Source organism: Roseobacter sinensis, from assembly GCF_025755255.1.
Classification (GTDB): Bacteria; Pseudomonadota; Alphaproteobacteria; order Rhodobacterales; family Rhodobacteraceae; genus Roseobacter; species Roseobacter sinensis.
In genome coordinates this window covers 1-112,413 of sequence record NZ_JALIEB010000009.1, presented here as the reverse complement: position 1 = coordinate 112,413, position 112,413 = coordinate 1, and the positions used below count along the sequence as shown (strand labels likewise).

107 protein-coding genes and 1 tRNA gene (1 of these 108 only partly in view) are annotated in these 112,413 nt (G+C 63.9%); 38 read left to right on the top strand and 70 right to left on the bottom strand.

Going from position 1 to position 112,413, the window contains the following annotated elements:
• The 13 genes from nrdR to MUB52_RS14335 all read right to left on the bottom strand — a co-directional run.
• Positions 1–312, bottom strand: the 5' portion of a protein-coding gene (gene nrdR / locus MUB52_RS14395; RefSeq protein WP_263844934.1) for a transcriptional regulator NrdR. The gene continues 156 nt to the left of window position 1, outside the view; 312 of the gene's 468 nt are visible here — the first part of the coding sequence; its start codon is at positions 310–312; its stop codon lies off the left edge, out of view.
• Between the two features lie 129 nt (positions 313–441).
• Positions 442–864: a secondary thiamine-phosphate synthase enzyme YjbQ gene (locus MUB52_RS14390; RefSeq protein WP_263844933.1), complete on the bottom strand. Its 423-nt coding sequence runs from the start codon at positions 862–864 to the stop codon at positions 442–444.
• Complete coding sequence (locus MUB52_RS14385; protein ID WP_263844932.1) at positions 861–1,136, bottom strand: HlyU family transcriptional regulator; 276 nt, start codon at positions 1,134–1,136, stop codon at positions 861–863. Before MUB52_RS14385 ends, MUB52_RS14390 begins: the two co-directional genes overlap by 4 nt.
• A gap of 77 nt (positions 1,137–1,213) precedes the next feature.
• On the bottom strand, positions 1,214–1,672 hold the full coding sequence (locus MUB52_RS14380) for a hypothetical protein (protein WP_263844931.1): 459 nt from the start codon (positions 1,670–1,672) through the stop codon (positions 1,214–1,216).
• Positions 1,673–1,852: 180 nt separating this feature from the next.
• On the bottom strand, positions 1,853–3,835 hold the full coding sequence (gene rpoD, locus MUB52_RS14375) for an RNA polymerase sigma factor RpoD (protein ID WP_263844930.1): 1,983 nt from the start codon (positions 3,833–3,835) through the stop codon (positions 1,853–1,855).
• A gap of 229 nt (positions 3,836–4,064) precedes the next feature.
• Positions 4,065–6,023: a DNA primase gene (dnaG, locus tag MUB52_RS14370; protein WP_263844929.1), complete on the bottom strand. Its 1,959-nt coding sequence runs from the start codon at positions 6,021–6,023 to the stop codon at positions 4,065–4,067.
• A gap of 55 nt (positions 6,024–6,078) precedes the next feature.
• Entirely contained in the window at positions 6,079–6,381 is a 303-nt protein-coding gene (locus MUB52_RS14365; RefSeq protein WP_263844928.1) for a hypothetical protein, read from the bottom strand.
• Positions 6,382–6,421: 40 nt separating this feature from the next.
• The gene (locus tag MUB52_RS14360) at positions 6,422–6,967 is read right to left on the bottom strand and encodes a sarcosine oxidase subunit gamma (protein ID WP_263844927.1); all 546 of its coding nucleotides are present in this window, start codon (positions 6,965–6,967) and stop codon (positions 6,422–6,424) included.
• The gene (locus MUB52_RS14355; protein ID WP_263844926.1) at positions 6,960–9,899 is read right to left on the bottom strand and encodes a sarcosine oxidase subunit alpha family protein; all 2,940 of its coding nucleotides are present in this window, start codon (positions 9,897–9,899) and stop codon (positions 6,960–6,962) included. Before MUB52_RS14355 ends, MUB52_RS14360 begins: the two co-directional genes overlap by 8 nt.
• Positions 9,896–10,168 (bottom strand): sarcosine oxidase subunit delta, encoded by a 273-nt coding sequence (locus tag MUB52_RS14350; protein WP_263844925.1) that lies wholly within the window; start codon positions 10,166–10,168, stop codon positions 9,896–9,898. The genes MUB52_RS14355 and MUB52_RS14350 overlap by 4 nt, the downstream gene beginning before the upstream one ends.
• 63 nt (positions 10,169–10,231) lie before the next feature.
• Positions 10,232–11,485: a sarcosine oxidase subunit beta family protein gene (locus MUB52_RS14345; RefSeq protein ID WP_263844924.1), complete on the bottom strand. Its 1,254-nt coding sequence runs from the start codon at positions 11,483–11,485 to the stop codon at positions 10,232–10,234.
• A gap of 98 nt (positions 11,486–11,583) precedes the next feature.
• On the bottom strand, positions 11,584–12,165 hold the full coding sequence (locus MUB52_RS14340) for a DUF6151 family protein (RefSeq protein WP_263844923.1): 582 nt from the start codon (positions 12,163–12,165) through the stop codon (positions 11,584–11,586).
• 92 nt (positions 12,166–12,257) lie between these two features.
• On the bottom strand, positions 12,258–13,676 hold the full coding sequence (locus MUB52_RS14335; RefSeq protein ID WP_263845012.1) for a Glu/Leu/Phe/Val family dehydrogenase: 1,419 nt from the start codon (positions 13,674–13,676) through the stop codon (positions 12,258–12,260).
• Between the two features lie 345 nt (positions 13,677–14,021).
• Here MUB52_RS14335 and MUB52_RS14330 point away from each other — a divergent pair, with 345 nt between their 5' ends.
• The 3 genes from MUB52_RS14330 to MUB52_RS14320 are packed head-to-tail and all read left to right on the top strand — an operon-like array spanning position 14,022 to position 16,761.
• Positions 14,022–15,614, top strand: coding sequence for a TadE/TadG family type IV pilus assembly protein (locus MUB52_RS14330; protein ID WP_263844922.1), 1,593 nt, complete (start codon positions 14,022–14,024; stop codon positions 15,612–15,614).
• Positions 15,611–16,186, top strand: a complete 576-nt coding sequence (locus MUB52_RS14325) for a TadE/TadG family type IV pilus assembly protein (protein WP_263844921.1) — start codon at positions 15,611–15,613, stop codon at positions 16,184–16,186. The genes MUB52_RS14330 and MUB52_RS14325 overlap by 4 nt, the downstream gene beginning before the upstream one ends.
• Entirely contained in the window at positions 16,186–16,761 is a 576-nt protein-coding gene (locus MUB52_RS14320; RefSeq protein ID WP_263844920.1) for a TadE/TadG family type IV pilus assembly protein, read from the top strand. The genes MUB52_RS14325 and MUB52_RS14320 overlap by 1 nt, the downstream gene beginning before the upstream one ends.
• On the opposite strand, the gene MUB52_RS14315 is transcribed toward MUB52_RS14320, so the two are convergent.
• Complete coding sequence (locus tag MUB52_RS14315) at positions 16,758–17,246, bottom strand: hypothetical protein (RefSeq protein ID WP_263844919.1); 489 nt, start codon at positions 17,244–17,246, stop codon at positions 16,758–16,760. The genes MUB52_RS14320 and MUB52_RS14315 overlap by 4 nt on opposite strands.
• 33 nt (positions 17,247–17,279) lie before the next feature.
• Positions 17,280–18,428: a DUF2235 domain-containing protein gene (locus MUB52_RS14310; protein WP_263844918.1), complete on the bottom strand. Its 1,149-nt coding sequence runs from the start codon at positions 18,426–18,428 to the stop codon at positions 17,280–17,282.
• A gap of 110 nt (positions 18,429–18,538) precedes the next feature.
• On the opposite strand from MUB52_RS14310, the gene MUB52_RS14305 reads away from it, so the two are divergent.
• Complete coding sequence (locus MUB52_RS14305) at positions 18,539–19,267, top strand: tryptophan-rich sensory protein (protein ID WP_263844917.1); 729 nt, start codon at positions 18,539–18,541, stop codon at positions 19,265–19,267.
• 75 nt (positions 19,268–19,342) lie between these two features.
• Here the strand turns inward: MUB52_RS14305 and der are convergent, their stop codons facing one another.
• The 3 genes from der to MUB52_RS14290 form a co-directional block, all read right to left on the bottom strand.
• A complete protein-coding gene (der, locus tag MUB52_RS14300) occupies positions 19,343–20,821 on the bottom strand; it encodes a ribosome biogenesis GTPase Der (protein ID WP_263844916.1) in 1,479 nt (492 codons plus the stop codon).
• Between the two features lie 51 nt (positions 20,822–20,872).
• Positions 20,873–22,222: a PQQ-like beta-propeller repeat protein gene (locus MUB52_RS14295; protein ID WP_263844915.1), complete on the bottom strand. Its 1,350-nt coding sequence runs from the start codon at positions 22,220–22,222 to the stop codon at positions 20,873–20,875.
• Between the two features lie 61 nt (positions 22,223–22,283).
• Entirely contained in the window at positions 22,284–22,961 is a 678-nt protein-coding gene (locus MUB52_RS14290) for a hypothetical protein (protein WP_263844914.1), read from the bottom strand.
• A gap of 218 nt (positions 22,962–23,179) precedes the next feature.
• On the opposite strand from MUB52_RS14290, the gene MUB52_RS14285 reads away from it, so the two are divergent.
• The 4 genes from MUB52_RS14285 to MUB52_RS14270 all read left to right on the top strand — a co-directional run bounded on the left by MUB52_RS14285 (position 23,180) and on the right by MUB52_RS14270 (position 29,185).
• Positions 23,180–24,454 (top strand): efflux RND transporter periplasmic adaptor subunit, encoded by a 1,275-nt coding sequence (locus MUB52_RS14285; RefSeq protein WP_263844913.1) that lies wholly within the window; start codon positions 23,180–23,182, stop codon positions 24,452–24,454.
• Positions 24,451–28,263, top strand: a complete 3,813-nt coding sequence (locus tag MUB52_RS14280; RefSeq protein ID WP_263844912.1) for an efflux RND transporter permease subunit — start codon at positions 24,451–24,453, stop codon at positions 28,261–28,263. The genes MUB52_RS14285 and MUB52_RS14280 overlap by 4 nt, the downstream gene beginning before the upstream one ends.
• An 81-nt stretch (positions 28,264–28,344) precedes the next feature.
• A complete protein-coding gene (locus tag MUB52_RS14275) occupies positions 28,345–28,800 on the top strand; it encodes a DUF302 domain-containing protein (RefSeq protein ID WP_263844911.1) in 456 nt (151 codons plus the stop codon).
• A gap of 94 nt (positions 28,801–28,894) precedes the next feature.
• A complete protein-coding gene (locus MUB52_RS14270) occupies positions 28,895–29,185 on the top strand; it encodes a hypothetical protein (RefSeq protein ID WP_263844910.1) in 291 nt (96 codons plus the stop codon).
• Between the two features lie 93 nt (positions 29,186–29,278).
• Here MUB52_RS14270 and MUB52_RS14265 read toward each other — a convergent pair whose 3' ends face one another.
• A complete protein-coding gene (locus MUB52_RS14265; RefSeq protein ID WP_263844909.1) occupies positions 29,279–31,120 on the bottom strand; it encodes an ABCB family ABC transporter ATP-binding protein/permease in 1,842 nt (613 codons plus the stop codon).
• An 86-nt stretch (positions 31,121–31,206) separates the two neighbouring features.
• Complete coding sequence (locus MUB52_RS14260; protein ID WP_263844908.1) at positions 31,207–32,544, bottom strand: LysM peptidoglycan-binding domain-containing protein; 1,338 nt, start codon at positions 32,542–32,544, stop codon at positions 31,207–31,209.
• A gap of 135 nt (positions 32,545–32,679) precedes the next feature.
• On the opposite strand from MUB52_RS14260, the gene MUB52_RS14255 reads away from it, so the two are divergent.
• Positions 32,680–33,231: an LOG family protein gene (locus MUB52_RS14255; protein WP_263844907.1), complete on the top strand. Its 552-nt coding sequence runs from the start codon at positions 32,680–32,682 to the stop codon at positions 33,229–33,231.
• On the opposite strand, the gene rarD is transcribed toward MUB52_RS14255, so the two are convergent.
• The 9 genes from rarD to MUB52_RS14210 form a co-directional block, all read right to left on the bottom strand.
• Positions 33,171–34,091 carry an EamA family transporter RarD gene (gene rarD / locus MUB52_RS14250; RefSeq protein WP_263844906.1) on the bottom strand — a complete coding sequence of 307 codons (921 nt, stop codon included), beginning with the start codon at positions 34,089–34,091 and terminating at the stop codon, positions 33,171–33,173. The genes MUB52_RS14255 and rarD overlap by 61 nt on opposite strands.
• A 102-nt stretch (positions 34,092–34,193) precedes the next feature.
• Positions 34,194–34,793 (bottom strand): superoxide dismutase, encoded by a 600-nt coding sequence (locus tag MUB52_RS14245; protein ID WP_263844905.1) that lies wholly within the window; start codon positions 34,791–34,793, stop codon positions 34,194–34,196.
• A gap of 139 nt (positions 34,794–34,932) precedes the next feature.
• Positions 34,933–35,397: a hypothetical protein gene (locus MUB52_RS14240; protein ID WP_263844904.1), complete on the bottom strand. Its 465-nt coding sequence runs from the start codon at positions 35,395–35,397 to the stop codon at positions 34,933–34,935.
• A 9-nt stretch (positions 35,398–35,406) separates the two neighbouring features.
• Complete coding sequence (locus MUB52_RS14235) at positions 35,407–35,817, bottom strand: hypothetical protein (RefSeq protein ID WP_263844903.1); 411 nt, start codon at positions 35,815–35,817, stop codon at positions 35,407–35,409.
• Between the two features lie 102 nt (positions 35,818–35,919).
• A complete protein-coding gene (locus tag MUB52_RS14230; RefSeq protein ID WP_263844902.1) occupies positions 35,920–36,510 on the bottom strand; it encodes a sarcosine oxidase subunit gamma in 591 nt (196 codons plus the stop codon).
• Positions 36,503–39,517 carry a sarcosine oxidase subunit alpha family protein gene (locus MUB52_RS14225; protein ID WP_263844901.1) on the bottom strand — a complete coding sequence of 1,005 codons (3,015 nt, stop codon included), beginning with the start codon at positions 39,515–39,517 and terminating at the stop codon, positions 36,503–36,505. The genes MUB52_RS14230 and MUB52_RS14225 overlap by 8 nt, the downstream gene beginning before the upstream one ends.
• A gap of 61 nt (positions 39,518–39,578) precedes the next feature.
• Positions 39,579–39,908 carry a sarcosine oxidase subunit delta gene (locus MUB52_RS14220; RefSeq protein ID WP_263844900.1) on the bottom strand — a complete coding sequence of 110 codons (330 nt, stop codon included), beginning with the start codon at positions 39,906–39,908 and terminating at the stop codon, positions 39,579–39,581.
• A 93-nt stretch (positions 39,909–40,001) separates the two neighbouring features.
• Positions 40,002–40,211, bottom strand: coding sequence for a hypothetical protein (locus MUB52_RS14215; protein ID WP_263844899.1), 210 nt, complete (start codon positions 40,209–40,211; stop codon positions 40,002–40,004).
• 216 nt (positions 40,212–40,427) lie between these two features.
• Positions 40,428–40,610, bottom strand: coding sequence for a hypothetical protein (locus MUB52_RS14210; protein WP_263844898.1), 183 nt, complete (start codon positions 40,608–40,610; stop codon positions 40,428–40,430).
• A gap of 143 nt (positions 40,611–40,753) precedes the next feature.
• Between MUB52_RS14210 and MUB52_RS14205 the strand changes: the two genes are divergently transcribed.
• Entirely contained in the window at positions 40,754–40,939 is a 186-nt protein-coding gene (locus MUB52_RS14205; RefSeq protein WP_263844897.1) for a hypothetical protein, read from the top strand.
• Between the two features lie 2 nt (positions 40,940–40,941).
• On the opposite strand, the gene MUB52_RS14200 is transcribed toward MUB52_RS14205, so the two are convergent.
• Positions 40,942–42,186 carry a sarcosine oxidase subunit beta family protein gene (locus MUB52_RS14200; protein ID WP_263844896.1) on the bottom strand — a complete coding sequence of 415 codons (1,245 nt, stop codon included), beginning with the start codon at positions 42,184–42,186 and terminating at the stop codon, positions 40,942–40,944.
• Positions 42,187–42,404: 218 nt separating this feature from the next.
• On the opposite strand from MUB52_RS14200, the gene ccmI reads away from it, so the two are divergent.
• The 4 genes from ccmI (at position 42,405) to MUB52_RS14180 (ending at position 45,587) form a co-directional block, all read left to right on the top strand.
• On the top strand, positions 42,405–43,637 hold the full coding sequence (gene ccmI / locus MUB52_RS14195; protein WP_263844895.1) for a c-type cytochrome biogenesis protein CcmI: 1,233 nt from the start codon (positions 42,405–42,407) through the stop codon (positions 43,635–43,637).
• Positions 43,634–44,113, top strand: coding sequence for a Holliday junction resolvase RuvX (gene ruvX / locus MUB52_RS14190; RefSeq protein WP_263844894.1), 480 nt, complete (start codon positions 43,634–43,636; stop codon positions 44,111–44,113). Before ccmI ends, ruvX begins: the two co-directional genes overlap by 4 nt.
• A gap of 12 nt (positions 44,114–44,125) precedes the next feature.
• Positions 44,126–44,356: a DUF1289 domain-containing protein gene (locus MUB52_RS14185; RefSeq protein ID WP_263844893.1), complete on the top strand. Its 231-nt coding sequence runs from the start codon at positions 44,126–44,128 to the stop codon at positions 44,354–44,356.
• Between the two features lie 148 nt (positions 44,357–44,504).
• Entirely contained in the window at positions 44,505–45,587 is a 1,083-nt protein-coding gene (locus MUB52_RS14180) for a hypothetical protein (RefSeq protein ID WP_263844892.1), read from the top strand.
• A 2-nt stretch (positions 45,588–45,589) separates the two neighbouring features.
• Here MUB52_RS14180 and MUB52_RS14175 read toward each other — a convergent pair whose 3' ends face one another.
• Entirely contained in the window at positions 45,590–46,495 is a 906-nt protein-coding gene (locus MUB52_RS14175; protein ID WP_263844891.1) for a LysR family transcriptional regulator, read from the bottom strand.
• An 89-nt stretch (positions 46,496–46,584) separates the two neighbouring features.
• Here MUB52_RS14175 and metF point away from each other — a divergent pair, with 89 nt between their 5' ends.
• On the top strand, positions 46,585–47,454 hold the full coding sequence (gene metF / locus MUB52_RS14170; protein WP_263844890.1) for a methylenetetrahydrofolate reductase [NAD(P)H]: 870 nt from the start codon (positions 46,585–46,587) through the stop codon (positions 47,452–47,454).
• A gap of 67 nt (positions 47,455–47,521) precedes the next feature.
• Positions 47,522–48,001 (top strand): PaaI family thioesterase, encoded by a 480-nt coding sequence (locus MUB52_RS14165; RefSeq protein ID WP_263844889.1) that lies wholly within the window; start codon positions 47,522–47,524, stop codon positions 47,999–48,001.
• A 40-nt stretch (positions 48,002–48,041) separates the two neighbouring features.
• Here the strand turns inward: MUB52_RS14165 and MUB52_RS14160 are convergent, their stop codons facing one another.
• A complete protein-coding gene (locus tag MUB52_RS14160) occupies positions 48,042–48,578 on the bottom strand; it encodes a flavodoxin domain-containing protein (RefSeq protein WP_263844888.1) in 537 nt (178 codons plus the stop codon).
• A gap of 372 nt (positions 48,579–48,950) precedes the next feature.
• Here MUB52_RS14160 and MUB52_RS14155 point away from each other — a divergent pair, with 372 nt between their 5' ends.
• Entirely contained in the window at positions 48,951–49,154 is a 204-nt protein-coding gene (locus tag MUB52_RS14155) for a hypothetical protein (protein ID WP_263844887.1), read from the top strand.
• 32 nt (positions 49,155–49,186) lie between these two features.
• On the opposite strand, the gene MUB52_RS14150 is transcribed toward MUB52_RS14155, so the two are convergent.
• From MUB52_RS14150 to MUB52_RS14135, 4 genes are all read right to left on the bottom strand, one after another.
• On the bottom strand, positions 49,187–50,158 hold the full coding sequence (locus tag MUB52_RS14150) for an alpha/beta hydrolase family protein (RefSeq protein WP_263844886.1): 972 nt from the start codon (positions 50,156–50,158) through the stop codon (positions 49,187–49,189).
• Positions 50,159–50,233: 75 nt separating this feature from the next.
• Positions 50,234–51,313 carry a DUF2235 domain-containing protein gene (locus MUB52_RS14145; RefSeq protein WP_404818228.1) on the bottom strand — a complete coding sequence of 360 codons (1,080 nt, stop codon included), beginning with the start codon at positions 51,311–51,313 and terminating at the stop codon, positions 50,234–50,236.
• A complete protein-coding gene (locus tag MUB52_RS14140; protein WP_263844885.1) occupies positions 51,291–53,588 on the bottom strand; it encodes a xanthine dehydrogenase family protein molybdopterin-binding subunit in 2,298 nt (765 codons plus the stop codon). Before MUB52_RS14140 ends, MUB52_RS14145 begins: the two co-directional genes overlap by 23 nt.
• A gap of 174 nt (positions 53,589–53,762) precedes the next feature.
• On the bottom strand, positions 53,763–54,389 hold the full coding sequence (locus tag MUB52_RS14135; protein WP_263844884.1) for a VPLPA-CTERM sorting domain-containing protein: 627 nt from the start codon (positions 54,387–54,389) through the stop codon (positions 53,763–53,765).
• Positions 54,390–54,602: 213 nt separating this feature from the next.
• Here MUB52_RS14135 and MUB52_RS14130 point away from each other — a divergent pair, with 213 nt between their 5' ends.
• The gene (locus tag MUB52_RS14130) at positions 54,603–57,746 is read left to right on the top strand and encodes a valine--tRNA ligase (protein WP_263844883.1); all 3,144 of its coding nucleotides are present in this window, start codon (positions 54,603–54,605) and stop codon (positions 57,744–57,746) included.
• A 9-nt stretch (positions 57,747–57,755) separates the two neighbouring features.
• Complete coding sequence (locus MUB52_RS14125) at positions 57,756–58,085, top strand: DnaJ family domain-containing protein (RefSeq protein WP_263844882.1); 330 nt, start codon at positions 57,756–57,758, stop codon at positions 58,083–58,085.
• A gap of 125 nt (positions 58,086–58,210) precedes the next feature.
• Here MUB52_RS14125 and MUB52_RS14120 read toward each other — a convergent pair whose 3' ends face one another.
• Complete coding sequence (locus tag MUB52_RS14120; protein WP_263844881.1) at positions 58,211–58,999, bottom strand: crotonase/enoyl-CoA hydratase family protein; 789 nt, start codon at positions 58,997–58,999, stop codon at positions 58,211–58,213.
• Between the two features lie 124 nt (positions 59,000–59,123).
• Between MUB52_RS14120 and MUB52_RS14115 the strand changes: the two genes are divergently transcribed.
• Together MUB52_RS14115 and MUB52_RS14110 are read left to right on the top strand one after the other, a co-directional pair.
• Positions 59,124–60,230 carry a pyridoxal phosphate-dependent aminotransferase gene (locus MUB52_RS14115; protein ID WP_263844880.1) on the top strand — a complete coding sequence of 369 codons (1,107 nt, stop codon included), beginning with the start codon at positions 59,124–59,126 and terminating at the stop codon, positions 60,228–60,230.
• Between the two features lie 55 nt (positions 60,231–60,285).
• Positions 60,286–60,501: a hypothetical protein gene (locus MUB52_RS14110; RefSeq protein WP_263844879.1), complete on the top strand. Its 216-nt coding sequence runs from the start codon at positions 60,286–60,288 to the stop codon at positions 60,499–60,501.
• Here MUB52_RS14110 and MUB52_RS14105 read toward each other — a convergent pair.
• Together MUB52_RS14105 and MUB52_RS14100 are read right to left on the bottom strand one after the other, a co-directional pair.
• Positions 60,491–61,705: a pyridoxal-phosphate-dependent aminotransferase family protein gene (locus MUB52_RS14105; RefSeq protein WP_263844878.1), complete on the bottom strand. Its 1,215-nt coding sequence runs from the start codon at positions 61,703–61,705 to the stop codon at positions 60,491–60,493. The two genes, MUB52_RS14110 and MUB52_RS14105, sit on opposite strands and share 11 nt — an antisense overlap.
• 77 nt (positions 61,706–61,782) lie before the next feature.
• Positions 61,783–62,457: a TIGR04283 family arsenosugar biosynthesis glycosyltransferase gene (locus MUB52_RS14100; RefSeq protein ID WP_263844877.1), complete on the bottom strand. Its 675-nt coding sequence runs from the start codon at positions 62,455–62,457 to the stop codon at positions 61,783–61,785.
• Between the two features lie 81 nt (positions 62,458–62,538).
• On the opposite strand from MUB52_RS14100, the gene ygfZ reads away from it, so the two are divergent.
• Positions 62,539–63,279: a CAF17-like 4Fe-4S cluster assembly/insertion protein YgfZ gene (ygfZ, locus tag MUB52_RS14095; protein WP_263844876.1), complete on the top strand. Its 741-nt coding sequence runs from the start codon at positions 62,539–62,541 to the stop codon at positions 63,277–63,279.
• A gap of 3 nt (positions 63,280–63,282) precedes the next feature.
• On the opposite strand, the gene efp is transcribed toward ygfZ, so the two are convergent.
• The gene (gene efp / locus MUB52_RS14090; protein ID WP_263844875.1) at positions 63,283–63,846 is read right to left on the bottom strand and encodes an elongation factor P; all 564 of its coding nucleotides are present in this window, start codon (positions 63,844–63,846) and stop codon (positions 63,283–63,285) included.
• Positions 63,847–64,065: 219 nt separating this feature from the next.
• On the opposite strand from efp, the gene MUB52_RS14085 reads away from it, so the two are divergent.
• Positions 64,066–64,386, top strand: coding sequence for a DUF6280 family protein (locus tag MUB52_RS14085; RefSeq protein ID WP_263844874.1), 321 nt, complete (start codon positions 64,066–64,068; stop codon positions 64,384–64,386).
• A 58-nt stretch (positions 64,387–64,444) separates the two neighbouring features.
• Here MUB52_RS14085 and MUB52_RS14080 read toward each other — a convergent pair whose 3' ends face one another.
• Positions 64,445–65,023 carry a cobalamin biosynthesis protein CobQ gene (locus tag MUB52_RS14080; RefSeq protein ID WP_263844873.1) on the bottom strand — a complete coding sequence of 193 codons (579 nt, stop codon included), beginning with the start codon at positions 65,021–65,023 and terminating at the stop codon, positions 64,445–64,447.
• Between the two features lie 64 nt (positions 65,024–65,087).
• Here MUB52_RS14080 and MUB52_RS14075 point away from each other — a divergent pair, with 64 nt between their 5' ends.
• The gene (locus MUB52_RS14075) at positions 65,088–66,557 is read left to right on the top strand and encodes a cobyric acid synthase (protein WP_263844872.1); all 1,470 of its coding nucleotides are present in this window, start codon (positions 65,088–65,090) and stop codon (positions 66,555–66,557) included.
• Positions 66,558–66,582: 25 nt separating this feature from the next.
• Here the strand turns inward: MUB52_RS14075 and MUB52_RS14070 are convergent, their stop codons facing one another.
• From MUB52_RS14070 to MUB52_RS14060, 3 genes are all read right to left on the bottom strand, one after another.
• Entirely contained in the window at positions 66,583–67,212 is a 630-nt protein-coding gene (locus MUB52_RS14070; protein ID WP_263844871.1) for a hypothetical protein, read from the bottom strand.
• A 69-nt stretch (positions 67,213–67,281) separates the two neighbouring features.
• A complete protein-coding gene (locus MUB52_RS14065) occupies positions 67,282–68,724 on the bottom strand; it encodes a TolC family outer membrane protein (protein WP_263844870.1) in 1,443 nt (480 codons plus the stop codon).
• A 46-nt stretch (positions 68,725–68,770) separates the two neighbouring features.
• On the bottom strand, positions 68,771–69,424 hold the full coding sequence (locus MUB52_RS14060; RefSeq protein ID WP_263844869.1) for a protein-L-isoaspartate O-methyltransferase family protein: 654 nt from the start codon (positions 69,422–69,424) through the stop codon (positions 68,771–68,773).
• A 146-nt stretch (positions 69,425–69,570) separates the two neighbouring features.
• On the opposite strand from MUB52_RS14060, the gene MUB52_RS14055 reads away from it, so the two are divergent.
• Positions 69,571–69,644, top strand: a tRNA-Cys gene (locus MUB52_RS14055).
• A 143-nt stretch (positions 69,645–69,787) separates the two neighbouring features.
• Here MUB52_RS14055 and MUB52_RS14050 read toward each other — a convergent pair.
• Both MUB52_RS14050 and MUB52_RS14045 read right to left on the bottom strand, forming a co-directional pair.
• A complete protein-coding gene (locus MUB52_RS14050; protein WP_263844868.1) occupies positions 69,788–70,093 on the bottom strand; it encodes a DUF1653 domain-containing protein in 306 nt (101 codons plus the stop codon).
• On the bottom strand, positions 70,090–71,814 hold the full coding sequence (locus MUB52_RS14045; protein ID WP_263844867.1) for an adenosylcobalamin-dependent ribonucleoside-diphosphate reductase: 1,725 nt from the start codon (positions 71,812–71,814) through the stop codon (positions 70,090–70,092). Before MUB52_RS14045 ends, MUB52_RS14050 begins: the two co-directional genes overlap by 4 nt.
• A gap of 402 nt (positions 71,815–72,216) precedes the next feature.
• Here MUB52_RS14045 and MUB52_RS14040 point away from each other — a divergent pair, with 402 nt between their 5' ends.
• Entirely contained in the window at positions 72,217–72,849 is a 633-nt protein-coding gene (locus MUB52_RS14040; protein ID WP_263844866.1) for a glutathione S-transferase family protein, read from the top strand.
• A 26-nt stretch (positions 72,850–72,875) separates the two neighbouring features.
• Positions 72,876–74,942, top strand: a complete 2,067-nt coding sequence (locus tag MUB52_RS14035; protein ID WP_263844865.1) for a putative bifunctional diguanylate cyclase/phosphodiesterase — start codon at positions 72,876–72,878, stop codon at positions 74,940–74,942.
• 77 nt (positions 74,943–75,019) lie between these two features.
• On the opposite strand, the gene urtE is transcribed toward MUB52_RS14035, so the two are convergent.
• The 12 genes from urtE to MUB52_RS13975 all read right to left on the bottom strand — a co-directional run bounded on the left by urtE (position 75,020) and on the right by MUB52_RS13975 (position 87,904).
• A complete protein-coding gene (urtE, locus tag MUB52_RS14030) occupies positions 75,020–75,715 on the bottom strand; it encodes an urea ABC transporter ATP-binding subunit UrtE (protein WP_263844864.1) in 696 nt (231 codons plus the stop codon).
• The gene (gene urtD, locus MUB52_RS14025) at positions 75,708–76,457 is read right to left on the bottom strand and encodes an urea ABC transporter ATP-binding protein UrtD (RefSeq protein WP_263844863.1); all 750 of its coding nucleotides are present in this window, start codon (positions 76,455–76,457) and stop codon (positions 75,708–75,710) included. The genes urtE and urtD overlap by 8 nt, the downstream gene beginning before the upstream one ends.
• Positions 76,454–77,620, bottom strand: coding sequence for an urea ABC transporter permease subunit UrtC (gene urtC, locus MUB52_RS14020; protein WP_263844862.1), 1,167 nt, complete (start codon positions 77,618–77,620; stop codon positions 76,454–76,456). The genes urtD and urtC overlap by 4 nt, the downstream gene beginning before the upstream one ends.
• A gap of 3 nt (positions 77,621–77,623) precedes the next feature.
• The gene (gene urtB / locus MUB52_RS14015) at positions 77,624–79,549 is read right to left on the bottom strand and encodes an urea ABC transporter permease subunit UrtB (protein ID WP_263844861.1); all 1,926 of its coding nucleotides are present in this window, start codon (positions 79,547–79,549) and stop codon (positions 77,624–77,626) included.
• Positions 79,550–79,630: 81 nt separating this feature from the next.
• The gene (gene urtA / locus MUB52_RS14010) at positions 79,631–80,911 is read right to left on the bottom strand and encodes an urea ABC transporter substrate-binding protein (protein ID WP_263844860.1); all 1,281 of its coding nucleotides are present in this window, start codon (positions 80,909–80,911) and stop codon (positions 79,631–79,633) included.
• A 326-nt stretch (positions 80,912–81,237) separates the two neighbouring features.
• Entirely contained in the window at positions 81,238–83,484 is a 2,247-nt protein-coding gene (ptsP, locus tag MUB52_RS14005; RefSeq protein WP_263844859.1) for a phosphoenolpyruvate--protein phosphotransferase, read from the bottom strand.
• A gap of 49 nt (positions 83,485–83,533) precedes the next feature.
• On the bottom strand, positions 83,534–84,772 hold the full coding sequence (locus MUB52_RS14000; RefSeq protein WP_263844858.1) for an aspartate kinase: 1,239 nt from the start codon (positions 84,770–84,772) through the stop codon (positions 83,534–83,536).
• Between the two features lie 106 nt (positions 84,773–84,878).
• A complete protein-coding gene (locus MUB52_RS13995) occupies positions 84,879–85,517 on the bottom strand; it encodes an SDR family NAD(P)-dependent oxidoreductase (protein ID WP_263844857.1) in 639 nt (212 codons plus the stop codon).
• A 4-nt stretch (positions 85,518–85,521) separates the two neighbouring features.
• Complete coding sequence (locus tag MUB52_RS13990) at positions 85,522–85,947, bottom strand: DUF1178 family protein (RefSeq protein WP_263844856.1); 426 nt, start codon at positions 85,945–85,947, stop codon at positions 85,522–85,524.
• A gap of 63 nt (positions 85,948–86,010) precedes the next feature.
• On the bottom strand, positions 86,011–86,481 hold the full coding sequence (locus MUB52_RS13985) for an NUDIX hydrolase (RefSeq protein WP_263844855.1): 471 nt from the start codon (positions 86,479–86,481) through the stop codon (positions 86,011–86,013).
• Positions 86,482–86,578: 97 nt separating this feature from the next.
• Positions 86,579–87,355 carry an EcsC family protein gene (locus MUB52_RS13980; RefSeq protein ID WP_263844854.1) on the bottom strand — a complete coding sequence of 259 codons (777 nt, stop codon included), beginning with the start codon at positions 87,353–87,355 and terminating at the stop codon, positions 86,579–86,581.
• A 42-nt stretch (positions 87,356–87,397) separates the two neighbouring features.
• Positions 87,398–87,904: a GNAT family N-acetyltransferase gene (locus MUB52_RS13975; RefSeq protein ID WP_263844853.1), complete on the bottom strand. Its 507-nt coding sequence runs from the start codon at positions 87,902–87,904 to the stop codon at positions 87,398–87,400.
• Between the two features lie 88 nt (positions 87,905–87,992).
• Between MUB52_RS13975 and MUB52_RS13970 the strand changes: the two genes are divergently transcribed.
• On the top strand, positions 87,993–88,595 hold the full coding sequence (locus MUB52_RS13970; RefSeq protein WP_263844852.1) for a flavin reductase family protein: 603 nt from the start codon (positions 87,993–87,995) through the stop codon (positions 88,593–88,595).
• A gap of 101 nt (positions 88,596–88,696) precedes the next feature.
• Positions 88,697–89,524: an endonuclease/exonuclease/phosphatase family protein gene (locus MUB52_RS13965; RefSeq protein ID WP_263844851.1), complete on the top strand. Its 828-nt coding sequence runs from the start codon at positions 88,697–88,699 to the stop codon at positions 89,522–89,524.
• Positions 89,525–89,663: 139 nt separating this feature from the next.
• Here MUB52_RS13965 and MUB52_RS13960 read toward each other — a convergent pair whose 3' ends face one another.
• Positions 89,664–91,298: a SulP family inorganic anion transporter gene (locus tag MUB52_RS13960; RefSeq protein WP_263844850.1), complete on the bottom strand. Its 1,635-nt coding sequence runs from the start codon at positions 91,296–91,298 to the stop codon at positions 89,664–89,666.
• A 208-nt stretch (positions 91,299–91,506) separates the two neighbouring features.
• Between MUB52_RS13960 and MUB52_RS13955 the strand changes: the two genes are divergently transcribed.
• From MUB52_RS13955 to MUB52_RS13935, 5 genes are all read left to right on the top strand, one after another.
• Positions 91,507–93,204, top strand: coding sequence for a hypothetical protein (locus tag MUB52_RS13955; RefSeq protein ID WP_263844849.1), 1,698 nt, complete (start codon positions 91,507–91,509; stop codon positions 93,202–93,204).
• Positions 93,205–93,300: 96 nt separating this feature from the next.
• Entirely contained in the window at positions 93,301–94,173 is an 873-nt protein-coding gene (locus tag MUB52_RS13950; protein WP_263844848.1) for an S-methyl-5'-thioadenosine phosphorylase, read from the top strand.
• Positions 94,170–94,841 (top strand): DUF2927 domain-containing protein, encoded by a 672-nt coding sequence (locus tag MUB52_RS13945; protein WP_263844847.1) that lies wholly within the window; start codon positions 94,170–94,172, stop codon positions 94,839–94,841. The genes MUB52_RS13950 and MUB52_RS13945 overlap by 4 nt, the downstream gene beginning before the upstream one ends.
• 89 nt (positions 94,842–94,930) lie before the next feature.
• Positions 94,931–95,554 (top strand): LysE family translocator, encoded by a 624-nt coding sequence (locus MUB52_RS13940; RefSeq protein ID WP_263844846.1) that lies wholly within the window; start codon positions 94,931–94,933, stop codon positions 95,552–95,554.
• Positions 95,551–96,081: an adenine phosphoribosyltransferase gene (locus MUB52_RS13935; protein ID WP_263844845.1), complete on the top strand. Its 531-nt coding sequence runs from the start codon at positions 95,551–95,553 to the stop codon at positions 96,079–96,081. The genes MUB52_RS13940 and MUB52_RS13935 overlap by 4 nt, the downstream gene beginning before the upstream one ends.
• Positions 96,082–96,137: 56 nt before the next feature.
• Here MUB52_RS13935 and MUB52_RS13930 read toward each other — a convergent pair whose 3' ends face one another.
• Both MUB52_RS13930 and MUB52_RS13925 read right to left on the bottom strand, forming a co-directional pair.
• Entirely contained in the window at positions 96,138–97,553 is a 1,416-nt protein-coding gene (locus MUB52_RS13930; protein ID WP_263844844.1) for an FAD-binding oxidoreductase, read from the bottom strand.
• Between the two features lie 39 nt (positions 97,554–97,592).
• The gene (locus tag MUB52_RS13925) at positions 97,593–98,408 is read right to left on the bottom strand and encodes an MBL fold metallo-hydrolase (RefSeq protein ID WP_404818227.1); all 816 of its coding nucleotides are present in this window, start codon (positions 98,406–98,408) and stop codon (positions 97,593–97,595) included.
• Between the two features lie 297 nt (positions 98,409–98,705).
• Between MUB52_RS13925 and MUB52_RS13920 the strand changes: the two genes are divergently transcribed.
• The gene (locus MUB52_RS13920; protein WP_263844843.1) at positions 98,706–98,996 is read left to right on the top strand and encodes a hypothetical protein; all 291 of its coding nucleotides are present in this window, start codon (positions 98,706–98,708) and stop codon (positions 98,994–98,996) included.
• 16 nt (positions 98,997–99,012) lie between these two features.
• On the opposite strand, the gene MUB52_RS13915 is transcribed toward MUB52_RS13920, so the two are convergent.
• The 9 genes from MUB52_RS13915 to coxB all read right to left on the bottom strand — a co-directional run bounded on the left by MUB52_RS13915 (position 99,013) and on the right by coxB (position 106,554).
• Positions 99,013–99,597, bottom strand: coding sequence for a GNAT family N-acetyltransferase (locus MUB52_RS13915; protein WP_263845009.1), 585 nt, complete (start codon positions 99,595–99,597; stop codon positions 99,013–99,015).
• Positions 99,597–100,859, bottom strand: coding sequence for a M16 family metallopeptidase (locus tag MUB52_RS13910; protein ID WP_263844842.1), 1,263 nt, complete (start codon positions 100,857–100,859; stop codon positions 99,597–99,599). Before MUB52_RS13910 ends, MUB52_RS13915 begins: the two co-directional genes overlap by 1 nt.
• Positions 100,856–102,244, bottom strand: coding sequence for a threonine synthase (gene thrC, locus MUB52_RS13905; protein WP_263844841.1), 1,389 nt, complete (start codon positions 102,242–102,244; stop codon positions 100,856–100,858). The genes MUB52_RS13910 and thrC overlap by 4 nt, the downstream gene beginning before the upstream one ends.
• Positions 102,245–102,256: 12 nt before the next feature.
• Positions 102,257–103,018, bottom strand: coding sequence for an SURF1 family protein (locus MUB52_RS13900; RefSeq protein ID WP_263844840.1), 762 nt, complete (start codon positions 103,016–103,018; stop codon positions 102,257–102,259).
• Positions 103,019–103,085: 67 nt separating this feature from the next.
• A complete protein-coding gene (locus MUB52_RS13895) occupies positions 103,086–103,907 on the bottom strand; it encodes a cytochrome c oxidase subunit 3 (RefSeq protein ID WP_263844839.1) in 822 nt (273 codons plus the stop codon).
• A gap of 25 nt (positions 103,908–103,932) precedes the next feature.
• On the bottom strand, positions 103,933–104,517 hold the full coding sequence (locus MUB52_RS13890; RefSeq protein ID WP_263845008.1) for a cytochrome c oxidase assembly protein: 585 nt from the start codon (positions 104,515–104,517) through the stop codon (positions 103,933–103,935).
• Positions 104,517–104,681 carry a cytochrome C oxidase assembly protein gene (locus tag MUB52_RS13885; protein WP_263844838.1) on the bottom strand — a complete coding sequence of 55 codons (165 nt, stop codon included), beginning with the start codon at positions 104,679–104,681 and terminating at the stop codon, positions 104,517–104,519. The genes MUB52_RS13890 and MUB52_RS13885 overlap by 1 nt, the downstream gene beginning before the upstream one ends.
• Positions 104,682–104,683: 2 nt before the next feature.
• Positions 104,684–105,616: a heme o synthase gene (gene cyoE, locus MUB52_RS13880; RefSeq protein ID WP_263844837.1), complete on the bottom strand. Its 933-nt coding sequence runs from the start codon at positions 105,614–105,616 to the stop codon at positions 104,684–104,686.
• Between the two features lie 56 nt (positions 105,617–105,672).
• Positions 105,673–106,554, bottom strand: a complete 882-nt coding sequence (coxB, locus tag MUB52_RS13875; protein ID WP_263844836.1) for a cytochrome c oxidase subunit II — start codon at positions 106,552–106,554, stop codon at positions 105,673–105,675.
• 177 nt (positions 106,555–106,731) lie between these two features.
• On the opposite strand from coxB, the gene tldD reads away from it, so the two are divergent.
• The 3 genes from tldD (at position 106,732) to topA (ending at position 112,182) form a co-directional block, all read left to right on the top strand.
• On the top strand, positions 106,732–108,153 hold the full coding sequence (gene tldD, locus MUB52_RS13870; protein ID WP_263844835.1) for a metalloprotease TldD: 1,422 nt from the start codon (positions 106,732–106,734) through the stop codon (positions 108,151–108,153).
• Positions 108,154–108,258: 105 nt separating this feature from the next.
• On the top strand, positions 108,259–109,407 hold the full coding sequence (dprA, locus tag MUB52_RS13865) for a DNA-processing protein DprA (RefSeq protein WP_263844834.1): 1,149 nt from the start codon (positions 108,259–108,261) through the stop codon (positions 109,405–109,407).
• Positions 109,408–109,599: 192 nt separating this feature from the next.
• Positions 109,600–112,182, top strand: coding sequence for a type I DNA topoisomerase (topA, locus tag MUB52_RS13860; protein WP_263844833.1), 2,583 nt, complete (start codon positions 109,600–109,602; stop codon positions 112,180–112,182).
• The last annotated feature ends 231 nt before the right edge of the window (positions 112,183–112,413 follow it).

The following is a 112,413-nucleotide window of genomic DNA, read 5'->3' as shown; positions in this document are numbered from 1 at the left end:
GGGAATGTCCGTCTCGCCCATGCTCTCCAGCCGCCGCACGATGCCCGAGATCATCTGGTCGATCCGCTCGGGATCGATGGGGCGCTTCTGCATCGAAATGCGGATCGAGCGCTCCAGCTTGTCGCGGTCGAAATCCTCTCGCTTGCCGTTGGATTTGATCACCACAAGATCGCGCAGCTGCACCCGCTCGTAGGTGGTGAACCGCCCGCCACAGGCCGGGCAGAACCGTCGCCGCCGGATCGACACGTGGTCCTCTGCGGGCCGGCTGTCTTTCACCTGTGTGTCAATGTTTCCGCAAAACGGGCAGCGCATGGGCTGTCTCCCCTTCCTCTATCCGCCTCTTTGTGGGATCGCCGCCCCACTTATCCACAATTATAGGCGAGCGCCTAGGTTTTGGGTAGGGGGGAAATGCGGCCCCAGATATGGTAGCGGAAACAGCCGTCAGGCGGCCGGCAGGAAGGAGACCGCCACCCGGCGCTGATGCGGCCGGTCGCGATGTTCAAAGAGGTAGATGCCTTGCCAGGTGCCAAGCGCCATTTGCCCGTCGGTGACCGGAATGCAAAGATGCGTGGGCAGGAGTGCAGCCTTGATATGCGCAGGCATGTCGTCCGGGCCTTCGTAGGTATGGGTCAGATAGGACATCGACGGATCACTCGCCGGTGGCACCAGCCGGGCGAAGAAATTCGCAAGATCGGTCTGCACCTCGGGGTCGGCGTTTTCCTGAATGAGCAGGCTGGCCGAGGTGTGGCGGATGAACAGCGTGAGCAGCCCGGAGCCGGTCAGCGGAGGGATCTGTTTTGTAAATTCGTAGAGCCCCTGCCCCCGGGTCGAAATTGTGATCTCGGCGGGGCCGTCAGGGCTCACCGGAAAATCCGCTCGCCCTGCTCGTCGATTACCTGCTTGGCCTTGCGGATGCAGGCGGCCTGCGCCTCTTCCAGCCCTTGCAGCGTGTCGGCGCGCACCAGCTTGTGCGCCTTCATCTCGCCATCCACCTCTTTCTCGATGGTCGCCGCCACCCGGTAGGTATTGCCTTCGGCGATAGGCGTGGGTGTGATCTGAAAGCCCTCGTAAGTCTCACTTGAGGCTTTCGCCTCTGAGTTGTCTCCACCGCCCAAGAGCTTTTTAAGAAATTGCATGATCCCTCCAATTCGGCCTGTCACCAGACCATAACTTGGTCAGTTCCAAGGCGGAAGCAAGATACCAGCACGTACTTTCACTGCTGCTTAATCAGCTCAATGTCGTCATAGAAAACGCCCCAGCGGTTGCCGACGCCTGTCAGTACGACCCGATCGCCGACGCCCGCCGCATCCAGAATCTCTGGTGGGGGTTCAATCAGGCCGCCGACCAACCAGTGCGTGCCGTCGAAGCGAATTGCGTTGCGTCCCTTTGTTCCGCTGCCGTGGTACACCTCTGTGACAACCTGCACTTGCAACAGAGGCTGTCGATCTACCAGAGTTGTCGCCATCGGGATGCAAATGACCAAAATGCATGAGTACAAAACGCCCGCGCAGAAGGTTCCAAAGGAAAGCACTCCGATTGCATACCAGTCATACTCGGCTACTGTTCGATCCGTTGGAACCTTCCCTTTCCGGAGCGCCCTCTCAGCAAAAAAGACCCTGGTCTCTTCCACACCCCAAAAAAGTATGAGGATCTGAACAAACGCCAGTGCCATCAGGACACCATTGAGGGGTCGTGTGAGTTGGATCCACGCGTCACTGGCGACAAATTCTAAGACTGGGACACCCCAAACAAAGAGCCAAGCGAGAAAACCGAGGGCCCCTGGGACAACGATGCTGTAATAGGCCCAAAGTTTCAGTCTGTACTTGGGCGACCGTTTGCTACAAGCCAAACTCTACTGATCCAAGAAACTCCGCAGTTTCCGCGACCGACTTGGATGCTTCAGCTTCCGCAGCGCCTTCGCTTCGATCTGGCGGATGCGTTCGCGGGTCACGCTGAACTGCTGGCCGACCTCTTCGAGCGTGTGGTCGGTGTTCATGCCGATACCGAAGCGCATGCGCAGCACGCGTTCTTCACGCGGGGTGAGCGATGCCAGCACACGAGTCGTGGTCTCTTTCAGGTTCTCCTGAATGGCGCTGTCCAAAGGCAGCACCGCGTTCTTGTCCTCGATGAAATCGCCCAGTTGCGAATCTTCCTCGTCGCCAATCGGCGTCTCCAGAGAGATCGGCTCCTTGGCGATCTTCATCACCTTGCGGACCTTCTCCAGCGGCATCTGCAGCTTCTCGGCCAGCTCCTCCGGTGTCGGCTCGCGGCCGATCTCGTGCAGCATCTGGCGCCCGGTGCGCACCAGCTTGTTGATCGTCTCGATCATATGCACCGGAATGCGGATGGTGCGGGCCTGATCGGCAATCGAGCGGGTGATCGCCTGACGGATCCACCAGGTCGCATAGGTCGAGAACTTGTAGCCGCGGCGGTATTCGAACTTGTCCACCGCCTTCATCAGGCCGATGTTGCCTTCCTGAATGAGATCAAGGAATTGCAGGCCGCGGTTCGTGTATTTCTTGGCAATGGAGATCACCAGACGCAGGTTCGCCTCGACCATTTCCTTTTTGGCCTGGCGCGCCTCTTTCTCGCCCTTCTGCACCTGCTGCACGATGCGGCGGAATTCGGAGATGTCGAGGCCCACATACTGGCCGACCTGCGCCATGTCCGTGCGCAGCTCTTCAACCTTCTCGGTGGAGCGTTCGATGAACATCTGCCAGCCGCGCCCGGGCTTCTCGGCCATCCGCTCCATCCAGTTCGGATCGAGCTCGTAGCCGCGGTATTCGTCGATGAATTCGCGCCGGTTGATCCGCGCCTGATCCGCCAGCTTCACCATGGAGCTGTCGATCTGCATGATGCGCCGGTTGATGCCGTAAAGCTGGTCGATCAGCGCTTCGATACGGTTGTTGTGCAGATGCAGATCGTTCACCAGCAGCACGATCTCGGACCGCAGCTTCTGGTAGAGCTCTTCATCCGCCTCGGAGAAGGTGCCGTCTTCGTTAAGCGTGGCCGAGATGCGGCTGTCCTGCATCTCGCTCAACTTCACGTAGTCCTCCGCAATGGTGTCGAGCGCTTCGAGCACCTGCGGCTTCAACGCGGCTTCCATCGCAGCCAGCGACATGTTGGCCTGATCGTCATCCTCGTCGTCGTCGTCCTGCGCGATCGGGTTGCCATCGGCGTCCAGTTCCGGACCCTCGTCTTCCGTCTTGGCGGTGCTGCCGTCGGCCGCGACCACGGGCTCATCCACCGCACCGTCCTCGTCCATTTGGTTGCCGAATGTGGCCTCGAGGTCGATGACGTCGCGCAGAAGGATCTCTTCCGACAGAAGCTCGTCGCGCCAGATGGTGATCGCCTGGAAGGTCAGCGGGCTCTCGCAGAGGCCCGCAATCATCGTGTTGCGGCCTGCCTCGATGCGCTTGGCAATCGCGATCTCACCCTCGCGCGACAGAAGCTCGACCGAGCCCATTTCGCGCAGGTACATGCGCACGGGGTCGTCCGTGCGGTCGAGCTTTTCAGAGGTGCCCGACCCCAATGCAACTTCACGCGTGCCTTCGGTGGTCGTCAGCTCGGTGGAGCCCTTCGCCTCTTCTTCCTCGGCGTCTTCGTCCTCGATGATGTTGATGCCCATCTCGGAGAGCATCGACATCACATCCTCAATCTGCTCGGAGCTGACCTGATCGGGCGGCAGCACCGTATTGAGCTGATCGTAGGTGATGTAGCCTTTCTCGCGCGCCTCGCCGATCATCTTCTTGACGGCGGCCTGGCTCATGTCGAGCGAGTGGCCCGCGTCCTGGTCGTCTGGCTTGGAGTCGGTGTTGCTGTCTTTGGCGGCCATTCAATACTCCTCACGCGTCTCAACGATTCGCTTGCCCGAATCACTTGAGAATCATCTAGCGGTTTCGGGCGATTCGACCACCCATTTACCTTCTTTTTCTGGGCGTTTCCCGTTCAAATATGGTTAACCGCCCGGATTGTGGTGCTTTCACGCACCACGCAACGGCCTCAAACCGGCCCCATTCGTGGCGTGTGATTCGCCCGCTGGGTCCGCTGACAGACGACCGTCTTCACGATTTCCCCCGCTTCTCGAGGTCAATCTGTCCCAAAAGGTGATCCAATCTGCGTCTTTCATCGCGGCTCAGCACGGCGCCATTGTCGGCGATGTCGTATTCCGCCTTGTCGTCCTGGCTGCTGCGCCGGGCCTGTTCCGCAGCCCGCGCAGCTTCCGACAGGCGCCAGGTCAAACCCTCGTCAGCAACCCCGTCGAGGTCTTCGACGGCCTCGGAAATCTCGGCATCCAGCCCACGGGCGCTTTGCAACTTCGCCATCTCCTCCGCGACTGTCATGCGTGCCTTTTCAAGATCACCCGGAACACGGATGCAGGGCACGATGGCGACATGGCGTTGAGCGAACAGGTTTTCAAGGGGCTCCGGCCCCAGGGCGTCGGATATGCGGTGGCGCATGGCCTCGGCATCCAAGCTCATATGCCGCAGGATCAGGTCCCGCAGATCGGCATGAAGCGGGTCATTGCACCGCATCTGCTCCAATCCGGATTCGAAGGTCTCGACAAGCTCCGGGCAGGTCACGAGAACGGCAAGGATGACAGCTTCGCGGAGCTGCTCGGTGGCGCTCATATCGGCCGAGACGGCCAGCACCGACGCCTTGGTCGATGCAAGCGCCGAGGCCGGCGCATCGGCCCATCGACGTCCCTGCCGGCCGGACCGGCCGCCTGCCGCACGTTGTGGGCGGAACAGCTGCCAGCGCATGTCCTTGAGCTCCTGCCCGTAGTGGCTGCGGATCGACGGATCCCGGATTAGCATGATCTTGTCGCGCAGCGCCTTGTCGAGCGCCGCCTTGCGTTCGGGGCTGTCAAAGATCTTGCCTTCGGTCTCGCGCCGCCAGAGCAGCTGAACCATGGGCAGCGCCTGATCGAGCAACCTCTGCAAGGCCGGTGCCCCCTCGGCCCGCAGCAGATCGTCCGGGTCCTTGCCCGGCGGCATGATCGCAAAGCGCAGGGACCGCCCGGCTTCCAGCAGCGGCAGCGCCAGATCGATCAGCCGCATCGCCGCGCGCAGCCCGGCGGTGTCGCCGTCGAGGGCCACAATCGGCTCGGGCGCGATCCGCCAGAGCATCTGCAACTGGTGTTCCGTGATCGCGGTGCCAAGGGGCGCGACCGCCGCCTCGAACCCATGCGCGGCCAGCGCGATCACATCCATATAGCCTTCGGCCACGATCAGAGGTTGCCCCTTGCCCGCCGCCGTGCGCGCCGGCCCGTGGTTGTAGAGGCTGCGTCCCTTGTCGAAGAGCGCGGTTTCGGGCGAGTTCAGGTATTTGGCATTGTCGTTGGGGTCCATCGCGCGCCCGCCAAAGGCAATGGCCCGACCGCGCGCGTCGCGGATGGGGAAGATGATGCGCCCGCGAAAGGTGTCATAGGGCTTGCCGCCTTTGCTAGACGGCTTCGCCAACCCCGCATCGAGGATCAGCTGATCCTCGACATTTTTGCCCTTCAGATGATCCCAGAGGCCCTGCCACTGGTCCGGCGCAAAGCCGATCTCCCAGCGCTCCAACGCCGCCGCATCCAGCCCGCGCCGGTCGAGATAGGCCCGCGCCTCCGCCGCCGCACCAGTATTGAGCTGCAGGCGGAAGAACTTGACCGCCTGTTCCATCACCTCGGCCAGCTGGCTGCGCTTGTCGGCTTTCTGCTGTGCCTGCGGATCGCGCGCCGGCATGGTCATCCCGGCTTCGCGCGCCAGGATCTCCACCGCCTCCATGAAGCCAACATTCTCGCTCTCGCGCACGAAGGAAATCGCATCCCCCTTCGCGTGGCACCCGAAGCAGTAGTAGAACCCCTTGCGGTCATCGACGTGGAAGCTGGCCGATTTTTCCTGATGGAAGGGGCACGGTGCCCACATATCGCCCTTGGCCTGATTGGACTTGCGCATGTCCCACATGACCTTGCGCCCGACCACCGAGGTCAGGCTCAGGCGGGTGCGTAGCTCATCCAGAAATCCGGGCGGGAGACTCATCCCGAAAGTATCCTAGGCCGGGCGATCAGAGTCCAGCAAAGACCCGGCGCAGAGCCTACTGCGCGAGGCAGGCTTCCCTCCAAACCGCCGCCAGATCGTTGTCGCGCACATCCTTGCGCGGCATCTCGTAGATCCACGGGGTCACCAGCGGGATCGCGTTGTTGAACTTCTCGGGCCAGCTCGGGTTGCCCGCGAGCACGGTTTCTTCCACCTGCCGCTCCTTCACGCGGTCAAGCCGCGCCTGGCGCACCGCTGCCACCACGTCGGCCTGATAGCCGCAGCTCACTTCCTTTTCGCTTTGCGCCAGGGCCGGCGCCGCCGTCAGCGCCAGAGCGCCCGCTAGAACAAAACGCATCATGTCGATCTCTCTCTCCGCCTCACTCTCGATGCCGCGCAGTCTATCCGCGCGCGGCAACCGCTTCCATAGCCTCTTTGAGATCATGCGCAAGAGTCCGCGCCATCGAGCGGAAGACAAGGATCAGGAAGCTCTCCGGGCCCAGCCGCGTGACCGAGCCGTTCATGTGCTTGAGCAGCGTTCGCGCCGTGTGGCCGCGCTTGAAACTGACGCTGCGCAGATCGACAGGCACGAGCCGAGCCAGAACATCTTCCGCCGAAGGGCCTGACAGCGTGACCGCGGCCCAGGCGTCAGACTGATCGGTCAGCGCCGCGTGCTTGGCCACTGCCGGATCGCAGGTCGGGCCTGCAAGCAGCGCCATGTCGCGCCCGAACCAGATCGCCCGCGCGCCCTCCTTGCCGGTTGTGCAATTGGCCTTGGGCAGAGGCATTCCGTGGGCTGCCTCCAGTGCAACCGATGCCGCCGTGGCCTGCCCGGCAAAGGGCGCGATCGAGGTCAGATGGCCGAGCTCTACCTCCACCGCCTGCACGTCGCCGATCGTCAGCGGCAGCACCCCTGCGCAGGGCGATGTTCCGACGAGCTCACCCACGGGTCCGCCCTCCGTCCGGATCGACGAAAACCGGGGGGCAGACCTCCACCTCTGCCTCGAGTCCGCGCATGTGATCGAAGCAACGGATCACCTCGCCCATCCGTTCCGGGCCGCGTTGCAGGAAGCCGAGCGCAATGTGGTGCCCCAGCGTCGGCGAGAAGACCGCCGAGGTGGTGTAGCCGAGGCTCGTCTCGCGCGTCATGGCCACACCGGTGTCAAAGAGATGCGCGCCGGCGCTCAGCACGCTGTCGCCGCCCACCGGTTTCAGCCCCACCAGCCGCTCGCGGCCCGGATCCACCAGCCCCTCGCGCGCGGCCATGGTCTTGCCGATACAGTCCTTCTTGGCGCTCAGCATCCGCGCGAACCCGATATCGAAGGCGGTGGTGCGGCCGTGGATCTCTGCATGGGTGATATGCCCCTTCTCGATCCGCAACACGTTGAGCGCCTCCATCCCGTAGGCGCCGCCGCCCATCGCTTCGGCGCGGGCGACCAACCGCTTGAAAAGGCTCTCGCCATAGCGTGCAGGCACCGCGACCTCATACGCGTGCTCCCCCGAGAACGAAATGCGGAAGAGCCGCCCCGGGATGCCTCCGATCGCCATGTCACCGCAGGCCATGAAGGGCCAGGTCTCATTGTCGACGGGCTGATCCAGCAGCCCGTTCAGCAACTCGCGCGACTTCGGGCCGGCCACCGCGAATTGCGCCCATTGCTCGGTCACCGACGTGAAGCGCACGTCGAGATGCGGGCAGAGCGCCTGATGCACGAAGTACAGATGCCGCATCACCGCGCCCGCCGCTGCCGTTGTGGTCGTCATCACGTAGTGCTGATCGCCCAGGCGTGCGGTGGTGCCATCGTCCATCACAAAGCCGTCTTCGCGCAGCATCAGCCCATAACGCACCCGACCCACCTTCAGCGTGGAGAAGGTGTTCGTATAGACGAAATCCAGAAGCTCTGCGGCGCCCGGCCCCTGGAGGTCAATCTTGCCGAGCGTCGAGACATCGCAGACGCCGACCGCCTTGCGCACGTATCCCACCTCGCGGTCGCAGGACTGCCGCCAGTGGGTCTCCCCCTTCTGCGGGAAATAGCTGGGCCGGTACCACAGACCGGCCTCGATCATCGGCGCGCCCCGCGCTATGCTTTCGCCATGCGAGGTGGTGAGACGCTGCGGCGCGAACCCGATGCCCTGCGCCCCGGCCCCGAACGTCGCGAGCGATACCGGCGAGAACGGAGGGCGGAAGGTCGTCGTCCCGGTCTCGGGGATGCCGCGACCCGTGGCATCCGCCAGCAGGGCAAGGGCCGCCACGTTGGAATTCTTGCCCTGATCGGTGGCCATGCCTTGCGTGGTGTAACGCTTCATATGCTCGACCGAGCGGAAGTTTTCGACGGCCGCCTGCTTGACGTCCTTGACGGTCACATCGTTCTGGAAGTCGAGCCAGGCGCGGCCGGTGCCCGGCACCGCCCAGAGCGGTGCGATCCGGTACGGACTGTCCTCCGCCTCCGCCAGCCGCGCCCCGCCCGACGCCTTGAGCCCGAGGTCCTTCAGGACGGCCGCCGCAGCCTCGGCTCCCGCCTTCAGACAGGCTTGCGTGCTGAAATCTCCATTGCATGCGCCTGCGGTTACAAGTCCGGGAATGCTGCCCGGCGTCGGTACGAAGCTTGCGATATCCGCGCGCCAGGTCGGACGGCCGTTCATGTGACAGGTCAGATGCACCGTGGGGTTCCAGCCGCCCGACATGGCCAGGCAGTCGACCTCGATATCCTTGTTGCCCCGGCCGGTCTTCACCGAGATCCGCTTGAGCCCCAGCCGCCCCGCGCTGCCGGTGACCATGGCACCGGCATAGACCGGGCAGTTGAGATCCGGCGGCGCGATCTCCGCGCGGCTGTCGATCAACGCCGCAACCTCGACGCCCGCCGCTTCCAGATCAACCGCCGTGCGATGTGCATCATCATTGTTGCCGAACACGGCCACACGTTGGCCAGAGGCGACCCCCCAACGGTTGAGGTACGCGCGCACGGCGCTTGCGGTCATGATGCCCGGCCGGTCGTTGTTCTCAAAGGCAACGGGCCGTTCGATCGCCCCGGCTGCGAGAATCGCGCGTTTCGCCACAATTCGCCAAAAGGTCTCGGCAACCCCGCCCTCCGGGCGCCTGGCCCCGTGCGGGCCCACCCGCTCGACTGCGGCATAGGTCCCATGGTCGTAGGCGCCGACGACGCAAGTGCGGGTCATCAGCCGCACATTCTCCATGTCTCGCAGCTCAGCCACCGTTTGCGCCGCCCAGTCGGGGCCGGCAAGGCCATCCACCTCGAAGGTCTCGGCATTGAGCCGCCCGCCGAAGAGACTGTCTTCCTCGACCAACAGCACATCCGCTCCGGCACGCCCGGCGGTCAGCGCCGCCGCCAGCCCCGCAGGCCCCGAGCCGATCACCAGAAGATCGCAAAAGGCATAGGCCTTTTCGGATCGATCGGGATGATGTGCGCCGCTGAGAGCGCCCAGCCCGGCTGCACGCCGGATGAGCGGCTCATAGAGCCGTTCCCAGAACCCGCGCGGCCACATGAAGGTCTTGTAGTAGAACCCGGCGCCCAGAAACGGCCAGGCGACATCGTTGATGGCCATCGCATCGGCACGCAGCGACGGCCAGGCGTTTTGGGCGCGGGCGTCAAGCCCGTCGTAGATCTCGAGCATGGTGGCGCGCACGTTCGGCTCCTGCGCCGCACCCCGCCCGATGGTCACCAGCGCATTCGGCTCTTCGCTGCCGGCGGTCAGCACACCGCGCGGACGGTGGTACTTGAACGACCGGCCCATCAGCCGCACGCCCTTGGCGAGCAAAGCCGAGGCCAGCGTATCGCCCTCGAACCCGGTGTGTCCGATCCCCTCGAACTGGAACCGCAGAGGCTGGGCGCGGTCGATCAGCCCCTTGCCGTCAATCCTCATCGCCGCGCCTCCGCGACAGCCATGGCCAAGGTCACCCCATGGACCTCATGGGTCGTGGTATTGCGCTCGACGACCAGCCAGGCGCCACAGCCCGCCTCGTGATGCCAGAGTTCGCGGCGCGGGCCGGCCGGATTATCCCGGAGATGCACATAGTCGTCCCAGGCCTGCACACCTGCACCCGGCGCGGGCCGATCCAGCGCCACCGCATCGCCCTGATAGTAGAATTCGCGCCGATCCCGTGCGCCGCAGATCGGACAGGTCAGCCGCATGCGCGCGCCCTCCCCTTCACCCGTCCAAAAATACTCAAAACCTGGTGCACGCTCAGCCGCCCCTCAATGCAGATTGTGCTGAGAGCCGGTGCCCTCTTCGTCGAGGATACCGCGCCCGGTCCGGAACCGGTCGAGCCGGAACGCCGCGGCCGTCTCGTGAAGCTGCCCGGTTGCCATTAGATGCGCAAAGGCGTAGCCCGAGGCCGGAACCGCCTTGAACCCGCCGTAACACCAGCCGCAATCGATGAAGAGACCCTCGGTGTCCGTCTTGTCGATGATCGGCGAACCGTCAGGCGTCATATCCATGATCCCACCCCAACTGCGCAATAGCTTGGCCTTGCCGATCATCGGCATCAGCGTCATGCCCGCCTCCATCACATGCTCCGCCGTCGGCAGGTTGCCGCGGCTCGCGTAGGAGGCATAGAAGTCCAGATCGCCCCCGAAGACGAGCCCGCCCTTGTCGGACTGGCTGATATAGAAATGCCCCATGCCAAAAGTCACCACATGGTCGATGCAGGGTTTCAACCCTTCGGTCACGAAAGCCTGCAGCACATGGCTTTCGATCGGCAGACGCATTCCGGCCATCGCCGCCACTTGGCTGGAGCGCCCGGCCACGACGATCCCGACCTTCTTCGCGCGGATCGCCCCGCGCGTGGTCTGCACTCCGCGCACCGTGCCGTTTTCAATGTCGATGCCGGTGACCTCGCAATTCTGCAAAAGATCCACCCCGCGCATATCAGCACCCCGCGCATAGCCCCAGGCCACCGCGTCGTGCCGCGCCGTCCCGCCGCGCGGATGATAGAGCCCGCCGTAGATCGGAAAGCGCGTGTTCTCGAAATCGAGATACGGCAGATGCGCGCGCACGCCCTCGCGGTCGAGCAGGATGGCATCGTCGCCCTGGTTCACCATCGCATTGCCACGCCGCACGAACGCATCACGCTGACCGTCCGAGTGGAAGAGGTTGATGATCCCGCGCTGCGAATGCATCACGTTGTAATTCAGATCCTCCTCGAGCCCCTCCCAGAGCTTCAAGGAATGGCTGTAGAATTCTGAATTCCCAGGCAAAAAGTAGTTCGCCCGCACAATCGTCGTGTTCCGCCCAATGTTGCCGCCGCCGATGTATCCCTTCTCGAGAACAGCGACATTCGTCATGCCGTGGTTCTTCGCGAGGTAGTACGCAGTGGACAGACCATGCCCGCCGCCGCCGATGATCAAAACGTCATACTCCGGCTTCGGCTCCGGATCCCGCCAATGCGGCGTCCAGCCGACATTGCCTGTCAGCCCTTCCTTCAGAACGCGCAGGCCAGAAAACTTCACGTGGGACACTCCGTCGGTTTCACCGCAGACTAGCAGCAGAGATGCGGCGCCTCCACGACCGAATCCGACCTGTCATGTCGCGGAAAGACCGCAGCCTGCTACTCCCGGTAGGCGGCGGCGCGTGCCTCCTTACTGATCACTTCTGGCACCGCGACCGGCGCGCCCGTGTCGTCGAAGAAGGGTGACTGCCGGGCGGTGCCGTTGAGGTAGGCCGCGACCGACCGCGCGATCAGACTGCCCAGCATCCGCATGAGCCCCTTGTCGCGGCGCGGCCCGCCCGGAAGGGCCATCTTGGTGAAGCCCAATGACACGACCGGCCCAAACTCGGCGTGGCTCTCGAACAGCGGCCGCCACATGCCCGCGAAGGGGATCTTCGAGCTGCCCGGCGTATTGGCCAGCGGGGTATTGCAGCACCTGGCATACCAGCGGTGCAGCCCCTTGGGCGAGAGGCGCAAACAGGCGATCTGCTCGGCCCCTTCGATGATCTCCACCCGCGCGGGCAGGATCTGAACGATGGGGCTGCCACCACCAGGCAGGAGCTTGTCCAATTGGCCCATGTGCCGCGCAAAGGCGCGGCAATCCTTGCAGTAACACGTGAGGTGGCACGCAGTGGCGGGTGAGGCCTCGTGCAAGACGCCCTTCAGCTTGCCGCAAGAGCATGAGAACGCAACATCCGCCATAGGCCCACCTTTCCGAGATCGCACGGTGCGGGTGGCGGCATCCGCGGTCACCCGCACCTGTCGCGCCGGACGTTACCCCTGGTGCCTGCGGGTCACAAGCCCTTGGCGCGGTAGCTCTTGGCCACCCGGTCAATGGCCACGAGATAGGCGGCGGTGCGCAGGTCTTCGACGTCGTCGCGCGCATGCCAGACATCCGCCATCGCCTGATAGGCGATGCGCATGGTGTCATCGAGGCCGGAGCGCACAAGCTCCAGCTCATCCGCGCCGCGGAGATACTTTTGCTTGAAGTCGGGGCTCAGCTCCCAGTGCAGTTCCTTGTCGCGCGACAGACGCTCCAGCTCGCTCACGATCAACTGGTGGCGCGCTTCCTCCTGCCGCCGCCCCATACGGCCAAAGCGGATGTGGCTGAGGTTCTTCACCCATTCGAAGTAGCTCACCGTCACCCCACCTGCGTTGGCATACATATCCGGGATCATCACCACGCCGCGCTCGCGCAGCATCTGGTCGGCCCCGGCGGTCACGGGGCCATTCGCGGCCTCGATGATCAGCGGTGCCTTGATCCGGTCTGCGTTGCGCAGGTTGATCACCCCTTCCAGCGCGGCGGGGATCAGGATGTCGCACTCTTCCTCAAGGACAGTGGCGCCATCCTCAACGTGATGCATGTCGGAGTAGCCCGAGATGCCACCATGTTTCGCGATCCACTCGCGCACGCGCTCCACGTCAAGCCCCTCGGGATTGAAGAGCGCCCCATCCCGTTCGATGATCCCGGTGATCAGGCAACCATCCTCCTCGCGCAGGAATTTCGCCGCGTGATACCCCACGTTGCCGAGCCCCTGCACGATCACCCGCTTGCCGTCGAGATCGCCGCTCATGCCCGCTTTCTTCACACCCTCGTCGTCGCGGAAGAACGCCCGCAGCGCATATTGCACACCGCGCCCCGTGGCCTCGACCCGGCCCGCGATGCCGCCCGCATGCGGGGGCTTGCCGGTCACACAGGCGTTGCCGTTGATATCCGTGGTGTGCATCCGCTTGTACTGATCGGCGATCCATGCCATCTCGCGCTCGCCCGTGCCCATGTCGGGGGCCGGCACGTTCTGGGAGGGGTTGATCAGGTCCCGCTTTATCAGCTCATAGGCAAAGCGCCGGGTGATCTGCTCCAGCTCATGCTCGTCCCAGTCGCGCGGGTCGACGCAGAGCCCGCCCTTCGAGCCACCGAACGGTGCCTCCACAAGCGCACATTTGTACGTCATCAGCGCCGCCAGCGCCTCGACCTCGTCCTGATCCACATTCAGTGAATAGCGGATGCCGCCCTTGACCGGCTCCATATGCTCCGAATGCACAGAGCGATAGCCGGTGAACGTATGGATCTTGCCGCGAAGACGGACACCAAACCGCACCGTATAGGTGGCGTTGCACACCCTGATCTTCTCTTCCAGCCCAGGCGAAAGATCCATCAGGCCAACCGCCCGATTGAACATCTGATCGACGCTATCCCGGAAACCCGGTTCCATGCTGTGCTTGTTCAATGTCTCTCTCCTGTTGGCGGTCACTGTTTCGCGTCTGGCGACAATGGCACCCTATGATGGTGAGTCGTCCATTGCCAGTTTTTTGGGCGAAGTGTGAATTTGGTATGAACGCAGCCTGACCGGTCAGAGGTTACCATCCGGAAACGGTCAGCCCTTCGGCGACCCTATTGTTTCCGAGCACCGGCGCAAACTGCCGTCATACGACTAAAATTTCGCGCATTTTCGAGCCTGGCGCCGGGTTCCGCCCGCTTTTCGCCACATTGGCCCTGCATAACGCACGGTCAAGCTTCAAGGCCGGATGGCCGTTTTGAAAAATGAGTTGGTAATCGCATGACACGTATTTCGCCGGAGACGCCCCAGGATCTCGAGACGCGGCCACGGTGCCTGTCTGACTTCGCACGAAACGAAGATGGCGTTGTGACCATCTTCTCGGTTTTCATCATGCTCATGATGCTGATGGTTGCCGGGATCGGTGTTGACCTGATGCAGAACGAAATGCGCCGCACGGCGCTTCAGAATACGGTCGACCGCGCCGTTCTGGCAGCGGCAGACCTCGATCAGACGCGGCCGCCTGCCGAAGTTGTCGAAGACTATTTCGATAAGACCGGCCTTCGCGAATATCTGACGGCCGTGAATCCCGACCAGGGATTGAATTACCGGACCGTGACGGCCCAGGCTTTCATGCGCACGAACACGCAGTTCATGGCTCTGCTCGGCGTTGACAGCTTACCCGTACCCGCCTTCAGCCAGGCAATCGAAGACGTGCCGAATGTCGAGATTTCGCTTGTGCTCGACATTTCGGGTTCCATGCGGTTCTCGGATCGGATGGATAATTTGCGGCCCGCAGCCAAGGACTTCATCGACATCGTGCTGCTGGGACCGGCGGCGAACACCACGTCGATCAACCTCATTCCCTACGCGGGCCAGACCAACCCCGGGCCCTTCATGTTCAACCGCCTGGGCGGTGTCCGCTACGAGGCTCAAGCGCTTGACGAGAATGAAGGCGGCGTCAATGAGCTCTTCAACAACACGCAGTTGGCAGAGGATGAAGATGCAGGCACCGGCAGCGACCCGGACGCACGCTATGTCTATCCGAACCTGTCGTCCTGTATCGATTTCGACCTGACCAGCTCGTCCGACTTCCTGCATGACCGTTTGCCGTCGCAGGGGGTCTACCAGCAGACGGCGCACTTCATGAACTGGAAGATCGCCACTGAAATCGTGAGGGATGCAGATGGCGATCCCGTCATGTTCGACGAAAACGGCGAGCCTCTGGAAGAGGGACAACCCGGAGGCACAACACGCTCCGTCATGGACTGGGGCTGGTGCCCGCAGGACCAGACGTCGATCATCTACGCGTCCAACAATGCCGCCCAGTTGAAGCAGCGCATCGACACCATGCGGATGCACGACGGGACGGGAACGCATTACGCGATGAAATGGGCCCTGGCCCTGCTCAACCCGGATTCTCAGCCTGACTTTGCCGAAATGGCCAAACCTGCCAATGGCCTTGTGCCGCCGCAGTTTGCCGACCGGCCCCTGCCGTTCAACGACATCGAAACCGTGAAGTACATCGTGCTGATGACAGATGGTCAGATCACCGAACAGGTGCGGCCAAAGGACACGATGCACGAAGAGAACCCCACAAGGGAGCTCAACGCGCGCAAGTCGGATCGCGAGCAAATGACATCGCAGTCCAGCAACGTCACGAACTTCAAGAAGCAATGCGATCTCGCGAAAGAAACCAGCCGCAACGTGGTCATCTACACCATTGCCTTCGAAGCGCCGGGCACGCCTGAGGATCAGATGAGATACTGCGCCTCCAGCGACAGCCATTTCTTCCGCGCCAGCGGCAAGGAGCAAATCGCCGCCGCGTTCTCGACCATCGCGCGGCAGATCAACGAACTGAGGTTGACCCAATGATCGCCCGCATCTCCTCTTGCCTGAAGCGGTTCCGCAAGGACGAAGAAGGCCACATGATCATCGAGTTCGCGATCATCGTGCCGGCCATCTTCAGCATGTTCCTGGCCTCGGTCGAGTTCGGCATCTACTCGATGCGGCAACTCTTCCTCGACCGCGGTCTCGATCTCGCGGTGCGCGAAATCCGCCTCAACACCGGGATCGACCTAGACAACGACGGCAAAGTCGACTTCGACCACCCGGTTGTGAAGCAGAAGGTTTGCGACTACGCGGGCTTTCTGAACAGTGGTGGCGCCAACAATTGTGACACCACGCTGCGTCTCGAGATGGAGCCCATCGATCCCTTTGCCTATGTCGGTTTGTCCGATGTCGTCGATTGCGTCGATGTGTCGGAGCCGATCAATCAGCCACGCGGGTTCACCAACGGCGTCGAGCACCAATTGATGATCATGCGCGCCTGCGTGAAATTCGACCCCGTGTTCCCCACAACCGGGCTGGGCCGCTCGTTCAGCAAGGACGGCGCCGGCAAGGTGAAGATGATATCCATGTCGGCCTTCGTGCAGGAGCCCATCTGATGCCCCTGTCCTATATCCCCCGCGCCCGCGCCGCGCTGCGTCGGTTCCGCCGCGCCGAAGACGCGAACATCGCGCTGGAAGCAGTGATTATCGCGCCGATCCTCTTTTGGGCTTACATGGCGACGGTCACGATCTTCGATGCGTACCGGCAGCACAGCATCAACCAGAAAGCGGCCTATACCATCGGCGATATGGTCTCGCGTGAAGACCGTGCTCTGAACGTCGCTTACATGACGGGCGCGCGCAGCCTCTTCGACAGCCTCGCCCGATCACCTGAACCGTCAACGGTGCGGATCACTTCGGTCTGGTTTGATGCGGCCAACAACCGCTATGTCTGCGACTGGTCGCAATCGATCGGGGTATTGCCGCCCGCAACGACGGCACAGGTCGAAGGCTGGGACGAGTTGCTGCCGATCCTGCCCAACTTCGAGCGCATCACGGTCGTCGAGACCTGGTCGCGGTACTCTGCGCCGTTCAACATCGGCATCGGCGACCACGACATCCACAACTTCATCTTCACGCGGCCCCGGCGCGCGCCCTCGATCAGCTGGGATGGCAACGCAGCCTGCGCCTAGCCCGCGTCGCGTTCGGCGAGCATGACAGCTATGATTTCGGCCATGTACTTGGTCTGACGTCCCGGTGTCATGCCGCCGACGCCGACCCGCCGTCCGACACGCCACCAGAGCCCCGGCCGCCATTGTCGCGTCCCGGGGGCGTCGAGCCGCAACAGAAATCCGTTCGACGGTTTGAAGGCGAAGGCGCCGCGGTCGATGCCCGTAATCGTGTCCACCTCGGCGATCACCCGTCCACCACGTTCGCGCAGTTCGCTGCGTGTCAGTTCAAGCACATGGGAGGTCGAGCGGCGCATCGCGTCCGCCACCAGCAGCGCCGTGACCCCGAGGCCGATCAGAAAGGCCTGCCAGCCCAGACTGGGCGGTGTCATGAAGGCCACATAGATCACCAGCACGCCAAGCACGCCCAAGAGACCAATGCCAAGGATGCGCCGACCCAGCGACGCCTGCACGGTGGCGAGCACCTCCGGCTCCGGTTCGCTCTGCATGATGCTCTGCCTTGTCAGTTTCCCTGCGGCCTCCTACCGCGCGGGGCGATCCGCGTCCAGCCGTGAGAGGCCCGGCATCAGCGCCCGCAGACTGGCCGGTCGGTACTCGGGGCGGGCCGCCAGCCGAAGCCGGACGCTGTCATCGAGATCGCGGGCCCGGGTCGGGCCCGACCGCCACCGCAGCGCCGCCGGGACGAGGCGGTAGATCCAGCCGTGGTCATCGATCTCGTCGGTCGCAGCCGCCGGATCCGGCGTGAGTTGCGGCAGCGCCATACCGGGTTTCAGCTGCAGCCCCTGCGCGGCCGCGCCCTCCCAGATCCAGGTGAGGGTCCGCTCGGTCAGCGCGCGCGTCCGCGCGGAGCCTCCGACAATGCCGTGATCCCCGACAAACCATGTCTGCTGGTACGGCCTTTCCGGGCCCTCAAACCCAAGATTCAGGCCCGGCCCCTCTGCGCTGGCGTCGAGATTGTCCCACAGACTGGGGACATAGGGCCGCCGCCGCTCATCGAGCGCGACCGCATGGCGCGCGGATTCCACCAGGTGAGACAGCCGCGTGTCGTGAAAGGCGTAGCGCGCATTCCACCAATCCGCCCAGCGGCCAAAGACGCTCTCCGGAATGCCGAGCGCGCCAACCGTGTCCCAGGCACCGAGATAGGCGATCCGCACGAGGCAGCTGTCATCGCTGCGAGCGAGCACATCCGCCTGGCTGGTTGCGAATTTTGGCGACAGCTTCTGCCGCGCTGCCCGGATATGCGGGGCATCCGGCGCATTATGCGGCCCGCGCTGCCGATAGAGACGGAATGCCCGCCGCACGTTGCCCGGTGTCGGCTCGGACAGGATGCCGCATTTGCGGATCATGCCGGCGAGCGAGCGCGCGGTGTAGGCCCCGCGCGAAAAGCCGAAGATCAGGATCTTGTCGCCCGGTCGGTAGCACTGGCAGAGCGCGAGGTAGGCGGCCCGTATGTTGCGATTGAGACCCCAGCCGAAGAGGCCCCCGCCCCATTTGCTCAGCCAGCGGCCAAACGCGCTGACCATGCCGCTGCCGGTGCCGACGCCTTCGAAGTAGATCACCTTCTGATGAACGCTGCGCGCACAAAGCGTCGACAGCCGCAAGACATGCGTCGCCGGACCGCTTGCCGCCGAGTTCCACGTGCCGTCGCAGAAAATCGCGATGTATGCCATTTGCCATTCCCCTTCGCTGCCCTAGAGATGACAGAAGTGTCATCGCAGGCGCTTAATGCAGCGCACGCACCGGTAACGGGCGCCGGCCCGGCCCAAGGAAAGGATGTCTCATGTCGCCCCGCCTGCTCGCCGCGCTTACCGCGGCCCTGACGCTCAGCTTTGCCGCCTCGCCGCTTCTGGTGCCGGATTTCGGCGGCTTCGAGCCCGATCAGTTCCCGGTGCCGCAGGTTGCGCCGCCCGTTCAGCCCGCCGGCTACGCCTTTGCGATCTGGGGGGTGATTTATCTGTGGCTGATTGTAGGCATGGGGTTTGGCCTGCTGCGGCGCGCGCAAGATCCACGCTGGCAGGCGATGCGCGCACCGCTCTGCGTCTCACTGGCAGTGGGGACGAGCTGGCTGCCGGTGGCCGTACAAAGCCCGGTCTGGGCCGCGGTGCTGATCTGGGTCATGCTGCTGAGCGCCCTTCTCGCCCTCTACCGCGCGCCCGAGGCCGACCGCATCTGGGCAGCCTATCCCATTGGTCTCTACGCCGGCTGGCTCAGCGCCGCCAGCTGCGTGGCCCTGGGGCTGGTCTCGGCCGGCTATGGCTATCTCGATGCGCAGGCGGCAGCTCTGATTTTTGTCTTCATCGCTCTGGTTCTGGCCTCGGCGGTCCAGTCGAGCCTCAGGCGCACCCCGACCTATGCGCTTGCGGTCATCTGGGCGCTGGTCGCGGTGGTCGTTCAGAACAGGGCTGGCGATCAACTGATCGCGGCGCTTGCGGCAGGCGGGGCCGCCGCACTTCTGATCCCCGCCTACAAGGCCTTGCGGTCCGAGCGCCGGTCGCACGAGGTGGCCTGAAAGCCCACCTCACCTGCCAGCACAACGGGCAGCAACGGCCGGGTTGGGCGGGCTTTCAGGCCGCCCCTCGGTGCATCACGCCTTGCGCCGACCTTCGGTGTGCTTGCGCAGTTTCGAGGGCGCCGCCTTCTTGCGACCCTTGTAGGGGTTCGCATCGCTTTGCCCCCGCATCCACAGACGAATGGGCGTGCCCGGCATGTCGAAGTCCAGCCGGAGCCCATTGACCAGATAGCGGGTGTAGCTGTCCGGCACCTTGTCGGGGTGGCTGCACATGACCACAAAGCCCGGCGGGCGCGTCTTGGCTTGCGTCATGTACCGCAGCTTGATGCGCTTGCCCTGCGGCGCAGGCGGTGGATGTGCCTCGACCATGCCCGAAAGCCAGCGGTTCAGCTGCGCGGTCGTCACCCGGCGGTTCCAGACCTCATAGGCCCGCAGGATCGCGCCATGCAGGCGATCGAGCCCGCGGCCTGTCTTCGCCGACACCGTGATCAGCGGCGCCCCGCGCAGCTGCGGGAGCAGACGTTCAAAGCTCTCCTGGAGCGCCTTCAGCTTGCCCTGCCGGTCGTCCTCGATGTCCCATTTATTGACCGCGACGACCACCGCGCGCCCCTCTCGCTCGGCCAGATCGGCGATACGCAGGTCCTGCTGTTCGAACGGGATGGCCGCATCGAGCAAGACGACCACCACCTCGGCAAACTTGACGGCCCGCAAGCCATCGCCCACCGAAAGCTTTTCGAGCTTCTCCTGCACCTTGGCCTTCTTGCGCATGCCTGCGGTATCGAAAATCCGCATCGGCACGGCCTGCCCGTCCGGCCCCGCCCAGTCCACCCGCAGCGAGATCGCGTCGCGGGTGATACCGGCTTCCGGCCCGGTCAGCAGGCGGTCCTCACCGAGGATCTGGTTGATCAAGGTCGACTTCCCCGCATTCGGCCGTCCGACCACCGCCACCTGCAAGGGCTTGCGGTCGGTCGGCATGGGGATATCAGCCTCCATATCGCCTTCATCTTCATCGAGCGCGATATCCGTCTCTGGCGCCTCGGCATCGGCCCGCGCCGCGTAGTGATCGGCCAGTGGCATCAGCTGTGCATAAAGGTCGTTCAGGCCTTCGCCATGCTCTGCCGAGAGGCGAATGGGCTCGCCCAACCCCAGCGCGTAAGCCTCGAGCACCCCGGCATCCGCCGCCGCGCCCTCGGCCTTGTTGGCCGCCAGGATCACGTGATCGGCCCGCTTGCGCAGGATATCGGCAAAGACCAGGTCAGAGGGCGTGATGCCCACGCGCGCATCGACCATGAAAAGGCAGATGTCGGCCATCTCCACGGCGCGTTCGGTCAGACGTCGCATGCGGCCCTGCAGGCTGTCGTCCGTCACCTCTTCCAGGCCCGCGGTGTCCACAACCGTAAAGCGCAGATCCGCGAGGCGCGCGGCCCCCTCCCGCAGGTCCCGGGTTACCCCCGGCTGATCGTCGACCAGCGCCAGCCGCTTGCCCACCAAACGGTTGAACAGCGTTGACTTGCCGACATTGGGCCGCCCCACGATGGCGAGGGTAAAGGACATTTCACAGGCTCCGACACTCCGGGTAAGGCCGCGCTTTACCGCAGTTGGGCGTCAACGAAAAGCGTGCAATTGGCCGTTGGTCGACACCACATAGAGCACGCCGCCCGCCACCACCGGAGCCGTTGTCGCCCCGCCGGGGATCTCCGTCGAGGTGACCAACGCACCGCTCTCCGGATCGAACCCCCGCAGCAACCCGTCGTTGGAGGCCACATAGATCCGCCCACCCGCCAGAACCGGACCATGATGCGCGAAGATCTCGGCCCGACGGCGCGGACGGTCCTTCACGAAGTTGGGCAGCTGTGCGCCCCAGATGCGCGATCCATCCGAGGCGTCGATGCGCAGCAGCTCACCCAGATCCGAAACCACAAAGATGCTGTCACCCGCGGGCAGCACCGGCCCGACCGCCCCTTCCCGCGCCGTCCATTCGCGTGCGCCCGAGCCGAAGTTCAGCGCCACGATGCGCCCGGACTGGTTGCCCACGTAGACGGTGTTGCCGGAGATGACCGGCGCGCCGGTCACATCGCTGACCGTGCCGAGCGCGCGCGCGAACCTCTGGCCAAGGGCGGAGGCATCCCAACGCCGCAGCCCGCCGCGTCGGAACACGGCCTGGATCTCACCCGAGCCGAAGGCAAAGATGGCAAAATCGTCGGCCACAGCCGGTGCCGGGCCGCCGAGCACGTTGTTCACATCGGGCGAGGCCGTCAGCTGCCACTCGACCCGACCATCCTCGGCGCGCAGCGCCCAGCCGGTATCATCGCCGGAGGTGGTATAGACCAGATCGCCAAAGATCGTCGGGCGCCCGGAGCCGGTGCCTTCCAGGTCCTGCCGCCAAATCTCCTCGCCCGTCGCGGCATCGAGCGCGACCAGTGCGCCGTAGCCCAGTGACACGTAGAGCCGCCCGTCATTGAAGGAGATGCCGCCCCCCGTCGCCGCCCCCGCGTCGTCGCGGACGGATGTGACGTCGCGGCGCCAAACGGTCTCTCCGGTGGGTGACGTGGCCGTCACCAGCGTCTCGGCGTCAAGCGTGTAGATCAGCCCGCCGCCCACCACCGGATCTGCCGTGATCCGCTGCCGGCGCCCGTCGCCCGCGCCGATGTTGGCCGACCAGACGCGTTGCGGGTTGGCGCCGAGCGCCGGGTGCGCAACGCGGAACGCGGGCGAGCCGGGGCCTTGGGTCCAGTCGCTGTTGGTCTGTTGTGCGGGCAGGGAAATGGGACGCGGTGCGTCCTCTGTCTCGGCTGCCAGCGGCACCGCCTCGCCGTCCTGCAGCACCGAGCGGATGTCCTCGCGCTTGCCGGGCAGAATAATGTCGTCTTCCGCGCAGGCGGTCAGAAACACCGCCGCGGCCAGCAGCGCCAAACCCGTGTGCGCCCGCACCGAGACTGTCGGAAACTTGATCATGCCCTGCTCGCTTTACCCATACCTTCGACCGCTGCGCTCCCTCTCGTGCCTGATGCGGGGATCAGTTCCCCGTCGTTGGCAGGTTGTCGAGATCGGGTTCGCCTCCCAGCGCCACAATCACCTGTAAGGCGCGCTGTTGCAAGTCCGGGGTCACGGCGGCATCGCGCAGGATGTCCTGATACCCCGCAATCGCGGCGTCCGTCTCGCCCGCGGCGACGTCCATTAGCGCGAGCTGCTCCAGCGCCAGAAGCCGCATCGCGCCCCCGGGTGCGGCCAGCGCTTCGAACTGCTGGCGGCGGCTGTCGGCATCCAGGGTGTCGGCCTGCAGGGTCAGCGCCTTGAAGCTCGCGATCTGGCGGTAAATCGGATTGACCTCGCCATTCACCGCCACCGCGTTCAGCGCAGCGACCGCCGCTTCGATATCGCCTGCCTCCTGCGCCGAGGACGCCCGCAACATGGAAACGAGCGCCTGTGCGGTTGGATCATCCGCGCCAAGCCCTGACAGCGCTGCGGCCCGGTCTTCTGCATTCGTCGCGCTCAGGGCCGCGAGCATGCCATCGCCAAGCGCCTGTGCCTCGTTGCGCGCCACCGCCTTGCGGTATTCCGTCCAGGCCGCACCGCCGACGATCAGAACGACCAGCAGGACACCGATCCAGCCATACCGTCGCAGGTAGCCATAAAGGCGGTCGCGCCGGACCTCTTCATTGACCTCGTTGATAAAACTGTCTGTGTCGCTCATGACCACCTGCCGACATCGAATTTCGCCCCTCATACCTTGGCTGTGCAGGCAAGCCAAGACCTGGTGGAACGACCGCCCGAAGCCATCATTGCCATATCGGGCGGAAATAACTAATCTGAACTGGTCAGTTTAGCGTAACTGTCGTATGGAACGCGCACCACGTCATGGATCATGGCACCCTGCGTGGACGTGAATAGATCCATTTCGAGGCGATCGACATGCGTATTTTTTCTGTTTTGGCAGCCCTGATTGTCGCGGGTGCCTTGTCGCTTTTCATCCTGGACCGACCGCGGCTGGTGGCTCTCTTCGGCGCTGACGACAGCGACACGCCCGAGACGGAGGAGATCGCCGCGGTGGTCAACACCGCTGAGCAGGAGACAGCCGGCCTCGTGAAGGTTGTGGTGGTCCGCTCGATTGCCCGTCAGATCGACACCGCGGTGGCGCTGCGCGGCCAGACCGAAGCGGCCCGGACTGTAGACGTGCGGGCCGAGACATCGGCTGTCGTGGTCTCCGAGCCGCTGCGCAAGGGCGCACGTGTCGAGGCCGGGCAGGAAATGTGCCGCCTCGACGAAGGCACGCGCGGCACGGAACTCGCCCAAGCGCGGGCGCAACTCGACGAGGCCGAAGCGCGCGTGCCCGAAGCCGAAGCCCGCCTGACAGAATCGCTGGCGCAGCTCGAAGAAGCCCGGATCAACCTCAACGCCTCGTCCAAACTCAGCGACAGCGGTTTCGCCTCCACGACCCGCGTCGCGAACACCGAGGCGGCGCTCGCCACGGCCGAGGCTGGCGTGGAAAGCGCACGCGCCGGCCTGCGCGGTGCGCAATCGGGCATCCAGACCGCGCAGGCGGCTGTCGCAACGGCAGAAAAAGAGATCCAGCGCCTGATCATCCGAGCCCCGTTCGGCGGTGTGCTCGAAAGCGATACCGCCGAGTTGGGCTCGCTGCTCCAGCCTGGGTCGCTCTGCGCCACGATCATCCAGCTCGACCCGATCAAGCTGGTGGCCTTCGTGCCGGAAACCGAGGTCGCGCGCGTCGAGCTGGGCGCCAATGCAACGGCGCGGCTGGTCCGGGGCAGCGGGGCGCTGACCGGTGACACCGACGCCCGCGGTGGTGAGGTTCGCGGTGTGGTGACCTTCGTCTCCAACTCGGCGGATGAGACCACACGCACCTTCCGGGTGGAGATCGAAGTACCCAATACTGACAACCGCATCCGCGACGGCCAGACCGCCGAGATCGAGATATCGGCCGAGGGCGCGACGGCGCATCTGCTGCCGCAGTCGGCGCTGACGTTGAACGATGAGGGCAAACTCGGCATCCGCACCATTGATGAGGAGGCGATCGTGGCCTTTCACCCGGTGTCGCTGATGCGCGATACCCCCGAGGGCGTCTGGCTGACCGGCCTGCCAGAGACTGCAGAAGTCATCGTGCTGGGTCAGGAATTCGTCATCGAGGGCGTCAGGGTCGCGCCCACCTATCGGGAGCTCAGCCAATGACCGGGATCGTCGACTGGGCTGCCAGCCGGGCACGGATGGTGATCGCCTTCATCCTGCTCAGCCTGGTGGTGGGCGGCTATGCCTATTCGGTCCTGCCCAAGGAGGGTGAGCCCGACATCGAAATCCCCGCACTTTTCGTCTCGGTCCCCTTCCCGGGCATCTCCGCGGCCGACAGCGAGACGCTGCTCGTGAAACCGATGGAGACGGAGCTTGCGGACCTCGACGGGCTCGACAAGATGTCGGCCACGGCCGCCGAAGGCTATGCCGGCGTCTCGCTCGAGTTCGAGTTCGGCTGGGACAAGACCAAGGTGCTTGCGGATGTGCGCGACGCCATGGGCAAGGCCGAGGCGGACTTCCCCGAGGGCGCCGAGCAATACACCATCAACGAGATCAACTTCTCCGAGTTTCCGATCATCATCGTCAATCTCACGGGCCCGGTGCCTGAACGCACGATGATCCGTATTGCCAAGGACTTGCAGGACGACCTTGAAGCTCTGGATGCGGTTCTGGAAGCCGGGATCGGCGGCAGCCGGGACGAGATGATCGAGGTGCTTATCGACCCGCTGCGCCTCGAAGCCTACAACGTGACCGCAACCGAGCTGATCAATACCGTCCGCAACAACAACCAGCTTATTGCCGCCGGTGAAGTGGATACGGCGCAGGGCACGTTCGCGGTCAAGATCCCGTCGTCTTTCGATGAGCCGCAGGACATCTATGATCTGCCGGTCAAGACCAACGGCGACCGGGTGGTCACCTTGGGCGATCTCGCCGACATCAACCCGACCTTCGAGGACCGTGCGGGCACGGCGCGTTTCAACGGGCAGAACACCATCGCGCTGCAGATCGTGAAACGCAAGGGCTTCAACCTGATCGACACAGCCGATCTGGTGAAGCAGATCGTGACCGAGAAGAAGGCCGAGTGGCCGGAAGGGTTGCAGGCGGCCGTCGAGGTCGGCACCTCGAACGACCAGTCGCGCATCGTCAATGGCATGGTGCAGCAGCTGCAGGGATCTGTCTTCACCGCCATCGCGCTGGTGATGATCGTCGTGCTGGCCGCACTTGGCATCCGGGCGGCCCTCCTGGTGGGTTTTGCGATCCCCACGTCCTTCCTGCTCTGCTTTGCCTTCCTGGCGATCATGGGCATCTCGATTTCCAACATCGTCATGTTCGGGCTCATCCTCGCGGTGGGGATGCTGGTGGACGGTGCCATTGTGGTGGTCGAATACGCGGACAAGCGTCAGCAGGAGGGCGAAGGCCCGATGCGCGCTTACGTGGAAGCCGCCAAGCGCATGTTCTGGCCGATCATCTCGTCGACGGCCACGACGCTCTGCGCCTTCCTGCCCATGCTGTTCTGGCCCGGTGTGCCGGGCGAATTCATGGGCATGCTGCCGGTCACGCTGATCTTCGTGCTCTCGGCCTCGCTGGTCGTGGCGCTGATCTACCTGCCTGTGATGGGCGGCGTCACCGGACGGCTGGAGCGCTGGATGGCCGACTACATGACCGCCATCGCCGAACTGAAGCTCTATCTGCACCTCGCGCTCTTCCCGGTGGCGCTGGTGATGATTGCGGTATCGAGCGCGATGGGGCCGATCTTTGGCATCGTCGAAGGCCGGTTCGCCCAGATGGACAGCCTGCAAATCGTCTCCTCGGTGATCCCCACGCTCTTCGTGGTCTTCCTGCTGCTGCTTGCAGCCACGGCCTGCCTGTTCGTTGCACTGGGAGGCTTTCTGCTCTTGCTCGTGTCGCTCTTTGCGTTCCTGACCCGGATGGGACGCTTTGGCCGCGGGGTGGCAGACCGCCTTGTGCGTGCCGAGCCGCGGGAGATCCGCGCGGGCTATCGGCGGTCGGGTTTCGGACACGTCATCGCCGGAATTGCCGGCAACCCGATCATGCCGCTCGTCATCGCAGGCGCCGTGTTCATCTTCGTTGGCAGCGTGCTGATGTATTTCACCAACAACAGTCGCGGCGTGGAGTTCTTCGTCGAATCGGAGCCCGAACAGGGTGTTGTCTACGTTCTTGCCCGCGGCAACCTCTCGCTCGATGAGAAGGACGCGCTGGTCCGTCAGGCCGAGGAGATCGTGCTGGCGCATCCCGGTATCGCCAACGCGTTCTCCTTTGCCGGACAGGGCGGGCTGAACACCGATACCTCGGGCGGCGCGCGGCCCAAGGATCTGATCGGTCAGGTTCAGTTCGAGACGATCCCGTGGGAAGACCGCGCGGGCCGGCTGGACCTTGACGGCAATATCGTCATCGCCGAACTGACAGAGCAGCTTGCGACGCTGCCGGGCATCAAGACCGAAGTGCTCGAAGTGGCGGATGGGCCGGCCTCCGGCAAGCCGGTGCATCTGCGCCTGAAGGGCGATGACTTCGAAACACTGACCGAGGCGGCCGCTATTGCGCGGGCCGAGTTCGAACGCACGCCGGGGCTTACGCTGATCGAGGATTCGCGCCCCCTGCCCGGCATTGATTGGCAGATCGACGTCGATGTGGAGAAGGCCGGGCGCTATGGCGCCGATGTGGCCGCTGTCGGCGCCATGGTGCAGTTGGTCACGCGGGGGCTGATGCTTGACACCATGCGCGTGGACAGCTCGGACGAGGAAATCGACATCCGCGTGCGCCTGCCCGAGGACTATCGCGTCCTGTCGACGCTCGACACGCTCAAGGTCCGCACCGACGACGGGCTCGTGCCGCTCTCGAATTTCATCACCCGCACGCCGGTGCCGAAGCTGGCCGAGATCAACCGCATCGAGCAGAAGCGCTATTTCGACGTGAAGGCCGACGTGGGCGCAGGGCTGATGAAGCTGGTGGAGACGCGCCGCGAGGACGGCGTCGAGGTTGAAGAGACCCTCGCCGTATTGCGCCCCGCCGCGGCGGATGCGGATCTGACCGGAACGGATCAGACGGCCTACAAGATCACCAACCGCTTGGCCGATGCGGATCGCGACCTGCAGGCCGGGATCGACGCCGGCAGCCTCCGTCTCGTCCCGATCAACGCCAACGAGCGCATCGGGGTCTTGAGCACGTGGCTCGAGACCGATCCGTTGCCCGCCGGCATCAGCTTCGAGTGGACCGGCGATCAGGAAGAGCAGGCAGAGAGCCAGGCCTTCCTCTCCTCGGCCTTTGCCGCAGCGCTGGGGCTGATGTTCATCATCCTGCTGGCGCAGTTCAACAGCTTCTACAACGCCGTGCTGGTGCTGCTGGCCGTCGTGCTCTCGACCACGGGGGTGCTGATCGGGATGCTGGTGATGGATCAGACCTTCTCGATTATCATGACAGGCACCGGCATCGTGGCGCTCGCAGGGATTGTTGTGAACAACAACATCATCCTGATCGACACCTACCAGGAATACAGCCAGTACATGCCACGGATCGAGGCCATCATCCGGACAGCGCAGGCTCGGATCCGACCGGTGCTGCTGACCACGATCACCACCATGGCGGGCCTTGCACCGATGATGATCGGGCTGAGCCTGAACTTTGCCGACGGCGGCTACACCTTCAACAGCCCCACCGCGCTCTGGTGGAAACAGCTGGCGACGGCCGTGGTCTTCGGGCTGGGGATCGCCACGGTGCTGACGCTGGTGGTGACACCCTCGATGCTCGCGATCCGGGTCTGGGCCACCACCTATGTGCAGTGGTTCGCGACGCTTCTGGCCAAGATGTCCATGGGCCGCGCAAGCCGAGCCGCGCGGGACTGGGCGCTCCAGAAAGACGCGTATCGCGTGGTGTCGGGCGAGATCCTCTGGGACGATGCGGCGCTGGCCTCCACGACGCCCGAGCAGGCCGCTCCGCTGAAAGCCGCTGAATAGCGGCTCTCACGCGGGCGTGACAGGACATCGCCGCAATCCATGCTAGGGTTGCGCGATGGTACACTATTCCAAGGAAGACCGATGATCCGTCACGCTTTTCTCGCAGGGCTGCTGGGCCTTGCAACCGCATCTACAGCCTGGGCCGCAGACATGATCCACAAAACCAGCCCCCACTCCGTTGCCGAAACCATTGATCGGCTGGCAGCGGCCGTCGAAGGCGCGGGCGCCACCGTGTTTGCGCGGGTCGACCACGCCGCAGGTGCGGCCAACGTCGAGATGGAGCTGCGCCCCACGCAGATGCTGATGTTCGGCAATCCGAAGCTCGGCACCCCAGCGATGCTGGACGGACAGAGCGCAGGGCTCGACCTGCCGCTGCGCGTCGTGGCCTATGAAGACGCCGAGGGCGTCGTACATGTGGTCTATCACGACCCGGCAAGCTTTGCCGCTGCTCATGATCTGCCGGCGGATGCACAATACATTCAGATGATGACCGGCGCGCTCGACAAGCTGACGACCGCGGCCACCGCCGCGGAGTAACGCGGACGTGACCCGGCCCGGGGGAATTATCCCCCGGGTTGGCGCGTAGACCCTTCAGGACAAGCCGACTATCATTTGACCGAAGGATTTTACAATGACCTTGAAAACCATCGCGCCCATCGCGCTGCTTGCCTTGACGGCCTGCGCTTCCGTCGCCACGGAGACCCGCACACCCGCGACCCTGCAGGACGGCTTCTTCGCCGGTGAACGCTATGAGATCCGCACCCGCCTGATCGAAGGGCCCGAGGGCAACTACGAGCAGACCAGCGTTGTGTATCGCGGGCTCTCCCGGACCTGCATCCCCGACAGCCCCCAGGATTGCGAGCGTGCTGCGCGCGGGCTGATCGAGGAGTATGACGAGTTCATCTTCCGGCCCCGGCGCTGATACCGATCGATCCACAACTGAAGTGTGGTCCGCGGGCTCTTGCCTGCGGATCAGACGTCGAGACGCAAGAAGGACCTTGCGCGCCGAACGCCATCAGGCCGCCTCATCCGACTGTTGCCGGGTCCAGAGCTGCGCATAGCGGCCCGCCTTGGCCAGCAGATCCTCATGCCGGCCCTGCTCGACGATCTCGCCTTGTTCGAGCACGATGATCCGGTCGGCCTCGGCAATCGTCGAGAGCCGATGCGCGATGGTCAGCACGGTGCGCCCACGCCCCGCCTGCATCAGCGCTTCCTTGATCTCCTGTTCGGTCTCGGAGTCGAGCGCCGAGGTCGCCTCGTCGAGCAGCAGGATCGGCGGGTCCTTCAGCAGGGTCCGCGCAATGCCCACCCGCTGCTTCTCGCCACCGGAGAGCTTCAGCCCGCGCTCGCCCACCGTCGTGTCATAGCCGTCCGGCAGCCCCATGATGAAGTCGTGGATCTGCGCCGCCTGCGCCGCTGCTTCGATCTCGGCCTGCGTCGCCCCATCGCGGCCATAGCCGATGTTGTAGCGGATCGTGTCGTTGAAAAGCACCGTGTCCTGCGGCACCACGCCAATGGCTGCATGCAGGCTCTCCTGCGTGACGTCGCGCACATCCTGCCCGTCGATCCGCAGCGCGCCCGCGTTCACATCGTAGAACCGGAAGAGCAGCCGCCCGATGGTCGACTTGCCCGACCCGGTGGAGCCGACGATGGCCACCATCTCTCCGGGTTCCGCCGTCACGGTCACGCCCTTCAGGATCATGCGATCACTGTCATAGCCGAACCGCACGTCGTCGAGCTCGATGCGCCCGCCGCGCACCTCCAGCGCCCGCGCCTCCGGCGCATCGGTGACCTCGGCCGGTTGTTCCAAGAGGTCGAACATCTCACCCATGTCCACCAGCGCCTGACGGATCTCGCGGTAGACCGTGCCAAGGAAGTTCAGCGGAATGGTGATCTGGATCATGTAGGCGTTGACCATCACGAAATCGCCCACCGTCAGCGTGCCGTTCTGCACACCGATCGCGGCCATCACCATCACACCCACCAACCCTGCGGTGATCAGCAGCGACTGGCCGAAGTTTAGAAAGGCGAGGCTGTAATTGGTCTTGATCGCCGCGACCTCGTATTTCGCCATCGCCGCATCATAGCGCCGGGCCTCGCGCGCTTCCGCGCCGAAATACTTGACCGTCTCGAAGTTCAGCAGGCTGTCGATGGCTTTCTGGTTGGCATCGGTGTCCTGATCGTTCATCTCGCGCCGCAACTTCACACGCCATTCGGTCACCGCGAAGGTGAACCAGACATACAGACCGATGGTCACGGCGACAACGACCAGGTACCAGACATCGAAGACCACCGCGAGGATGATGCCCACCAGCAGCAATTCCAGCATCAGCGGGCCAATCGAGAACAGCAGGAAGCGCAGCAGGAAATCGACGCCCTTGACCCCGCGCTCGATGATCCGGCTGAGGCCGCCGGTCTTGCGCGTGATGTGATAGCGCATCGAGAGGCGGTGGATATGATTGAAAGTCTCCAGCGCCAGCATCCGCAAGGCCCGCTGACCGACACGCGCGAAGACCGCATCGCGCAGCTGCTGAAAGCCCACGGTCATCAGCCGAGCCACGCCATAGGCGACGGTCAGCCCCACCGCCCCGAGCGCAAGCATCGGCACGCCCTCTTCCGCGAGCGCATCCACTGCACCCTTGTAGAAGAAGGGCGTTGCCACCGAGATCAGCTTGGACAGCAGCAGGAATGCCATCGCGCCCAGCACGCGCCGCCGCACCCAGGCCGGATCCGCGGGCCAAAGGTAGGGCGCAACCTTGCGGATCGTGCGCAGCCCGGACTGACGCTCTTCGGCTTCGGTTTTCGGAGTGGCCCCCGCGGCCTCCGCCTCCGAGGTGGTCGTGGTGTCAGCTGGCATGAAGGATCCCGCGTGCGTTCAGGGGTTTACCTAAGGCACCGCAGCCCCTTTGGCCAGTCGCGCGCGACGAATTGCGATGCTGCGGCTCACTCCACCGGCAGGTCGAAGACCTGCCCCGGATAGATCAGGTCCGGGTCGCGGATGGCGGTTCGGTTGGCTTCGAAGACCTTCACGTAGAGCACCCCTTCGCCGTATCGGTCCCGGGCAATGGCCCAAAGGGTGTCGCCGGTCTGCACGGTGATCGCACGCACCGGGCCCGCGCGCTCTGTATCTGCCTCGGCCAGCGCGGCGGGGGCTTCGCGTTTGAACGGCGTTTCGATCCGGCTGGTCACAACGCCTGCAGCGTTCACCTCATCGACACGCAACTGATAGATGCCGGCGTCGACCTGAGGCAGATCGCCCCGCCAGCCCCCGTCACTGTCCACGGGCAGCGAGGTCGCGAAGCTGTTGTTGAGATAGACGCGCACTTCCGAGGTGCCAGCGACCGCGCGGCCCGAGAGTTGTACCTCCCCGGCGTCGGAATAACTGATCGTGTCGATGGCAACCGCGGTCATCGCCTCGGGCGCGGGTTGCAGCAGTTCGACACCCTCTTCGGTCGATTTCAACACCGCGACCGATCCGGGATCGGGTGCAGAGGTGGCAGCCTCTGCCGTGGTGGTCACGGGCGGATCGGCCAGCGCGGCGGCCTGGCCCGCAGTCGGATCCAGCGCCTCCGCATCCGGCACCGGCGCGGCGGATGGCCCGGCCCCAGATGCGGCAGGCGCCAGCGCCGCCACCTCCCGCTCGTCACCCGCGGGCGACGGCTCGGCGGTTTCGACAGCCTCTTGGGTCGCTCGCTTCGGGGCATCCGCGTCGGGTGCCGTGTCGCCCTGGACAGGCGCAGCGTCGGCGACCTGTGGTGCCAAGGGTGCAAGGATGACATCTTCCTCCGACGCGACAGCCCCGTCTGCGCCCTGCGCTTCGAGCGTGAGCACCCGCACCGCATCGCTGGGCGCGACCACGCCGACGGCGGCGAAGGCACCGCGGGCGTCCGCCACGGCCGTGGCCACCTCCTCGCCGTCCACGCGCACCGAGACCTGCGCGCCCGGCTCGGCGCGGCCGGCAATCACTGTCAGCCCGTCGGCTTCAAGCCGGACTTCGTCGACCGTGGGCGGGGTCTGCGGCGCAGGCTCCGGGGGGGCTGCGGGGGTCGCCTCCTCACGCTCAGCCTCCGCCGCAGAGGCCTCCTGCTGCACGGGCGCGTCAGCCTCCGGCGTGGCGCTGTCGGAGGACGGTTCCTCAAGGGCGGCCAGGTCGTCCGGGCCTGCGGCCTCGTCGCGGTCGAACATGATGTAGACGCCTGCGCCAATGACACCGATCACCACGGCCCCGGCCAGCCAGAGCCCGGTTCCCCCCGGTTTGGTGTCAGCGCGCGCGTCGCTCATGATCTTCTCTTCTTGCACACCATTGACCGCTCCGCACAGCGGAACGGGCGTTGAGCCTACATATCAACTGCTCTATCACCGGTCAAAACACATGACCTCTCTTTTGCTATTCATTTCAAAGGCAAGGACCCAGCGATGCGCCCGAAATCCATTTGCGTTTACTGCGGCTCGCGTACAGGCGCCGACCCCGCCTATCTCGCCGAAGCGGAAGCTCTGGGCGCCGCGCTCGCCGAGGAAGGGTGGCGTCTCGTCTATGGGGCCGGGGATGTTGGGCTGATGGGCGCGGTTGCCCGGTCGGCGCAGGCGGCCGGCGGCGAAACCTTCGGCGTGATCCCGAACCATCTGGTTGCATGGGAGGTCGGAAAGACCGATCTGACCTCCTACGTGGTCACCGAAACCATGCACGAGCGCAAGAAGGTCATGTTCATGAACTGCGATGCGGTGGTGGTCCTCCCGGGTGGCGCGGGTTCGCTCGACGAGCTCTTCGAGGTGCTGACCTGGCGCCAACTCGGACTGCATGAGAAGCCTGTTTTTCTCGTGAATACAAATGGCTACTGGGATCCCTTAATGCAGCTTCTGCACCATGTGACCGATCAGGGCTTTGCCGCGGCGAGTCTGCACGACTTCTATACGGCAGTCCCCGACACGGCGGCGGCGCGCGCGGCTCTGCGCCGGGCCCTGTCCTGACGGAGCGCTGCACCGGAGTAGAGCGCCAGCGCAGTCCAGATCAGCGCAAATGCTGCAACGTGCCACGGGCCAAAGGGCTCGGCGAAGACGAAAACGGCGCAGCCGAATTGCAATGTCGGGTTGAGGTACTGCAGCAGCCCCACGGTCGTCATCGCCAACCGCCGCGCGGCATAGGAGAAGAGGATCAAGGGCAGCGCCGTCATCGGCCCGGAGAACACCAGCAGGGCAAAGATGCGCCAGTCGCCACCCAGCACGGTGCCGCCATTGTGATGAGATTGCAACAGTATCATCAGCGCAAGGGGCACCAGAAGCAGCACCTCGGCGGTCACCGAGACGACCGGCCCCGCTGCCATCTGCTTCTTGAGCAAGCCGTAGATGCTGAAGGTTCCCGCCAGGGTCAGTGCGATCCACGGCAGCAGCCCCAGCCCCAGCGTCAGCAGCGTGACTGCCAGCGTCGCGAGCGCCACGGCCAGCCACTGGACGGGGGACAGACGTTCGGCAAAGACGATGCGTCCGATCACCACCGCGACAAGCGGGTAGATGTAGTAGCCCAGCGAGGTCTGCGTTGTCTGACCAGTTTGGACCGACCAGATGAAGAGCCCCCAGTTCGCACCGATCATCAGCGAGGCGAGCACCACCCGCAGGAGGGCAGACCCGGTGTTCATTGCGCCGATCACTTCGCGCAGACGGCGCTGCACGGCGAGCACGGCGCCGAAGAACACCAGCGACCAGATCATTCGATGAGACAGCACCTCGGCCGCCGGTACCTCGGCGAGCAGCTTGTAGTAGAGCGGTGAGAGTCCCCAGATGCAGCAGGCCGCCACCATCGCACCAACGCCCCTGGCCGCTTCGCTCTGCATCCGTGGTCTCCTTCCTGGAAGGGTTCTGCGCCCAAACCCCCGCGCCCACAAGCAAAAAGGCCCCGCCGGGTGGCAGGGCCTTCTTAAAACCTGTGGCGCGGATCACATGCGCGAGGCGACGTTCTCCCAGTCCACGAGATTGTCGAGGAAATTGGCAAGGTAGTCCGGGCGCTTGTTGCGGAAATCGATGTAGTAGGAGTGCTCCCACACGTCACATCCCAGAAGCGCGGTCTGCCCGAAGCACAAGGGGTTCACCCCGTTTTCGGTCTTGGTCACCTTCAGGCTGCCGTCCGTGTCCTTGACCAGCCAAGCCCAACCCGAGCCGAACTGCCCGGCCCCCGCCGCCTTGAACTCGTCCTTGAACTTGTCCACGGAGCCGAAGCTCTCGGTCAGCGCCTTTTCCAGCTCGCCCGGCATCGCGCTGTCGCCCGGGCCCATCATCTCCCAGAACTGGTTGTGGTTCCACAGCTGGCTGATGTTGTTGAAGATGCCGTTCTGCGCCACTGCGCCCGCGTCGTAGGTGCCCTTGATGATCTCTTCGAGCGACTTGCCCTCCCACTCGGTGCCTTCGATCGCCTTGTTGCCATTGGTCACATAGGCGTTGTGGTGCAGGTCATGGTGATACTCCAGCGTCTCCTTCGACATACCCTTCGATGCCAGGGCATCATGTGCATAAGGAAGATCGGGAAGTGAAAAAGCCATTGTGGGCCCCCTTTGTCATTTGAATTGGGTACACTGCACATGAAGCGCAGCCGCTCCCGAGATCAAGTGTTAACGACGCCAAAAAGTTCCGCCAAAGCGGTTTTCACGAGGTCCGCTCCCATCGCCGAGGCGCCGCGGCCTACCCGGCCCGCATGACGCATTGGCCACGCCCCGAAAAGCTGCTCCGATGCCCCGGCAGCTTGCCCCGGACCGTGATGCGGTTCGACGGTTTCGAGATCGTTGCGGTGTACTCCGCATTCGGGAAAATTACCTCGCGGTCCCGGCGCTGCCGCAGCCCGCCCTCGAGCTGCCACGACACGCGGATTTCGCGGTCGGTGTTGCGCAGGAGCGTGCCGGGCGCGGTGCCAACGCCGTAGGCCAGCGTCACACCGTCCGAGATCACGACCGCGCCCGTGTCCAGCAGAACAAATCCGATCTTGGTCGAGATCCAGAATTCGTTGCGCCTGCTGGGGCTCATGTCGCAGTCGTACAAAACGCCCTGGGCCGTCTGGGCTGCGGCGTCTGGGGCCTGGACCCAAGCGCTCGCGGCAGCCGCCGCCGCGATAAGGCACAATCTCTGGAAGAGGCTATTCGCGTAGGTCATCACAGCTGCCTATCGTGCGACCTTGCAGCTGCCCTGTCCGCGGGCGTCGTTGTCGTAACCGCCAATGCGTGCCTCCATCGTATAGGTCTGGGCTGCGTGGTTGAGATTGGCGCGGTAGGTGATGTTGAGCGCCCCCGCCTCGGTCGCCACGTTGCTGACGCGCCAGTCGATGCGATGCACCTTCTCGGACCGCGCCTTCAGCGAGCCTTCTACCGGGCCGCCATTGACCGCCTGGATGATGCCGTCGAGTACGCGCACCGTGCCCCGTTGCGCATCGACAAAGAAGACGATGCGCGGCGCGATGAAGCCGCGGGTGGTGTTGAAGGAAGCAGTGCAGTCATAGACGGTTTCCGCCGCGCGTATCGGCGTCGCTGCCGCCAATCCGGCCACCGCAAGCAGCACGCCCAAAACATGTTTCATGATCAAAAACCCTCGTCACCGATCCATACACAATACGTGACCGTGCGGATATGCCCGCCCGCGCCCGACTGACCGTGAACGTCTCGGGAACGGCGAGCAAGGTCAAGCCAAAGCCGGTGTCTTTCCGTCAGAAAATACTTCGGATCCCGGCTGGGCGGCGACAGTCAGAAGATCAAAGACGTATTGGGCTTGAGACCGGAAACAAACGATGCGGAATGTCTCGTCGGCACTCATCCAGATGGCGGCTGGGACCTGAGCCATGCGGGTGCGGCGGAACATCCCCGGAGCGAATCTGTCGGGTGCGAAATCCACAGGGCAGAGCTTGCCCATCACCTCGCGCGCCCGCGGGCCGGTTACCGTGAAGGACGCCCGCGCATCGGAAACATTGACCGCCAGCGCATGGGTCTTGACGAGCGCCTTTTGCAGCCGTTCCAGCGTCTCCGTGACCTCTGCGTAGGGGCACAGCAGCAAAAGCTCGTCGGGGCTCATCCAGCAGAGGCCGCTCTCATCCCCAAGATGCACCGTACCCGGACCCGGGACATCCGCGCCGGCCGCAGCCTTGGCCGCTTTCTTCACGGCGCTGTCGGAGAGGTCTGCGCGGAGCGTGATCATGCCCTGCAAGGGTGCTTCGGCAATCGCAGCGATCCTCGCATCGGAACTTACCCCACCGAGGGCCGTCACTGGTTCAGACATTCGCCTTCTCTCCGTCCTTGTCATAGAACACCGGATCCACGATGCGCGCCTTAAACGTGGCGCCCTCGGTTCCCGGGAACTCCAGCACCTCGCCCATGCGGTCGGGCCCATGCAGCACCAGCCCCATGGCAATGCCGCGGCCGAGGTTCGGCGAATGATAGCTCGACGTGACCCGCCCGATCGTGATGCGCTGACCATTGGCGTTGATCCCCTCGCCCACCGCATAGGCGCCGTCGGGCAGCACCGCGCCCGAGAGCGTCTCGAGCCCCACCAGCTTCCAGCGGTTGGGGTCGGTCATGTGGGTCCGCTCCAGCGCGCGCTTGCCGAGGTAGTCATCCTTCTTCTTCGAAATCGCCCAGTCGAGGCCCAGATCCTGCGGGATCACCGTGCCATCGGTCTCATCGCCAATCATGATGAAGCCCTTTTCCGCCCGCAGGATATGCAGCGCCTCGGTGCCATAGGGCATCACCCCGAGATCATGGCCGACGACCATCAGCGCATCCCAAAAGGCCTGCCCCTGGCTTGCCTCCACGGCGATCTCATAGCTGAGCTCGCCTGAGAAGGAGATGCGGTAGACCCGGACCTTGAAGCCTGCCAATTCGCCATCGGCCCATTCCATGAACCCGAGTGCCTCCTTCGAGACATCCATGCCACCCAGCTTTTCCAGCGCTTTGCGGGCATTCGGGCCTACGACAGCCACCTGCGCATATTGCTCGGTGACGTTGGCAACCCAGACCTTCCAGTCCCACCATTCGGTCTGCAGCCATTCCTCCATATGCTGGTGAATGCGCTCGGCCCCGCCGGTGGTGGTGTGGCAGAGGAAAGTGTCCTCGTCGATGCGTGCCACCACCCCGTCGTCGATCAGAAAGCCGTTCTCGGAACACATCAGCCCATAGCGGCATTTGCCGGGTTTCAGCGTGCTCATCATGTTGGTGTAGAGCATGTCGAGAAAGCGCCCCGCATCCGGGCCTTTCACAATCAGCTTGCCGAGCGTCGAGGCGTCGAGCAGTCCGAGGTTCTCGCGCGTGTTCTTCGTCTCGCGCATCACCGCGTCATAGGTGCTCTCACCGTCGCGCACGTAGGCGTAGGGCCGCCGCCAGTGGCCCACTGGCTCCCACTCCGCGCCGTTCGCCTCATGCCAGTCGTGCATCGGCGTGCGGCGGATGGGTTGGAACACCTCGCCCCGCGCCTCACCCGCAATCGCCCCCATGGAAATGGGCGTATAGGGCGGCCGGAACGTGGTTGTCCCCACCTCGGGGATGGAGCTGCCAAGCGATCCGGCCAGCGTGGCCAGCCCGTTGATATTGCTCAGCTTGCCCTGATCCGTGGCCATACCGAGCGTGGTATAGCGCTTGGCGTGCTCGACGCTCTCAAAGCCTTCCTGTGCGGCAAGCTGCACGTCCGAGACCTTCACGTCGTTCTGATAGTCGAGCCAGGCCTTGCTGCGCAGCTCGGCACCTGCGCCCTGCGGCATCAGCCAGACGGGCTGCATCGGCGCCTCGTCCGGCGTTTCACCGACGGGGCATTTGCGCCGCTTCGGTTTGAATCCAAGCGCCTTCGCCGCATCCTTGCCCGCCTGATCCGCGCTGGTCAGCACATCGCCCAGGTGCAGCGGCCCTGCTGCGGCGCCGGCCGGGGTCACAAAGGCCTCGCCCGCGGCTCCGGTGGGCGATTTGTCCACATCCGGCTTGAAATGTGCCTGCGCCTGGTCCCAGACGAGCTTTCCGCCGCAATGCGACCAGAGGTGGACGACCGGTGACCAGCCACCCGACATGGCCACCGCGTCGCAGGCCACCTCTTCCAGCACTGCGCCTTCGCCGGCCTGGCTGCAGACACCCACGCCGGTCACGCGCTTGGTCCCCTTCACCGATGCGATGCCGTGGCCCATCAGCACGCGGATGCCGAGTGCCTTCGCTTCCGCCATGGCCGGGCTGTCCTCAGCGAGAACCCGCGCATCAAGGATGGCGGGCACGCGCAGCCCAGCATTTACGAGCGCAGATGCCGTCAGATAGGCGTCATCGTTGTTGGTCACGACCACGGTGCGGTCGCCCGAGGAGACGCCGTAATTGACCACGTAGTCGCGCATCGCCGAGGCCAGCATCACACCGGGGATGTCATTGCCGGCAAAGGACAATGGCCGCTCGATGGCACCCGTGGCGGTCACGATATGGCCCGCCCGGATGCGCCAGAGCCGGTGCCGGGGGCCGGGTGTGTCGGGCGCGTGATCGCGCAGCTGCTCATAGCCCAGCACATAGCCGTGGTCGTAGACCCCCGCGCCCATCAGGCGCTTGCGCAGGGTCACATTGGGCATTGTTTCAAGTTCGGAAACGATTTGTTCCACGAAGTTGTCCACAGGCTTGCCTTCGACGGTGCCGCCGTCGACCAGCGCCCGCCCGCCCCAGTGCGCCGTCTGCTCGACCAGCAGAACCTTGGCGCCGGTCACGGCGGCGGCCTTGGCGGCCTGCAGGCCCGCCACGCCGCCGCCGATGACCATGACATCGCAGAAGAAATAGAAATGCTCGTAGGTGTCGGCGTCCCGCGCCGTCGGTGCACGGCCCAGGCCTGCCGACTGCCGGATGAACGGCTCGTAAAGATGTTTCCACAAGGGGCGCGGATGGATGAACATCTTGTAGTAGAAGCCCGCAGGCAGAAACCGGCTGAGGCGCGAATTGACGGCCCCTATGTCGAAGTCGAGGCTGGGCCAGTGGTTCTGGCTCTGCGCTGCAAGTCCCTCAAAGAGCTCGGTCGTGGTGACGCGCTGGTTGGGCTCGAAACGGCCCTCCTCCCCGAGGTTGACCAGCCCATTGGGTTCCTCGGCCCCCGAGGCGACGATCCCGCGCGGACGGTGGTACTTGAACGAACGGCCGACGAGCATCTGGTCGTTGGCCAGCAGCGCCGAGGCGAGCGTGTCGCCTGCGAAGCCGCGCAGCCGCTTGCCGTTGAAAGTGAAGCTCAGCGGCTTGCTCTTGTTCAGGAGGCGGCCGCCGGTGGCCAGGCGTGTGCTCATGATCGGATGATCCGCGTTTTGGTCGGTGTCGGGATTTGAGTATTTTGGGACGGGTGAAGGATCACGTGAGATCTCTCCATGTCCAGCCGGGGCGCTTTTGGGAAATCGTCTTGCGCAGGTCCTTGGGCGGTTCGGTGGTCTGGGCAGGGTAGGTGCCGAAGACCTCCAGCGTCGTGGTGCAGCGCGCCGCGTGAAACCACTTGCCGCAGCCATAGACGTGGCGCCAGCGCTCGAAATGCACGCCACGCGGGTTTTCCCGCATGAAGAGATAGCTCTGAAACTCATCGTCGGAACTGCCCGGGCCATGGCGGGTCAGATGCGCCTCGCCGCCGCCGTGAAATTCGGTTTCTTCGGCCGTCACACCGCAGACGGGACAGGTGAGGATCAGCATGGGCGCGCTCCGGCAGTCTTGGGCGGGCACAGCAAAAAGGCGGGCGCCAAAAGACGCCCGCCTGCTGCGATCAGGGGAGGAAGAAGAGGTGTGTTATTCCACCACGGCTGGGGCTGTGGTGTCAGCCGGTGCTGTGGGTGCCGTTTCGATGGCTGCCGGGGCCGTTGCACCTTCCCCATCAGGTGGAACGGTGCTCGTGCCCAGAACGGCCAGCAGGAAGACGAACGCGCCGATAACCACGAGCGCGATGAAAATGCCCTTGCCGCTGACGCCATCAGTGTTGTGGGTCGTGTAGTCAGCCATTGGTCAGTCTCCTTGTTACGGGAGGTCAGTTTGGCCGATGCGAGAGCGGTAACAATGTCGGGGGACTGCACCCTCGAATTTGGGCGGTGTGAAGCCGGAGCGCCGCAGAAAGACTGGCCAAAAGGTGCCGATGGCGGGGATTTGATGGAAAAAGACGGAACGCCGCCGGGACGCAAGGTCGTCCTGGCGGCGTGCGCAACGGTCGAATTCTTGGCGTCATTCGCCCGAAATGGCCTCTGCGGCCCCTTCAATGGCTGTATCGGGCCCTTCGACCGAGAGGCCGGCATCGTCGGCCAGCATGAGATAGGCCAGGATACCGACAATGACGACGAGCATCCCAACCACGAAGGCAAGACCGGTGTTCCCACCTTTCGAGTTCTGCTGCGTTTGATCGGACATGATATGTCTCCTCTGTACATTTCAGTTGCAGAGGAAACACTGAAAGGCTGCGCCTTGTTCCATCGCTCTCCGGACGGGTAACTGTCGCCAAGTCCATCAAGGCGCGCTATCCTTTGGGCACGACAGGGAAAGAGGAGCCTCAGATGAGCAAGGAAATGATGGCCGTCCTGGTCTTCGGCGCCATTGCGGTGGTGGCAATCATCATGCTGGTCCGCGAGCGTCGCGGCATCGCCGAGCGCAAGGCCGCGCGTGGCGGGCGCGAGGTGGACGTGGGCAGCCTGATCGCCTTCGGCAGTGCGGCCGGTCAGGGCAAGAAAACGCACGAGTGACATCAATGCGCCACCCCTGCGGCAACGCTTTCGTCAATGAAGCGGCCCTCGCGGAAGCGCTGTAGTCCGAAGGCGTCCGTCAGGGATCCGTGCCCCTTCGCCATCAGCTCCGCCATCGCCCAGCCGGAGCCGGGCGTGGCCTTGAAACCACCCGTGCCCCAGCCGCAGTTGATGAAGACATTCTCGACCGGCGTCTTCGACAGGATCGGAGAGCGGTCGCCCGTCACATCCACGATCCCGCCCCATTGCCGGAGCATCTTCAGGCGCGAGATCATCGGGAAGGTCTCGACCAGCGCACGCACGGTCTCCTCGATGTGGTGGAACGCGCCGCGCTGGGTGTAGTTGTTGTAGCCATCCGTGCCGCCGCCGATCACCATCTCGCCCTTGTCGGACTGGCTCATGTAGCCGTGCACCGTGTTGGCCATGACCACCACATCCATGCAGGGCTTGATCGGCTCCGAGACCAGCGCCTGCAACGCCACGCTCTCAATCGGCAGACGGAAGCCCGCCATCGCCGCCGCATGGCCCGAATTGCCCGCCACCACGATGCCCAGCTTGTCGCAGTCAATGGCACCCTTCGTGGTGTCGACACCGACGACCTTGCCGCCTTCACGCCGGATCGCCGTCACCTCGCACTGCTGAATCATATCCATGCCCATGTCCGAGCATGCCCGCGCATAGCCCCAGGCCACCGCATCGTGCCGCGCCGTGCCGCCGCGTGCCTGCCAGAGCCCGCCCAGCACCGGATAGCGCGGTCCGTCGATATTGATGATCGGCACCAGATCCTTAACGCGACGCGGGCCGATGAACTCGGTCTTCACGCCTTGCAGCGCGTTGGCATGGGCCGTGCGCTGATAGCCGCGGACCTCGTGATGGGTTTGCGCCAGCATGATCACCCCGCGCGGGCTGAACATCACGTTGTAGTTGAGATCCTGAGACATCGTCTCGTAAAGCGCGCGCGACTTCTCGTAGAGCGCCGCCGACGGATCCTGCAGGTAATTGCTGCGGATGATCGTCGTGTTCCGGCCCGTGTTGCCGCCGCCGAGCCAGCCCTTCTCGAGGATCGCGACGTTCTTGATCCCGAACCGTTTGCCCAGGTGATAGGCCGTGGCCAGCCCGTGCCCGCCGCCGCCGATGATGATCACATCGTAGCGCGGCTTCGGCTGCGCTTTTTTCCACGCCCGCTCCCAGCCGGTGTGATAGCGCAGAGCCTCGCGCGCCACGGCAAAGACGGAATAGCGTTTCACGGCCGGATCACCCCATGTCAGACACCCCGCGCGCAGAGGCCCGGATTGCTCCTGTTCTGCGGCAGTTGCGAAAAAACGAGAGACTGCGCGCGCCGCTTTCTAACAAGTTTGCGACACCGCACACAATTGCCCATGCGCACGCCATGTCACCGTGGCCTTTTGCCCCTTTTGTGTGCGCCCATTGTTGACTAAGTGAAGGGGCTAAGGAGGAGGCATTGATGACAGTCTTCTGGATCCTCGCGGGCGGTCTGGCGCTGGCCATCGCGGTTCTGCTGGCGCTTGGGTTGCGGGCGCCGCGCAGCGGGGCGGCGGTGCCGCCGGCGGCCTATGATCTACGCGTCTACCGCGACCAACTGAAGGAGATCGACAAGGACCTCGCGCGCGGCGTCGTCAGCCCAGAGGATGCAGACCGCGTGCGCGCGGAGGTCTCGCGCCGCATCCTGGCAGCCGACGCCGCCTTGCAGAAGGACAGTGTTGCCGCGGACGCCGACAAGGGCGCACCCGGCATCGTCGCAGCACTCATCGCACTTGTCCTCGTTGGTGGCAGCGTCGCGATGTATCTTCAGCTCGGCGCTCCGGGCTATGGCGATCTGTCGCTCGCCGACCGGATCGACTTCGCCGAAGAGGCCCGCGCCACACGGCCGAGCCAGGCCGAAGCCGAAGCCAGCCTGCCCGCCGCGCGGCTCCCCCAGGACGCAAGCCCCGACTATGTGGCCCTTGTCGAGCAGCTGCGCGACACCGTGGCGCGCCGACCGGACGATCTGCAAGGCCATATCCTGCTGGCCCAGAACGAAGCAAATCTGGGCAATTTCCGCGCCGCCGCAGAGGCCCAGGCCGAGGTCATTCGCATCAAGGGCGCAGATGTGACCGCGCAGGATCACACCGACTATGCGGACATGCTGGTCGTGGCGGCGGGCGGCTATGTTTCGCCCGAAGCCGAAGCGGCGCTGCAATCCGCTCTGGCGCTCGAGCCGGACAACGGCACGGCGCGCTACTACATGGGCCTGATGATGGCGCAAACCGGCCGGCCCGACAGCGCCTTCCGGACCTGGGACGCGCTGTTGCGCGCTGGCCCCGAGGATGCGCCCTGGATTCCGCCGATCCTCGCCCAGATCGAAGACATGGCCCTGCGCGCCGGCGTGAACTATCAGCTGCCCGAGATCGGCAGCGGGCGCGGCCCCTCTGCCGCCGATGTGGAAGCTGCCGAAAACCTCTCGCCTGCCGAACGGCTGGAGATGATCCAGGGCATGGTGACCGGCCTCTCGGAACGGCTGGCGAGCGAAGGCGGCCCGGTGCAGGACTGGGCGCAGCTGATCACCGCGCTCGGCGTGCTGGGCCAGCGCCCGCAGGCGCGCGCCGTCTATGACAACGCGGTCGAGGTTTTCGCCGACGACACCCGCGCGCTCGATCTGCTGCTGCGGGCCGGCCAGCGGGCGCAGGTCGTGGAATGATCTACGACGATCTGGCGGGCTTCGCCGCCGCGCTGCCGCCACAGCAGAGCCTCGTCGGGCTGGACCTTGGCACCGCGACCATCGGAGTGGCGGTCTCGGACACGTTTCTGTCCATTGCAACGCCGCTGGAGACGATCAAGCGCCGCAAGTTTATGCAGGATGCCGCCCGCCTCGCCGAAATCACCGCGGAGAGGCAGATCGGCGGGCTGGTCCTTGGCCTGCCCCGCAACATGGACGGCACCGAAGGGCCGCGCTGCCAGTCCACACGCGCCTTCGCCCGCAACCTCGACCGCATCGACGGATTTGACCTGCCGATCACCTTTTGGGACGAGCGTCTGTCGACCGTGGCAGCCGAACGCGCGCTCTTGGAGGCGGATACGTCGCGAAAACGTCGCGCCGAGGTCATTGATCAGGTGGCCGCGGGATATATCTTGCAAGGCGCATTGGACAGGCTTCGCGTGATGCGTGGCGCATGAGGAAAAGAGAGTATGAGTGACGAGATCTGGCGCCGTGACGAGATCGAAAGCCCCTGCATCAAGGTCTGCGTGATTCAGCCCGAGGTGCGGCTCTGCACCGGCTGCCTGCGCTCCATCGACGAGATCACCGCCTGGTCGCGCATGAGTCCGGAGGCGCGGCGAACTGTCATGGCCGAATTGCCGTCACGGCAAGGCCAGCTTTCCAAGCGGCGCGGCGGGCGTGCGGCGCGGCTCGCGCGCTGAAACCCGCCTAAGGGTCACGAGCGATAAGCTGCTCAAAGCCCGGCGCAGGCACCGCTTCGTTTTTACGCCCCTGCGCTGTCAAGCTATTGTGCGGTGAAAGGTCCGCGCGGCCCGAACACGTGGGACACCCTAGCTGAGGCCTGAGACAATGGCGGGGACGATACCGACGACTGCAGAGAGCGACACAAGCGCATCGAAACACGCACAGATCACCGAGCTGCTGAGTTCCGGCGACTGGGACCAGCGGCTCGAAGCTGCCCGCGCGCAGCGCGAAAAGGTGCTGGCCGAAAAGAACCGCGGCCCAAAACCGCCGCCGGTTGATGTCGTACCGAAATCCGAACCTGCGGATGTGACCGCAACACCGACACCTGCGCCTGCGGCCGCAGCACCGATGCCGCCGCCCGAGCCTGCGCCTGGTCTGGTGCCGCCACCCGAGCCCGTGCGCGGCCCGGTGCCCGCCTTCGCACGCACGCCGCCGCCGCTGACCGCGCCAAAGACCGAGAAGCCGGTGCTGCGGGCGATCCGGCATCAGGCGATCGAAAGTGTCCGGCGGCCTTCGGGCCATGTGCGGACGGCCGCGACCAGGCGGGCGCCGTCCCTTTCCGGTCGCGCGGCTCTGCTTGCCGTCGTCTGCTGTGTTGCCCTGGGTTTTGGGCTCTCCCTCGGTTTCGGCACGGCGCTCTCAATCGGGGCGCTGCCGGAGGCAGAGGCCGAAGCGCCTGTAATCACGGCTGCATCACCGACGGAGATCGCGCCCGAGGATGCACCGCAGGCACCCGCCGAAGAAGCGGACACGCCCGATGCCCCTACGGCCGAGGCAGCGCCCGAGATCCCGCTCTTCGATATCGCGCCGGACCCGCCCGCGGCACCGGTCAGACCCAGGATCCACCTCTATGCGCCCGACAGTGTGACCACCGCCGCACTGGATGAAAGCAAGGCGGAACTGGGTCAGAACGGCTTTGAGATTGCGACGGTCCAGCGCCTGAGCCTCACGATTTCGGCCCCGCATGTCCGCTTTTACGATGCGACCGACGCAACCGTCGCGCGCACGCTCGCGCGGGATTTGCGGATCGAAGCGCGCGATTTCTCGGAAAGCGGCAACGGCGCACCGGGTCGGGTCGAGGTCTGGCTGGATGGCACGACCGACAGGCGCCCGACCTGGCGCCAGCAACCGAACCCCGTGGACGACCTCATCCGCCTCGGGAACCGCTTCCTGCGCAGCCTGCAATAGGCTCAGACTGCCTGAAGCTTGCGCGCCTCTTCGCCCGCGAATTCAAGGAGTTGCTGCATGAACGGCTTTTGCAGATCGTCCGTGCGGACAGCCGCATAGAGCCTGCGGGTGATGCCGTCTTTGGTGAGCGGTCGGGTGATGTAGTCCGAGGAGTATTTCACCTCGCGCACCACCCAATCGGGCAAAACCGACACGCCCCGGTTCGATGCCACGAGCAGCAGGATGACGGCCGTCAGTTCCACTTGGCGGATCGCCGCAGGCTCGACCTTGGCGGGGATCAGAAGCTGGCTGAAGACATCGAGGCGCGTGCGCTCCACCGGATAGGTGATCAGAGTTTCACCACGAAAATCCTCGGCCTCCACGTAAGATTTCTGTGCGAGCGGATGTGCGCCCGACGCCACGAAAACCGGCGCGTAATCAAAGAGTTCGATGAATTCAACCCCGGGCATGTCCTCGGGGTCGGAGGAGACGACAAGATCCACCTCCTCCTTCAAGAGCGCGGGCATCGCATCGAAGGCGAGGCCGGGCCGGATGTCCACGTCCACCTCGCCCCAGTTCTTGCGAAACCGCTCCAAGACAGGGAAGAGCCACTCGAAACAGGCATGGCATTCGATCGCGATGTGCATCCGCCCCGCGCTGCCGTCGCGCAGGCCCGAAAACTCCTCCTGCAGGGCCTGAACCTGCGGCAGGACCTGCTCGGCCAGCTTGAGAAGACGCAGACCCGCTGGCGAAAGCTTCAGCGGCTTGGAGCGGCGCACAAACAGCTCGACCCCCGCCTGATCCTCCAGCCCCTTGATCTGGTGGCTGAGGGCTGACTGCGTGATGTGCAGCTTCTCGGCCGCAAGCGACAGCCCGCCAGCCTGGTGGATGGCCTGGATCGTGCGCAGGTGGCGAAACTCGATATGCATATCCAGCTCATGTTAAAGATGAGGGTTATGAGTTTGTCTCACGAAGCGAGCTGTGGCACAAGATGTGCAATCCGAAAAGGAAGCGCCCCATGCCCACGCCCTCCGTCTCTTTCGAAGTCTTTCCGCCGCGGTCGATTGATGCGTCCTTCAAGCTCTTCGAAACCGCGCAGGCCCTCGCTCCGCTAGAGCCGCGTTTCTTCTCCGTGACCTATGGCGCGGGTGGCAGCACCCGCGATCTGACCCACGATGCCGCCTACACGCTGCGCAAGTCCTCCGGCCTTCCGGTGGCCGCGCATCTGACCTGTGTCGGCGCATCCAAGACAGAAACGCTTGCCATCGCACAGCGCTTTGCCAAGGCCGGGGTGACCGACATCGTTGCCCTGCGCGGCGATGCGCCCGAGGGCGAGGCCCGCTTCACGCCGCATCCGGATGGGTTTGCCAATTCGGTCGAGCTCATCGAGGCCCTCGCGCAATCGGGCCAGTTCACCCTGCGCGTCGGCGCCTACCCCGAGAAGCACCCCGACGCCACCAGTCAAGCAGCCAACATCGACTGGCTCAAGGCCAAGATCGACGCGGGGGCCGCGGAGGCGATCACCCAGTTCTTCTTCGAAGCCGAGACATTCCTGCGGTTCCGTGACGACTGCGCGAAAGCGGGGATCACGGCGCCGATCACGCCCGGCATCCTGCCGATCGTCAACTGGCAGAACGCCCGCAAATTCGCGTTGCGCTGCGGCGCGACCATACCGGCTTGGCTCGATCAGGCCTTCGACGCGGCCATCCGCGACGACCGGCACGACCTTCTGGCAACGGCGGTCTGCACCGAGCTCTGCTCGGATCTGGTGGACGAAGGCGTGGATGCCTTGCATTTCTACACGCTGAACCGCCCCGACATGACGCGGGAAATCTGCCACGCGCTCGGCGTGACGCTCGCGACCGCAGGCGTGCGCGACGTCGCGTAACCTCTTGTCATGCCAGTGAAACGGGGCTTAGCTGCCGCTGCGTCATCCCACGTGTCGGAGCCCCCTCATGCGCACAGCCACCTCACCTGCCGATCTGCTGAGCCAGGACGCGCTTTTGTCGATGTCGGGGCTGGAGTTCATGCAGAGCATTCTGGACGGCCGCAGCCCCGGCCCGCCGATTGGCGAGACGATGGGATACAGGCTGCATGCAGTGGACGACGGCCGCGTGGTCTTCCGCGGCACGCCTGAGTTTTACGTGACCAATCCCATGGGCACCGTGCACGGCGGCTGGTACGGCACCCTGCTCGATTCCGCGATGGCCTGTGCCGTGATGACGAAGGTGCCGCGCGGCTCGGTCTACACAACGCTCGAATTCAAAATCAACATCACCCGCAACCTGCCCGTGGGCACGCTGATCGATTGCATCGGCGAGGTCGATCACGCCGGCCGCTCCACCGGTGTCGCGCATGGCAATATCCGCGGTGTGGAGGACGGCAAGCTCTATGCGACCGGCTCGACCACCTGCATCATCATGAAGATGCGCTAACGCCTCCGGGCCCGCGACTGTCAAAACAGAGCAGCCGAGATCAGCCGGCGACAGGCTCCTCCAGAAAGGCCGCCACCTCGGACTTCAGCGCATCCCAATCGGTGAATTCCTTCGGTCCATCGCTGATGTCGTAATCGAGGTCGCGCAGGACCACGTGGCGCAGGATCTGTGTCTCGAAGTACTCGTAGCTGCCAGCCTGCACGGCCCCGGCCACGAGAACATTGCGGTCCGCTGCGAACTTGGTGCGCATTTCCATCTCGGTCAGGTAGTCCCGAGCCTCCTCCTGCCCTTCGGCAAAGGCGGCATTGAGGCTGACCGACAGCATCAGCGTCTTGCGCGCCTGCAGGTCGGCGCGATGCGCGCCGATAAAGACCTCGAAGGTCAGCGGGTGGCGGCGCTCATGCACCGGGGCGGCGAGGATCACGCGATCCACGGTGTCAAAGGCCAGCGGCGCCGCCTTGTCCGCGGTGTCGAACATCTGAACCTCGGCGCCCGCGTCTTGCAACGCGCGGGCCGCGGCAGTCACGATCTTCCGCGTCTGGCCTTCGAGGCTCGCATAGGCAATCAGTATCTTCATTGCGTCCTCCTTCAGGATCTATCGGACGCAGGATAGATCGGTCTTTTGCGTATCACCTTGTTCCAGATCATATGCCGGCCCCTCCGTCTGCGCCCCTGCAGCGACCCTGATTGCAGATCAGCAAAATTGTACCGACACACATCAATACTGTTGAACGACTCACCCCGCGCTGGTAGCAGGTCCGGACGAAACCCAAGGACCCGGAAAGGTCGGATATGATGAAACTTCCGTTCCCAGCACTGCGCCACGCGGGCGTGATGACCACGCGCTAACGCGGTCTGACAGGTTTCCAATCTGAAGGCCGCCTCATGATGCGGCCTTTTTCATGCGTTCCCCTCATGTGGCGGCTTTCCATCATTCATGGAGAGTAAAATGCCAAGCTTATCCCTCTACATCCCGTTCGGCCGGTCACACGGGCTCTTTTTCCGGCTGGTGGCCAGACTCATCGCGCGGCCTCGGCGGGGCCGGGCAAATCTGCGCGGTCAGGCGCATTTGCCGTCCTATCTCAGAAAGGACGTGGGGCTGCTGCCCGAGATCGAACGCCCGCCACCCGAACTTCACCGGTTCCCGTTTTGAGATGGCCGGCCGGGCCGGCGCACCCCAGCGGATCAGCGCTGCTGATCCGCAATCCAACCGGTGATCTGGTCGAGAACGCCGGGAGCGTAAGCCCTTGAGCCTGCAATCAGAAAGCGCAGCTGTGCGGTCAAGGTCCACTCCTCAGGGGTCTGGAAGTTGTAGGGACCCGCGCGCAGCAAGCTGTGAGTGGCCGCGGGGATCACACGGACCTCAAGCCGCGGGTTGCGACCATAGGCCCCCGCGGTCTCGGCAGCATCCACATTCAAATCCTCAGCCCCTACCATGACAAGGGTCGGCAGTTGCATGGCGAGGATCTCCGCCGTCGCATCCGCTGCGTAATTCCGCCGGACGAAGCCGCACCGGGCAGCGCTCAGATCGGGCCGTCCGCGACAGTCACCGTCCTGCGCAAAAAGCGCATCGTTCTGCGCGAGGTTCCGCGCTACCTCTGCGGCGATTTTGGCGTCCCCAACGCCGGCGCGCTGGAGCCGCTTGCGCGTGAAATAGGCCCCCTGCCGGCGCCAGTTGATCGCCGGGCCGACAAGCACGACATAGGCCGCACCGCTGCGGTCCGCTGCCTCCGGCACGACCCAGCCTGCCTGCGAAAACCCCAAGAATCCCAGCCGCTTCGCCGCGATCCCCAAATCGTCGCGTAGGACAGCATGGGCGGCGGCGGCCTCCGCGGCGCGATCGGACATGGATTGCGACAGCCAGTCGCCCGTGCTTTGCCCCACCCCCGGCTTGTCCCAGGAAAAGACACCGATGCCCGCATCGAGCAGGGTTCGCACCAGTGGAAGATAGCCGCTGTCCGACCACCGGTCCTGCGGGCCGTCCCCATGCACCAGGAGGACGACCGGGCCGTCGCCCTCTTCGCCTGGCTGTACCAGCGTGCCTGCAAGCTCTTGGTCTTGGGAGGAAAACACATGCTCCGACACCCGCGCGTCCGAGGGCAGCTCAAAAGCGCTCAGCGCGCCGATCGCTCCTGCCGCGGCCGCAGTGATGGCCAAGGCCAATCCCCAAAGAACCGCTGATCTCACCCGATGCGCCCCCACTTGCCGCCTCGGCCCTACCGGGCTGGTGCCTCAGACCGTTTTGCCGAACCCGAGCCAGCCGCGTGGCGCTGGCTGCGCCATCTGGCGCAGGGTCACGCTGTCATGTACCCGCTCGGATGGATCCTGCAGCGGTCTGCGCGGGCGCCGGGTGATGAACCATTTGCCGTAGCCGCGGAAGGTGCCCAACATGGGCGCGGTCGGGTCCTGGAGGAGCCGGGCGCTCCAGCCTTCGGGCAGCGGCAAGCCGTTCATCTGGGCCCGTTCCAGCATCCAGACCAGTGGGATATTCGCCAAAGGGCGTGCCACTTCGTAGCCCCCCAACTGCCCGCCCACATCCCCATGGGTGCCCGCGAACCAGACCTGCTCGACCCGGCCCTGATAGCCGTCGGGCGAGGTCCAGGGCAGCGGCGCGTAGGCGGCGCGCGTTTCATCCAGCGCGAGGGCCTGAAAACCCGCCTTCACATTGTGGCTGAGTTCATGGTTGTGGAAAGCATGGCGCTTCTCGCTGAAGCGCCAGAGCACGGGTGCATTGAAGCCCAGAGACTTCACCGTGTCCCAGACCCCGATCATCTCGATCTCGATATCCGGCAGGCAGTGCGCCCGCGCGAAGGCCTGCGCGCAGGGGCTGGAGGGATCGCCCTCATAGTGCCGGTAGACATCGCGGATGTTCCGCTCGGTTGCGTCCTCGGCCTTCAGCAATCCCATCAGATCGATCACGCCTGCGAGGCTGCGCACCGCATAGGCGCCGCGCGAGTACCCCAAGAGGAAGATCTTGTCGCCTGGCCGGTAGCGCGAGGCGAGATAACCGTAGGCACGGCGGATCTGCCGGTTGATGCCGCGCCCCATCAGCACATCCATCGCCGATTGCCAGCCGCGCCACTGCAGCCCTGGTTCGTAGTAGATCGAGAGCGGGCTGCCCACTTCGCGACAGAGATGATAGGCCCGCCCCGCATTGGTCTCACACCCAGGCTCGAGCGAAGACATGGTGCCATCGAGGATCACAACATGTATGACGGGGCCGCGGCGAGGGCCGAAATCGCTGTCAGGCCGACGCCAGAACCTGCTGCGCAGCCAGCCCAGCCATCTGTTATTCCGCCGCGATGGGCTCACCGTTCAACAACTCCCAAACCTTGTGCGGGGTGAAGGGCATGTCCGCCTGCCGGACCCCGCGGTCCCAAAGCGCATCCTGAACCGCGTTTGCCACAGCGGCCAGGGCGCCGACGGTGCCGGCTTCGCCGCACCCCTTCATACCCATGATATTCGCGGTGGACGGAACCGGTTCCGATGTAAAAGAAATATTGGGGACGTCACCCGCGCGCGGCAAGGCATAGTCCATGAACGATGCCGTGAGCAACTGGCCGTCGCCGTCGAAGACGACGTGCTCGGTCAGTGCCTGCCCGAGCCCCTGCACCACCCCGCCATGCACTTGACCTTCGGCCAGCATCGGATTGATCAGATTGCCGAAATCATCGACGACCGTGTAGCGATCGACACGCACCACGCCGGTGTCAGGGTCAACCACAACCTCTGAAACATGGCAGCCGTTTGGGAAGCTGCGCGCCTCCAGCGTGGCGCGCCCTTCGTGCACCAGAAGATCATTGCGGCCCTTGTCGCGCGCCATCTCCGCCACCTCGAGCATGGTTGGCGTGAGGTTTGAGCCTTCGGCCCGGAAGCGTTCATCATCAAAGGCAATCTCGGAGGCGGGCACGCCCATCTCATCGGCCAGAAAATCGGTGAAGGCCTCCGTCATCTGCGCAACCGTTGCGAGCGTGGCGTTGTTCTGCACGGTGACCGAGCGCGAGCCGCCCGTGCCGCCACCTTGCGCGATCAGATCGCTGTCGCCCTGAACCACCGTGATTTTTTCTGCGGGGATGCCGGTCTGATCGGCGAGGAAGGACGCGAAGACCGTCTCATGCCCCTGCCCAGTGGATTGTGTGCCCACGTAAATCGTCACCGTACCGTCCTCGTTAAACGCGACCTTCGCGCCTTCGGAAGGATCGCCCAAAATACTTTCGATATAGTAACACAGACCCACGCCGCGCAGTAGCCCCCGCGTTGCATCAGACTGTTTCCGCGCGGCAAACCCGCTGAAATCCGCCTCGCGCAGCGCCCGGTCGAGTACCTTGTCGAAGTCGCCAACGTCATAGGTCTCGCCCGTGGAAGTGTCGTAGGGAAACTGATCTGCCTTGATGAAATTGCGCCGCCGGAGCTCGACCGGGTCGACGCCCAGCTCGCGCGCGGCCCGGTCGATCAACCGCTCCAGCACATAGATCGCCTCGGGCCGTCCGGCGCCGCGATAGGCATCCACGTAGGTGGTGTTGGTATAGATCCCCTCCACATGCAGCCACGTGGTCTGCACGTCGTAGACGCCCATCAGGACCTTGCTGAACAGCTGGCTCTGGATGAACTGACCATAGTGACTGTTGTAGGCCCCCATGTTGCAGCGCGTGTGCACACGGTAGGCCGTGATCTTGTTGGTTTCGTCAAAAGCAAGCTCGGCGGTCGAGGTCAGATCACGGCCTGCGTTGTCGGTGAGCATCGCTTCGGTGCGATCCGACATCCACCTGACCGGGCGGCCCGTGACCCGCGCCGCATGCGCCGCCAGCGCGTACTCAGGGTAGGGAAAGCCCTTCATGCCGAACCCGCCGCCAACATCAGGTGTCGTGACCCGGACCTGCTCCGCCTCAAGTCCGAGCGCGCGGGCGATGAAGGTCTTCTGCTCCCACACGCCCTGCCCGCCCAGCGAGACATGCACGCGGTCGCCGTCCCATTCCGCAAAGCAGCCCCGCGGCTCGAGCGAACTGACGATAATGCGGTTGTCGCCGACCTCCAGCCGCACGGTCTTGGCGGCCGCTCGGAAGGCCGCGTCAGTCGCTGCCTCATCACCCATGCCCCAGTCGAAGGCCCGATTGTCGAGCACATCGTCGTGGACGGACGGACCTCCCGCCGTGAGGTGCATCTTGGCGGGCAGATCGTCGTACGCCAAATCGATGAGCTCTGCCGCATCGCGCGCCTGGTCCAACGTCTCGGCCACAACGAAGGCGACAGGCTCGCCGACAAAGCGCAGCTTGTCCTTGGCCAAAAGCGGGCGTTTGGGAGCAGCGCCTGGAGAGCCGTCGCGATTCGTGATGGTGGCGGCAAACATGTTGATGTTCAGCCCTGCGGCCTCCAGATCATCAACGGTCAGGACCGCCTGCACTCCCGGCGCCGCGCGCGCCTCGGAGACGTCGAGGGCAGTGATCCTGCCATGGGCGACCGGCGCGCGGAAAACGAAGGCGCGCAGCGCCCCGGCGGGCGCCACGTCGTCCACATACCGTCCATGCCCGGTCAGAAAGCGGACGTCTTCGACACGTTTGACAGATTGCGATCGACCGAACTTTTCCATGGGAGCTTCCTTTCGCGTGGTGCGTTACAGCGGACACTAGCGGTGAGGGCGCGCTTGTCCAGTCAAGCTTGACTGGACAAGCGCGCCCGCCCAGCCCAACCGTAAGTGCTTATCCTGAAGAGAAAAACCCCGGCGCTCTCGCACCGGGGTCCGATTGTCTCGCATTTGGCGCTGTCAGGACTTGCGGCGCCGCCTGCGTGCCAAGACCATAACACCCAGCCCCGATAACAGCATGGCTGCACTCGCGGGCACAGGAATGGGCGTGACCGAAAGATCGCTGGACGTGATCACCCGGATATAGTCGCCAGGCGATGCCGCGAGCCAATCCACCAGGACACGCGATCCATTGCTCGGATCAATTCCGACGTCATCATTCCCTTCCAAACCGCGGTTGTTCGGATTGAGGTAGCTGACGCTTCCAAGACCAAGGAAATCGCTACCCAACAGGTTGGCCGTCGACGTGATCAGGCCGATGATCGGCGCATCGAAATCCACGTAGCCTTCCTGATTACTGTTTACCGGATCGAAAAAGACGTAGTGGCTCGAGACCACCGTGCCAGAGGACACTGTCCCTCCGACATCCAACTGCAAGTCGGATTGCAACTCCAAGCCCTGCCGCTCATCGAACGCAAACAGGTTTCGAGATTGCTGATTGTTATCTCCAACCATCAAGCCCGTCGGATCCACGATCTGTTCGAACACGCCCCTCCCGGAGGTCACCAAACCATCCACCACCGCAGCCCTCACCGACTCCGCAGCAGTGACCGCCGCAAAAGCGGCGAGAACAAAAACCTTTCTCATTGCACAACTTCCTTTCACTCGCCACACCTTGGCGTCTTGGCACTCTCCCCAATTTAACTTTGAGCCGATCCCGGTCGTGAACAACAGTCAGAAGTTCCCGTTAAGCGGGTATCTGCCGGGACTGCCCAGTCACTGAGCGGTTCCGTGCCCTTTCCCTCGGCGGTGACATTGTTTAGAGCATTTTGTGTTTGAACTCTTGACGGATGACCGCACATGCCGATGGAAAAAACCTTCGATGCCGGCCCTGCCGAAGCACGCATTTACGCCGCCTGGGAAGAGGTCGGCGCCTTTGCTGCCGGCAAGCACGTGCCAAACGACGAGACGGGCACTTTTTCGGTCATGATTCCGCCGCCCAATGTGACCGGCGCGCTGCACATGGGGCATGCGTTCAACAACACGCTTCAGGACATCCTGATTCGCTGGCACCGGATGCGCGGGTTCGACACGCTCTGGCAACCGGGCACGGACCACGCCGGCATCGCCACGCAGATGGTTGTCGAGCGTGAGTTGGCCAAGACCAACCGGCGGCGCAGCGACTTCAGCCGCGACGAGTTTCTCGATCTCGTCTGGGAGCAGAAGAAGAAGTCGCGGGGGAATATCCGCGGCCAACTCGAACGGCTCGGGGCGAGCTGTGACTGGTCGCGCGAGGCCTTCACCATGTCCGGCGCGCCGGGCGATCCGGGCGACACGCCGGGCGGGCAGAACTTCCACGATGCGGTCATCAAGGTCTTTGTCGACATGTACGAACAGGGCCTCATCTACCGCGGCAAGCGGCTGGTGAACTGGGACCCGCATTTCGAGACGGCGATCTCGGACCTCGAGGTGGAGAATATCGAGGTCGACGGGCACATGTGGCATTTCAAGTACCCTTTGGCGGGCGGCGAGACCTATGAGTATTTGGAGACGGGTGAAGATGGGGAGGTGATCCTCCGCGAGGAGCGCGACTATATCTCAATTGCCACCACGCGGCCTGAAACCATGCTCGGCGACGGGGCGGTTGCGGTTCACCCATCGGATAAGCGGTATGCGCCAATTGTCGGGAAGCTCTGCGAAATTCCCGTGGGACCAAAGGCACATCGGCGTCTGATCCCGATCATCACCGATGAGTACCCCGACCCGAATTTCGGCTCCGGGGCGGTGAAGATCACCGGCGCGCATGATTTCAACGACTATGCGGTCGCCAAGCGCGGCGGCATCCCGCTCTATCGCCTCATGGACACCAAGGGCGCGATGCGCGACGACGGGGCGCCTTACGCCGAGGCGGCGGCGATTGCCATGGCCGTGGCGCAGGGCGAGCGGGAGCTGAGCGAGGCGGAGGCCGATACGGTCAATCTCGTCCCGGACGATCTGCGCGGGCTCGACCGCTTCGAGGCGCGCAAGAAGGTGGTCCAGCAGATCACCCGTGAAGGGCTCGCCGTTATGGTGCCGGTTGCCAACCCGGATCCGGAGGACGCCTTCCTGCCCGTCGAAGAGCCGTTCCTGGAGCCGCTCGTCGAGGCAAAAAAGATCATGCAGCCCTTCGGTGACCGATCCAAAGTGGTCATTGAGCCGATGCTCACCGACCAATGGTTCGTCGAAACCTCCAAGATCGTGCAGCCCGCGATTGATGCCGTGCGCTCGGGCGAGGTGGAGATTTTCCCCGAGCAGGACAAGAAGGTCTATTTCAACTGGCTGGAAAACATCGAGCCGTGGTGCATCTCGCGCCAGCTCTGGTGGGGGCATCAGATTCCGGTTTGGTATGGGCCTGATATCAGGCCGGAGGAAATCGAAAACGCGGTCGCTGTGATGCGAGATAACGGGAGGCCGAATGAAACATATGTTGGTGCTGGCAGGACTTTCTGCGCCAGCTCAAAAACAGAATTGATTGAGCAGATCGAGCAGTTCTATGGACCACATGCCAGCATATCTTTGGTCGAACATGATCCGACGAAGCGCCTGCATGACCAGGGCAAGATTCATATTGAGATCAACAGAGTTGATGCTCGAGTAGACGGTAAAGACGGGGAACTCGAAGACAATGATACTTTGTTCATCGAAGTGGTTCGCGATCCCGACGTCCTGGACACCTGGTTCTCCTCCGGTCTCTGGCCCATCGGCACGCTTGGCTGGCCCGAGGACACCGAGGCGCTGCAGAAATACTTCCCGACCTCCACGCTGATCACCGGCTTCGACATCATCTTCTTCTGGGTCGCGCGGATGATGATGATGCAATACGCCGTTGTCGGGCAGAAGCCCTTCGATACCGTCTATGTCCACGCCCTCGTCCGCGACGAAAAGGGCAAGAAGATGTCGAAGTCGCTGGGCAATGTGCTCGACCCGCTGGACCTCGTCGATGAGTACGGCGCCGATGCGGTGCGCTTCACGCTTACGGCCATGGCCGCCATGGGGCGCGATCTGAAACTCAGCACGCAGCGTATCGCCGGGTATCGCAATTTTGGCACCAAACTCTGGAACGCCTGCCGCTTTGCCGAGATGAACGCAGTCTTCGAAGCAAGGGCCGAGGGCATTCCGGCCCCTGAGGCTGCCGTCAACAAGTGGATCATCGGTGAAACCGCCAAGGTCCGCGAGGAGATCGACGAGAGCCTGAAGGCCTACCGCTTCAACGATGCCGCGAGTGCCGCCTACGGGTTTGTCTGGGGCAAGGTCTGCGACTGGTATCTGGAGCTGTCGAAGCCGCTGTTGCAGGATGACGCCAACGCGCATCTGGCGCCGGAGACGCGCGAGACCATGGCCTGGGTGCTGGATCAATGCATGATCCTGCTGCACCCGATCATGCCCTTCATCACAGAGGAACTCTGGGGCGAAACAGGCACGCGCGACACGATGCTGGTTCATGCGGAATGGCCCGCTTACACCGCGGTGGAGCTGGTCGACGAGGCCGCGGATCGGGAGCTCAACTGGGTCATCGCGCTGATCGAAGCGATCCGCTCGGCCCGGGCACAGATGCACGTGCCTGCGGGCCTCTACGTACCCCTGCTGGTGACGGAACTCGATGCCGCCGGTCAATCCGCATGGGCGCGCAATGAGGCGATGATCAAGCGGCTCGCGAGGGTGGAGGCGCTCGACCGCGCCGAGAGCTTCCCCAAAGGTACGGTGACCCTCGCGGTACGCGGTGCGACCTTCGGTCTGCCCCTGGCCGATATCATCGACATCGCGGAGGAAAAGGCGCGGCTGCAAAAGACGCTTCAAAAGCTGGCCAAGGAATTGGGCGGCCTGCGCGGTCGGCTGGGCAACCCGAAGTTCACCGCCTCGGCACCCGAAGAGGTCGTCGAGGAGACCCGCGCCAACCTCGCCTTGCGCGAGGAGGAGGAAGGCAAGCTGAAGGAGGCTGTCGCGCGGCTTGAAGAATTGGGCTAGACTGCGCATATGGGCAGCTTTCGCTCTCTCGTTGAACGGCAGATTGCCAAGGCCCGTGCCGCTGGCGGTCTCAGCGGGTTGAAAGGCGAAGGCCAGCCCTTGCCTGACCGGCCGGTCGAACCCTCCGAGCAGGTGGCCACCTCGGCAGCCATGCGGATCATGGCAGAGGCAGGCGCTCTGCCGGAGGAGTTTGCGCTGAAAAAGCAGCTCGACGCCGCGCGGCGCGCCTACGCTCAAGCGCCCGATCATCGTGCCCGGCAGGCGGCCATGGCTGCATTGGCCGATCTGGAGTTGCGGTATGAGATCGCCCGAGAGGCAAGGCGCAAATACCTGTCCTGACGGACTGTCACGGTAGAGGCCACCTGACCAGCCTCCGAAATCGCTGCCTCTCAGTCAGCTTATTGCTGATGTTGAACGCATTTTTTGATCTGCGCTAATGCGGAAAAAAAATGGCGACCTCAGCTCTATTCGAACACGGGCGCGCGTTTCGCGAATTGGGCGGCGATCACCTCCATCTGCTCGGGCGTGCCGATCAACCCGGCCTGCAGCCGCGATTCGGCCAGCAGCACCTCGTCGTGCCCCTCTCGCTCGGCCAGGGTGATCAGCGCCTTGGCGGCCCGGATCGCTTTGGGGCTCTTGCCCGCGATGTCGCCCGCAAGCGTCATGGCCGCGGCCAGAGAGTCGTCCGCAATCTCGGTCACGAGGCCCCAGCGCTCGGCCTGCGCTGCGCCGATCGGGGCCGCCGTATAGACCAGCTTGCGCAGCACATCGGACCGCACCAGCGAGGGCAGCAACACCATGCCGCCCATATCGGGTACCAGGCCCCACTTCATCTCCATCACCGCGAATTGCGTGTCGGGCGCGGCAATGCGGATGTCCGCCCCGAGCGCGATCTGCATGCCGGCGCCGAAACACACCCCATGCAGCGCGGCGATGACAGGCACCTCCATCCGGTGCCAGACCATGGCCACCTCCTGCCACCGATTGGTCGTGCCCTCGCCATGGGTCCGCGGCATGAGCATGGCCTCGATGTCCTTGCCGATCATCCCGCCGAGGCTGCCGATGTCGATGCCCGCGCAGAACCCCTCGCCCGCGCCGGACAGCACCACCGCCCGCGCGTTGGAGGCCGCAACCTCCTGCCCGGCCGCGATCAGCGCGTCAAACATCTCGGGGTCGACCGCGTTGCGCTTGTCCGGACGGTTCATCTGCACATGGGCAATATGGTCCGTCACGTCGAGAGTCACGCGTGGCATCTGGGGGCCTCCTTTTTGCTCAAGCCATATGACCGTGGCAGCGCTGCAATAGCCAGACAAACGTTGCGGAACGCGGGCCTCACCCGAACTTGCCGAAGGCGGCCCGGCCGTTTTATGAGACGCCATGACCGACTTTCGACTGACTGCGCTTGCCCAATCTCTGCCCGACACGGTGCCTTTTGTCGGACCGGAGACAGAGGAACGGGCGCGCTCCCGGCTCTTCGATGCGCGACTGGGAGCAAATGAGAACGTCTTTGGCCCCTCGCCCATCGCGGTGCGCGTCATGGCCGAAACCCAGCACTGGATGTATGGCGACCCGGAGAGCTTCGAGCTGCGTGAGGCGCTGGCCGATCATCTCGGCATCCGGCCTGACATGATCGTGGTGGGCGAAGGCATCGACGGGCTGTTGGGGTATCTGGTGCGGATCATGGTCGGCCCCGGAGATGCGGTGGTGACCTCGGATGGTGCTTACCCGACCTTCAACTATCACGTTGCGGGCTATGGCGGCGTGCTGCACAAGGTGCCCTACCGGCATGACGACCACGAAGACCTCGCAGCTCTTTTCAAGAAGGCGGCGGAGGTGAAGGCCAAGCTGGTCTATCTCGCCAACCCGGACAATCCCATGGGCACCGCACATGACGGCACCGATATCGTGGCAGCGCTGGCGCATCTGCCCAAGGACACGCTTCTCGTGCTCGACGAAGCTTACCTGGAGTGCGCCCCGCCGCAAGTCGCGCTGCCCTTGCCGATGGACGACCCGCGGGTGATCCGGATGCGCACCTTCTCCAAGGCCTACGGTCTGGCAGGTGCCCGGGTCGGCTATGCCCTGGGCGCGCCGGAGCTGATCCGCGCCTTCGAAAAAGTACGCAACCACTTCGGCATGAACCGCGCCGCGCAGGCCGGTGCGCTCGCCGCCCTCGACGATCAGACCTGGTTGCGATCGGTCCAGGCACGTATCGTCGCCTCGCGCAACCGGATCGCGGACATCGCGCGGAAGAACGGGCTGAAACCGATCCCCTCGGCGGCCAACTTCGTGGCCATCGACTGTGGCGGTGGCCCGGAGTACGCCAAGACGGTGCTGCACGAGATGATCGCGCGCGGCGTCTTCATCCGGATGCCGTTTGCCGAACCGCAGAACCGCTGCATCCGGATCAGCTGCGGCACGCCCGCACAGCTCGACATTCTAGCCGAGGTGCTCCCCGTCGCGATCCGCGCCTCAGAAATGGGCTGACGCGGCGAACCCGCGGCCTATAGTATGTGTCGGGGGGCAAGGCACGGGACGCGACATGGACAGAGACAAGCTCGGCCGGGCACCGAATTACACCAAAGCGTGCATCGTGATGTTCGGCGTCAACATCACCTGGATCCTGCTGTTTCTCTTTGCCATCTGGGGGCTGGTGGCGGCCGTCTTCCTTGGTCTTGCGGTCAATCGCTGGGTCGACTGGCTGGCCTACCGCAAGCGCCTGGAGGAGGAGCGGTGGGCACTGCCGCCTAAGGGCTGACCGCGCCGATGATCCCGGCCGCCGCTGCAAGAGCGCCCGCACCGTATGGGATCTTGAGCGCGGCCATGCCCGCCTCGATACCGCCCAGGAGACCCATGATCATATGGCCGTTCACATGCCCCATGTGACCCAGCCGGAAGTAGCCGTGCCAGGACGGATCGGTGCGCTCGGCCATGCCGAGCCCGATGCCCAGCGTCAGCCCCAGATGTGTCTCCGTCCACTCGCGCAACTCGGTCGCACGCGGCGGGTCGAGACGCAGGGCTGTGACCGCCGTGCTGCGGTGCTTCGGCTCCGCCATGTTCATCCGCAAGGCACCTTCCGTGCTCCAGGCGTCGCAGGCCGCCCAGATCGCCCGCGCGAGGCGCTCGTGACGCGCCCAGACAGCCTCGATCCCCTCACCGTGGATCATGTCGAGGGCCGCACGCAGACCATAAACGTGGTGCGTCGGGGCCGTGCCGTTCCAGTATTGCCAGAAGTCATCCGGCTGCGCGCGCGGCGTCCAGTCCCAGTAGTTGCTGACCCGTGGCATCTCGGCGCGGCGTGCCGCGGCCTTGTCGTTGAAAAACACAAAGCCCATACCGGGCGGGACCATCAGGCCCTTTTGGCAGCCCGCCACCATGACATCGACACCCCAGGCGTCCATCTCGAAGACGTCGCAGCCCAGCGAGGCGATGCAGTCTGCCATCAGCAAGGCCGGGTGTCCGACCTCATCCATCGCGGCCCGCAGCGCGGAGATGTCGCTCAGCGCTGAGCTCGAGGTGTCCACATGCACCGCAAGCACCGCCTTGATCCGACGCGCGGTGTCGGCGGCGAGCGCTTCGGCCACGCGGCCGACATCCATGGCGCTGGATTTGCCAAAATCGATCACCTCGGCCTCGGCGCCCAGGGCCCTGGCCATCCCGCCCCAGCCATGGCCGAAGTGCCCGGTGGCCGGGACAAGGACGGTATCGCCCGGCGCGATCACGTTGGACAATGCCGCCTCCCAGACGCCATGCCCGTTGGCGATGTAGATCGCCACATGCCCGTCGGTGCGCGCCACGCGCTTCAGATCCGCGACGATCCCCGGCATCATCTCGGGCAGTTCACCCGCATAGATGTTCGGAGCAGGCCGGTGCATGGCGCTCAGCACCGCCTCGGGCATCACCGAGGGGCCGGGAATGGCAAGATAGCCGCGACCGGCAGGCGTTCTGGGCATTTGGGGCATAAGGGCTGTCCTTTTTATATGGCGCGACTTTATCCGCCCTATGGGCATGGTCAATTGCCGAAACAGCGGCCCCGCGATCAGCGGCGATAGCTCTCGGCCAGCCGGTCGGGTGAGGCACCCCAGAAATAGCGCGCGAGTGTCCAGAGGTTGCGCGCCCCGCGGCGGATCCAGCCTTGTGCCCGGTAGCGCGCGGGGCTGGTCTCGGCCACCGCGTCGATGCCGGTAAGCCGGCCCCTCAGAGCACGGGCGAGAGCCACGTCCTCCATCAGCGGCTGATCGGGATAGCCACCCACATCCGCATAGAGCGCGCGGGGCAGCAAGAGCCCCTGGTCGCCGTAGGGCAACCCCATCCGGCTGCGCAGATTGGCCCAGACCGCCACGATGCGCCCCGCGAGCCCGCCACGGGCAAAGGCCAGCCGAAACCAGCCGGCTTGCCGGGTGTCGAGATGCAGGATCACCGGCCCGACCCAGCCGTCGCGCAGCTGCGTATCCGCATGCAGCACAAGCAGCCACGCGCCTTGTGCTTCCGCACAGCCGCGCGCCAGTTGCCCGCCGCGCGATGCGGGCCCAGTCACAACTTCGGCGCCCCAGGCTTTGGCCACCGCCACGGTGGCATCCTCCGAGCCGCCATCGCTGACGATCAACTCGCGGATCAGGCCCGCCTCCAGACCCGGGACAAGGGCCGCAAGGCAGGCGCCGAGTTGCGCTTCGGCATTGAGCGTCGGTATCACCACCGAAATCGGTGCGCGCATCACTCTTCCCCTCTCCCCCAGCCCCTTCTTCTTGGCGCTGGGGTTTCTATATGACATTCATCGCTCGAAGAGGAGGCCCACATGACCAAACGTCGCATCCTGAAGCTCAGCGGCCCCAACGCGCGGGACTTCCTGCAAGGGCTGATCACCAACGACATCGATCGGCTGGACGAGGGCCTCGTCTATGCGGCGCTCTTAACGCCGCAAGGTAAATATATTGCCGACTTCTTCCTCGCCGCGGTCCCTGACGGTATTCTACTGGACGTGGCCGAGAGCCTTGGTGACGCGCTGATGCAGCGCCTGATGATGTACAAGCTGCGAGCCGATGTGACGATCGCGCCGACCGCATTGCATCTGCACCGGGGGCTGGGTGACGCGCCCGACGACGGATATGCGGACCCGAGGCATACGGCCCTCGGCTGGCGGGCCTACCGCGACAGCCCGCAAAAGGACGACACGACGGATTGGACCGCGCTGCGTGTGGCATATCTGATTCCCGAGACGGGCATCGAGCTCACACCTGATACCTTCATCCTCGAAGCCGGCTTCGAGCGGCTTGCGGGCGTGGACTTCAAGAAAGGCTGCTACGTGGGTCAGGAGGTTACGGCGCGCATGAAGCACAAGACGGAACTGCGCAAGGGGCTGGCCCAGGTGCAGATTTCGGGCGCAGCGGACACAGGGACAGAGATCCTGTCGAATGGTAAGATCGCGGGAACCCTGCTCAGCCGGACGGCGGACGCTGGCATTGCCTATCTGCGCTACGACCGTGCCATTGGCGAGATGAAGGCCGGAGAGGCCACGGTGATCCGTACGGACGGCTGAACCTCAGGCGCGCTCCGAGTACTCCATCGTCTCGGTGTTCACGATGATGTCCTCATCCTGTGCGATGAAGGGCGGCACCATGACTTTCACGCCGTTGTCGAGCACCGCAGGCTTGAACGAATTCGCCGCCGTCTGACCCTTGACCACCGGCTCGGTCTCCACGACCTTGCATGTCACCTTCTGCGGCAGCGTGGCGTTCAGCGCTTCCTCGTCGTAGAACTCCACCACGATGGTCATGCCGTCCTGCAGGAAGGGGCGCCGCTCGCCCAGCAGCTCCGCAGGCAGCTGCACCTGCTCGTAGGTTTCGGTGTCCATCACGATCAGCATGCCCGCGTCTTCGTAGAGAAACTGCTGGTCTTTCTGCTCCAGCCGCACCCGCTCGACCTTGTCCGCACTGCGGAAACGTTCATTCAATTTGGAACCATTCCGCAGGTTGCGCAGTTCTACCTGAGCAAATGCCCCACCCTTACCGGGCTTCACATGATCGACTTTGACCGCGGCCCAGAGACCATCGTTATGCTCAAGAACATTCCCGGGACGGATTTCATTTCCATTGATTTTAGGCATTTGAGCAGACCATGGCGGGAGGTTGATGAATTGTTGACGCTTCCTATATCTAGCCGGATGGGTGGTGACAAGACGACAATATCTCGTGTCGCAGGCCGGAGCGCTATGCGTGCGCTGCATATATGCCATGCAGATACGGGGTATCCGAATCGTCTGAACTCCGTCATAAGGGGCGCCATGCCGAAAATACAAGAGCAAGAATAATCGAAAGGACGACGAATGAAGGACTTCGTTGACGGCACAGCCTTTAACAACGAGCAAGGCAACCGTGCACGTAAACTCTTCGCAGCTGTGGTACTGGCTGCATTGGACGACGCCATCGCGGACGACAAGAAGTATGGCAATGGTCCAGAACAGATTGCCCGCTGGGCGCGCTCGCGCGATGGACGCGAAGTGCTCAGCTGCGCCGGGATCGACCCCAATGAGCGTGTCGTTGCCGGCCTGATGGAGTTCGTAGGCAAAGGGGTACGCACCTCGGTCGCGCTGTCGCGCGAGGAATCCGAGCGTCGCAATGCCGCACAACAGGCCGAAGCCGCCTGATTTCATCCGTGATCAATGGATAAAAGCGCGCCCCACCCCGGGCGCGCTTTTGTCTTTTTCAGCTGTCGACGAAGAAGAAAAGCCACTGCCGGACAATCCAGATCTCGGCGATGAGCAGAGCGGCGACCAGCGCCAGCACGCCCCATCCAAACCGCCGCTGCCAGAGCGCAAGCGCCGCGAGCGTGGCTGCCGACGCCTCGACCGGCGCAAGCCACATCGCCCCATGATCGCGGTCCCAGTAGCTGAGCGGGCTTTCGAACACCCAGCCTGACAGCGGCCAGAAATGGGCCCGCCCGTCGTCGTGATGAAACGGGAAGTCGAGGCAGAGGTGCAACAGCGCAGCGCCGGTCAGCGCGATGGCCCAGGGCGCACCGCGCCAGAGCGCCAGCGCAAAGAGACCGCCCCAGACGATGAACGAATTGTCGATGGCAAAGATCGTTTGCCAGCTTTGAGAGAAATAGAGCTCGTCGAAAACGATGGCGGGGGCGATGCCCGAGATATATAGCGCATTGCCCGCGAGCAGATAGAGAGACAGATCCGGAAGCAAGGCGCCGAGCAGAGCCGCCAATACGATGGTGGTGCTGCCCTTGCGCCCCATCACCGCAGCGCCGATCAACAGATGCGCTGGCGTGTTCATCTTTGTTCCTTTTCCTTTGCCGGATCATGCGTCAGGTTGCGCGAAACATCAAAGGGGACAACGCATGGCGCGCGCAATCATGATCCAGGGCACCGGCAGCAATGTCGGAAAGTCGATGATCGTGGCAGGGCTCGCGCGGGCCTACACCCGGCGCGGGTTGGCAGTACGCCCCTTCAAGCCGCAGAACATGTCCAACAACGCCGCCGTAACGGTCGATGGCGGCGAGATCGGGCGCGCGCAGGCGCTTCAGGCCAAGGCCGCCGGGGTGGACCCGCATACCGACATGAACCCAGTCCTGCTGAAGCCGCAGTCGAGCACCGGGGCGCAGATTATCGTGCAGGGCCAGGTCTTCGGCGCGCAGGAAGCGCGCGCCTTCGGGCAGGCCAAGGACAAGCTGATGCCCTATGTGCTTGAGAGCTTTCAACGGCTTTGTCAGAGCTGCGACCTGGTGCTGGTGGAGGGCGCGGGCAGTCCGGCCGAGACGAACCTGCGCGCGCGCGACATCGCCAACATGGGTTTCGCGCGCACCACCGATGTGCCTGTCGTGCTGATGGGCGATATCGACCGGGGCGGTGTGATCGCGCAGGTCGTCGGCACCCATGCGGTTCTCGAACCGGACGACCTCGCGCTCGTCACAGCCTTTGCCATCAACAAGTTCCGCGGCGATGTGCGCCTCTTTGACGGCGGGCGGGATGACATCTGCGCCCGCACCGGCTGGCCCTGTCTTGGCGTCATCCCCTGGTTCCCGGCCGCGGGCCGTCTGCCCGCCGAGGATGTGGCCGACGTGCCCGCGCGGGCCAGATCCGCAGGTGAGGGTCTGACGATCGTGGCGCCGCAGCTGCCACGGATCTCGAATTTCGACGATCTGGACCCGTTGGCCGCCGAGCCCGGCGTCGAGCTGATCATCGCGCCGCCGGGCGCGCCATTGCCTGCTCATGCCGATGTCATCCTGCTCGGCGGCAGCAAGGCCACACTCGCGGATCTGGAGGCGCTCCGCCGCGAAGGCTGGGACATCGACATCGCGGCGCACGTGCGGCGTGGCGGCCATGTTTTGGGGCTCTGCGGCGGTTATCAGATACTGGGACGCTCGATCGCGGACCCGGATGGCATCGAGGGGCCCCCTGCGCACGCCGACGGCCTGGGCTATCTCGACGTCGAGACCGTTCTGCACCCGCGCAAGACGCTGAAGCTCAGCACCGGCGTGCATCTCGCCAGCGGCGCGTCCTTGCAGGGATACGAGATTCACATGGGCGACACCGAGGGCCCGGGGCGCGCGCAGGCCTGGCTCGAAGTGAACGGGCGGCGCGAAGGGGCAAGTGCCTGCGATGGCCGCGTCCAGGGCTGCTATCTGCACGGCATCTTCAGCTCGGACGCCTTTCGCCGAGCGTGGTTGTCACAGTTCGGGATCACCGCGCAAGTGGCTTACGATATGCAGGTGGAGCGAACGCTCGATGACCTGGCGGACCATCTGGAACAGCATATGGACCTCGACCGGCTTCTGAAGCTCGCACGCCACCCGACGCACGCCGCCTGATCCCGCGCCGCCGGGTGCAGCAAAATCAGTTGAGATCGCGGGCCGCCAAAGCGCGGTGGATTTCGCGGTGCACCAGCTTGCGCACATTCCGTGTGATCCGCTCACCCAGGGGGCCCTGAAGCTCGGCGCGCAGGATTTCAGCCACCAGCTCACGCAGCGCGGCCTCGTCGAGGACCGGCTCTTCGCCCGGACGCACAACTGCCGGAGCGGCCGTCTCCCCCGTCTCGGGATCAGACTGATTGTCGGCGATGTCCAACTCGTCCGTCTCGGGCCAGGCCATGCCCGACGACGGGGTGCCGGCATAGTCGTCATTGCCGTCGCCGTCCGGCTCCCATTGGTCAGCCGTCTTGGCGATTTCCGTCTCGAGCGCCGCGATCTTCGCCGACAGCTCATCGAGACCGAATGCCGACCGCTCCTTGGAGCCACCACCCGCCGCGCCGCTGCTCTGCGGCTCTGCCACAGGAACGTAAACGGCATCGGCAGGCCGCAGCTTCAAGGTGTCCTTGTCGGAAACACGCTGCTGCGGCGACAGAACCAAGCGATCCGAAGCCCCCTGAGAGGGACGCGCTCCATGATCTGACTTGTTGTCGCTCACCAGACGGCGGACGGACGACAGGACATCCTCCGCGTCCAGGGTTTTGGCCGGTTTTGACATGACACCCTACCCTCACACGGCATCACCTTACCCCCAGCACAACACGCAAACAATGGGTCATCGGTACCGTCATTGCTTTTGCAGGGCGCGCAAAACGCGATCGAGCTTCTGACCTTGGGTCGAAGACGGCACCGGCGCATCCTTCACCAGATCGTAGTAGGCGTTGGGGTCGTACTGCTGCACCCCCAGCGACAGATCCTGGGCGGTGAGCCGACCGGTGGCTTGCAGCACCGCGTAGGCGGCCACATAGAGGTTTGCCTGGTCCGAGATGCGGGAGGTTTCCGCATCGAGAAGCTCCTGTTCGGCATCGAGCACGTCGAGCGTGGTACGCGCGCCCAGCGTCGCCTCTTCCCGGACCCCTTCGAAGGCGATCCGCGCGGCCCTGATGCGCTCTTCGCTTGACTGAAGGCTTGCGCGTTGTGCGGCAAGGGACGCATAGGCCGAACCTACATCCTGCGAGACCTGCTTGCGCACCTCGATGAGGTTGCCGCGTTGCGCATCTCGCGACGCGATGGCCGAGCGGATGGCTGCGGAAAGACCGCCGCCGCGATAGATCGGCCCACCCAACTCGACGCCGATCTGTCCGGACCGGGTGAAGTTGCTGTTGCCGAAATTTTCGGTGTATCCAAGCGAGCCGACGGCAGACACCGAGGGCTTCAAAGCCGCCTCGGCACGCATGATGTTGAGCTCGGCGACCGCCACCAGATGCTGGGCCGCGCGCAGGTCGGGATGGGTCTGGATCGCGCGGGCGCGCGCGGTTTCCACGTTGGTCTCGAGGCGCGGCAGGGACGGCGGCGCAGACAGGTTGCCGGGCGCATTGCCGACCACGTTGCGATACTCTTCTTCCGCTTGCAGCAAGTCACCCTGCGCGGTGGCGAGACCGCTGCGCGCTTCGGCCAAGCTGGCCTCGGCCTGAGCCACGTCGGTCCGCGTGACCTCACCGACCTCGAAGCGGTCCTGTGCGGCGCGCAATTCCTGGGTCAGAAGCCGCAGGTTGTTCTGACGCAGCGAGACGAATTCGCGCGCCGCGATCACGTTCAGATAGGCCGAGACCGCCCGCAACAGGACCGTCTGCTCCAAGCTGATCAGCTGCTGGCGCGTGGCCAGTACGGTTTCCTTCGCCGCATCGACACCCAGCGACGTGGCCCCGCCATCGTAGAGCAGCAGCGAGGCGGCCAGGCCAATCGTGCCGTTGCTTGCTTCGAGGTTGTTCACCGTTTGGCCACCCAAGGTCGTGAACGATCGGCTATCGCCGAAGTCGCGGGTCAGACTGGCACTGTAGTTCAGAATGGGACGCAGTGCCGCAACCGCGGTCGCCACATCCTCGTCGGCCGCCCGCAACAAGGCGCGGTTCTGTTCGAGCAGGCCGCTGGTCTTATAGGCTGCGACCAGCGCATCGGCGAGAGTTTCGGCCTTTGCCACCGGCGCTGCCAGAACGGCCAGGACACCCGCCGATCTGGCGAGACTGCGGCACCAGAACACCAGCCGTTTGGTTGTCTTTGTTTGGGACATTGTTATGCCTCTTCCTGTGTCTGCCCTGCCCGGGCCCCTGAGTGAATTAGAATTCGAAAACATCTTCCTTGGCAAATCCCGGCAGCACGGGCGCCCCGGCATTGAACGACATGCGCCACGACAGCGTCCCGGCGGTTTTGCGTCCGATACGCACTTCCCCAAGCGGACCATCCATGAAGAGGCAGGCGATCCGCCCGCCCTCCTTCACCTGCTCGGCGAGCGCAGCCGGCAGCTCTTCCACCGCGCCTTGAACGATGACCACATCGTAAGGGCCGTGCTGCGCCGCTCCGTCCGCCAGCGGCCCGACATGCACAATCACATTGTCCGCACCGGCCTCGGCCAGCGCGTCCTGCGCCTCCTGCGCCATCTCCTCGTCCTGCTCGACAGCGACAACGGCCTCGGCCATATGCGCAATCACGGCCGAGGAGTAGCCGAGTGCCGCGCCCACATCCAAAACCAATTCGTCGTTGGAGATGTCGAGCGCATCGAGCATCTTCGCCAAGGTCCGCGGCTCGAGGATGACCCGGCCGCCGCCAAGGTCCAGATTTTCGCCCATATAGGCCGCCTCGCGCTGCGCCGCCGGGACGAAGGTTTCACGCGGGACACTCAGCATCGCATCGATGATCGGAAACTTGGTCACATCCGACGGTCTGACCTGCGTGTCGACCATCATGGTGCGGCGGGTGGCGAAATCGATCATCCGGCTAAACTCGTCCGTTCAGTTAACTCCCTCGCAGATGTGCCATATTCGCGGCCTTGCGGCAACGCTCATGCGTGCGATTTTGCCGGTTTGTGACACTTGCGGCACCCTGACGAATGGGATAGCACTGCGCGCACACCATGTGAGGCGAGTTGGCGGAGTGGTGACGCAGCGGATTGCAAATCCGTGTACACCGGTTCGATTCCGGTACTCGCCTCCATTGATCACCCAGCCAATACATCCATGCAGACAGTCTAGTGCTTCGGTTTTCCAGGTCTGCGGCCGTTGTCTCGCCGGCGAGCGGCCAGATCTTTTTGACGGCCTTGGCTTCATTGCCCGGGCGCCTGCGACCCGTTCCCAGGATCAGTCTTGCACCGGCAGCAATTCGAACCGGCCATCGTTGAACTCCTCCGCAGGCCGTATCCATATTGTGCCCTCGGCGTCGTCGTAGATCACCGCTGCGCGGCGGTCCGCCTCGAGGATCCCTTGGGCCAGCACCCGATAGAGCCCCCCCTTACGGTGGCGGTGCGTGGGGTCCCAAGGCGCCGCGGGCCGCAGCGGGACCGCTGCCTCCAGGCTTGCGCGGCCCTGCGCGCGTGCAGCGTCGCGACCCGGGTCGCGCTTCCGGAAGAAGCGCGACAGCCGGGTGAGAGGTGCGCCCAGGATCATGCCGAGAGCACCGAGCCCGTGACCGGGTTGGGCCGGTAGGTGGTACAGCCCTTGCAGCCAGCCTCGAAGGCTTGCCGGTAAACATCCTCGAAAACCGAAAACGGGATATCCTCGGGGCAGTTCACGGTCTTGGAGATGCCGCTGTCGACCCAGCGCTGCGCGACGGCCTGCATGCGGACGTGATCTGCCGGGCGCAGGTCCTGCGCGGTGACAAAGGCATCGGTCAGCGACGCATCCTCACCAAACATCTGGTAGTAGAGCCAGACTGCGTAGTCCTGCACAAGCTCCTCCGCCTTCGTGCCGTCCGGGCGGGTGATTTTCCGCGTGTATGAGGTGGCAAAGACCGGCTCGATGCCCGAGGAGACGTTGCCGCCGAACATCGATGTGGTGCCCGTGGGTGCGATGGTCGTCAGCACGCCGTTGCGGAGACCGTGTTTGCGGATCGCGGCCTGCACCTCGACATCGAGCGATTGGATCCCCCGGCCCTGCATGTGCTTCTCCGCGTCATAGAGGGGGAATGCACCCCGTACGGCTGCCAGTTCCGCCGATGCGAGATAGGCCGCGTTCTGGATCGTCTGAAGCCAGCCGCCGACCACCCGCACAGCTGTCGGCGTTCCATAGCGGACGCCCAGCATGATCAGCGCATCGGCGACCCCGGTCACCCCGACCCCGATCCGCCGCTTGGCCAGCGCCTCGCGCCGCTGTGCCTCGACTGCAAAACGCGACACGTCGATCGCGTTGTCCAGCATCCGGACCGCAACACCCACAAGACGCCGCAACTGCGCATCGTCAAGGCGGGCATTCGGGCCGAAGGGGTCGCTCACCAGCCGCGCCAGATTGATCGAGGCGAGCGGACAGGTGCCATTGGGAGGCAAGGGCTGTTCCGCGCAGGAGTTCGTGGCCGCCAGCGTCTCGAGGTAGCCCAGCGGATTGGCCTCGTTGATCCGGTCGATGAAGAGCACGCCGGGCTCGGCCGCGCTGTAGGTCCGCCACATGATCTTTTCCCAGATCTCGCGGGCCTTGACGGTCCGTATCACCTGATCCTCCCAGATCAAGTCCCAATCCGCATTGGCCTCGACGGCCGCCATGAACTTGTCCGTGATCATCACCGAGGTGTTGAAGTTCCGCAGCCGCAGCGGGTTCGCCTTGGCTTCAATAAAGGCTTCGATGTCAGGGTGATCGACCCGCATCGTCGCCATCATCGCCCCGCGGCCCATCCCGGTGACGAGCATGCCGCAGACCGTGTTGCAGATGTCCATCGCGGGCAGCGGACCGGCGGCAGGACAATCGAGCCCCTGCACCAAAGTCCCCTTGGGCCGGATCGTCGAGAAGTCAAAGCCGATGCCGCCTCCCATCTGCATGGTCAGCGCCGCATCCTTGACCGTATCCATGATGCCTTCGACTGAATCCGGGATCGACTGCATCACAAAGGTATTCGCGAGCGTCACATTGCGATGGGTTCCGGTTCCGGCCAGGATCCGGCCGGCCGGCAACAGCTTGAAGCCCTCCATCGCCTCATAGAACGCCAGCGACACGTTCTGGCGGTCCGCGGGTTTTTCGGCCTGGGCCAGGCTGTTCGCCACCCGGCGCCATGTATCGTTCACGGTCACGTCACGTTCGCGCCCCCCGGTCACGTATTGATACTTCGAGCGCCAGATCTGCTCGGAGATCGGCTGGTCAAAAGATGCAGGCGACAGGATAGATTCAGGGTAACTTAACATATCGTCTCGCTTTGATTAGTGAGTGTGGACTAGCAGAATGGAACCCCGCATAGACCATTAACCTTTTGTTAACCAAATGAAAATTAGAAATCAGGCCTTAAAATTCCGTTAATGGTTAGCAGCCAATTTTAGAAAAATTGGTTAACCTATTTATGAAGATTTTTGAAAACCTCTAATTTCAATGACCTAGCGTCAGGTCCAGTGACTGCCCGCCACATCGCTGACACAAGATCGCCCAGAGAGGCTGCATATTTTTTCAGCGATTTCCGGTCCGGGACGACGGGCAGCCCTGAACCTCCGCAATTTGAAATGCATTCGACATTCGTTTGGCGCCGAAATTCAGACGCCATTAACGGCGAGTTCTTAACGAGGTCCCAGTCCTGAAGCTGGAAGGGGAGTGTCATGACGAAACTCTACGCCTGTCTTGGGTCCGGGAACTGTTTCAAACCCTGGCTCGCAATGCATCAACTTGAGATCCCGTTCGAGCTTGTCCTGATCGACGTGCTCAAGGGTGAACAGAAATCGCCTGAGTATCTCAGCATCAGCCCGCTTGGTGTTGTTCCACATCTTGTGACCGAAACGGGCCATGGGATCGGAGAGAGCAATGCGATGCTGTGGTATCTGGCCGAATACAGCCATCTGATGCCGGCCACCCGAGAAGGGCGCGCCGAGGCGCTGCAGTGGATGTATTTCGAACAGTCGAAGCTGGAGCCGTTCATCTCGCCCGCGCGGTTCTTCACCACCATCCTGCCGGAGCAGCGCGAGGCACGTGCCGATGACATCAAAGCATGGCAGGCCGCCGCCGACACCGGGCTGTCGCGTCTCGATGCTCATCTGGAACATCGCGATTTCATGCTCAGCTCTGGCTATTCAGTCGCCGACATCGCAACCTTCGGATATGTGCATGTGCTGGAAGAGGCCGGCCTGTCCATGGCGGACTATCCTGCCGTGGCCCGCTGGGTCGAGGCGGTGTCTCAAACCGAAGGGTTCCGCCCGCTGAGCGACCTGGGCCGGGCACGAAGTCAGGCGGCCTGAGGCACCAGAAATCGGGGCAGTCGGTCATGCGCAACGAAAAGATAGCAGACGGCTCGGCGGTAGCGGCGCGATCAATCGCACAGGCATCGCCCGAGCAGAGCACCGAAGCAGCGGTTCCCGTGAACCGCCTGAAGACGGCTGTCTGGATCTACGACGTTGACAACGCGCGCATTACCCATGCAAACGCCGCGGCTTGCGAGCTGTGGCAGGCCGAAAACGAAGAGGACTTGCGCCGCCGCGATCTCGGGACCGACATGTCGCCGACTGTGTCGAAACGTCTCAAGCAGTATCAGCTCGACTTCATCGAGCGCGACGCGACGTTCAGCGAGATGTGGACGCTCTACCCCAACGGCCGCCCCACCAGCATCATGGTTGTCTACCGCGGCTACCGGCTTCCGGACGGGCGTATGGCCATGCAATGCGAGGCTGCGGGCGACGCGGAGAATGAGCCGGACAACCTGCGCAGCGCCGAAGCGCTTCTGCATACCGATGTGATGATCGCGCTGCACGAGGCTGGTGGCGCTCCTGTCTATCTGAACCCCGCGGCCCGCAATGCGGCGACCCATGCTTTGCAGACCATCGCCGAGAAGTTCGTCGACCCGGCAGACCACGACCGTCTCATGCATGAGCTTGAAGCCTTGGGCGAATATCGCATGGTCGCCAAGGTCAACACCGGCGCAGGTCCACGATGGCATGACCTGACGGTCAAGCAATGCTCCGATGCCGTCACCGGCAACCCTGCAATCCTTGTGACGGCAATCGACGTGAGCGAGCTGAAGATCGCGCGCGACAAGGCACGCTACCTCGCTGACCGCGACCAGCTCACGGGCTGTTACAACCGCTCCTACCTTCAGCAGTACATGTCGACGCTCGGGCGTTATCAGTCCAAACACTGCGCGCTGCTCTGTTTCGACGTCGACCGCTTCAAGCAGATCAACGATCGGCTGGGTCACGAGATGGGCGATGTGGTTCTGAAAGAGATCGCAGCCCGGGTCAACGCCTCGATCCGACGCACCGACACCTTTGTCCGCCTTGGCGGAGACGAATTCGTCGTGGTCTTCGAAGACGTTTCATCCGCGGCGGATCTCGAGGCCAAACTCGAAAAACTGCTGAAGATCATTGCAGAGCCGATCACCCATGACGCCACGCGGGTCAGCGCGACGGTCTCCATGGGCGTTGCCACCTTTGTCCCCGATAACGCGCATTTCACGGCTGTCATGCGCGAGGCTGACATCGCGCTCTACACCTCGAAGCAGGCCGGCCGGAACCGCGTCACCTTCTTCAGCGCCGAGATGGGTGCGCTGGCCAAGGCACGCGATCTGGTCGAGGTCGAACTCAAACGCGCCATCGAGAACCGCGAATTCACGCTGCATTTCCAGCCCCGCTTCTGCTTCAAGACAGGCACGGTCATTTCCGTCGAAGCCCTTGTGCGATGGGAGCATCCCAAGCGCGGACTGATCATGCCGGCCGAATTCATCTCCATCTGCGAAGAAACCGGCATGATCGAGGATCTGGGGCAGCTGATCCTCGAAATGGCCTGCATGAAGGCGATCTCCTTGCATCAAGAGGGGCGGGATATTCAGATCTCGCTGAACATCTCGCCACGTCAGTTCGAGGACAACCGGCTTCTCAAATCACTCGAAACCTTCTCCCGCCATCCCGATTTTCCCCGCGGCAAGGTCGAGTTGGAGATTACGGAAAACGTGCTGATCGGGGATCACGAGCTGATCGCCAAGAAGCTGGAAGCGATCTCAGACATGGGCTACCAGATCGCCATCGACGACTTCGGCACCGGCTATTCCAATCTGTCCTACATCTCACGCTTCCCACTGAATTGCCTCAAGATCGACCAGTCCTTCATCGCCCAACTGCCGAAATCGGGGCCCATCATCAGCCTGATCCTCACGCTGGCAGAGCAGATCAATGCGACAATCGTTGCCGAGGGTGTCGAAACGCGCGAGCACTTCGAGTGGCTGCGCAACCACAAATGCGATCAGGCGCAGGGCTACTTCCTGTCCCATCCGGTTGATGCCGAAGAGCTGCCGCATGTGATCGAAACTCTGAATTCCGGGGCATGGACAGGCTCGCAATAGAGCACGCCCCAGGCCGGTCTTCGGCGTGCTGCTTCAAATGAGGCAAAGACGGCACAACCTGCCCGCACAGACGGATGCTAGAGCGCCAGATCCGCAAGCAACCCCTCTTTTGTATAGGCTGCCTTTGTTTCGCGGCGCTTGACCGATCCGCGCTCAACCACCACGAAGCGGTCGGCCAAGGCATAGGCGAAGTCGGCGTTCTGCTCCACCAGAACGATAGCCATCTCGCCCGCATCGCGCAGCTTGCGCAGCGCATCCCCGATCTGCTGGATCACGTTGGGCTGGATGCCCTCGGTCGGTTCATCGAGCAGCAACACCTTCGGACGGGCAATCAGCGCCCGCGCAATGGCCAGCTGCTGTTGCTGACCACCAGAGAGATCGCCGCCCCGGCGGTTGCGCATGTCCTGCAGGACCGGAAAGAGGGCGAAGATATCATCGGGCACCCGGTGCTCCCCCTTGGGCAGGCAGGCAAAACCGGTCTCGAGGTTCTCCTGCACGCTCATCATCGGGAAGATCTCACGCCCCTGAGGCACGTAGGCGATACCGCTTCGGGCGGCCCCCACGGCCGACCCTCTTCTCACCTCGGCGTTGCCAAGGCGCACATGACCGGCGCTGGACGGGTGCCGCCCAGCCACGGCCTTGAGAAGGCTGGTCTTGCCCGCCCCGTTGTTCCCCATCACGGCCGTGATCTCGCCGATCTCCGCTGTCAGCGAGATCCCGAAGAGGATCTGGCTCTGCCCGTAGTGCAAATCGAGGCCCGTGACATCAAGCATGGCCGCGCCCCAGATAGACGTCGACCACCGTCTGGTTCGAGGTCACATGATCCAGGCTGCCTTCGGCCAGCACAGAACCTTCGTGCAGCACGGTGACCTTGCAATCGAGCCGCCGGACGAATTCCATATCATGCTCCACAACCACCACGGCGCGGGTCTCGGCGGCCTTTCGCAGGATGTCGGTCGTCTTCTCACGCTCTTCCACGGTCATGCCCGCGGCCGGTTCATCCACCAGCAACAGCCGTGGCTCCTGTGCCAGCAGCATGCCGATTTCGAGCCATTGCTTCTGCCCATGGCTCAGCTCGCCCGCGCGCCGGGTCAGGCTCTGCGTCAAACCGATCTCTTCAGCAATGCTCTCGATCCGCGCCGCGTTGGCCGTCGTTTTACTGTGCATCAGGACAGCGAAGGGCCCGCGGGGATTTTTCAGAGCCATCGCGAGGTTCTGCCGCACGGTCTGATCTTCGAAGACAGTGGGTTTTTGAAACTTGCGCCCGATCCCTTCCATCGCGATCTGGCTCTCGGAAAGACCCAGGAGGGAGATATTCTTCTCTCCCCAGATCACCGTCCCCTCGTCCGGACGGGTCTTGCCGGTCACGATGTCCATGAAGGTGGTCTTGCCAGCGCCATTGGGGCCGATGATCGCCCGCAACTCGGCCTCGGCAAAATTGATCGAGAGGTTGTTGATCGCGCGGAACCCATCGAAGGTGACCGAGACGCCAGAGACTTCCAGCAGCATGCTCATGACGGCTTCCGCACCAGATAGTCGAAGAGCCCGCCAATGCCCTTTGGAAAGAACAGCGTGACGGCGACGAAGGACACGCCCAGAAGCACCAGCCACCAGTCGGTCCATTGGATCCGATAGACCCCGAGGTCGATGTCGGGGGCCCCGCCGCCCGTGAACCAGCTTGAGAGCAACGACACAAAGGCCGCCCCGATGACCGCGCCGTATAGCCGCCCGCGCCCGCCGATGGCGACCCAGACCGCGAGGTAGATGGAGGCGATGGGCGCGATTTCTCCTGGGTTGATGATGCCCGCCTGCGGGTAGTAGAGCGCGCCCGCGATCCCCGAAATGACAGCTGTGACCGTGAAGACAAAGAGCTTGTAGCTCTCCACATGATACCCCAGGAACCGCACCCGCGCCTCGTTGTCGCGAATGCCCTTGATCACGCTGCCCATCTTGCCGGTGACGATCCAGGCGAAGAAGACATACCCGGCACCGAGCGCGACCGAAGAGGCGAGGAAGAACACGATGGAGATCGTCGCCTGCGAGGTCTCTTCGAACCCGGGAATGTTCTGCAGGCCCGAGAGCCCGTTGTTGCCCCGCAGGCCGCTGTCGTTCTGGAAGAGATAGAGTGACAGCGCCAGTGTCATCGCCTGTGTGAGGATCGACAGATACACCCCGGTGACCCGGCTGCGGAAGGCGAGCCAGCCGAAGACCAAGGCCAGCAGACCGGGGATCAGCACGACCATCAGCAGTTGCAGAAACAGGCTGTCCGCGAAGGCCCAGATCAGCGGGAATTCGGAGGATCCGACAACGCCAAAGATCTGGTTGCCAATGGCGTCCGAGACCTCCTGCGGCGTCGGTGGGATCACCTGATTCTGCAGGCTCTCCAGCACGATGGTCTCGGTGCGCGCATACATCAACCACATGCCGATGGCATAGCCCCCGATGCCGAAAAAGGCGAAGTGGCCGAGCGACAGGATCCCGCAATAGCCCCAGACCACGTCCATCGCGATGGCAATCAGGCACAGGCACAGCGTCTTGCCGAGAGTCTTGACGAAGGAGGTCGAGATCATCGCGGTCCCTGTCGCCTCGGACAGCAGCACGACAGTCAGCGTAAAGAGGCTGAGCGCTGCGAGGAACCAGAGCACCGAGGGGTTTTCTGCGATGAAGCTTTTCCGCATGGTCTAATCCGCCGCCGCCCGGCCCTTGAGCGCGACAATGCCCTTGGGTCGGAATTGAATGAAGAGGATGATGAAGAGGATCATGTAGGTCTGGGCCGCCAGCGTGTTGGAGGGGTTCAGCCACTCGATCCCCTTTTGCAGGAAGCCGATCAGCGAGGCACCCGCGAGCGTGCCCCAGACATTGCCGACGCCCCCCACGACCACGGTCATGAAGCTCTGCACGATGTAATCGGCACCCATCTCTGAGGTGACCTTCGCGTAGAGCCCGATGGCCACGCCTGCGATGCCCGCGATACCCGAGCCGAGGCCGAAGGTGAGCATGTTGATGCGGTCGGGGTTGATGCCCATGCTGGCCGCCATGCCTGGGTTCTGGGTCACCGCCCGCACCTCCAGCCCCAGCCGCGTGCGCTTGAGCACGAAGAGGATCAGGGCGAGGAAAATCAGCGCCAGCACAAAGATCGCAATGCGGATATAGCTGATCTGGATCACGTCCGAAATCACCCACGCCCCATCGAGCCAGCCTGGCGAGGTCAGCGGGCGGGCCTGCGTGCCGAAGATGTTCTTGGCAAGCTGTTGGAGCGCAATGGAGATGCCGAAGGTGGCCAGCAGCGTCTCGAGCGGGCGGTGATAGAGATGCCGGATCACCAGACGCTCCATCGTCACCCCCGCGCCGAAAGTAACCGCAAAAGCAAGCGGCAGGGCGATAATGATCGATAGGGTGTAGTCCGGCACGAAGAGCTGCACCACATACCCCGTGTAGGCGCCCATCATGATGAACTCGCCATGCGCCATGTTGATCACGCCCATGACGCCGAAGGTGATGGCGAGACCAATCGCCGCGAGAAAGTAGATCGAGGCGAGCGACAGCCCGTCCAGAGCCAGATCCGCGGCCTGAGCGAAGGCGACGCGTTGTTCGGCCGAGGCCAGGGCAGCTTCCGCGGCCGCGGTGATCTCGGCATTGGGCTCGTCGTAAAGCTCGTAGAAGACATAGGCGTTCAGCGCGTAATCGCGCGTTTCGACGGTCACCAGCGGTGGGACGAGCCCCTCTTTTGACAACGCCGCATACGCGCGTTCGCGCGCGGCATCCGTGCCCAGTTGCGCCAAAGGCACGCCACCTGCGGTGCCGTCGCGGATATGGGCTTCGAGTGCTGCTCGGATCACAGCCGGCCCGGTCTGTGCGGGCGCAAACCCGGCCTCGACCAGCTGAGCGTAGTATTCGTCCGGCGCTTCCATCGGGTTCAGGAGCCGCGCGATATTGCCATCGGGCTCGGAGGCCGCGACGCCCGCCTCCGTTTGCAGGATCTGGTTGAGCACGCTGCGGGCTTCCACGGTGGTGTCCTGCGCCAGGCTGTCGATTGCCGCGATCCGCTCTTGCGGCGTGTCGGCAAATCGGGCGGAGAGGAAGGTTGCCAGCTGGGTCTTGCGCGCGCGCAGCGTGTCGTCGGGTTCACCTTCGATGGAGGCGACAAGCGGCGCGAGCTGGTCGGCGGCGGGGCGCCTTGCAATGGCGGCAACAGCGCTTTCGCGGCGCGAAATGTCGGGATCTTCCAGCTGGTACTGAACCAGCGCTGTACCGATCAGTCGCCGTACGCCGCCATTTGGTCTGAGCTGTGTGAAACCGCCACGGCCTTCGATCCGAGTCTCGCCGCTGTCGAGATCGGTCAAGGTGATCTGATCGCCATCCTCCTGCCCGAAGAAAAAGCGCCCGTCGGGGCCCTGCCATACAGTCCTGCCGGCCCACTCCTCAAGGAAACGCGGCACCTGCGGCAAGCCCGAGGCGACAAGATCGTCGAGCAAGACCCCCACGCTGCGACGCGACGGGCTGGCCACCTCGTCCGCGTGCACCTGCAGGATCTGCTGCAGGTCGTCCGCCTGCGCCTGCGTCAGCGCACCAAGACAGAGCGCGATTGCAAGAAGAAAACGGCGCATGGCATCAAGCTTTCGGGGGGTCTTGGGTCGCGATCCGCGAAACAGGGCCATCACGACGGACAGCCCTGCTTCCTCAACAACTTAGTAGTTCGAGGTCAACTGAACGCAGGTGTTGGTCTCGGTGTTGTACATCCCGCAGCCGAGCTCCTTCCAGTCGGAGGTCAGCACCTTCGAGGCCGGCAGGAAGTCGGTCCAGGCATCGCCCGGCACCTCCTCGGTCTTCGAAATGATGTCGAACTGCCCGTCCGCCGTAATCTCACCAATCAGCACCGGCTTGGCCAAGTGATGGTTCGGCAGCATGACCGCGGTACCGCCGGTCAGGTTCGGAAACTCTTGCCCGTACATCGCCGAGCGCACGGCATCCACATCTGTTGTGCCCGCTTCAGTGACCGCGTTCACCCACATGTTGAAGCCGATGTAATGCGCCTCCATCGGATCGTTGGTCACCCGGTCTTCGCCTGCGAATTCTTTCCACGCCGCGATGAATTCGGCGTTGGCATCGGTCTCGGCCGACTGGAAATAATTCCAGGCCGCGAGGTGCCCCACCAGGTTGGAGGTGTCGAGGCCCGAAAGCTCCTCTTCGCCCACCGAGAAGGCCACGACGGGAATGTCATCCGCTGAGACACCCGCCGCGGCGAGTTCCTTGTAGAAGCCGATGTTCGCATCGCCATTGATGGTGGAGATCACACCCACCTGCTTGCCGTCCTCACCCAACGCAACCACATCCGCGACGATCGTCGCCCAGTCAGAATGGCCGAAGGGTGTGTAATTCACGAAGATATCGTCCGCCGCGATCCCGTTGTCCTTGAGATATTGCTCGAGGATGTTGTTTGTGGTGCGCGGATAGACATAGTCGGTGCCGAGCAGAGCGAACTTCTCAACGCCGAGCTCTTCCAGAAAGTAATCCACCGCCGGGATCGCCTGCTGGTTCGGTGCAGCGCCGGTGTAGAAGACGTTGCGCGAGCTTTCCTCGCCCTCGTATTGCACCGGGTAGAACAGCAGCCCGTTCAGCTCCTCGATCACCGGCAGCACGGATTTGCGGCTCACGCTGGTCCAGTTGCCGAAGATCACATCGACCTCATGCACGGTCAGAAGCTCGCGCGCCTTCTCGGCAAAGAGCGGCCAGTCCGAGGCCGGATCGACCACCACGGATTCGATCTGACAGCCCAGCACACCGCCCTTCTCGTTCTGCTTCTCGATCAGCATCAGCATGGTGTCTTTCAGCGTCGTCTCGGAAATCGCCATAGTGCCCGAGAGCGAATGCAGCACCCCAACCTTGATCGGATCAGCACAGTCCGCGGCCGCCATTGCAGTCGATCCCAGAAGGGCGGCTGTCGCCATGGAGTAGAATTTCAGTTTCATGTATCAAACGTTCCCCGTTGTCGCTGCGGGTGGCCAAATCGGGCGTGGATGCGCCTTCCGGCTGAGACCCAACCGGTGTAGTCAGGACCCGCAACAGTGATGTTGTAGTCGCGCAGGGGGGACGATCTGCCAGGATGACCCTCTGCGCGGCGTTTCGCCTAGCAGGCACGCCGAGTTAGGGCCATGAGATGCGGATTGGCCACAGAATGGTTTGGGACCACCCCGCAGGTCCGGGATATGCACAAAAAATTATCTGAAAATAAGGCGCACGCCTAAAATTTGCCCATCCATAAGACGCCTAAGTTTCAGGCGTTCGGCCGCTTTGCCTATGCGCCGCGGGTGCGCAGCCACTCCATCACCGCAGGGCGGACCGACATTTCGCCGCGGTGGCGCGCATCGGCAATGACCTTGCGGACCTCGGGCAAGTTGGTGCGTCGCAGCAGGCTCTTGACCGGACCGATCGACGCGGGCCGCATCGACAGGCTGCGCAGCCCAATGGCCGCAAAACACATCGCTTCGACCGGCCGGCCCGCATCCTCACCGCAGAAGGACAGAGGCGTGCCCGTGGCATTGCACCGCTCGACGATGCCTTCGATAAAGCTGAGGAATGAGACGTTGAGCGTATCATAGCGGCGGCGCACGCGCTCGTTCTCGCGGTCTGCGGCGAAGAAGAACTGCTTCAGGTCGTTACCGCCGATGGACAAAAAATCGACCTCCTCGAAAAATTTCAGCGGTGCGAAGGCAAGGCTGGGGGTTTCCAGCATCGCGCCGACCTTCACGCTCTCAGGCAGGACATGGCCCAGCCGCTCCTCCGCCGCCAAAGTCTTGTCCATCAGCCGGCGGGCACTCCGGTATTCCTCGAACTGGGCCACGAAGGGGAACATGACCGTCAGCGGCCGTCCATTGGCCGCCCGGATCAGCGCCTGCAACTGCATCCGCATGATGCCTGGCTTATCGAGCCCGACGCGGATCGCGCGCCAGCCCAGTGCCGGATTCGGTTCATCGTTGGGCTTCATGTAGGGCAGCACCTTGTCGGACCCGATGTCCAAAGTCCGGAAGACCACCGGCTTGCCGCCCGCCGCGTCCAGCACGCGCGCATAAAGCGCCACGAGCTCGGAGCGGCGCGGCATCTGGTTGCGCACGAGAAACTGAAGCTCCGTCCGGAAGAGCCCCACGCCTTCGGCGCCCGAGCTCGGCAGCGACGGCAGATCGGCCATCAGGCCTGCGTTCATCTGCAGCGACAGCACCGCGCCATCCTGCGTCTCCGCCGGCAGATCGCGGATCGAGGCATAGCGTTCCTGCGCAGCCGCCAGCATGGCGATCTTGTCGCGGAAGGCCGTGACAACGTTGTCGTCGGGGCGCAGATGCACGACCCCCTGTTCGCCATCGACCATGATGTGATCGCCATTCAGCGCCTCGGTTGTCACCCGCTCTGCATGCACCACCAGCGGAATGGCCAGCGCCCGGGCAACAATCGCCGCGTGGCTGCCGACGGAGCCTTCTTCGAGCACGATGCCCTTGAGACTGCGCCCGTACTCCAGAAGCTCCGCAGGGCCGATATTGCGGGCGATCAGGATCGGGTCGGCCGGCATCTCGGCGCCGGTATCGGCGCCCTGCCCGGTCAGGATACGCAGCAGCCGGTTGCTGAGATCGTCCAGATCACTCAGACGCTCGCGCAAATATTGATCCGTGACCTGCCCCATCCGTGCGCGGGCCACCGATTGCTCTTTCTCGACCGCGGCCTCGGCCGACAGACCGTTGGAGATGTCCTCCTCCATCCGCCGCATCCAACCCTTGGAGTTGGCGAACATGCGATAGGCTTCCAGCACCTGCTGCTGGTCCTTGTCCTGGCCGCCCGCAATCTCAAGCATCTTGTCGACGCCAACACGCAGCTGCTCGACCGCTTCGCGCAATCGCACCCGCTCGCGTTCGGGATCGTCCGCGATGGGGTTGGTGACGACGACACGCGGCTCATGCAGCCAGACATGGCCTTCTGCTGCGCCCTCCTGCCCGACGGTGCCCCGAAACAAAACCGGTTGCGAATGACGCGCCGACATGGCCGCGTTGTCGCCAATGAAGGCACCGAGCTCGGTCATCTCGGCCAGCACCATCGCAACCACTTCGAGCGCATAGACTTCATCGGCAGAAAACTCGCGTGCGGTGCGCGACTGCACCACGAGCACGCCCAGCGCCTCGCCCAGCCGCTGCACCGGCACGCCGAGGAAGCTGGAGTAAATCTCCTCGCCCGTCTCGGGCATATAGCGAAAGCCCTTCGCCTGCGGCGCATCCGGTGTGTTCACGACCTGGCGGTTGCGGGCCACCATGCCAACAAGTCCTTCGCCCAGCTTCATCCGGGTCTTGTGCACCGCATCGGGGTTCAGCCCCTCCGTTGCACAAAGCTCCAGCGTATCCTCATCGCGGAAGAGATAGATCGAGCACACCTCGCAGCCCATGCTGTCCGCAATGAGATGCGTGATCCGGTCCAGGCGCGCCTGTCCTTCGAGGTCGCCTGCCATGGCATCTCGCAGCCGCCCCAGCAGCTTGCGGGATTCGGTCTCCAGACGGTCGGCCACGCCCACAATCCTTCCACGTTCTGTGGTGCCGGTCCGCGGGTTTTGCGGATCAGGCGGCTTTCTCCAATTCGAACGCATCATGCAGCGCCTGCACAGCGAGTTCCATGTATTTCCGGTCGATCAAAACTGAAATCTTGATCTCAGAAGTGGTGATCACCTTGATGTTGATGCCCTCGGCACTCAGCACCTGGAACATCTTCGCGGCCACCCCGGTATGAGAGCGCATGCCGATCCCGACCACCGAGACCTTGGCCACATCGGTGTCAGCGATGACTTCGTGGAAGTTGATCGCGCCCTGCGCCTTGGCCTCCGCCACTGCCTTCTGGGCGCGCACCACCTGATCCGTGGGACAGGACCAGGTCATGTCGGTTCGACCCTCTTCCGAGATGTTCTGCACGATCATGTCGACGTTCACGCCGCCGTCGCTGAGCGCGGTGAAGATACTCGCCGCGATGCCTGGGCGGTCGGCCACGCTCACGAGGGTCATCTTTGCTTCGTCGCGCGAAAAGGCCACGCCCGCCACCACATTGCTTTCCATGATATCCTCCTCGTCGCAGACCAGTGTGCCTGCGTCATCCGATTGTTCCTCGAAGCTGCTCAGCACCCGCAGCTTCACCTTGTAGCGCATCGCCAGCTCGACCGAGCGGGTCTGCAAGACTTTCGCCCCAAGCGAGGCCAGCTCGAGCATTTCCTCAAAGGCGATCCGGTCGAGCTTGCGCGCCTTGGCGCTGACCCGCGGATCGGTGGTATAGACACCATCCACGTCCGTATAGATGTCGCAGCGCTCCGCATCGAAGGCGGCGGCAAAGGCGACGGCCGTGGTGTCCGAACCGCCGCGTCCCAGCGTGGTGATCCGGCCTTCGGGGCTGACCCCCTGAAAGCCCGCGACGACAGCCACCTTCATGCCTTCGGCGAACTTGGTCAGGATGTTGTCGGTCGGGATCTCCTCGATCCGGGCGGCCGAATGCGCCGAGGTGGTGCGCACGGGCACCTGCCAGCCCTGCCAGCTGCGCGCGGGCACGTCCATTTCCTGCAAGGTCAACGCCATCAGCCCGGCGGTGACATTCTCGCCCGACGAGACCACCGCGTCGTATTCGCGGGCATCATAGAGAGGCGATGTCTCGTTCACCCAGCCTACCAACTCGTTGGTTTTGCCCGACATTGCCGAGACGATGACGATCACGTCGTAGCCCTTCGCGACCTCGACGCCGACCCGCTTGGCCGCCCGCCGGATACGGTCGAGCGTGGCCACCGACGTGCCGCCGAATTTCATCACCAGAACTGGCATCCTGCGCCCCCTGCCTTGATCGCGGCGGGTTTACGCTGTGGCGCCGGGAAGAACAAGCCACCGCGGTGCGGTGTCACTGTGCCATCGTGCCGACAACAGGCGGCGGTCAATAGGGGTGGGGGCGCCCATCCCAGGTCTCGAAGGTGCCGGTGCGCGACAGCTCCAGCGCATCGAAGCGCGCAACCAACCCGGCAACGGCGTCCGCCACCGTGATCTCGGCCGCGGCGCCACCCATGTCGGTCTGAACCCAGCCAGGGTGATAGATGCCCACGGCGATCCCCTCGGCCATCAGGTCGGTCGCGAGGTTCCGACCGAGGTTCAGCGCCGCCGCCTTCGACGCGCGGTAGATGTAGCTGCCGCCCGGCGCCCGTTCCGAAGACGCCATTTGCGAAGAGATGATGGCCACCTGCGCGCCTTTTGCCGCGCGCAGGTTCGGCAACAGCGACTGAACCGAGAGGAAGACGCCAGTGACATTGACGGCGAAGGTCTCGGCCCATTGCTCTGGTGGATAGCCGTCCTCGAGCATCTGACCCTTGTCGAGGTAGACGCCCGCGTTGCAGATCAGCAAATCGACAGCGGTGCCGCCCAGGCTTTCAGCAAAACGCGCATGGCTGGCGGGGTCGCTCACGTCGAGCCTGTGCGCGCCATCTCGCGTGGTTCCGATCACGTGATCGCCGCGTGCCGCATAGGCAGCCGCCAGCCCAGCCCCGATGCCGCGGCTCGCGCCGGTGATCACAACGGTCATGGGATCAATTCGCTTTTCGGTTCGGCAGAAATGGCAGCGGTGCGACGGGAATGCCGTCTTCGATCAACCTTTTGGCTTCGGACGCGTTGGCCTCGCCATAGATCGACCGCTCCGGGCTCTGGCCGAGGTACATCGACCGCGCTTCTTCGGCAAAGCGCCCGCCCACATAGTCGGAGTTCTCCTCAACATGGCGGCGCAGAGCGGCGATGGCCTTCTCGCCTTCGGTCTCGGCCTCGCGCAGTGCCGGCGTGTCCTGAGACCGGGTCGGCACCGAGACGCGGGGAGACATCACCGCCTTGTCCACAGCATCGGATCCGCAGATCGCACAGGACATATGGCCCGCGTCCTTCAGCGCATCAAACGCCGCCGCGGACTGAAACCAGCTGTCGAAATCATGACCCTGATCACATCTGAGCGCATATTGAATCATACGCAGAGACTACTCCTGCATCCTTACCAAGCCCTTATCACATGGGGCAGCGGCGCTGGCGGGTCAAGTTTGTCCGGACAGCGGGGGTGGGTCAAAATCGCGCAGGATCCGGGCAAGCTCCGGCTCGGAGACAAGCCGCGCGGCCTTCTTGCGTGACATCCACTTGCGCCTGCGCTGACCAACCTCGGGATACTCCGCGGCAAGTGTCTTGACCTCGACCGCGTAGACCATCGCCAGGCAGGGCAGCGCGCCGAGATCATCCGCATCCTTGCTAAAGGAGAAGATGCCCAGACAGCGGCCGTCGGTGCGGCCTTGCACTCCGGCCTCTTCCCAGGCTTCCTGCTCGGCACAGGCCGCCGGGGTCAGCCCATCGATCGGCCAGCCCTTGGGCACGATCCACCGCTTCGTCCCCCGCGACGTGATCAACAGCACTTGGACCTTGGATTTCCGAACCCGGTAGCACAGAGCCGCAAACTGGGTCCGCACGTCGCGCTTGCCTGCACCAGACAGAAAAATCGGCAATTGCTTAATCATGGCTCGATCACAATGACTTTCCGGGCAGCGTTATGTCCCCCCGGTGACTCCTTCGACTATGCCCCAGTTGTCGTGATTTGCCCAGAAAACAAAGAGATTATCTGTTGCGCGGCTCGGCAACCGCGCGCGAGGTCACCCGATGCCGCAAGCGCGCCACCAGGTCCTCCACCGGCACATCCGCGTCGATCGCCAGTTTGCGTAGGCCGAAATGCACATGTGCCATTTCCTGGTAGTAATTGGTGTAGGTGTAGTTCATCGCGGCCCCCGCCACGGCGCCAAGCAGCGGCACCGTCTGGGCGGCAAGCTTCTGGCCCAGAACCGTGGCAAGCCGCGGCGCCACGCGGGCAATGATGCCCTGCAATGCGGTGCCCGTCAGCGTGATGCGCGCGGACAGAAAGCCAAGATCGGCACCGTCATCATCCGCGAGCGGACCCGCCGCGGCGAACACCTCGATGCAATCGAATTGAACACTCTCGGCGGCCGAATCAAAGCCGTGCTCGACCGCGACCCCCTGAATGATCCGCAGCAGCAGAGTTGTCGTCACCGGCAGCTCGGCCAGGGCCGTGGGCAGACCACCCGCACCGCCCGCAGCCCCCATGGCGGTGCCAACGGCGGTATTGAGCCAGCCCTTCTGGTCAGGTACGACGCCACGGCTGCTGTGGGCCACTTTCATCGCCTGTTCCAGTGCGCGGCGCGTCGCGTCCTGCAGCCCTGACCGGGCCTGCGCCGGCAATCGCTCAAGCAGCCCCTCGGCGCCCCCACCCACCAGGTTGATCAGATCGACAGCGCTATTGCCTGCACGGCGGTAGCGCTTTGCCAGCCGGTCAAGCTCGGCCTCCACATTCACCGCTCCAATCTGCGTTATCTCACTCATCCGGGCCCTCCTGTGCCCAAGATGGGGAGCGGCGAGGCGATGTCAATCGGGCGGCAGAGCCTCGCCCTGCCATCGGCCGACCTCCCCGGACACGCCATGCCAGGCCTCCGGCCGCAGGGGCCGGCCCAGCACGCGCTCGGGATTGGTGGGAGGAGGCATGACGACACCCGGCAGTTTCTCGAACCCGAAACGCCGGTAGTAGGGCGCGTCCCCCACCAACATGACCCGAGCCCACCCCTGCCGCCCGGCGCGCTCCAACGACAAGCGGATGAGGTCGCCGGCCAGCCCCTCGCCCTGGCGCGTCGGATGCACCGCGACGGGGCCCAGCAAGAGGCTCACGGCCCCCGACACGGTCACCGGCCAGAACCGGATGGCGCCTGCGAGTATGCCATCGCCATCGCGTGCGACATGACAGAGATAGCCCACCGGCGCCACGTCATCGCGCAGCCGGTAAGACGAGAGCGCCTCGCGGCCCGGTGCGAAGCACAGATCGAACAGCGCCTCGATCTCATAGAGATCCTGCGGGGTTTCTGCTGAAATCCTGTACATCAGACTGCAAGTCGTCCCGCCTCGGGTTTCCGGTGGTCCGCCCGTAGCACATGCGTTACACCGGCTGCAAACACCTCAGGAGCCCGTAATGTTCTACCGCCCATCCGAGGGCCATGGCCTGCCGCATAACCCGTTCAACGCCATCGTCAGCCCCCGCCCCATCGGCTGGATTTCGACGCGCGATGTGCAGGGCCGCAACAACCTCGCGCCCTACTCCTTCTTCAACGCCGTGGCCTACGTACCGCCGCAGGTGATGTTCGCGTCCACCAGCAGCAAGCCCGATCAGGCCGACACCAAGGATTCGGTCGCCAACATCCGCGAGACCGGAAATTTCTGTGTGAACATCGTGGAATACGGCATGCGCGACGTGATGAACGCCTCGTCCGCACCGCTCGGCAAGGATGAGGACGAATTCGCGGTGGCCGGCGCCACCCCGGTGGACTGCGAGGAGATCGACTGCGCGCGGGTTCAAGGTGCCCCTGCTGCCCTCGAATGCCGCATGACTCAGATCGTGAAGCTTGCGGGCGAGAGCAACTTCGTCGTGTTCGGCGAAGTGGTTGGCGTGCACATCCGCGACGACACCCTCGTTGAGGGCCGCTTCGATGTGCGCAGCTTCCAACCGCTGAGCCGTCTTGGCTATCACGACTACGCGCGTGTCACGGAGCTTTTCGAGTTGGTCCGCCCCGGCTGAACCGCCGGTCGCGCAACAGGTGCCTGTCCTGTGCTATGCTGGTTGCATTGATGCCGTGCAGTCGGCACCGCGACCTGCACGCATATTTAAGGAAAGGCACCATGACCAATTTCAATCATTCGATTATTCGCGCGGCCGTCTGGAATCTGGCCGGATTCACCCGGCCGGGGCGGCCCATCGGCATCTCGGCACGCTCAAAAAAGGCGGAAAAGCAGGCGGAAGGTCTGGCCCTCCTCGATGCCGAATTCGTCACGCTCATCGAGGTCTCCCCGCTGAGTTACATCGAAACGCTGGTCGAGAAGCTGAAAGCCTTCGGCGTCGACTACAACCACACGATCCTGCCCCAGAAGAACGGCAATATTCATATCGGTTTCCTGCACAAGCCAGGCATCGAAGTCACGAACCCGCGCTTCATCGAGGGCTCGGAAGGCGACTATGGACGCGGGCGGCAGGCGCTGGCCGTAGACATCAGCATCGCGAAGCTGAAGGCCATCGTGATCGGCGTGCATCTCAAGTCGGGGCGCGACCGGGACGAACAGAAGACGCGTGACAGCCAATGCAAGGTGATTGGCGAGCACATCACCAATATCCACAAGACGCCCGGGCTGAAGCGTCGCGCGATCTTCCTCATGGGCGATTTCAATATGATCCCCGGGCAGGATGTCTCGAACTTCCACTATCTCGGGGGCGAAGACGTGATGGACTTCGTCTCCTCCTGGGATCTGCAGGACCGCTTCTCGCATATCCTGGAGAAAGGCCGCGCCAACCTGCTCGACGGCTTCGCGGTCAGCCGGAACTTCTCCACGGATTACATCAAGGGCAGCCTGCGGCTCTTTCCGATGCACTGGACCATGGACATGGGGCGCGAGGCCTTTCGGCGCAGCGTCTCCGATCACTTGCCCTTCGTCGCAAGCTTCAAGATCTATTGAAGGCGCTTCAGCAAAGCGAGGATGCGGACAAGTGGGTTTGTTCGGCACACCTGCGGTCCGCACCGCTCACCAGTCGCGCACCAAAACGGGACGGCGGGCGGGGCGCCTTGGCCCATTGGGCCAACAGCGCCGCCTGCCGTCAGTGACCGCCCAGCATCCCGGTCCGTACCGAATAATCCACCGCGAGCGCATAGTCCGGATCGTCGTCGCTATCGACCATCAGCTGACCCGCCTTGTTCAGCAGCCGGTGACAATCCCGGCTGAGGTGCCGCAGCATAAGCGTCTTGTCGGCCGCCTCATACTTGGCGGCGATCGCCTCGATGGCCTGCAACGCCGATTGGTCCACAACCCGGCTCTCGGCAAAATCCACGATCACGGTGTCCGGATCTGCCGCCACATCGAAAAGCTCCATGAACCCATCGGCGGATCCGAAGAACAGCGGGCCGTGTATCTCGTAGACTTTGGCCCCCTTCTCCGTGTGCGACTCGCGGGTTGTCGCATAGATACGCCGCGCATTGTTCCAAGCGTAGGCGAGCGCACTCACGATCACCCCCACAACCACCGCAACGGCGAGGTCTTCCATCACCGTTACAACCGTGACAAGCAAGATCACGAAGGCATCCGTGAACGGCACCTTCCGCAAGATCGTGAGGCTGTTCCAGGCAAAGGTCCCGATCACCACCATGAACATCACGCCAACCAGCGCGGCCAGCGGAATCTGCTCGATCAAGGGCGAACCGACAAGGATAAACAGCAGCAAAAACACCGCCGCGGCAATCCCCGCGACCCGCGTGCGCCCGCCCGACTTCACGTTGATCATCGACTGGCCGATCATCGCACAGCCGCCCATGCCGCCAAAGAAGCCGGTCACCGTATTGGCCACGCCCTGCGCGATACACTCTTGGCTCGCACCGCCCCGCTGATTGGTCATGTCGCCCACCAGGTTCAGCGTCAGCAGGCTTTCGATCAACCCAATGGCCGCAAGGATCACCGCATAGGGCAGGATGATCTCGAAGGTCTCCCAGGTCAGCGGCACCATCGGGATATGCAAGCTCGGCAGCCCGCCCTGAATGGAGGCCAGATCGCCCACCCGCGGCACCTCCAGCCCGAAGACAATCACGATCGCCGCGACGATCCCGATCCCCGCCAGTGGCGCCGGGATCGCCCGCGTGATCCGCGGCATCACCCAGATGATCGCCATGGTGACCGCCACCAGCGCCAGCATGAGGTACAGCGGCGGGCCCGACAGCCACTCTCCGCCGCCGATGCCATGCCCGGTGTTCTCCATCGTCCCCGGTACCTTGAACTGTCCGAGCTGCGCCAGAAAGATAACGATCGCGAGCCCGTTCACGAAGCCCAGCATCACCGGATGCGGCACCAGCCGGATGAACTTGCCCCACTGCATCACCCCCGCAAAGACCTGCAAGAGCCCCATGAGCACCACGGTCGCAAAGAGGTATTCGACCCCATGCGTCGCTACCAGCGACACCATCACGACCGCCAAGGCACCGGTGGCGCCCGAAATCATCCCCGGGCGCCCGCCGATGAGCGCGGTGATCAGCCCCACAAGAAACGCCGCATAAAGCCCCACCAGCGGATGCACACCCGCGACAAAGGCAAAGGCCACCGCTTCGGGCACCAGCGCCAGCGCCACCGTCAGCCCTGAGAGCAGCTCGATCCGCAGCCGCTGCGGCGAGAACCCGTCCCCCGGCATCCAGCGCAGATCGGTGACGTCAAGATTTTTCGTAAAGGTGCTGAACGTGGTCCGCGCCATGCAATAGCCTCAAATTCTGCCTGAAAAGAAACGAGCCGAATGGGCCCGGAATGCGGCTCCCTAGACGCTTTGCCCCCAAAAGGAAACCCCGTCGTCTTGCAAGACCCGGGTGACGATTTCAAGAATATGCGCCACAGTGAGGCGGCACACGCTCGCAAACACCGCCTTGCGGCGCAGTTTTAAGCAATTTTTTGAGCACCTGACCGTTATGCCCCTGATCCGCACCCGCGCCGACATCGACGACATCCTAGGCGGCCCCACCCCGGCCGAAGAAGAACTTCTAGCCCGCTGCCTCGCAGGCGAGCCATGCCACCTCGGCGACGAAGTACCGCTGAAAGGCACGCCAGACCCGCAAGTCCACATCCGCGCCGACGTCCTACGCTACCTCATCACCGGCGGTTGCGAGGAGCATCCGACCGCCGACTGGGGCGTCGACGTTTATGGTGCACATGTAACCGGCCTCTTGGACCTGAGCCTCGCCACCGCGCGCGGGGTGACGGGTCTGATACTTTGCAGATTTGAAGCGCCAATCCTAGCTAGGCAGGCCAACCTGCAACTTCTCATTCTAAATCACAGCGTTTTTCCGAGGCTAAACGCGCAAGGTGCACAGGTGACCGGCGATGTCTTTCTCCGCGACACAACCGCCGAGGACACCGTTGATATTGGCGGTGGCATTATTGGCGGGCAACTGGCATGTGATAACTCCGAGTTCAAAGCAACCTCGGGCCACGCTCTCAATTTCCAAGGCACGCAAATCAACAGCGATGTCTTCCTTCGTGACATAGTCGCAAAGAGTACCGTTCATCTCGCCGGCTCCACAATTGGCGGGTACCTTGATAGTACCGGCGCTAGCCTCAAACCTGCATCCGGCGATGCATTGAATGCACATAGTGCGCGGGTGAGGGGAAGTATCGTTTTTCGCAATATCGAGGCAACGGCAACTGTCAATATCAGCGGCGCTACTATTGACGGGCAGCTTTCCTGCATGGGGGCAGGCTTCAACGCCTCCTCGGGGACGGCTCTAGGTGCCCAAGGAGCACAGATAGCTGACGGTTTTTTCTTCCGCGATGTAACTACAGACGGAGGTTTAGTAGATCTGAACTCAGCACACGCCGACACTCTGGTGGACGATCCAGGTAGTTGGCCTTCCAAAGACAAACTCATTCTTGACGGCTTCACCTACACGCGCATTGAGAATACTGCGTTCCCACGCGTCAAAGACCGGCTTGACTGGTTGGCCAAGGGCAGCACTTGGGGCCACGAGTTCCTTCCCCAACCCTACGTGCAGTTAGCCAAGGTCTACCGCGAGATCGGCCACGATAAGGACGCGCAAAGCGTTTTGTTCGATCTTGAAAGGCAAAGGCGAAGGCATCACAGAGAGCAAAGCCGCATCGCACCCACGGGCGATATTGACGTCGCCTTGAAAGGGCTATGGCGTGATATGACAAACCTCTGGCGCCTCGCAATTGACCTCTTGCTGCGTTTGATCGTCGGCTACGGCATCCGACCCTTTCGAAGTCTTTGGATCTTGGGCGGGATGACGCTGCTCGCAACGTGGCTGGCGCATATGGCGTGGGAGGAAGGCAGCATGGCTCCGAACTCCGCAGTTATTCTGACATCGGACGATTGGTCGGCATTGGAAAACACGGTTCCGAGTCCGGCTGAAACCTGGTCTGCCCGAGACGGTCCGGGACGCGACTGGGCCACCTTCAACCGCTATGCCTACGGGGCCGATCTGGTGATCCCGATCATCGATCTGGGCCAGACAGACGCGTGGGCACCATCAACCAACCGCGAGGTTTGGGGGCAGCGGCTTTGGCGCTATGGGTTTTTCCTGTCCATTGCCGGCTGGATCGTTACCGCTCTGGGAGCGGCCGCTATCACCGGCATCATCCGGCGGGAGTGACGCGCGCGCCGCTCACCAAAAATCAAATGTCCCACCCCATTGATTTCACCGTGCATTCCCGCCAAGATCCGCCCTGCAAACAAACGGAGCCGCCTCATGACCGCACCCAAGATCGCCGTGATCGGCGGCTCTGGCATTTATGATATCGACGGGCTGGAAGGCGCCCGATGGACCACCGTCGAGACGCCCTGGGGTGCACCGTCGGACGCCATCCTGACCGGCACGTTGGGCGGAACCGAGATGGCCTTCCTGCCGCGCCACGGCCGCGGCCATATCCACAGCCCCACCACCGTACCCTACCGCGCCAACATCGACGCGCTGAAGCGCTTGGGCTGCACCGATGTGATCTCCGTCTCCGCCTGCGGGTCGTTTCGCGAGGAGATGGCGCCGGGCGATTTTGTGCTGGTCGATCAGTTCATTGACCGCACCTTTGCCCGCGAGAAGAGCTTCTTCGGCACCGGCTGCGTCGCCCATGTCTCCGTCGCGCACCCCACCTGCCCGCGCCTCATGGATGCCTGTGAGACCGCCGCGAAAGACGCGGGCATCACAGTGCATAAGGGCGGCACCTACCTCGCCATGGAAGGCCCGCAGTTCTCTACCCTCGCGGAATCCAAGATGTACCGCGAACACTGGGGCTGCGACGTAATCGGCATGACCAACATGCCGGAGGCCAAGCTCGCCCGCGAAGCCGAGCTTTGCTACGCGTCTTGCGCCATGATCACGGATTATGACAGCTGGCATCCGGATCACGGCGAGGTCGACGTCACGCAGATCATCGCCACGCTCATGGGCAACGCCGAGAAAGGCCGCGATATGGTGCGCCGCCTGCCCGCGATCCTCGGGCCAGAACGTCCCCCCTGCCCGCACGGATGCGACCGCGCGCTGGAGCATGCCATTCTCACCGCGCCCGAGGCGCGTGACGCAAAGTTGGTCGGCAAGCTCGACGCCGTGGCAGGCCGTGTGTTGTGATCCGCGCGCGTCTGGCTGCGGCACTCTGCATCGCACTGCCGGCAGCCGCGCAAGACTATGTCTCGGTGCCCGAGGGGCCGCTGCCGGATGAGGATTTCTACCGCCTGGTGGCCTGCTCCGCCCCGCCGGGGGGCGCCTGTAAGGACCCGATTGTGCGTTGGCCCGCGGCAGTTGCGGCGAATCTCACGGTCGGAGTTGTTGCAGTCGACCCCGACTTCCCAACCTCACGGCAGGCCCTCATCCGCGACGCGCTCTCGAACGCCATCGACGAGATCAACGCCGCCGATGTCGGGCTGGTGCTGCGGCGCCCACCGGACGGTACGCGGCCGGATATCGCCGTTCACCTCGTCGCGCTGACCGAGAACGCGCGGCTCGACGGCAGTATCGACCCCGAGCTTGAGGGTGTCGAGATCGGCGCGGGCTACGTGCACGTCTGGTGGAACAGCCGCGCAGAGATCACCCGCGCCATCATCCTCTTCGCCCGCGACATCAGGCGTGAAGACATCCCGTCCATCGTGCTGGAGGAGTTGGTTCAGGCGATGGGGCTGCTGACCGACATCGACAATCGCTGGTACACGACGCGGTCGATCTTCGCCGAAAATGGCAACACGCTGACCCGGCTGCAGCCTCAGGATATCATGGCGTTGCGCCGACACTACGCTGAGTGAGCGCATCGCCGGCCAGCCCCGATATTCTCTTGACGGCACGGCATCGCCACGGGTCTAACTGGACCGGTTGATCTGCAACGGAGACCCACATGCCTCTTGATCTCTGGCTGACCTTCGTCGCCGCCTCGACCGCCCTCCTGCTCATCCCCGGGCCCACGGTGCTGCTGGTGCTCAGCTATGCGCTGAGCAAGGGCCGCTCTGTCGCCATTGCCTCTGCGGGCGGTGTCGCCTTGGGGGATTTCATCGCCATGAGCGCCTCGCTTGCCGGCCTCGGCGCAGTGGTTCTGGCCTCCGCCACCCTCTTCACACTCCTCAAATGGGTGGGAGCGGTCTATCTTGTCTGGCTCGGCATCAAACTGATCCGCTCAGCGCCCTCGCATGGTCTGTCTCTGCCGACCGCCGAGATCAGCGCCCGTGGCGTCTTCGGTCACGCCACAACAGTGACCGCGCTCAATCCCAAATCCATCGCCTTCTTCATCGCCTTCGTGCCGCAGTTCATCCAGCCGAGCGCGGCGCTGCTGCCGCAGTTCGCAATCCTGATTTCCACGTTCTGCACCCTGGCCGCGATCAATGCGCTGGCCTATGCGCTGCTGGCCGATCGCATACGCCGCACCATCGAGCGACCGAGCATCATCGCCTGGCTCACCCGCGCCGGCGGCGCCACGCTGGTGGGCATGGGCGTGCTCACAGCCACCCTTCGGAGAGCCACATGAAAACCGTAGCCGACTACATCCGCACCATCGTCGATTTTCCCCATGAAGGGATCATGTTCCGCGATGTGACGACACTCTTCGCGGACCCGCGCGGCTTCCGCATGGCCATCGACCAGATGCTGCACCCCTATGCGGGCCTGCAGATCGACAAGGTCGTGGGGCTGGAGGCGCGCGGCTTCATCCTCGGCGGCGCCATCGCGCACCAGCTCTCCGTGGGCTTCGTACCAATCCGCAAGAAGGGCAAGCTGCCCGGAACCACGATCAGCCAAGACTACAAGCTGGAATACGGTGAGGCCATCGTCGAAATCCACGACGACGCCATCACCGCAGGGGAAAAGGTACTGGTCGTCGACGATCTGCTCGCCACCGGCGGCACGGCGGAAGCCGGTATCAAGCTGCTCGAACGGCTGGGCGGTGAGATCGTCTCCTGCGCCTTCGTCATAGACCTGCCGGATCTCGGCGGGCGCAAGCGTCTCGAAGCCATGGGCATGGATGTGCACGCGCTCTGCGCCTTCGACGGGCTCTGAGCGCCCAAACCAAATCCCGGAGGGATTTGAAAAACATCACGTGGCGCGTCAGCGCCTCAATTTCGCAAGACAGCGCCCGGGTTCATGATGCCCAAAGGATCCAGGGCTGCCTTGATCGCGCGCAGCGCCGAGAGCTTCGCCGGATCGCCATAACGCTCCAGATCCTCCACCTTCAACCGCCCGACCCCATGCTCCGCACTGACCGAGCCCCCCAACCGGTGCGCCAGATCATGCACCGCTCGCTGCAGCGCCGCCCGCTGGTTCGCATGATCCGCCGCGCGGCCACCCGGCTGCGAAAACACATTGTAATGCAGATTGCCATCGCCCACGTGACCGAAGCAGTTGATCCGGAAAGCGCCGATCTTCGCGATCTCTTCGCGTCCCACCTCAATGAACTCCGGGATCGCCCCAAGCGGCACCGAGACATCGCTGGAGATCACAGCGCCCACCCGCTTGTTCGCTTCGGGGATGTGTTCGCGTACCGACCAGAATTCACCCGACTGCTGCACGCTCTGCGCGATCACACCATCCAGCGTGAGGCCAGCCTCAGATGCCGCGATGAAGAGTTGCTCCAGCGCACCCTGCGGATCCAGACCTGCCACAAGACCCACTTCGATCAACACCGACCAGTCCGGACGCGCCGCAAACGGCTGCCGTACTTCGGGTACCGTCTCCGCCAGAAATGCCAGCCCCTGGCCGCTGATCAGTTCGAACCCGCTCACCAACTCACCCAGCTGCGACTGCGCCAAGGCAAGCAGTCCCAGCGCTGCCTTGGGCGACGGCACCACAAAAATCGCGGTGCCCCGCGCGGCCGGCTTCGGGCTCAGCTTCAGCGCCGCCGCCGTGATCACGCCTAGGGTGCCTTCCGACCCGATCAGCAGGTTGCGCAGATCATAGCCCGTGTTGTCCTTGCGCAGCCGCTTCAGCCCGTGCCAGATCTGCCCGTCCGGCAGCACGGCCTCCAGCCCCAGGCACAGCTCCCGCGCATTGCCATAGCGCAGCACCGCCGTGCCGCCCGCATTGGTCGCCAGATTACCGCCAATCCGCGCTGAGCCTTCCGAGGCCAGCGACAGTGGGAAGAGCCGGTCCGCCGCCTCCGCCGCCGACTGCACATCAGCGAGCACCGCGCCCGCCTCGCAAATCAGCACGTTCTCCTGAGGGTAGACGCCCCGGATCGCCGCCATCCGCTCCAGCGACAGGATCACCGGCAACGGCCCCTCGGGCGAGATCTGGCCGCCAACCAGCCCTGTGCCGCCGCCATAGGCCACGACACCGACCCGCGCCTCACCGGCCAGCCGCACCACCGTTGCCACCTCGTCGACCGAGCGCGGCAGCACCACCAGCGTCTCACGGCCCTGATACCGCCCACGCGGCTCTTCCAGATAACGCGGTTCGGACGGCCGCACCGCATCCTGGGGCAAATGCTGCCGCAGCAACGCATCAAAGGCGGAATCGGCGGAATTCAGATCCATACGCCTTGATCCCCCGCGGCGCGGGGCGATGCAAGAGGCCTACTCGCTCAGAAGCTGCGGACGCAGCACCATCACTGTGGGGCGCCCCGGAAGACGGTCGAGCGAGATATCGAGCGCAGGCCCGCCGACCTCGACCACGGCAAACTCATCCGCCATCCCGGCCAGAAACTCATCCAGCCCGTAGAGCGAGAACCAATGCATCGGAATCACGACGGACGACCGCAGCCGCTTGAGGATCCGGATCATCGTCGGCAGATCCAGCGTGTACCCCCCATCGACCGGCGCCATGACCACGTCCAACCGCCCCAAAGCGGCGTATTGCTCAGGATCCGGCTCGTGGTGCAAATGCCCCAGATGCCCGACACAAAGCCCCGCGAGCTCAAACACGAAGATCGAATTCCCGTTCTCCTCGACGCCGGAAAACTGCGAACGAATATCGGTCGAGACGTTGCGCACCAGTACCTCTCCGAGATCGAGATGATGCGAAATTCCCTCGCCAAAAGGCCCCCAGCCGGGCAGCACATGCGGGATCGCGGGGTCGGGATTGGCCGTCCAATGAGTGTCATGGGCGTGGTTCATCGTCACCACATCCGGGATCAGCGGGGCTGAGCCGGTAAACCCGGTGTAATCCGTGACCATGTTCAGCCCGCCATGGCTGCGGATCAGAAAACTGGCGTGCGCGATGTAGTGGATGCGCACCGTCTCCTCAGCCACGGGCCCAAGACTGGCAGGCACCACATACTCCAGCCCCGGCGTCTCGGCCAAGGCAATGCAGTGGCTCGGCGTGCGCGTCTCCACCTGCGCCAAAAGCGCGCCCGGCAACAAGGCCAAGACCGCGGCAATCATTCTCAACATGCACCTGTCTCCCTTTGTCTTCCCCACCGTAAGCTAGAGTGGCCGGGTCGAAAATCATCTGCCGCGTTTGATCTGTGATCACCGCGGTTCTGACGGCCGCCCTGCCAAATTGCTGTGCACTGGCGGGCCGTCGCGCGTTGTCCCACACCTTGAAGCGAGGCCGTCACAGCGGGAATCCGCCCGGAGGCGCCACGCCTCTTGTTTGGGGATGCACAGAGACCATATTTCAGTTAATGACGGTCATGTCATTAAGAAGGCTGAAACCCATTTTTTCTCAGGCCAACCGGAGAGTCTCAGATGATCAAAAGAACCGCCCAGTGGACGACACTCGCCGCGCTCTGCGCAAGTGTGCTCAGCATCGGTACCCCAGCCGACGCACAAGGCATTGTGATCCTGAAAGCCAAGAAGAAGGCGGCGATCGCGCGGACGCAGGCGCCCGTCGTTGTGGCGCCGACGATTGTCCCGCAGGCGGTCGTGCCCGTCCAGCCGGTTGCACCAGCCCCTGTTCCAGCCGCGCCCCCGGTGGTCAAGAAACTGCGCCCCGGCCCACCGATCCCGCCGCTTGTGTTGCTCAAAGCGCTGAACTGATCCGGCGACGGCGGCCTTATCCTGCGCCGGTCTTGCCGCGCCGGTCGCTGCGCAGCGCGGCATAAAGCACATGGGTGCGCCAGCGCCCACCGATCTGCAGGTAGCTCTGTGCCACCCCTTCGTATTTGAACCCCGAGGTCTCCAGCAGCCCGCGAGACGCGACATTCTCCGGCAAGCAGGCCGCCTCGATCCGGCTCAGATCCAGCTGCGTGAAGGCATGATGAACCAATGCCGTGATCGCCTCGCGCATGTACCCTTGCCGGGCGAAGGGTTCGCCTGTCCAGTATCCCAGCGTGCCGGCCTGCGCGGGCCCGCGGCGAATGTTGTCGAGCGTGATGGCGCCCAGAAGTGCGTCATCCTGCCGCCGGATCAGAAACAGCGGCAGCGCAGTCCCCCCCGAGACCGAGCGCTGCGCCCAATAGACACGGTTGGTGAAGGCCTTGCGCGTCAGATGATCCTTGGCCCAGCTCGGCTCCCAGGCGCTCAGATAGTCCCGGCTCTGCGACCGCAGGCTGGTCCAGGCCCGAAAGTCCGAATGGATGGGCGGGCGCAGGGTCATCCGTTCGGTCTCGATGCGGAGTTTCCGAAACCCGCGCAGGATCACGCCGCCCGCCGCTCCTGCAATTGCGCGAGGCTGGGCGCCGCATCAATCGGCCCGTAAAGCGCCAGCGCCGCAGGGGCCGCCGAGGCCATGCCTTCCGCGAACTCGCGCACATCGCCCGTGGTGACCGCGTCGATCAACGCCACGGTCTCCTCCAGCGGCGGCACGCGGTCCCAGATCTGCACCAGCCGTGCCAGGCGTTCGGCGCGCGTGGAGGGGCTCTCCAGCCCCATCAGCAGCCCCGCCTTCATCTGCGCCCGCGCCCGCGCCACTTCGGCGGGCGACATATCGCTCGCCGCGCGCTTCATCTCATCGATGGTGATCTCAGCGAGCTGCGGCAGCTGGTCGGCGCTGGTCCCCGCATAGATCGTCGTCATACCGGTATCCGCATAGGCGCCCGCCTGGGCAAAGATCGAATAACACAGCCCCCGGTTCTCGCGGATCTCCTGGAACAGACGGCTCGACATGCCGCCGCCGAGAGCGGAGGCATAGATCTGCGCGGTATAGATGCTGTCGTCGCGATAGCCCGGACTTTCGAAGCCCAGGGCAAAATGTGCCTGCTCCAGCGCCTTGGGCTGCCGCCGCTCGCCGCCCAGAAACCGCGCCGCATCCGCGTCGACCACGGGCCGCGCCTGCATCGCCCCGAAAAGCTCTTCGGCCAGTTTCACAATCGCCTCGTGATCCACCGCGCCCGCGGCCGCGAGAATCATCTGCTCGGGGCCGTAGTGCTGCTGAATGAAGCCCTGAAGATCGGCGCGGGTGAATTTCGACACCCGCTCCGACGGTCCCAGAATGGTGCGGCCCATGGGGTGGTCGGGATAGGCCTCTTCCTGCAACCAGTCGAAAATCACATCGTCCGGCGTGTCGAGGGCCTGCCCGATCTCCTGCAGGATCACGCTCCGCTCCACCTCGATCTCGGCGTCTTCCAGCGTCGGGTTCAGCAGAATGTCGGCAATCACATCGAGCGCCAGCGGCACGTCGTTCTGCAGCACCCGCGCGTAGTAGGCCGTGACCTCACGGCTGGTGTAGGCGTTGATGTAGCCGCCCACGTCCTCGATGCTCTCTGCAATCTGCAAGGCCGTGCGCCGCTTAGTGCCCTTGAAGGCCATATGCTCGAGAAAATGCGCGATGCCGTTCTGCTGCGGCGTCTCGTGGCGCGCGCCCGCGGTCACCCAGATGCCGACGGAGGCCGAGGCGAGCCCGGGGATTTCTTCAGTGACGATACGAAAGCCGTTCGGCAGGCGGTGTTGGTTCAGTGTCACGCAGCTCTCAGCCCTTTGATATGCGCCGTGAGCGCCCCCAGATCATTCGGCACCCGGCTCACCCGTTCCGCGCGTTCATACAGGTCTGCCATACGGGGGGGCAAGGGGGGCCGTTGCGTCGTGGCCTGTTCCACCGCATCGGGAAACTTCGCCGGATGCGCGGTGGCCAGCGTGATCGTCGGCGTGCCGGTCACGCGATGCTCGTCCGCGACTTTCACACCGATCGCCGTATGCGGGCAGAGCAGCTCGCCGGTTGTCTCGAGCGTGCGTGCAATCGTCGCCATCGTCTCCTCTTCCGATGCACGGCCCGAGAGGTAGTGCGACTGCAGCACCTCCATCGCCCCCTGGCTGACCTCGAAGCCCCCCGCCTTCAGCTCCTCCATCAGCTGCGAGACCGCATTGCCATCGCGGTCGTAGGCATCGAAGAGCGCGCGCTCGAAGTTGGAGCTGACCTGAATATCCATCGACGGGCTGATCGAGGGCACCGTCTCACCCTTGTGATAGCCTTGGCCCTTCAGGCAGCGGTCGAGGATGTCATTCTGGTTCGTGGCCACCACCAGCTTATCGATGGGCAGCCCCATGCGCTTGGCGATGTAGCCTGCGAAGATATCGCCGAAATTGCCCGTGGGCACAGTGAAGCTGACCTTGCGGTGCGGCGCGCCCACCGACACGGCGGAAGAGAAGTAATAGACCACCTGCGCCAGCACCCGGCCCCAGTTGATCGAGTTCACGCCCGCCAGCCTGACCTCATCGCGGAAGGCAAAATCGTTGAACATATCCTTCAGCCGCGCCTGGCAGTCATCGAAATCGCCATCCATCGCCAGCGCGTGCACATTGTCTTCCGTGGGCGTCGTCATCTGCCGTCGCTGCACCTCCGAGATGCGCCCGTGCGGGTAGAGGATGAAGACATCCACACTATCGAGACCCCGGAACGCCTCGATGGCGGCGGAGCCGGTGTCGCCTGACGTGGCGCCCACGATGGTGACACGCTCGCCCCGCCGGGCCAGGGCTGTCTGGAACATCTGCCCGATGAGCTGCATCGCAAAGTCCTTGAAGGCCAGCGTCGGCCCGTGGAACAGCTCCAGCAGGAAATGCCCCTGATCCAGCTGCACCAGCGGCGCACGCGCCGCATGGCCGAAGCCTGCATAGGCGCGCGCGATGATCCCCTCGAATTCCTCGTCGGTGAAGACATCCCCCACGAAGGGGCGCATCACGCGATAGGCAATCGCCTCATAGCTCAACCCTTCGAGCCGCGCGATATCTGCGACCGCCATTTGCGGGATCACCTCGGGCACATAGAGCCCGCCGTCCCGCGCGAGTCCGGTCAGCATCGCCTCTTCGAAATTCAGCACGGGGGCCGTGCCACGGGTGGAGATATAGCGCATCGCTCGTCCCTCTCAGCGCGCGCTGCGTCGCGTGCGCAGCAGGAAATACACGGTCATGGCCCCCCAGATCACCGCCAGGGAAAACCACGTGATGGCGTATTGCAGGTGATCGTTCGGAATACCAGCCGTGTCTACCGGCCAGGGCGTCACGCCGAGGTCCGTTTCCGGCGTCTCACGCAGCACGACGAGCACGGGCTCGGTGCTGAGGGCGCGCGCCATCTCGGGCACGTCGCGGGCAAACCAGATGTTCCCCTGAAGATCGGGCGCCGGGGTGAAGCTGTCGGCCTCGTTCGGCGTGTCGAGATTGCCGACAAGGGTGAGCTGTTCGTCCGGCGGCGGAGGCGGCGCGCCCGCGTCATCCACGATCCACCCTGTATCCACCAGAATGCGCCCGTACCCCTCGGCCTGAAACGGGCGGATGATGCGGTAGACCGCGCCCACGGTCTTGCGTGAGGCCAGCACCCGGATCGGCGGAGCATCGGTGTCGAAACTGCCGGTCATGGTAACGGGGCTGTAACGATTGAGCTCTGGCATTTGCACCGTTGACAGATGACCCGCACTCTCCCGACGCTGCCCGGCGGCGCCCGCCGGGCGGGACGTTTCGGCTGTTTGATTCTGAGCGACCCCCAGTGGCACAGGGTCCGCTGCGATCTGGCTCTCGATGCGCGCCAGCAGGTCCTCTTTCCACGCGAGGCGCTGAACCTGCCAAATCCCGAGGCTGACAAGGATGCCCACCCCGATCATCCCGACAATCAACCCGAACCAAAGCCGCATGATCTCCCCTCTTCACGTGAAAAGCGCGCGGAAACCGCGCGCTTCGCTCTTGTCTTTGGACAGGCGCCTAGTGCGCGCCGGGCATCTGCCCCACACCCCAGATGTAGACGGCGAAGAACAGGAAGAGCCAGACCACATCGACGAAGTGCCAGTACCAGGCAGCGGCCTCGAAGCCGATGTGCTTCTCGGCGGTGAAGTGGCCTTTCATCGCACGGAACCAGCAGACCGCCAGGAAGATGGTCCCGATGATCACATGCGCACCGTGAAAGCCTGTGGCCATGAAGAAGTTGGAGAAGAACTTGTCGCCCCCGAACTCCCAGCCCTGATAGAGCAGATAGGAATATTCGTAGCCCTGCAGCACGGTGAAGGCGACGCCCAGAACCACTGCGATGCCCAGACCGTTGATCACGTCCTTGCGCGGGCCGCCATGCACCAGCGCATGGTGCGCCCATGTGACGGCACAGCCCGACAGAAGCAGCACCAGCGTGTTGATCAGCGGCAGGTGGAACGCGTCCACATGGTAGATCTCAGGCTGCACGTATTCGGTGCCCGCGTATTCGCTCATCGGGTAGATGGCGTGCTTGAAGAAGCTCCAGAACCAGGCCGCGAAGAACATCACCTCGGACATGATGAAGAGGATGAAGCCATAGCGCAGGCCGATCCGCACGACGGGTGTGTGATCGCCAATCCGGCTTTCAGCCACGACCTCGGCCCACCAGCCGAACATCACGTAGAGCACGCCGACAAAGCCGATCCAGAACATCCAGGGCGTGACCGACTGCATCCAGAGCACGGCGCCAAATAGCATGATGAACCCCGCGAGCGCGCCCAGCAGCGGCCAGATCGAGGGGTTCAGAATATGGTAGTCGTGGTTCTTTTCTTGGGCCATGGCCTCGTCCCTTGCCTTATGGTGGTCAGTTCAGACTTGTGTCTGAGGGTTGGTCTGTCTGCTCCAGCGAGGCGTACCCCTCGGGCAGGTCGATTTCATAAAAGGTGTAAGACAGCGTGATCGTGTGGATGAACTTGCCGTCGCGGTCCTCCACGATCTCCGGGTCCACATAGAAGGTCACCGGCATCTCCACCCGCTCCCCCGGCTGTAACACCTGTTCTTCGAAGCAGAAGCACTGGATCTTGTTGAAGAAGCCGCCCGCTTGGTAGGGGGTCACGTTGTAGCTGGCCGAGCCTGCAATGGGCCGGTCCGTGGGGTTGTAGGCCTCGTAGAAGGCAAGCCCGGTCTCGCCGATGCGGACCTCCATCTCTCGCTCCACAGGCTTGAACTCCCAGGCCATATTGCTGTGCAGCGAGCCATCGAAGCGCACGGTGATGGTCTGGTCGAGCACGTCGTCGGGGGCCACCTCGGAAACCCCTGTTACCCCGCCGAAGCCCGTGACCCGGCAGAACCAATCGTAGAACGGCACCGAGGCCCAGGCGAGGCCGCCCATGACGACCACAAGGCTTACGGTCTGTGCAACGGTCTTTGCGGGTCCGGTGAGGCGGATCACTGCGACAACTCCTCTGCTTTGGGCAGTTCGAAATCTCCATTGGTCACTTTGGCGACGGTCAGCGCCAGAATCAGCACGACAAAGCCGCCCAGCAGCAGCCCGACGCCCACATTGCGGCCCCTGCGGCGCGTGTGCAGCTCATGCTCGGGTCGGAATGCCATCGTCACCAGCCTCCAAGGCCAAAGGGGCGCGCCATCGCTTCGATCAGGATCGCACCAAAGTGCGCGAAAAGATACCACAACGAGAGGCGAAAGACTCTTTTCTCGACCGCGTAGCTATCGGCCTCGGCTTGCGCCTCGTCTCGGCGCCAGATCTCTACGGCGCCCTTCAGGAAGAGGGCGTTCAGGACTACGGCAACGGCCAAATAGAGCGGCCCGCCGATGGCGCTGAACCCGGTGCCGACAGCAAGTGCCGCAAGCAGGACGGTATAGCCGAGGATGTGCAGCCGGGTCGCCTTGCGCCCGTGCGTGACGGTCAGCATCGGCACATCGGCATCGTCGTAGTCGGACTTCATGAAGAGGGCGAGCGCCCAGAAATGCGGCGGCGTCCACATGAAGATCAGCGCGAACATCAACCAGGCCTCGATGGAGAAGCTGCCGGTGGCGACGACCCAGCCGATCACCGGTGGGAAGGCGCCCGCAGCCCCGCCGATCACGATGTTCTGCGGCGTCGAGCGTTTCAGCCACATGGAGTAGATGACGGCGTAGAAGAAGATGGTGAAGGCGAGAAGGGCTGCCGCCAGCAGGTTGGCGGCGAGGCCCAGCATCATCACCGAAAGACCGGAGAGCGCGATGCCAAGCGACAGCGCCTCGCCCGCCGGCACCCGACCCGAGGGGATCGGGCGTTTCGCGGTCCGGCGCATCACCGCATCGATATCTGCGTCCCACCACATGTTCAGCGCACCCGAGGCCCCTGCCCCGATGGCAATGAAGAGGATAGAGCAGAATGCCACAACCGGGTTCACCGAGACAGGCGCGGCGAGCAGACCGACAAGCGCAGTGAACACCACAAGCGACATCACGCGCGGCTTCATCAGCGCGAAGTAATCGCCCAGCTGCGTGTCGTACTCCTGCGTGGTATAGCTAGCGTCCGCCATTCATGCGCCTTGCGTGCTGTGAGAGACAAGGGCGGCCTGAAAGCCCGCCCAACCGGTCAGTTCGAAGCGATCACACGGGTCCGGGGAATGCCCGCATACTCTTCGCGCGCCTCTTCGAGCCATTCCGCATAGGCCTCTTCCGAGACCACCTTCACGGTGATCGGCATATAGGCGTGCGCGATACCGCAAAGCTCGGAGCATTGACCGAAGTAGATGCCTTCCTGCTCCGCCTTGAACCACAGCTCGGCCAGACGACCGGGCACGGCGTCCTGCTTGACGCCGAAAGCCGGGATGGTCCAGGCATGGATCACATCGCCACCCGTGACCTGCATCACGATGGTCTTGTTCACCGGGATGACGACCGCGGTGTCGGTGGCCAGAAGGAATTCATCCTCCGAGTACCCCGCCTCTTCCAGCTGTGCGATCACTTCCGGTGTCTTCTTGTTCTGCCCGCCAGTGGCCGGCGCACCGATCATATAGCTGTCAAAGGCGAAGCCTTCGTCGACATACTCATACCCCCAGTACCACTGGTAGCCGGTCACCTTGATGGTGATGTCTGCCTCCGGGATCTCCTGCTGTTTGAACAGGACCGGCAGCGAAAACGCCCCGATAAAGACCAGAATGACAATGGGGACAACGGTCCAGGCCACCTCGACCGGGGTGTGGTGGGTAAAGGAGGCCGATGTGGGGTTGCGCTTGGCATTGTAGCGGATGATCACCCAGGCCATGAGCGCGGTCACGAACAGCGTGATGGCCGTGATGATCACGAGGATCATGCCGTCGAGCCACTGCAGGTCGCGCGCCAGCTCGGTCGCGGCGGGCTGGAAGCCCATCTTCCCGTCGACGGGCGCGCCGATGACTTCGAGGTTGTCCTGCGCCCGGGCCGTGCTCGCGGCCAGTCCCGCCATCAAACCTGAGAGAGTGAAGAAACGTTTCATGTGTCGTCCTGATCTTGGGATCATGTGTTGTCTTGCCCATGCGGGAAGGTCTGCGCACCCGTCCGCACATTGTAATCTGCGCTCTTACAATCATATTCTGATCACGAGATAAAGAGTTGAGCTTGCGTCATAGAGACGCTGACTCCATTTTTCACACCGTCCTGGAGGACCGATCCCATGTCCGATACCGCCTTCCGGCCTTTCCAAGAGACCCTGGACCGCGAGGCCGCGCTGCGCATCCTGCGCGCGGCGACTGACGGTGCGGACGATGGCGAGCTGTTTCTCGAACGACGCCGGTCCGAGGCGTTGGTCTTCGATGACGGGCGGCTGAAGACAGCAAGCTACGACGCCTCCGAAGGCTTCGGGCTGCGCGCGGTCTGCGGCGAGGTGGCGGGCTATGCCCATTCCACCGAGATTTCTGAAGCAGCGCTGATGCGCGCCTCCGAGACCGCACGCCTCGCGGTGGGCGATGGCGGCGGCACGCTTGCCGATGCGCCGCAGCCCACAAACACCCGGCTCTACACCGATGACGACCCGATTGCGGGTGCGGCCTTCCCGGTGAAGGTCGAGACCCTGCGCGCGATGGACGCCTACGCCCGCGATCTGGACAAGCGCGTGGTTCAGGTCTCGGCCACTATCGCCGCCAGCCTGCAGGAGGTCGAAATTCTACGGCCCGATGGGCAATCGGTGCGCGATGTGCGCCCGATGACACGGGTGAATGTCTCGGTGATTGTCGAACAGGACGGGCGCCGCGAAGCCGGCGGGGTCGGCGGCGGCGGGCGCGTCGGGCTCGACGGTCTGCTTGATCCCGCGGACTGGCAATCGAAGATTCGCGAGGCGCTGCGCATCGCTACCGTGAACCTCGAGGCCGTCCCCGCGCCGGCCGGTGTGATGGATGTGGTGCTGGGCCCCGGCTGGCCGGGCATCCTGCTGCATGAGGCCATCGGACACGGGCTCGAAGGGGATTTCAACCGCAAGGGATCTTCCGCCTTCGCGGGGCTCATGGGTCAGCGGATCGCAAGCCCGGGTGTCACCGTGCTCGACGATGGCACCATCCCTGACCGGCGCGGCTCGATCACCATCGACGACGAAGGCACGCCTTCGGGCAAGAACACCCTGATCGAAGACGGCATACTGGTAGGCTACATGCAGGACCGGCAGAATGCACGCCTCATGGGCGTGGCGCCCACGGGCAACGGGCGGCGCCAAAGCTATGCCCACGCGCCGATGCCGCGTATGACCAATACCTATATGCTGAGCGGCGATAGCGACCCCGGCGACATCGTCGCGGACCTCAAGGACGGCATCTACGCCGTGGGGTTCGGTGGCGGCCAGGTCGATATCACCAACGGCAAGTTCGTCTTTTCCTGTACCGAGGCGTATCGGGTCGAAAACGGAAAGGTCGGCGCGCCGGTCAAAGGCGCCACGCTCATCGGCGATGGGGCGACGGCGCTCAAGCACATCCGGGCCATCGGCAACGACATGGCGCTCGACCCCGGTATGGGCAACTGCGGCAAGGCGGGCCAGTGGGTGCCGGTGGGCGTCGGCCAGCCCACATTGATGATCGGCGGGCTGACCGTGGGAGGCTCGGCCTCATGATCCGGGGCGCCTCCCCAGAAATAGCGATAGCACAACCCTGCATTGATTCATGGGTTGTTAACCATCTCCGCGTAAATCTGATTCTCGTAAAGGACGGAGATGAGGATGACTGAAAAGGACCACAATCCTTCTTCCACTCACCCCCCACTCCCACCCACCTCGGAAGACGAACAGTTTTCCCGTCTCCGTCTTTTGCGATCCCGCCGGGTTGGCTTAACGACGTATAAACGACTGCTGACTGAACACGGCACGGCGCAGAACGCGTTGGCCGCGCTGCCTGAGGTAGCGCGTGCCGCCGGCGTTGAAGACTATGAAGTCTGCCCCGAAGGTGTCATTACGTCCGAACTGAAGGCAGCGCGGGCAGCCGGTGCGCGTCTGATCATGCAGGGCACGCCGGCCTACCCCCCCACGCTGGATGAAATCGAGGATGCACCGCCCTTTCTATGGGTCATCGGCGCAGCGGAGATGATTCTGCGACCGATGATTTCGCTTGTGGGCGCGCGGAACGCCTCGTCTCTGGGGACGCGCATGGCAAAAGCGCTGGCGCGCGATCTGGGCGAGGCGGGCTACATCGTGGTCTCGGGCCTCGCGCGCGGGGTCGATGCGGCGGCGCACAAAGCCGCCCTGCCCACCGGAACCGTCGCGGTGCTGGCCGGTGGGGTTGATGTGATCTACCCGGCGGAGAACGCCGAGTTGGCAGGGCAGATTGCCGAAACCGGCCTGCGGCTCTCCGAACAGCCGATGGGGCTGCAACCGACCGCCCGACACTTTCCCAGCCGCAACCGAATCATCTCTGGCCTCAGCCGCGCGACCGTTGTGGTCGAGGCCGCGGCAAAATCCGGCAGCCTGATCACCGCGCGCGATGCGCTTGATCAAGGCCGCGAGGTCCTTGCCGTGCCGGGCAGCCCGTTCGATGCGCGCGCGGCAGGCTGCAACCAGTTGATCCGCGATGGCGCAACGCTGGTCCGGTCGGCAGCGGACGTGCTCGAAGCGCTGACCCCGCTCAGCGGGGAGACGCCTGAACTGCCACTGGAACCGGCGGTCAAACCCGCGCCAAAGAAAAACCGGGCGCTGCGCGAGGTGGCCGCGCTGCACCGGCAGATCCTCTCGCGCCTGAGCCCTGCTCCACTCGCCGAAGACCAGCTGATCCGCGACCTGGCCGTCGCCCCCGCCGATGTCGCACCCGCCCTGCTCGATCTGGAGTTGGACGGCAAGATCGCACGCCGGTCCGGCGGTCTGCTCTCCAAGGTCTGAGCCTTCTCAACCCCCGGGCTGAAACGGGGCTGAAGCCCCTTCGAAGCAGGTGCGAATTCCTGCAGCAGACCGCCCTGCCGACTGTAACGTTTTTTTGCCACGATGTGGTCGATCAGATTGACAAACCCGGCCGCACAGCACATCTCGCTTCAACATGGACGTGCGGAATTCGACCCAGAGGTGCCCGAGTAAATGCCAGTAGTAGTTGTGGAGTCGCCGGCTAAAGCCAAGACAATTAACGCATATTTGGGTGACGACTACACGGTGCTCGCCTCTTATGGGCACGTGCGCGACCTCCCCCCAAAGGATGGCTCCGTCGATCCGGAGAACGAGTTCGAGATGCTCTGGGAGGTCGCCTCCGACAGCAAGAAACACGTCAAGGCCATCGCTGACGCGCTGAAAGACGACAACGCGCTGATCCTCGCGACCGACCCCGACCGCGAAGGCGAGGCGATCAGCTGGCACCTGCAGGAAGCGCTGACCAAGCGCAAGTCGATCAGATCGGACACACCCGTCAGCCGCGTGGTGTTCAACCAGATCACGAAGAAGGCCGTGACCGAGGCGATGCAGAACCCGCGCCAGGTCGACATGCCACTGGTCGAGGCGTACCTCGCGCGCCGCGCGCTCGACTATCTGGTGGGCTTCAATCTGTCGCCGGTCCTCTGGCGCAAGCTGCCGGGCGCGAAATCCGCAGGTCGCGTGCAGTCGGTCACGCTGCGGCTCATCGTCGAGCGCGAGATGGAAATCGAGGCCTTCCGCGCGCGCGAATACTGGTCCGTCAAGGCGTTGCTTGCCACGCCGCGCGGGCAGGAGTTCGAAGCGCGCCTCACCGTGCTCGCAGGCAAGAAGCTCGACAAGTTCGACATCGCAAACGAAACCCAGGCCGAGATGGCGGTGCAGGCGATCACCTCCCGCGACCTCACGGTGCAATCGGTCGAGGCCAAGCCCGCCAACCGCAACCCCGCCGCCCCCTTCATGACCTCGACCCTGCAGCAGGAGGCCAGCCGCAAGTTCGGCATGGGCGCGCGGCAGTGCATGTCCACCGCGCAGCGGCTCTATGAGGCGGGCTACATCACCTATATGCGGACCGACGGCATCGATATGGCGCCGGAAGCCGTACAGGCCGCCCGCGACGCGATCGAGACGCTCTACGGCAAGGACTACGTGCCCAGCCAACCGCGCATGTACAAGAACAAGGCCAAGAACGCCCAGGAGGCGCATGAATGCGTGCGCCCCACCGACATGATGGTCAAGGCCGAGGATCTCAAGACCTCCGATGCCGACCAGCGCAAGCTCTATGATCTGATCTGGAAGCGCACGCTGGCCTGCCAGATGGAAGCCGCGCGCATGGAGCGCACCACCGTCGACGTGGGCAGCGCCGATGGCCAGGTGCAACTGCGCGCGACCGGTCAGGTGGTGCTCTTCGACGGCTTCCTGCGGGTCTATGAAGAAGGCCGCGACGATGTCGTGGATGAGGACGACAAGCGCCTGCCGCAGATCGACGAGGGCGACAAGATGGACAAACGCGCCGTCACGCCCGAGCAGCATTTCACCCAGCCCCCGCCCCGCTACACGGAGGCGACACTGGTCAAGAAGATGGAAGAGCTCGGTATCGGGCGCCCCTCGACCTATGCCTCCATCGTGACAACGATCCAGGACCGCGAATACGTCCGCAAGGACAAGAACCGCCTGATCCCCGAGGACAAGGGGCGCCTCGTCACGGCGTTTCTGGAGAATTACTTCCGCAAGTATGTGGGCTACGGCTTCACCGCCGATCTGGAAAACGAACTCGACGATGTCAGCGCGGGGGATGCCGAGTACAAAGAGGTGCTGCGCCGCTTCTGGCGCGATTTCTCTGCCGCCATCGCTGAAACAGCCGATTTGCGCATCACCGAAGTGCTGGAGAAGATCAACGAGGTGCTGGAGCCGCATCTCTTCCCGCCCAACGAGGACGGCACCGACCCGCGGCTCTGTCCCAATTGCGGCGCCGGGCGGCTCAGCATGCGCACGGCACGCTCGGGCGGCGCCTTCATCGGCTGCTCGAACTACCCCGAGTGCCGCTATACCCGCGCCTTCGGCCCGCCGGGCGAGGAGGACGACAGCGGCATCCCCCCCGAGGGCAAACTGCTCGGCGAGGACGCGGGCGACAAGATCTTTGCCTTCAAGGGCCGCTTCGGGCCTTATGTGCAGCGCGGCGAGGTGACTGAAGACAACAAAAAGCCGCCGCGCCAATCGATCCCGAAGGACTGGCCGCCCGAGAGCGTTGATCTTGAGCAGGCCTTGATGCTCTTGTCTCTGCCGCGCGAGATCGGCCCGCACCCAGAGGATGGCGTCACGGTCTGGGCCAACATCGGGCGCTACGGGCCGTACCTGAAACACGCGGCCTCGACCTCCGAACGCGGTGGGACGAACGCCAACCTCGAGAGCATCGACGAGGTCTGGACCGTGGGCATGAACCGCGCAGTGCAACTCCTGGCCGAGAAAATCGCAAGCCGCGGCGGGCGCGGTGCCACCGCCAAAACCCTGCGCGAGCTTGGCGAGCATCCGGATCAGGGCGGCCCTGTCGCAATCATGGAGGGCAAGTACGGCCCTTACGTGAAATGGGACAAGATCAACGCCACCCTCCCCAAGGGCACCGAGCCTGAAGACCTTACGCTTGAGGCGGCCGCGCTCCTGATCGAAGAAAAGGCCGCCAAGAAAGGCAAGGGCCGTCGCAAGACAGCTGCCAAGAAAACGGCGCCCACGAAGAAGGCTGCCGCCGCGAAGAAGGCCTGATCCAGCGCCGCACGGCATCCCGATGCAAGGGCTTCCGGTCGGCGCCAAAGCGGTTTGACCGATATCAAACTGGCGGTATACTCTCGCACACTTGGGGCGACTCTCCGGAGCGGAGCCGTTCCGTGCGGATATGTCCGGTCAGCCAGCCGGACCAGGGGAGCGAAATGAACAAGATCTTTGAGACGGCGTCTTCGGCGCTGGAGGGTGTTCTGCACGACGGGATGCTGATCG

Excerpts from the sequence above, each read along its gene's own strand:
- MUB52_RS14385 (WP_263844932.1), bottom strand. The coding sequence starts at position 1,136 with ATGCAATTTCTTAAAAAGCTCTTGGGCGGTGGAGACAACTCAGAGGCG.
- MUB52_RS14380 (WP_263844931.1), bottom strand. The coding sequence starts at position 1,672 with ATGGCACTGGCGTTTGTTCAGATCCTCATACTTTTTTGGGGTGTGGAA.
- rpoD (WP_263844930.1), bottom strand. The coding sequence starts at position 3,835 with ATGGCCGCCAAAGACAGCAACACCGACTCCAAGCCAGACGACCAGGAC.
- dnaG (WP_263844929.1), bottom strand. The coding sequence starts at position 6,023 with ATGAGTCTCCCGCCCGGATTTCTGGATGAGCTACGCACCCGCCTGAGC.
- MUB52_RS14365 (WP_263844928.1), bottom strand. The coding sequence starts at position 6,381 with ATGATGCGTTTTGTTCTAGCGGGCGCTCTGGCGCTGACGGCGGCGCCG.
- MUB52_RS14355 (WP_263844926.1), bottom strand. The coding sequence starts at position 9,899 with ATGAGGATTGACGGCAAGGGGCTGATCGACCGCGCCCAGCCTCTGCGG.
- MUB52_RS14350 (WP_263844925.1), bottom strand. The coding sequence starts at position 10,168 with ATGCGGCTGACCTGTCCGATCTGCGGCGCACGGGATCGGCGCGAATTC.
- MUB52_RS14340 (WP_263844923.1), bottom strand. The coding sequence starts at position 12,165 with ATGGCGGATGTTGCGTTCTCATGCTCTTGCGGCAAGCTGAAGGGCGTC.
- MUB52_RS14335 (WP_263845012.1), bottom strand. The coding sequence starts at position 13,676 with ATGGAACCGGGTTTCCGGGATAGCGTCGATCAGATGTTCAATCGGGCG.
- MUB52_RS14330 (WP_263844922.1), top strand. The coding sequence starts at position 14,022 with ATGACACGTATTTCGCCGGAGACGCCCCAGGATCTCGAGACGCGGCCA.
- MUB52_RS14325 (WP_263844921.1), top strand. The coding sequence starts at position 15,611 with ATGATCGCCCGCATCTCCTCTTGCCTGAAGCGGTTCCGCAAGGACGAA.
- MUB52_RS14320 (WP_263844920.1), top strand. The coding sequence starts at position 16,186 with ATGCCCCTGTCCTATATCCCCCGCGCCCGCGCCGCGCTGCGTCGGTTC.
- MUB52_RS14315 (WP_263844919.1), bottom strand. The coding sequence starts at position 17,246 with ATGCAGAGCGAACCGGAGCCGGAGGTGCTCGCCACCGTGCAGGCGTCG.
- MUB52_RS14310 (WP_263844918.1), bottom strand. The coding sequence starts at position 18,428 with ATGGCATACATCGCGATTTTCTGCGACGGCACGTGGAACTCGGCGGCA.
- MUB52_RS14305 (WP_263844917.1), top strand. The coding sequence starts at position 18,539 with ATGTCGCCCCGCCTGCTCGCCGCGCTTACCGCGGCCCTGACGCTCAGC.
- der (WP_263844916.1), bottom strand. The coding sequence starts at position 20,821 with ATGTCCTTTACCCTCGCCATCGTGGGGCGGCCCAATGTCGGCAAGTCA.
- MUB52_RS14295 (WP_263844915.1), bottom strand. The coding sequence starts at position 22,222 with ATGATCAAGTTTCCGACAGTCTCGGTGCGGGCGCACACGGGTTTGGCG.
- MUB52_RS14290 (WP_263844914.1), bottom strand. The coding sequence starts at position 22,961 with ATGAGCGACACAGACAGTTTTATCAACGAGGTCAATGAAGAGGTCCGG.
- MUB52_RS14285 (WP_263844913.1), top strand. The coding sequence starts at position 23,180 with ATGCGTATTTTTTCTGTTTTGGCAGCCCTGATTGTCGCGGGTGCCTTG.
- MUB52_RS14280 (WP_263844912.1), top strand. The coding sequence starts at position 24,451 with ATGACCGGGATCGTCGACTGGGCTGCCAGCCGGGCACGGATGGTGATC.
- MUB52_RS14275 (WP_263844911.1), top strand. The coding sequence starts at position 28,345 with ATGATCCGTCACGCTTTTCTCGCAGGGCTGCTGGGCCTTGCAACCGCA.
- MUB52_RS14270 (WP_263844910.1), top strand. The coding sequence starts at position 28,895 with ATGACCTTGAAAACCATCGCGCCCATCGCGCTGCTTGCCTTGACGGCC.
- MUB52_RS14265 (WP_263844909.1), bottom strand. The coding sequence starts at position 31,120 with ATGCCAGCTGACACCACGACCACCTCGGAGGCGGAGGCCGCGGGGGCC.
- MUB52_RS14260 (WP_263844908.1), bottom strand. The coding sequence starts at position 32,544 with ATGAGCGACGCGCGCGCTGACACCAAACCGGGGGGAACCGGGCTCTGG.
- MUB52_RS14255 (WP_263844907.1), top strand. The coding sequence starts at position 32,680 with ATGCGCCCGAAATCCATTTGCGTTTACTGCGGCTCGCGTACAGGCGCC.
- rarD (WP_263844906.1), bottom strand. The coding sequence starts at position 34,091 with ATGCAGAGCGAAGCGGCCAGGGGCGTTGGTGCGATGGTGGCGGCCTGC.
- MUB52_RS14245 (WP_263844905.1), bottom strand. The coding sequence starts at position 34,793 with ATGGCTTTTTCACTTCCCGATCTTCCTTATGCACATGATGCCCTGGCA.
- MUB52_RS14240 (WP_263844904.1), bottom strand. The coding sequence starts at position 35,397 with ATGACCTACGCGAATAGCCTCTTCCAGAGATTGTGCCTTATCGCGGCG.
- MUB52_RS14235 (WP_263844903.1), bottom strand. The coding sequence starts at position 35,817 with ATGAAACATGTTTTGGGCGTGCTGCTTGCGGTGGCCGGATTGGCGGCA.
- MUB52_RS14230 (WP_263844902.1), bottom strand. The coding sequence starts at position 36,510 with ATGTCTGAACCAGTGACGGCCCTCGGTGGGGTAAGTTCCGATGCGAGG.
- MUB52_RS14225 (WP_263844901.1), bottom strand. The coding sequence starts at position 39,517 with ATGAGCACACGCCTGGCCACCGGCGGCCGCCTCCTGAACAAGAGCAAG.
- MUB52_RS14220 (WP_263844900.1), bottom strand. The coding sequence starts at position 39,908 with ATGCTGATCCTCACCTGTCCCGTCTGCGGTGTGACGGCCGAAGAAACC.
- MUB52_RS14215 (WP_263844899.1), bottom strand. The coding sequence starts at position 40,211 with ATGGCTGACTACACGACCCACAACACTGATGGCGTCAGCGGCAAGGGC.
- MUB52_RS14210 (WP_263844898.1), bottom strand. The coding sequence starts at position 40,610 with ATGTCCGATCAAACGCAGCAGAACTCGAAAGGTGGGAACACCGGTCTT.
- MUB52_RS14205 (WP_263844897.1), top strand. The coding sequence starts at position 40,754 with ATGAGCAAGGAAATGATGGCCGTCCTGGTCTTCGGCGCCATTGCGGTG.
- ccmI (WP_263844895.1), top strand. The coding sequence starts at position 42,405 with ATGACAGTCTTCTGGATCCTCGCGGGCGGTCTGGCGCTGGCCATCGCG.
- ruvX (WP_263844894.1), top strand. The coding sequence starts at position 43,634 with ATGATCTACGACGATCTGGCGGGCTTCGCCGCCGCGCTGCCGCCACAG.
- MUB52_RS14185 (WP_263844893.1), top strand. The coding sequence starts at position 44,126 with ATGAGTGACGAGATCTGGCGCCGTGACGAGATCGAAAGCCCCTGCATC.
- MUB52_RS14180 (WP_263844892.1), top strand. The coding sequence starts at position 44,505 with ATGGCGGGGACGATACCGACGACTGCAGAGAGCGACACAAGCGCATCG.
- MUB52_RS14175 (WP_263844891.1), bottom strand. The coding sequence starts at position 46,495 with ATGCATATCGAGTTTCGCCACCTGCGCACGATCCAGGCCATCCACCAG.
- metF (WP_263844890.1), top strand. The coding sequence starts at position 46,585 with ATGCCCACGCCCTCCGTCTCTTTCGAAGTCTTTCCGCCGCGGTCGATT.
- MUB52_RS14165 (WP_263844889.1), top strand. The coding sequence starts at position 47,522 with ATGCGCACAGCCACCTCACCTGCCGATCTGCTGAGCCAGGACGCGCTT.
- MUB52_RS14160 (WP_263844888.1), bottom strand. The coding sequence starts at position 48,578 with ATGAAGATACTGATTGCCTATGCGAGCCTCGAAGGCCAGACGCGGAAG.
- MUB52_RS14155 (WP_263844887.1), top strand. The coding sequence starts at position 48,951 with ATGCCAAGCTTATCCCTCTACATCCCGTTCGGCCGGTCACACGGGCTC.
- MUB52_RS14140 (WP_263844885.1), bottom strand. The coding sequence starts at position 53,588 with ATGGAAAAGTTCGGTCGATCGCAATCTGTCAAACGTGTCGAAGACGTC.
- MUB52_RS14135 (WP_263844884.1), bottom strand. The coding sequence starts at position 54,389 with ATGAGAAAGGTTTTTGTTCTCGCCGCTTTTGCGGCGGTCACTGCTGCG.
- MUB52_RS14130 (WP_263844883.1), top strand. The coding sequence starts at position 54,603 with ATGCCGATGGAAAAAACCTTCGATGCCGGCCCTGCCGAAGCACGCATT.
- MUB52_RS14125 (WP_263844882.1), top strand. The coding sequence starts at position 57,756 with ATGGGCAGCTTTCGCTCTCTCGTTGAACGGCAGATTGCCAAGGCCCGT.
- MUB52_RS14120 (WP_263844881.1), bottom strand. The coding sequence starts at position 58,999 with ATGCCACGCGTGACTCTCGACGTGACGGACCATATTGCCCATGTGCAG.
- MUB52_RS14115 (WP_263844880.1), top strand. The coding sequence starts at position 59,124 with ATGACCGACTTTCGACTGACTGCGCTTGCCCAATCTCTGCCCGACACG.
- MUB52_RS14110 (WP_263844879.1), top strand. The coding sequence starts at position 60,286 with ATGGACAGAGACAAGCTCGGCCGGGCACCGAATTACACCAAAGCGTGC.
- MUB52_RS14105 (WP_263844878.1), bottom strand. The coding sequence starts at position 61,705 with ATGCCCCAAATGCCCAGAACGCCTGCCGGTCGCGGCTATCTTGCCATT.
- MUB52_RS14100 (WP_263844877.1), bottom strand. The coding sequence starts at position 62,457 with ATGCGCGCACCGATTTCGGTGGTGATACCGACGCTCAATGCCGAAGCG.
- ygfZ (WP_263844876.1), top strand. The coding sequence starts at position 62,539 with ATGACCAAACGTCGCATCCTGAAGCTCAGCGGCCCCAACGCGCGGGAC.
- efp (WP_263844875.1), bottom strand. The coding sequence starts at position 63,846 with ATGCCTAAAATCAATGGAAATGAAATCCGTCCCGGGAATGTTCTTGAG.
- MUB52_RS14085 (WP_263844874.1), top strand. The coding sequence starts at position 64,066 with ATGAAGGACTTCGTTGACGGCACAGCCTTTAACAACGAGCAAGGCAAC.
- MUB52_RS14080 (WP_263844873.1), bottom strand. The coding sequence starts at position 65,023 with ATGAACACGCCAGCGCATCTGTTGATCGGCGCTGCGGTGATGGGGCGC.
- MUB52_RS14075 (WP_263844872.1), top strand. The coding sequence starts at position 65,088 with ATGGCGCGCGCAATCATGATCCAGGGCACCGGCAGCAATGTCGGAAAG.
- MUB52_RS14070 (WP_263844871.1), bottom strand. The coding sequence starts at position 67,212 with ATGTCAAAACCGGCCAAAACCCTGGACGCGGAGGATGTCCTGTCGTCC.
- MUB52_RS14065 (WP_263844870.1), bottom strand. The coding sequence starts at position 68,724 with ATGTCCCAAACAAAGACAACCAAACGGCTGGTGTTCTGGTGCCGCAGT.
- MUB52_RS14060 (WP_263844869.1), bottom strand. The coding sequence starts at position 69,424 with ATGATCGATTTCGCCACCCGCCGCACCATGATGGTCGACACGCAGGTC.
- MUB52_RS14050 (WP_263844868.1), bottom strand. The coding sequence starts at position 70,093 with ATGATCCTGGGCGCACCTCTCACCCGGCTGTCGCGCTTCTTCCGGAAG.
- MUB52_RS14045 (WP_263844867.1), bottom strand. The coding sequence starts at position 71,814 with ATGTTAAGTTACCCTGAATCTATCCTGTCGCCTGCATCTTTTGACCAG.
- MUB52_RS14040 (WP_263844866.1), top strand. The coding sequence starts at position 72,217 with ATGACGAAACTCTACGCCTGTCTTGGGTCCGGGAACTGTTTCAAACCC.
- MUB52_RS14035 (WP_263844865.1), top strand. The coding sequence starts at position 72,876 with ATGCGCAACGAAAAGATAGCAGACGGCTCGGCGGTAGCGGCGCGATCA.
- urtE (WP_263844864.1), bottom strand. The coding sequence starts at position 75,715 with ATGCTTGATGTCACGGGCCTCGATTTGCACTACGGGCAGAGCCAGATC.
- urtD (WP_263844863.1), bottom strand. The coding sequence starts at position 76,457 with ATGAGCATGCTGCTGGAAGTCTCTGGCGTCTCGGTCACCTTCGATGGG.
- urtC (WP_263844862.1), bottom strand. The coding sequence starts at position 77,620 with ATGCGGAAAAGCTTCATCGCAGAAAACCCCTCGGTGCTCTGGTTCCTC.
- urtB (WP_263844861.1), bottom strand. The coding sequence starts at position 79,549 with ATGCGCCGTTTTCTTCTTGCAATCGCGCTCTGTCTTGGTGCGCTGACG.
- urtA (WP_263844860.1), bottom strand. The coding sequence starts at position 80,911 with ATGAAACTGAAATTCTACTCCATGGCGACAGCCGCCCTTCTGGGATCG.
- MUB52_RS14000 (WP_263844858.1), bottom strand. The coding sequence starts at position 84,772 with ATGCCAGTTCTGGTGATGAAATTCGGCGGCACGTCGGTGGCCACGCTC.
- MUB52_RS13995 (WP_263844857.1), bottom strand. The coding sequence starts at position 85,517 with ATGACCGTTGTGATCACCGGCGCGAGCCGCGGCATCGGGGCTGGGCTG.
- MUB52_RS13990 (WP_263844856.1), bottom strand. The coding sequence starts at position 85,947 with ATGATTCAATATGCGCTCAGATGTGATCAGGGTCATGATTTCGACAGC.
- MUB52_RS13985 (WP_263844855.1), bottom strand. The coding sequence starts at position 86,481 with ATGATTAAGCAATTGCCGATTTTTCTGTCTGGTGCAGGCAAGCGCGAC.
- MUB52_RS13980 (WP_263844854.1), bottom strand. The coding sequence starts at position 87,355 with ATGAGTGAGATAACGCAGATTGGAGCGGTGAATGTGGAGGCCGAGCTT.
- MUB52_RS13975 (WP_263844853.1), bottom strand. The coding sequence starts at position 87,904 with ATGTACAGGATTTCAGCAGAAACCCCGCAGGATCTCTATGAGATCGAG.
- MUB52_RS13970 (WP_263844852.1), top strand. The coding sequence starts at position 87,993 with ATGTTCTACCGCCCATCCGAGGGCCATGGCCTGCCGCATAACCCGTTC.
- MUB52_RS13965 (WP_263844851.1), top strand. The coding sequence starts at position 88,697 with ATGACCAATTTCAATCATTCGATTATTCGCGCGGCCGTCTGGAATCTG.
- MUB52_RS13960 (WP_263844850.1), bottom strand. The coding sequence starts at position 91,298 with ATGGCGCGGACCACGTTCAGCACCTTTACGAAAAATCTTGACGTCACC.
- MUB52_RS13955 (WP_263844849.1), top strand. The coding sequence starts at position 91,507 with ATGCCCCTGATCCGCACCCGCGCCGACATCGACGACATCCTAGGCGGC.
- MUB52_RS13950 (WP_263844848.1), top strand. The coding sequence starts at position 93,301 with ATGACCGCACCCAAGATCGCCGTGATCGGCGGCTCTGGCATTTATGAT.
- MUB52_RS13940 (WP_263844846.1), top strand. The coding sequence starts at position 94,931 with ATGCCTCTTGATCTCTGGCTGACCTTCGTCGCCGCCTCGACCGCCCTC.
- MUB52_RS13935 (WP_263844845.1), top strand. The coding sequence starts at position 95,551 with ATGAAAACCGTAGCCGACTACATCCGCACCATCGTCGATTTTCCCCAT.
- MUB52_RS13930 (WP_263844844.1), bottom strand. The coding sequence starts at position 97,553 with ATGGATCTGAATTCCGCCGATTCCGCCTTTGATGCGTTGCTGCGGCAG.
- MUB52_RS13925 (WP_404818227.1), bottom strand. The coding sequence starts at position 98,408 with ATGTTGAGAATGATTGCCGCGGTCTTGGCCTTGTTGCCGGGCGCGCTT.
- MUB52_RS13920 (WP_263844843.1), top strand. The coding sequence starts at position 98,706 with ATGATCAAAAGAACCGCCCAGTGGACGACACTCGCCGCGCTCTGCGCA.
- thrC (WP_263844841.1), bottom strand. The coding sequence starts at position 102,244 with ATGCGCTATATCTCCACCCGTGGCACGGCCCCCGTGCTGAATTTCGAA.
- MUB52_RS13900 (WP_263844840.1), bottom strand. The coding sequence starts at position 103,018 with ATGCGGCTTTGGTTCGGGTTGATTGTCGGGATGATCGGGGTGGGCATC.
- MUB52_RS13895 (WP_263844839.1), bottom strand. The coding sequence starts at position 103,907 with ATGGCCCAAGAAAAGAACCACGACTACCATATTCTGAACCCCTCGATC.
- MUB52_RS13885 (WP_263844838.1), bottom strand. The coding sequence starts at position 104,681 with ATGGCATTCCGACCCGAGCATGAGCTGCACACGCGCCGCAGGGGCCGC.
- cyoE (WP_263844837.1), bottom strand. The coding sequence starts at position 105,616 with ATGGCGGACGCTAGCTATACCACGCAGGAGTACGACACGCAGCTGGGC.
- coxB (WP_263844836.1), bottom strand. The coding sequence starts at position 106,554 with ATGAAACGTTTCTTCACTCTCTCAGGTTTGATGGCGGGACTGGCCGCG.
- tldD (WP_263844835.1), top strand. The coding sequence starts at position 106,732 with ATGTCCGATACCGCCTTCCGGCCTTTCCAAGAGACCCTGGACCGCGAG.
- dprA (WP_263844834.1), top strand. The coding sequence starts at position 108,259 with ATGACTGAAAAGGACCACAATCCTTCTTCCACTCACCCCCCACTCCCA.
- topA (WP_263844833.1), top strand. The coding sequence starts at position 109,600 with ATGCCAGTAGTAGTTGTGGAGTCGCCGGCTAAAGCCAAGACAATTAAC.